Origin of the sequence: Paenibacillus lautus NBRC 15380, from assembly GCF_004000945.1 — a bacterium.
Lineage (GTDB): Bacteria > Bacillota > Bacilli > Paenibacillales > Paenibacillaceae > Paenibacillus_AQ > Paenibacillus_AQ lautus.
Window position 1 is genome coordinate 115,343 of the sequence record NZ_BIMF01000009.1, and the last position, 115,343, is coordinate 230,685.

Annotated in this window: 110 protein-coding genes and 1 tRNA gene (1 of these 111 cut by a window edge); 34 read left to right on the top strand and 77 right to left on the bottom strand. The window is 50.4% G+C overall.

Translation table 11 applies throughout. The features are described from left to right. The first annotated feature begins 142 nt into the window (after positions 1-142). On the top strand, positions 143-1,222 hold the full coding sequence (locus PLA01S_RS17175; RefSeq protein WP_127593284.1) for a substrate-binding domain-containing protein: 1,080 nt from the start codon (positions 143-145) through the stop codon (positions 1,220-1,222). Between the two features lie 260 nt (positions 1,223-1,482). On the opposite strand, the gene PLA01S_RS17180 is transcribed toward PLA01S_RS17175, so the two are convergent. The 5 genes from PLA01S_RS17180 to PLA01S_RS17200 form a co-directional block, all read right to left on the bottom strand. After that, positions 1,483-3,192 carry an ABC transporter permease gene (locus PLA01S_RS17180; RefSeq protein WP_127593285.1) on the bottom strand — a complete coding sequence of 570 codons (1,710 nt, stop codon included), beginning with the start codon at positions 3,190-3,192 and terminating at the stop codon, positions 1,483-1,485. Then, positions 3,189-4,217 carry an ABC transporter ATP-binding protein gene (locus tag PLA01S_RS17185; protein ID WP_127593286.1) on the bottom strand — a complete coding sequence of 343 codons (1,029 nt, stop codon included), beginning with the start codon at positions 4,215-4,217 and terminating at the stop codon, positions 3,189-3,191. The genes PLA01S_RS17180 and PLA01S_RS17185 overlap by 4 nt, the downstream gene beginning before the upstream one ends. An 87-nt stretch (positions 4,218-4,304) precedes the next feature. Then, positions 4,305-5,411, bottom strand: coding sequence for an extracellular solute-binding protein (locus PLA01S_RS17190; RefSeq protein ID WP_164817450.1), 1,107 nt, complete (start codon positions 5,409-5,411; stop codon positions 4,305-4,307). A 41-nt stretch (positions 5,412-5,452) separates the two neighbouring features. Then, positions 5,453-6,271: an MBL fold metallo-hydrolase gene (locus PLA01S_RS17195; RefSeq protein ID WP_127593288.1), complete on the bottom strand. Its 819-nt coding sequence runs from the start codon at positions 6,269-6,271 to the stop codon at positions 5,453-5,455. 33 nt (positions 6,272-6,304) lie between these two features. Further along, positions 6,305-7,456, bottom strand: a complete 1,152-nt coding sequence (locus tag PLA01S_RS17200) for a GntR family transcriptional regulator (protein WP_127593289.1) — start codon at positions 7,454-7,456, stop codon at positions 6,305-6,307. A gap of 642 nt (positions 7,457-8,098) precedes the next feature. On the opposite strand from PLA01S_RS17200, the gene PLA01S_RS17205 reads away from it, so the two are divergent. Then, positions 8,099-8,410, top strand: coding sequence for a YbjQ family protein (locus PLA01S_RS17205; RefSeq protein WP_076323519.1), 312 nt, complete (start codon positions 8,099-8,101; stop codon positions 8,408-8,410). 547 nt (positions 8,411-8,957) lie between these two features. On the opposite strand, the gene PLA01S_RS17210 is transcribed toward PLA01S_RS17205, so the two are convergent. Next, on the bottom strand, positions 8,958-9,899 hold the full coding sequence (locus PLA01S_RS17210) for an alpha/beta hydrolase (RefSeq protein ID WP_127593290.1): 942 nt from the start codon (positions 9,897-9,899) through the stop codon (positions 8,958-8,960). Between the two features lie 540 nt (positions 9,900-10,439). Next, positions 10,440-10,889: a MerR family transcriptional regulator gene (locus tag PLA01S_RS17215; RefSeq protein ID WP_127593291.1), complete on the bottom strand. Its 450-nt coding sequence runs from the start codon at positions 10,887-10,889 to the stop codon at positions 10,440-10,442. 174 nt (positions 10,890-11,063) lie between these two features. Between PLA01S_RS17215 and PLA01S_RS17220 the strand changes: the two genes are divergently transcribed. After that, entirely contained in the window at positions 11,064-11,915 is an 852-nt protein-coding gene (locus PLA01S_RS17220) for an aldo/keto reductase (RefSeq protein ID WP_127593292.1), read from the top strand. A gap of 180 nt (positions 11,916-12,095) precedes the next feature. Here PLA01S_RS17220 and PLA01S_RS17225 read toward each other — a convergent pair whose 3' ends face one another. From PLA01S_RS17225 to nrdR, 3 genes are all read right to left on the bottom strand, one after another. Then, complete coding sequence (locus PLA01S_RS17225) at positions 12,096-12,392, bottom strand: hypothetical protein (protein WP_127593293.1); 297 nt, start codon at positions 12,390-12,392, stop codon at positions 12,096-12,098. Positions 12,393-12,596: 204 nt separating this feature from the next. Continuing rightward, positions 12,597-12,669: transfer RNA gene (locus PLA01S_RS17230), tRNA-Ala, on the bottom strand. Positions 12,670-12,845: 176 nt separating this feature from the next. After that, a complete protein-coding gene (gene nrdR, locus PLA01S_RS17235) occupies positions 12,846-13,319 on the bottom strand; it encodes a transcriptional regulator NrdR (RefSeq protein WP_071218088.1) in 474 nt (157 codons plus the stop codon). Between the two features lie 148 nt (positions 13,320-13,467). Here nrdR and PLA01S_RS17240 point away from each other — a divergent pair, with 148 nt between their 5' ends. Next, entirely contained in the window at positions 13,468-13,695 is a 228-nt protein-coding gene (locus PLA01S_RS17240; protein WP_053492022.1) for an alpha/beta-type small acid-soluble spore protein, read from the top strand. Between the two features lie 68 nt (positions 13,696-13,763). Here PLA01S_RS17240 and PLA01S_RS17245 read toward each other — a convergent pair whose 3' ends face one another. From PLA01S_RS17245 to PLA01S_RS17315, 15 genes are all read right to left on the bottom strand, one after another. Next, positions 13,764-14,330 (bottom strand): lytic transglycosylase domain-containing protein, encoded by a 567-nt coding sequence (locus PLA01S_RS17245; protein WP_100539503.1) that lies wholly within the window; start codon positions 14,328-14,330, stop codon positions 13,764-13,766. Next, positions 14,327-14,926, bottom strand: a complete 600-nt coding sequence (coaE, locus tag PLA01S_RS17250) for a dephospho-CoA kinase (RefSeq protein WP_127593294.1) — start codon at positions 14,924-14,926, stop codon at positions 14,327-14,329. The genes PLA01S_RS17245 and coaE overlap by 4 nt, the downstream gene beginning before the upstream one ends. A 9-nt stretch (positions 14,927-14,935) precedes the next feature. Then, the gene (locus tag PLA01S_RS17255) at positions 14,936-15,676 is read right to left on the bottom strand and encodes an MntP/YtaF family protein (RefSeq protein ID WP_127593295.1); all 741 of its coding nucleotides are present in this window, start codon (positions 15,674-15,676) and stop codon (positions 14,936-14,938) included. Between the two features lie 122 nt (positions 15,677-15,798). Continuing rightward, positions 15,799-16,632 carry a DNA-formamidopyrimidine glycosylase gene (mutM, locus tag PLA01S_RS17260; RefSeq protein ID WP_100538783.1) on the bottom strand — a complete coding sequence of 278 codons (834 nt, stop codon included), beginning with the start codon at positions 16,630-16,632 and terminating at the stop codon, positions 15,799-15,801. 146 nt (positions 16,633-16,778) lie between these two features. Continuing rightward, the gene (polA, locus tag PLA01S_RS17265; RefSeq protein ID WP_127593296.1) at positions 16,779-19,439 is read right to left on the bottom strand and encodes a DNA polymerase I; all 2,661 of its coding nucleotides are present in this window, start codon (positions 19,437-19,439) and stop codon (positions 16,779-16,781) included. A gap of 270 nt (positions 19,440-19,709) precedes the next feature. Continuing rightward, on the bottom strand, positions 19,710-20,369 hold the full coding sequence (phoU, locus tag PLA01S_RS17270) for a phosphate signaling complex protein PhoU (protein WP_100538785.1): 660 nt from the start codon (positions 20,367-20,369) through the stop codon (positions 19,710-19,712). A 53-nt stretch (positions 20,370-20,422) separates the two neighbouring features. Continuing rightward, the gene (gene pstB, locus PLA01S_RS17275; protein ID WP_113057485.1) at positions 20,423-21,178 is read right to left on the bottom strand and encodes a phosphate ABC transporter ATP-binding protein PstB; all 756 of its coding nucleotides are present in this window, start codon (positions 21,176-21,178) and stop codon (positions 20,423-20,425) included. Positions 21,179-21,226: 48 nt separating this feature from the next. Next, on the bottom strand, positions 21,227-22,102 hold the full coding sequence (pstA, locus tag PLA01S_RS17280; RefSeq protein WP_100538787.1) for a phosphate ABC transporter permease PstA: 876 nt from the start codon (positions 22,100-22,102) through the stop codon (positions 21,227-21,229). Then, positions 22,103-22,996 (bottom strand): phosphate ABC transporter permease subunit PstC, encoded by an 894-nt coding sequence (gene pstC / locus PLA01S_RS17285; RefSeq protein ID WP_243390879.1) that lies wholly within the window; start codon positions 22,994-22,996, stop codon positions 22,103-22,105. A gap of 99 nt (positions 22,997-23,095) precedes the next feature. Beyond that, a complete protein-coding gene (locus PLA01S_RS17290) occupies positions 23,096-24,100 on the bottom strand; it encodes a PstS family phosphate ABC transporter substrate-binding protein (protein ID WP_127593297.1) in 1,005 nt (334 codons plus the stop codon). 127 nt (positions 24,101-24,227) lie between these two features. Continuing rightward, the gene (locus PLA01S_RS17295) at positions 24,228-25,418 is read right to left on the bottom strand and encodes a methyl-accepting chemotaxis protein (RefSeq protein ID WP_127593298.1); all 1,191 of its coding nucleotides are present in this window, start codon (positions 25,416-25,418) and stop codon (positions 24,228-24,230) included. A 176-nt stretch (positions 25,419-25,594) separates the two neighbouring features. After that, a complete protein-coding gene (locus PLA01S_RS17300) occupies positions 25,595-26,326 on the bottom strand; it encodes a response regulator transcription factor (protein ID WP_100538791.1) in 732 nt (243 codons plus the stop codon). A gap of 71 nt (positions 26,327-26,397) precedes the next feature. Next, positions 26,398-28,212, bottom strand: coding sequence for a two-component system histidine kinase PnpS (pnpS, locus tag PLA01S_RS17305; protein ID WP_127593299.1), 1,815 nt, complete (start codon positions 28,210-28,212; stop codon positions 26,398-26,400). 25 nt (positions 28,213-28,237) lie between these two features. Then, a complete protein-coding gene (locus PLA01S_RS17310; protein WP_127593300.1) occupies positions 28,238-29,209 on the bottom strand; it encodes a bile acid:sodium symporter family protein in 972 nt (323 codons plus the stop codon). Positions 29,210-29,372: 163 nt separating this feature from the next. Continuing rightward, positions 29,373-30,926: a fumarate hydratase gene (locus PLA01S_RS17315; RefSeq protein WP_127593301.1), complete on the bottom strand. Its 1,554-nt coding sequence runs from the start codon at positions 30,924-30,926 to the stop codon at positions 29,373-29,375. Positions 30,927-31,145: 219 nt separating this feature from the next. Here PLA01S_RS17315 and PLA01S_RS17320 point away from each other — a divergent pair, with 219 nt between their 5' ends. Then, positions 31,146-31,517 carry a hypothetical protein gene (locus PLA01S_RS17320; protein WP_127593302.1) on the top strand — a complete coding sequence of 124 codons (372 nt, stop codon included), beginning with the start codon at positions 31,146-31,148 and terminating at the stop codon, positions 31,515-31,517. A 133-nt stretch (positions 31,518-31,650) separates the two neighbouring features. Here PLA01S_RS17320 and PLA01S_RS17325 read toward each other — a convergent pair whose 3' ends face one another. From PLA01S_RS17325 to citZ, 5 genes are all read right to left on the bottom strand, one after another. Continuing rightward, positions 31,651-32,517, bottom strand: coding sequence for an SDR family oxidoreductase (locus PLA01S_RS17325; protein WP_127593303.1), 867 nt, complete (start codon positions 32,515-32,517; stop codon positions 31,651-31,653). Between the two features lie 288 nt (positions 32,518-32,805). After that, positions 32,806-33,231, bottom strand: coding sequence for a hypothetical protein (locus PLA01S_RS17330; protein WP_100538796.1), 426 nt, complete (start codon positions 33,229-33,231; stop codon positions 32,806-32,808). Between the two features lie 152 nt (positions 33,232-33,383). Next, positions 33,384-34,325, bottom strand: a complete 942-nt coding sequence (gene mdh / locus PLA01S_RS17335; protein WP_100538797.1) for a malate dehydrogenase — start codon at positions 34,323-34,325, stop codon at positions 33,384-33,386. A gap of 14 nt (positions 34,326-34,339) precedes the next feature. Beyond that, positions 34,340-35,632: an NADP-dependent isocitrate dehydrogenase gene (gene icd, locus PLA01S_RS17340; RefSeq protein WP_100538798.1), complete on the bottom strand. Its 1,293-nt coding sequence runs from the start codon at positions 35,630-35,632 to the stop codon at positions 34,340-34,342. 144 nt (positions 35,633-35,776) lie between these two features. After that, positions 35,777-36,889 carry a citrate synthase gene (gene citZ, locus PLA01S_RS17345; RefSeq protein WP_100538799.1) on the bottom strand — a complete coding sequence of 371 codons (1,113 nt, stop codon included), beginning with the start codon at positions 36,887-36,889 and terminating at the stop codon, positions 35,777-35,779. Positions 36,890-37,266: 377 nt separating this feature from the next. On the opposite strand from citZ, the gene ytvI (PLA01S_RS17350) reads away from it, so the two are divergent. Then, positions 37,267-38,385, top strand: a complete 1,119-nt coding sequence (ytvI, locus tag PLA01S_RS17350; RefSeq protein ID WP_127593304.1) for a sporulation integral membrane protein YtvI — start codon at positions 37,267-37,269, stop codon at positions 38,383-38,385. A 169-nt stretch (positions 38,386-38,554) separates the two neighbouring features. Here the strand turns inward: ytvI (PLA01S_RS17350) and PLA01S_RS17355 are convergent, their stop codons facing one another. The 8 genes from PLA01S_RS17355 to PLA01S_RS17390 all read right to left on the bottom strand — a co-directional run bounded on the left by PLA01S_RS17355 (position 38,555) and on the right by PLA01S_RS17390 (position 47,796). After that, complete coding sequence (locus tag PLA01S_RS17355; RefSeq protein WP_098748409.1) at positions 38,555-38,947, bottom strand: FxsA family protein; 393 nt, start codon at positions 38,945-38,947, stop codon at positions 38,555-38,557. Positions 38,948-38,951: 4 nt separating this feature from the next. Next, positions 38,952-39,461 (bottom strand): acyl-CoA thioesterase, encoded by a 510-nt coding sequence (locus PLA01S_RS17360; protein WP_127593305.1) that lies wholly within the window; start codon positions 39,459-39,461, stop codon positions 38,952-38,954. A gap of 105 nt (positions 39,462-39,566) precedes the next feature. Further along, a complete protein-coding gene (gene pyk, locus PLA01S_RS17365) occupies positions 39,567-40,994 on the bottom strand; it encodes a pyruvate kinase (RefSeq protein ID WP_127593306.1) in 1,428 nt (475 codons plus the stop codon). Between the two features lie 119 nt (positions 40,995-41,113). Next, positions 41,114-42,097 carry an acetyl-CoA carboxylase carboxyltransferase subunit alpha gene (locus tag PLA01S_RS17370; protein ID WP_100538803.1) on the bottom strand — a complete coding sequence of 328 codons (984 nt, stop codon included), beginning with the start codon at positions 42,095-42,097 and terminating at the stop codon, positions 41,114-41,116. Further along, entirely contained in the window at positions 42,097-42,990 is an 894-nt protein-coding gene (accD, locus tag PLA01S_RS17375; protein WP_071218063.1) for an acetyl-CoA carboxylase, carboxyltransferase subunit beta, read from the bottom strand. The genes PLA01S_RS17370 and accD overlap by 1 nt, the downstream gene beginning before the upstream one ends. A 92-nt stretch (positions 42,991-43,082) precedes the next feature. Further along, entirely contained in the window at positions 43,083-43,271 is a 189-nt protein-coding gene (locus PLA01S_RS17380; RefSeq protein WP_006212044.1) for a hypothetical protein, read from the bottom strand. 156 nt (positions 43,272-43,427) lie between these two features. Beyond that, on the bottom strand, positions 43,428-43,922 hold the full coding sequence (locus tag PLA01S_RS17385; RefSeq protein ID WP_076324336.1) for a phosphatidylglycerophosphatase A family protein: 495 nt from the start codon (positions 43,920-43,922) through the stop codon (positions 43,428-43,430). A gap of 145 nt (positions 43,923-44,067) precedes the next feature. Continuing rightward, entirely contained in the window at positions 44,068-47,796 is a 3,729-nt protein-coding gene (locus PLA01S_RS17390; RefSeq protein WP_127593307.1) for a DNA polymerase III subunit alpha, read from the bottom strand. 178 nt (positions 47,797-47,974) lie between these two features. On the opposite strand from PLA01S_RS17390, the gene PLA01S_RS17395 reads away from it, so the two are divergent. The 3 genes from PLA01S_RS17395 to PLA01S_RS17405 all read left to right on the top strand — a co-directional run bounded on the left by PLA01S_RS17395 (position 47,975) and on the right by PLA01S_RS17405 (position 49,211). Continuing rightward, on the top strand, positions 47,975-48,301 hold the full coding sequence (locus PLA01S_RS17395) for a YtrH family sporulation protein (protein ID WP_100538805.1): 327 nt from the start codon (positions 47,975-47,977) through the stop codon (positions 48,299-48,301). Positions 48,302-48,304: 3 nt separating this feature from the next. Further along, positions 48,305-48,808: a sporulation membrane protein YtrI gene (locus PLA01S_RS17400; RefSeq protein ID WP_127593308.1), complete on the top strand. Its 504-nt coding sequence runs from the start codon at positions 48,305-48,307 to the stop codon at positions 48,806-48,808. A 91-nt stretch (positions 48,809-48,899) separates the two neighbouring features. Next, positions 48,900-49,211 (top strand): YtpI family protein, encoded by a 312-nt coding sequence (locus tag PLA01S_RS17405; RefSeq protein ID WP_127593309.1) that lies wholly within the window; start codon positions 48,900-48,902, stop codon positions 49,209-49,211. Between the two features lie 81 nt (positions 49,212-49,292). Here the strand turns inward: PLA01S_RS17405 and PLA01S_RS17410 are convergent, their stop codons facing one another. From PLA01S_RS17410 to PLA01S_RS17425, 4 genes are all read right to left on the bottom strand, one after another. Continuing rightward, on the bottom strand, positions 49,293-50,627 hold the full coding sequence (locus PLA01S_RS17410; RefSeq protein WP_127593310.1) for a DRTGG domain-containing protein: 1,335 nt from the start codon (positions 50,625-50,627) through the stop codon (positions 49,293-49,295). 177 nt (positions 50,628-50,804) lie between these two features. Next, positions 50,805-51,092, bottom strand: coding sequence for a hypothetical protein (locus PLA01S_RS17415; protein WP_100538809.1), 288 nt, complete (start codon positions 51,090-51,092; stop codon positions 50,805-50,807). Between the two features lie 139 nt (positions 51,093-51,231). After that, positions 51,232-51,579, bottom strand: a complete 348-nt coding sequence (locus tag PLA01S_RS17420) for a YlbF/YmcA family competence regulator (RefSeq protein ID WP_071218055.1) — start codon at positions 51,577-51,579, stop codon at positions 51,232-51,234. 73 nt (positions 51,580-51,652) lie between these two features. Further along, complete coding sequence (locus tag PLA01S_RS17425; RefSeq protein WP_127593311.1) at positions 51,653-52,819, bottom strand: DUF445 domain-containing protein; 1,167 nt, start codon at positions 52,817-52,819, stop codon at positions 51,653-51,655. Between the two features lie 137 nt (positions 52,820-52,956). Between PLA01S_RS17425 and PLA01S_RS17430 the strand changes: the two genes are divergently transcribed. From PLA01S_RS17430 to PLA01S_RS17455, 6 genes are read left to right on the top strand one after another with little or no spacing between them, the layout of a single operon-like run. Then, positions 52,957-54,351 carry a YheC/YheD family endospore coat-associated protein gene (locus tag PLA01S_RS17430; RefSeq protein WP_127593312.1) on the top strand — a complete coding sequence of 465 codons (1,395 nt, stop codon included), beginning with the start codon at positions 52,957-52,959 and terminating at the stop codon, positions 54,349-54,351. Between the two features lie 15 nt (positions 54,352-54,366). Further along, positions 54,367-55,503: a YheC/YheD family endospore coat-associated protein gene (locus tag PLA01S_RS17435; protein ID WP_127593313.1), complete on the top strand. Its 1,137-nt coding sequence runs from the start codon at positions 54,367-54,369 to the stop codon at positions 55,501-55,503. After that, positions 55,500-56,873: a YheC/YheD family endospore coat-associated protein gene (locus tag PLA01S_RS17440; RefSeq protein WP_127593314.1), complete on the top strand. Its 1,374-nt coding sequence runs from the start codon at positions 55,500-55,502 to the stop codon at positions 56,871-56,873. Before PLA01S_RS17435 ends, PLA01S_RS17440 begins: the two co-directional genes overlap by 4 nt. Further along, on the top strand, positions 56,870-57,976 hold the full coding sequence (locus PLA01S_RS17445) for a YheC/YheD family endospore coat-associated protein (protein WP_127593315.1): 1,107 nt from the start codon (positions 56,870-56,872) through the stop codon (positions 57,974-57,976). Before PLA01S_RS17440 ends, PLA01S_RS17445 begins: the two co-directional genes overlap by 4 nt. A 53-nt stretch (positions 57,977-58,029) precedes the next feature. Continuing rightward, on the top strand, positions 58,030-58,569 hold the full coding sequence (locus tag PLA01S_RS17450; protein ID WP_127593316.1) for a GNAT family N-acetyltransferase: 540 nt from the start codon (positions 58,030-58,032) through the stop codon (positions 58,567-58,569). Next, entirely contained in the window at positions 58,551-59,666 is a 1,116-nt protein-coding gene (locus PLA01S_RS17455; protein WP_127593317.1) for a YheC/YheD family endospore coat-associated protein, read from the top strand. Before PLA01S_RS17450 ends, PLA01S_RS17455 begins: the two co-directional genes overlap by 19 nt. A gap of 80 nt (positions 59,667-59,746) precedes the next feature. Here the strand turns inward: PLA01S_RS17455 and PLA01S_RS17460 are convergent, their stop codons facing one another. Continuing rightward, positions 59,747-60,433, bottom strand: a complete 687-nt coding sequence (locus PLA01S_RS17460) for an HAD family hydrolase (RefSeq protein ID WP_127593318.1) — start codon at positions 60,431-60,433, stop codon at positions 59,747-59,749. 193 nt (positions 60,434-60,626) lie between these two features. Between PLA01S_RS17460 and PLA01S_RS17465 the strand changes: the two genes are divergently transcribed. Continuing rightward, positions 60,627-60,905, top strand: coding sequence for a hypothetical protein (locus tag PLA01S_RS17465; protein WP_127593319.1), 279 nt, complete (start codon positions 60,627-60,629; stop codon positions 60,903-60,905). Between the two features lie 31 nt (positions 60,906-60,936). Here PLA01S_RS17465 and PLA01S_RS17470 read toward each other — a convergent pair whose 3' ends face one another. Beyond that, positions 60,937-61,146: a DUF5957 family protein gene (locus PLA01S_RS17470; protein WP_127593320.1), complete on the bottom strand. Its 210-nt coding sequence runs from the start codon at positions 61,144-61,146 to the stop codon at positions 60,937-60,939. 6 nt (positions 61,147-61,152) lie between these two features. Next, positions 61,153-61,551 (bottom strand): DUF6220 domain-containing protein, encoded by a 399-nt coding sequence (locus PLA01S_RS17475; protein WP_100538820.1) that lies wholly within the window; start codon positions 61,549-61,551, stop codon positions 61,153-61,155. Between the two features lie 184 nt (positions 61,552-61,735). Between PLA01S_RS17475 and PLA01S_RS17480 the strand changes: the two genes are divergently transcribed. After that, entirely contained in the window at positions 61,736-62,422 is a 687-nt protein-coding gene (locus tag PLA01S_RS17480; protein WP_100538821.1) for a response regulator, read from the top strand. Further along, positions 62,419-63,789, top strand: coding sequence for a sensor histidine kinase (locus PLA01S_RS17485; RefSeq protein WP_127593321.1), 1,371 nt, complete (start codon positions 62,419-62,421; stop codon positions 63,787-63,789). The genes PLA01S_RS17480 and PLA01S_RS17485 overlap by 4 nt, the downstream gene beginning before the upstream one ends. Positions 63,790-63,895: 106 nt before the next feature. Here PLA01S_RS17485 and PLA01S_RS17490 read toward each other — a convergent pair whose 3' ends face one another. The 10 genes from PLA01S_RS17490 to PLA01S_RS17535 form a co-directional block, all read right to left on the bottom strand. Beyond that, a complete protein-coding gene (locus PLA01S_RS17490; RefSeq protein WP_100539505.1) occupies positions 63,896-64,465 on the bottom strand; it encodes a manganese catalase family protein in 570 nt (189 codons plus the stop codon). A 96-nt stretch (positions 64,466-64,561) separates the two neighbouring features. After that, the gene (locus PLA01S_RS17495; protein ID WP_127593322.1) at positions 64,562-64,837 is read right to left on the bottom strand and encodes a spore coat protein CotJB; all 276 of its coding nucleotides are present in this window, start codon (positions 64,835-64,837) and stop codon (positions 64,562-64,564) included. Positions 64,838-64,843: 6 nt separating this feature from the next. Further along, the gene (locus PLA01S_RS17500) at positions 64,844-65,065 is read right to left on the bottom strand and encodes a spore coat associated protein CotJA (RefSeq protein WP_127593323.1); all 222 of its coding nucleotides are present in this window, start codon (positions 65,063-65,065) and stop codon (positions 64,844-64,846) included. A 150-nt stretch (positions 65,066-65,215) separates the two neighbouring features. Then, a complete protein-coding gene (ytvI, locus tag PLA01S_RS17505; protein WP_127593324.1) occupies positions 65,216-66,247 on the bottom strand; it encodes a sporulation integral membrane protein YtvI in 1,032 nt (343 codons plus the stop codon). A 34-nt stretch (positions 66,248-66,281) separates the two neighbouring features. Continuing rightward, positions 66,282-67,607 carry a hemolysin family protein gene (locus PLA01S_RS17510; protein ID WP_127593325.1) on the bottom strand — a complete coding sequence of 442 codons (1,326 nt, stop codon included), beginning with the start codon at positions 67,605-67,607 and terminating at the stop codon, positions 66,282-66,284. A gap of 25 nt (positions 67,608-67,632) precedes the next feature. Beyond that, on the bottom strand, positions 67,633-68,772 hold the full coding sequence (gene yfkAB / locus PLA01S_RS17515; RefSeq protein WP_127593326.1) for a radical SAM/CxCxxxxC motif protein YfkAB: 1,140 nt from the start codon (positions 68,770-68,772) through the stop codon (positions 67,633-67,635). A gap of 140 nt (positions 68,773-68,912) precedes the next feature. Then, positions 68,913-71,174 carry an MMPL family transporter gene (locus tag PLA01S_RS17520; RefSeq protein ID WP_127593327.1) on the bottom strand — a complete coding sequence of 754 codons (2,262 nt, stop codon included), beginning with the start codon at positions 71,172-71,174 and terminating at the stop codon, positions 68,913-68,915. 29 nt (positions 71,175-71,203) lie between these two features. Then, positions 71,204-72,289 (bottom strand): HD-GYP domain-containing protein, encoded by a 1,086-nt coding sequence (locus tag PLA01S_RS17525; RefSeq protein WP_127593328.1) that lies wholly within the window; start codon positions 72,287-72,289, stop codon positions 71,204-71,206. Between the two features lie 108 nt (positions 72,290-72,397). Continuing rightward, entirely contained in the window at positions 72,398-73,222 is an 825-nt protein-coding gene (locus PLA01S_RS17530; RefSeq protein ID WP_127593329.1) for an undecaprenyl-diphosphate phosphatase, read from the bottom strand. A gap of 70 nt (positions 73,223-73,292) precedes the next feature. After that, positions 73,293-74,726: a bifunctional metallophosphatase/5'-nucleotidase gene (locus PLA01S_RS17535; RefSeq protein WP_127593330.1), complete on the bottom strand. Its 1,434-nt coding sequence runs from the start codon at positions 74,724-74,726 to the stop codon at positions 73,293-73,295. A gap of 113 nt (positions 74,727-74,839) precedes the next feature. On the opposite strand from PLA01S_RS17535, the gene moaD reads away from it, so the two are divergent. Together moaD and PLA01S_RS17545 are read left to right on the top strand one after the other, a co-directional pair. Further along, the gene (moaD, locus tag PLA01S_RS17540) at positions 74,840-75,577 is read left to right on the top strand and encodes a molybdopterin converting factor subunit 1 (RefSeq protein WP_127593331.1); all 738 of its coding nucleotides are present in this window, start codon (positions 74,840-74,842) and stop codon (positions 75,575-75,577) included. Between the two features lie 87 nt (positions 75,578-75,664). Next, the gene (locus PLA01S_RS17545; protein ID WP_127593332.1) at positions 75,665-76,711 is read left to right on the top strand and encodes an HD-GYP domain-containing protein; all 1,047 of its coding nucleotides are present in this window, start codon (positions 75,665-75,667) and stop codon (positions 76,709-76,711) included. A gap of 270 nt (positions 76,712-76,981) precedes the next feature. Here PLA01S_RS17545 and sufB read toward each other — a convergent pair whose 3' ends face one another. The 6 genes from sufB to PLA01S_RS17575 form a co-directional block, all read right to left on the bottom strand. Beyond that, complete coding sequence (gene sufB, locus PLA01S_RS17550) at positions 76,982-78,379, bottom strand: Fe-S cluster assembly protein SufB (protein ID WP_127593333.1); 1,398 nt, start codon at positions 78,377-78,379, stop codon at positions 76,982-76,984. A gap of 33 nt (positions 78,380-78,412) precedes the next feature. Next, positions 78,413-78,832: a Fe-S cluster assembly sulfur transfer protein SufU gene (sufU, locus tag PLA01S_RS17555; RefSeq protein ID WP_100538835.1), complete on the bottom strand. Its 420-nt coding sequence runs from the start codon at positions 78,830-78,832 to the stop codon at positions 78,413-78,415. Then, positions 78,822-80,042, bottom strand: coding sequence for a cysteine desulfurase (locus PLA01S_RS17560; protein WP_127593334.1), 1,221 nt, complete (start codon positions 80,040-80,042; stop codon positions 78,822-78,824). Before PLA01S_RS17560 ends, sufU begins: the two co-directional genes overlap by 11 nt. Further along, complete coding sequence (gene sufD / locus PLA01S_RS17565) at positions 80,039-81,343, bottom strand: Fe-S cluster assembly protein SufD (protein ID WP_127593335.1); 1,305 nt, start codon at positions 81,341-81,343, stop codon at positions 80,039-80,041. Before sufD ends, PLA01S_RS17560 begins: the two co-directional genes overlap by 4 nt. 22 nt (positions 81,344-81,365) lie before the next feature. Beyond that, positions 81,366-82,148: a Fe-S cluster assembly ATPase SufC gene (sufC, locus tag PLA01S_RS17570; RefSeq protein ID WP_100538838.1), complete on the bottom strand. Its 783-nt coding sequence runs from the start codon at positions 82,146-82,148 to the stop codon at positions 81,366-81,368. 446 nt (positions 82,149-82,594) lie between these two features. Beyond that, positions 82,595-83,071, bottom strand: a complete 477-nt coding sequence (locus PLA01S_RS17575; protein ID WP_127593336.1) for a Dps family protein — start codon at positions 83,069-83,071, stop codon at positions 82,595-82,597. A 308-nt stretch (positions 83,072-83,379) separates the two neighbouring features. Here PLA01S_RS17575 and mtnK point away from each other — a divergent pair, with 308 nt between their 5' ends. Then, on the top strand, positions 83,380-84,603 hold the full coding sequence (gene mtnK / locus PLA01S_RS17580; protein ID WP_127593337.1) for an S-methyl-5-thioribose kinase: 1,224 nt from the start codon (positions 83,380-83,382) through the stop codon (positions 84,601-84,603). Beyond that, positions 84,600-85,679 carry an S-methyl-5-thioribose-1-phosphate isomerase gene (gene mtnA, locus PLA01S_RS17585; RefSeq protein ID WP_100538840.1) on the top strand — a complete coding sequence of 360 codons (1,080 nt, stop codon included), beginning with the start codon at positions 84,600-84,602 and terminating at the stop codon, positions 85,677-85,679. Before mtnK ends, mtnA begins: the two co-directional genes overlap by 4 nt. 172 nt (positions 85,680-85,851) lie before the next feature. On the opposite strand, the gene PLA01S_RS17590 is transcribed toward mtnA, so the two are convergent. Further along, complete coding sequence (locus PLA01S_RS17590; protein ID WP_100538841.1) at positions 85,852-86,154, bottom strand: YunC family protein; 303 nt, start codon at positions 86,152-86,154, stop codon at positions 85,852-85,854. Positions 86,155-86,374: 220 nt separating this feature from the next. Here PLA01S_RS17590 and PLA01S_RS17595 point away from each other — a divergent pair, with 220 nt between their 5' ends. Beyond that, complete coding sequence (locus PLA01S_RS17595) at positions 86,375-86,926, top strand: hypothetical protein (RefSeq protein ID WP_127593338.1); 552 nt, start codon at positions 86,375-86,377, stop codon at positions 86,924-86,926. Positions 86,927-87,012: 86 nt separating this feature from the next. Here PLA01S_RS17595 and PLA01S_RS17600 read toward each other — a convergent pair whose 3' ends face one another. Continuing rightward, complete coding sequence (locus tag PLA01S_RS17600) at positions 87,013-87,393, bottom strand: DUF423 domain-containing protein (RefSeq protein WP_127593339.1); 381 nt, start codon at positions 87,391-87,393, stop codon at positions 87,013-87,015. A gap of 211 nt (positions 87,394-87,604) precedes the next feature. Here PLA01S_RS17600 and PLA01S_RS17605 point away from each other — a divergent pair, with 211 nt between their 5' ends. The 5 genes from PLA01S_RS17605 (at position 87,605) to PLA01S_RS17620 (ending at position 93,021) form a co-directional block, all read left to right on the top strand. Further along, positions 87,605-88,027, top strand: a complete 423-nt coding sequence (locus PLA01S_RS17605; protein ID WP_127593340.1) for a hypothetical protein — start codon at positions 87,605-87,607, stop codon at positions 88,025-88,027. 167 nt (positions 88,028-88,194) lie between these two features. Then, the gene (yhbH, locus tag PLA01S_RS17610; protein WP_127593341.1) at positions 88,195-89,355 is read left to right on the top strand and encodes a sporulation protein YhbH; all 1,161 of its coding nucleotides are present in this window, start codon (positions 88,195-88,197) and stop codon (positions 89,353-89,355) included. A 337-nt stretch (positions 89,356-89,692) separates the two neighbouring features. Then, on the top strand, positions 89,693-89,830 hold the full coding sequence (locus PLA01S_RS32020) for a hypothetical protein (protein ID WP_164817451.1): 138 nt from the start codon (positions 89,693-89,695) through the stop codon (positions 89,828-89,830). Next, positions 89,814-92,015, top strand: coding sequence for an acyltransferase family protein (locus tag PLA01S_RS17615; protein ID WP_127593342.1), 2,202 nt, complete (start codon positions 89,814-89,816; stop codon positions 92,013-92,015). Before PLA01S_RS32020 ends, PLA01S_RS17615 begins: the two co-directional genes overlap by 17 nt. A 169-nt stretch (positions 92,016-92,184) precedes the next feature. Then, positions 92,185-93,021 (top strand): sulfurtransferase, encoded by an 837-nt coding sequence (locus PLA01S_RS17620; RefSeq protein WP_127593343.1) that lies wholly within the window; start codon positions 92,185-92,187, stop codon positions 93,019-93,021. A 160-nt stretch (positions 93,022-93,181) separates the two neighbouring features. Here PLA01S_RS17620 and PLA01S_RS32650 read toward each other — a convergent pair whose 3' ends face one another. The 6 genes from PLA01S_RS32650 to PLA01S_RS17645 all read right to left on the bottom strand — a co-directional run bounded on the left by PLA01S_RS32650 (position 93,182) and on the right by PLA01S_RS17645 (position 98,880). Next, positions 93,182-93,718 (bottom strand): hypothetical protein, encoded by a 537-nt coding sequence (locus PLA01S_RS32650; RefSeq protein WP_246059633.1) that lies wholly within the window; start codon positions 93,716-93,718, stop codon positions 93,182-93,184. 6 nt (positions 93,719-93,724) lie between these two features. Beyond that, the gene (locus tag PLA01S_RS32655; protein WP_246059635.1) at positions 93,725-93,937 is read right to left on the bottom strand and encodes a hypothetical protein; all 213 of its coding nucleotides are present in this window, start codon (positions 93,935-93,937) and stop codon (positions 93,725-93,727) included. A 104-nt stretch (positions 93,938-94,041) separates the two neighbouring features. Continuing rightward, positions 94,042-94,476: a tetratricopeptide repeat protein gene (locus tag PLA01S_RS17630; RefSeq protein ID WP_127593344.1), complete on the bottom strand. Its 435-nt coding sequence runs from the start codon at positions 94,474-94,476 to the stop codon at positions 94,042-94,044. A 197-nt stretch (positions 94,477-94,673) separates the two neighbouring features. After that, positions 94,674-95,861, bottom strand: a complete 1,188-nt coding sequence (locus PLA01S_RS17635; RefSeq protein ID WP_127593345.1) for a multidrug effflux MFS transporter — start codon at positions 95,859-95,861, stop codon at positions 94,674-94,676. Between the two features lie 302 nt (positions 95,862-96,163). Continuing rightward, positions 96,164-97,150 carry an ABC transporter substrate-binding protein gene (locus PLA01S_RS17640; RefSeq protein ID WP_246059637.1) on the bottom strand — a complete coding sequence of 329 codons (987 nt, stop codon included), beginning with the start codon at positions 97,148-97,150 and terminating at the stop codon, positions 96,164-96,166. A gap of 113 nt (positions 97,151-97,263) precedes the next feature. Continuing rightward, complete coding sequence (locus tag PLA01S_RS17645) at positions 97,264-98,880, bottom strand: helix-turn-helix domain-containing protein (RefSeq protein WP_246059639.1); 1,617 nt, start codon at positions 98,878-98,880, stop codon at positions 97,264-97,266. A gap of 261 nt (positions 98,881-99,141) precedes the next feature. On the opposite strand from PLA01S_RS17645, the gene PLA01S_RS17650 reads away from it, so the two are divergent. Next, positions 99,142-99,480 carry a VOC family protein gene (locus PLA01S_RS17650; protein WP_127593346.1) on the top strand — a complete coding sequence of 113 codons (339 nt, stop codon included), beginning with the start codon at positions 99,142-99,144 and terminating at the stop codon, positions 99,478-99,480. Positions 99,481-99,575: 95 nt separating this feature from the next. Here the strand turns inward: PLA01S_RS17650 and PLA01S_RS17655 are convergent, their stop codons facing one another. Both PLA01S_RS17655 and PLA01S_RS17660 read right to left on the bottom strand, forming a co-directional pair. Next, positions 99,576-100,112: an SMI1/KNR4 family protein gene (locus PLA01S_RS17655; RefSeq protein WP_127593347.1), complete on the bottom strand. Its 537-nt coding sequence runs from the start codon at positions 100,110-100,112 to the stop codon at positions 99,576-99,578. 217 nt (positions 100,113-100,329) lie between these two features. Next, the gene (locus tag PLA01S_RS17660; protein ID WP_127593348.1) at positions 100,330-101,094 is read right to left on the bottom strand and encodes an SDR family oxidoreductase; all 765 of its coding nucleotides are present in this window, start codon (positions 101,092-101,094) and stop codon (positions 100,330-100,332) included. A gap of 243 nt (positions 101,095-101,337) precedes the next feature. Here PLA01S_RS17660 and PLA01S_RS17665 point away from each other — a divergent pair, with 243 nt between their 5' ends. Both PLA01S_RS17665 and gdhA read left to right on the top strand, forming a co-directional pair. Then, positions 101,338-102,174 carry a YitT family protein gene (locus tag PLA01S_RS17665; protein WP_100538857.1) on the top strand — a complete coding sequence of 279 codons (837 nt, stop codon included), beginning with the start codon at positions 101,338-101,340 and terminating at the stop codon, positions 102,172-102,174. A 482-nt stretch (positions 102,175-102,656) separates the two neighbouring features. Then, the gene (gene gdhA / locus PLA01S_RS17670; protein ID WP_100538858.1) at positions 102,657-104,036 is read left to right on the top strand and encodes an NADP-specific glutamate dehydrogenase; all 1,380 of its coding nucleotides are present in this window, start codon (positions 102,657-102,659) and stop codon (positions 104,034-104,036) included. A 50-nt stretch (positions 104,037-104,086) separates the two neighbouring features. Here gdhA and PLA01S_RS17675 read toward each other — a convergent pair whose 3' ends face one another. Continuing rightward, positions 104,087-105,070 carry a diaminopimelate dehydrogenase gene (locus tag PLA01S_RS17675; protein WP_100538859.1) on the bottom strand — a complete coding sequence of 328 codons (984 nt, stop codon included), beginning with the start codon at positions 105,068-105,070 and terminating at the stop codon, positions 104,087-104,089. A gap of 151 nt (positions 105,071-105,221) precedes the next feature. Beyond that, positions 105,222-106,283, bottom strand: a complete 1,062-nt coding sequence (locus tag PLA01S_RS17680) for a suppressor of fused domain protein (protein ID WP_127593349.1) — start codon at positions 106,281-106,283, stop codon at positions 105,222-105,224. A gap of 170 nt (positions 106,284-106,453) precedes the next feature. Between PLA01S_RS17680 and PLA01S_RS17685 the strand changes: the two genes are divergently transcribed. Beyond that, positions 106,454-107,185: an MORN repeat-containing protein gene (locus tag PLA01S_RS17685; protein WP_127593350.1), complete on the top strand. Its 732-nt coding sequence runs from the start codon at positions 106,454-106,456 to the stop codon at positions 107,183-107,185. 151 nt (positions 107,186-107,336) lie between these two features. Here the strand turns inward: PLA01S_RS17685 and PLA01S_RS17690 are convergent, their stop codons facing one another. Both PLA01S_RS17690 and PLA01S_RS17695 read right to left on the bottom strand, forming a co-directional pair. Next, positions 107,337-107,786 (bottom strand): YdeI/OmpD-associated family protein, encoded by a 450-nt coding sequence (locus PLA01S_RS17690; protein WP_127593351.1) that lies wholly within the window; start codon positions 107,784-107,786, stop codon positions 107,337-107,339. 50 nt (positions 107,787-107,836) lie between these two features. Then, positions 107,837-108,598, bottom strand: coding sequence for an SDR family NAD(P)-dependent oxidoreductase (locus tag PLA01S_RS17695; RefSeq protein WP_100538862.1), 762 nt, complete (start codon positions 108,596-108,598; stop codon positions 107,837-107,839). 223 nt (positions 108,599-108,821) lie between these two features. On the opposite strand from PLA01S_RS17695, the gene PLA01S_RS17700 reads away from it, so the two are divergent. Together PLA01S_RS17700 and PLA01S_RS17705 are read left to right on the top strand one after the other, a co-directional pair. Further along, positions 108,822-109,937: a DUF3626 domain-containing protein gene (locus PLA01S_RS17700; protein ID WP_246059642.1), complete on the top strand. Its 1,116-nt coding sequence runs from the start codon at positions 108,822-108,824 to the stop codon at positions 109,935-109,937. A gap of 136 nt (positions 109,938-110,073) precedes the next feature. Then, positions 110,074-110,931 (top strand): AraC family transcriptional regulator, encoded by an 858-nt coding sequence (locus PLA01S_RS17705; RefSeq protein ID WP_127593352.1) that lies wholly within the window; start codon positions 110,074-110,076, stop codon positions 110,929-110,931. 196 nt (positions 110,932-111,127) lie between these two features. On the opposite strand, the gene PLA01S_RS17710 is transcribed toward PLA01S_RS17705, so the two are convergent. Together PLA01S_RS17710 and PLA01S_RS17715 are read right to left on the bottom strand one after the other, a co-directional pair. Continuing rightward, positions 111,128-114,112 carry an S-layer homology domain-containing protein gene (locus PLA01S_RS17710; protein WP_164817452.1) on the bottom strand — a complete coding sequence of 995 codons (2,985 nt, stop codon included), beginning with the start codon at positions 114,110-114,112 and terminating at the stop codon, positions 111,128-111,130. Positions 114,113-114,268: 156 nt separating this feature from the next. Next, positions 114,269-115,343 carry the 3' portion of a winged helix-turn-helix domain-containing protein gene (locus PLA01S_RS17715; protein WP_164817453.1) on the bottom strand. It continues 1,556 nt past the right edge of the window, so the window shows 1,075 of its 2,631 coding nt (coding positions 1,557-2,631); the start codon falls outside the window, past its right edge — the gene reads right to left on this strand; the stop codon is at positions 114,269-114,271.

Here is a 115,343-nt window from a genome sequence, read left to right on the forward strand (position 1 = left end):
TCATTTCGCTCGTTTCTTGCTTAATTCCCGAAAAATTCCGGCCTATTCGACAAGTTTTTTTCCGAGATACGCTCCAAGTACGTATACTTTTTAAAGTGACATGCGCTATAATTGAGGAAATGTTGATACGAGGTGAACCTACTTGAGCAAGAAGGACTTGGCTCTGCCAAAGTACCAGATGGTAAAAGACTATGTCTTGTCCCAAATTGAGAATCAGGAATTTACGAAGGACGATCGGATACCTAGCGAGTCGGAATTTTCCAAGCTGCTGGATGTCAGCTCCATCACTGTGCGTAAGGCGTTGTCTGAGCTGGTGAACGAGGGCGTGATCTACCGCGTCAGAGGTAAGGGAAGCTTTGTCGCCAGCCAAGCAGCCGTCCCAGAGAAGACCTCCAATCTGGTGGCCTTCGTCATCTCCGGCGTCGACCTGTACGACAGTTCGTATATGCAGATCATGAGAGGCATTCAGTCATTTCTAGGCCAGCATGGCTGCAAGCTGATCATCGAATTCGTGGAGAACGACTTCGAACAGGAACGTGAGCTCATTCTGGGGCTGATTCAAACGGAGCTAAGAGGATTACTCATCTATTCCTCCGATCCCGAAGCTGCTAAGGGCTATCTGGGAGAGATTCGCAAAAAATCGATTCCGTTCGTTATGCTGGATCGTTCCCCTTCCGGCTATCCGGTCAACGTTGTCACCTGTAACAACCATGACGGTGCTTATGAAGCGGTAGAATACTTGATACAGCAAGGACATCGACGAATCGGATTCGCGGCTTACGACTATCATCTGAGCCCGGAGGTTGACCGATATAACGGTTATTGCAACGCCATGTCGAATGCGTCCATTCCGATCCCCGATTCGCTCTTGTTCCTGGATAAGGAACTCGACTATGCTGCACTGGCAAGCCTTATCCACAACGGAGAGCTGACCGCTCTGTTCTGCGCGAACGACAAGCGGGCCCTTGAGGTAATCGAACAGCTCACCGCACTTGACATTCGTATCCCCGAACAAGTATCCCTCATGGGCTTTGACGATTTCGAGAGCTCCAAATTCGCCAAGGTCGCCTTGAGCACCGTGAAGCAATATTTCGATGTCCTCGGCTATGAGAGTGCCAAGCTGCTGTTCGAAATTACCGAAGGCTCGTCTTACGGCAATAAGAAAGTCATGCTGCCTACAAGCTTGGTCATACGTGACACGATCAAGCCCGTCCAAGGTTAAGGCAACGCCAAAAAAGGCAATGGATTCCAGGATGTGCTGGAGTCCATTGCCTTTCATAATGCGGCAAAACATGCTAAAGGAACTGGTTCATTGTCTTTGCGAAAGATCATGGACCAGCCCCTATCTATAATCCTTCAAGCCCATCCACTTCATATCATTTCTGTACTATTCGACGCTGACGGGTACAACACCGCCGATTGCTGCCTAGGCCTAGCATTGTGCACGTACACTAAAAAAGACGAAGTGATCCTCTCTTGCCCTCAAGATCTGCTGTTTCTTCCATAAACGAAATATAAAGTAACGGAGGACATGATCATCAGTATCACCGAATACACCAATGTCAACGCTTTGGTATCTGCTAGCGCCTGCGCATCCGTACTGTTCTTGATGACGATTCCTAACGGCTGGTACAAAGGATGATAGAGGAACACGGTAACGTCATAATCGGCCAAAATTCCGTTGAAATTCAAGGCAAGAACAGCTAGCGTCGACGGTAGAATGATCGGCAGCAATACTTTTCTGAACGTATAGAACGGTTTGGCACCCAAATTCCTTGCAGCGTCTTCCAGATTGCTGTCCAAGCTGAAGAAGGAGGCCTTGACCATTCGCAGGGTGAAAGGAATATGGACGATGACATAAGCAATCAGAAGCATCCAGACCGTGCCAACCAGCACCGTATTCCCGATCATCAGCTTTGGCGTGTTAAAGGTTACGATCAGTCCGATTGCAATCAGCGTTGACGGCAGAATCCACGGAATCAGCAATGCGTATTCCAGGGCAAGCGCCCACTTGTTCTTATATTTATGTAAGATCCTTGACGCGGCCAGCGCCAATGCGACGACAATGACCGAGGCTCCCGCGGCATATAGAATACTTACGAGATAAGGCTTGAATGCCGACATGGATGAAAACACTTGAATGTAATTATTCAACGTGAAGCTGTTCAAATTCAACGTGGCGGTTGAGATACTGGCCGCATCGGTGAACGAAAAGATGATGATCAGCACAACCGGAACGATGTAGAGAACAAACAGGCCGTAAGCCAGAATATGAGCAGCTATGTTACCGGATTTGCTGCGGATTTTTTGTTTGACCAGCTCCGATTTGACTTTGGAGACCGACATGAAGTTGCCCTTACGTTCGAACCGGATCATCACGGTCAACAACACCAGTGTGGCCACTCCGAGAATAAGAGCCAGCAGCGCAGCCAAGTCTCTTGACGTCATGCTTCTCGAGAATGTCAGAATCATCGGCGTAATCGTCTGGAATTCCTTGCCCCCGAGGATTAGCGGCGCGGACGTCGCAGCCAGGCCGGTGAGAAAAGTCAGGATCGTCAGCGCGTAGATCGTAGGCTTCAGGACCGGAAGTACGACCCGCCATAGGATATACCCCGTAGACGCCCCCATATTTCTCGCGGCTTCCACCGTTTGGAAGTCGATTTTGCGAATCGCATTGCTCAGGAACAGAAAGTGATTGGACGTGCAGGCGAACGTCATGACGAATAGAACCGCCCAATAGCCATGAAACCATGTCGTATCAAAAGAAGGGAACAATTGAACTAAAAGCTTGGTCATAAACCCTTCTTCGCCATAGACGAATTTATAGCCGGACACCAGCACGACTCCGCTGTAAATCAGGGTCGTAAAGTAACCCAACCGCAACATCTTCGCGCCTTTGATATCGAAATATTCCGAAATCAAAACCAGCGTAATGCCCACCACATTTACCGTAATGACAAGCGAAAAAGCGAGAATAAAGCTGTTATATAAACTTCTCATCGCGCGTTCGGACGACAGCAGCTTCTCTGCCGCTTCCAGCGTAAATTTGCCGTCCTTAAAGAATATTTCGCCGTAAATATTCAAGTTCGGATAAATCAGAAAGGCAATGACAAACCAGACAATCAACCCGTATAAAAGGATCGAGAAAGGGTTTATGGAAGCCAGCCGGGTGCTCAGGTTCCGGGCATTCATGCTTCCCCCTCCTTCATCGGATATTGCAAAATATCGCGGGCCGGGAGGTAGATGTCTACATCGTCACCGACCTCATGATGGACGAGCGGGCTTTCTATTTCGATGATTTTTAACCGTCCGCCGCCGGCAATCTCCAATACGTACTTGCTGTATAAACCGTAAAATTCCCGGTCCGCGATCTTGCCTTTCAGTTGGATCGCATCGATCCCCTGCAGGGGCAGCAGGCTTACCTTCTCATTGCGGATATAGGCGATATTCCCTGGCTGAACAATATCCTTCAACCGGCTGTTCTCTACCATCCGCGGATCGATCCGATTAATATCTCCTATGAAATTGCATACAAACTCCGTTTGGGATTGATTGTAAACTTCCATGGGCGTGCCCACTTGCTCCAAGACTCCATGATTGAATACTCCAATCCGGTCGGACAGCGTTAATGCTTCTTCCTGGTCGTGCGTGACATAAATCGTTGTGATCCCGAATTTCTTCTGCAATTGTTTCAGCTCATTGCGCAGCTGTACCCGCAGCTTGGCGTCCAAGTTGGATAAAGGCTCGTCCAGTACCAAGATGCTCGGCTTCAAAACCAGCGCCCTGGCAATCGCAACGCGCTGCTGCTGGCCGCCGGATAGTTCCGATACCTTCTTGAACAGCTGATCATCTTTCAGATCAACCTTCCGGGCAATGTCCTTTACCTTCTGGTCCACTTCCGCCTTGGAACACTTCTTGACACGCAAGCCAAAAGCGATATTCTCGTACACATTCATCGTCGGAAACAGAGCATAGCTTTGAAATACCATCCCGATCTCTCTTTTTTCGATCGGCAAACGGGTAATGTCGGTGTCTTTCAGCAGGATCTGTCCGCTCGTAGGCATAATAAACCCGACCAGACTGCGGAGGGTCGTCGTCTTCCCGCAACCCGAGGGACCGAGGAACGTGAAGAATTCCCCTTCCCGAATATGCAAATTAAGGTTTTTGACCGCATGAAATTCTCCGAATTTAATGTCAACGTTCTGGAATGTAATCATATTATTATCTTCCTTTTTGTTGTACTTGAATGAACGGCTGCATATTGGCGTTCCCAATATGCAGCCGGCTTGACTCCATTCCGTTATTTAGTGCATAATCTCCAACTCGATTTTCTCCGCCCACAGATCCATGTTTTCGGCAATAAAGGCCCAATCGAAATCTTGTGGTTTTAACGAAGTAAACAGCTCCTTGACGGAATCATTGGCTTGCTCGACCGCTTTCGTATTTGCCGGCATGGCATTGAACTCAGCCGCAAATTCTCCTTGAATTTCGCTGGATCCGAGCCATTCTACGAACCGCTCCGCCGTTGCCTGTTTCTTCGTTCCGTTCACGAGCGCTGCATGTTCCACGACCATCGGTACGCCGACTTCGGGACTGACAATGCCTGCTTTCACTTTATATTGCTCTTCCTTCTGCTGCAGGGTTCCGGAAACGAGTGCCCCTAGCGGCGTTTTGCCGCTGGCCAAATTGGCATAGAAGTCTTCGCCCTCGACTGCGCTGACGCCGTTGTCATACAATTGCTGAATTTCATTCCAGCCTTCCTCGGATATGCCGAGATCACCATTCGGATCTTGGAAACGGGTCAGAATGCCCGCTACAATAAGACGAGGCGTATTTTGTCCAAGCAGCGTAGGAGCTTCGTACTTCCCTTTGTACGCATCGTTCTTATAAAGGTCGGTCCAGTCCTTTGGCGCGGTTTCGGCCGTGAATTCGTTCGGGTTATACCCAAGCAGAATCGCTTGCTTCACAAGGCCATGATAGTAGCCTTCCGGATCGTTCAAGCCCTGCTCCACATCTCCGGCCCAGCTTGGAACAAACTTAGCCAGAACGTCTTCCTTTTTCAAATTCTCATAAAGCATATTGTTCAAGCCGTATACGACGTCCGCGATCGGGTTGTTCTTCTCGGCAATCAACCGGTTCGTCAAGTCGGCGCCGCCCGCTCCGACAATTTCGATGTCAAAGCCCGCACCTTTCGCTTTCTCAATCAGCCATTCGCCGCGGCCGTCAGAGTTCGCATTCGTGTACACGATCAACTTTTCATTCTGGACCGGTTCCGTAGACGACGATTCCGACCCGGTCGGGGCCCCGGACTCCGAAGTGCCCGAGTTTGCATTGCCGGCATTGTTGCCGCCTCCGCAAGCCGATACAATCACACACATAATGAGAAGTAGCGCCATTGAAAGTTTTCTCATGATTCCCTTAACTCTCCTTTGATCGTGTCATTTTATTTGGTTTAAATGTTGATGATCAACCCGTCATATGCCGGCAAAATTCCGACGGGGCTGAAGATGCGGACAAAATCCTCATGAAGCAGCTTGGAATTATGGCTAAAATGTGTGACGACGATTTGGCCTTCAGGCTTCAGGATATTTTCTTTTTGGAACTCGCGCTGGACTTCCAGCACCGTCTCTACGCACATATGATTGCGGTCGCGGGAGTTCCCCGTATATCCATGCGTGCAGTCGAGGATGGCGCAATCCAGATTTTTGCCCTTTAACCATGCCCATGTCGCATCCGGGAACCAGCCCGAATCGTGCCCGTACAGCAGTTTTTTTCCTTCCTTTTCGATCACGTATAACAGACAGGTTTCCATGCGGTCATGATCCGCCAACAATGGCGTTACCCTTGCATCGCCCATATCGAAGGTCTCAAACGGGCGCAACAGATGGAATTGATACCTTTGTCCTTCAAAGCGGCCGATGGCGGCACGCGTATGATGCATCACCGTACCATTTCCATAAATGTGCATCGGATGCTGAAGGCCGTGCGCAATTCCTTCCCTGCGGCATTCCAAATCAACGGCATTGTAATGGTCCGAATGCGAATGCGTGACCAACAGGTGCTCGATTGCTCCCAGATCGATATTGTCCCGCAGCGCCTGCATATAGGAATCCGGGGAATAGTCAAACTTGATGACATCGTCCAGGATGGCGGAAGTTCGCGTGCGGATATTTTTTCCCCCAAGCTCCCGCGCTTTGTTGCAATGCTCGCAGCGGCAAAAGGCATTGGGAAAGCCCTCTGCGGCTGCAGTTCCTAGAAAGTGAATTTTCAAAGTCATGTCTCCTTGCCACTGTAGTGATCCATTTTACGTCCTGGACTGAACGGATTGTCGTTCTACAATCGATGTTTGAATTTTAATGGTGATTGGATTTTCGTTGGAGTTGCCAACGCGCTTCATCAGCAAATCAACGGCCGATCGGGCAAGCTTCTCGGTATCTTGTCGAACCGTTGTAAGCGGTGTCGGAATATATGCCGCTAACTGAATATCGGAGAACCCGACGATGGACAGCTTTTCAGGAACCGGAATCCCCATTTGCAGTGCGGTGTGAATGGTCGAGATGGCGACATGGTCATCCCCGCACATGATGGCCGTCATCCGGGGGTTGTCCAGAATAAACTGCTCCTGTTCCGGATCGCACTCATTAATGCGGCTGGTATCGCAAGTGACGCTTCGAAAATGAATGTTCTGGATCTTCACCGGAATTTTATGGTCGAGCAGTGCTTGGATATAGCCTTGATACCGTTCCTTCCGGCTTGTGATATTGTCGATCGGATTCGAAGTGTATCCGACTTCCCGGTGCCCCTTCTCGATCAAATACTTCGTCATTTGATAAGAGCCCATATAGTGGTCGTGATACACGCAATCAATCTCCACTTCATGGAAAATACGATCGATGATCACCAGCGGCAGTTTGCGCAGCTTTAGTCGCAGCACCTGATCGCTGCAGGTCTTCCGCCCCTGAGGAAACAGAATGATACCGGTGATCCCTCCTTCGGCCAGCCTTTCCAGACAAAGATCCTCATCGTCGCAGTCCTTCGTCATTTTTAAAATGAGGTCGCACCCGTGCTTTCGCACTTCAGCCTCGGCGGCGGCGATGATTCTGGAAGTGTAATCGGATAGATGGGGCATAATGAGTGCGATCTGTCCAACCAGCCTGTCCACGTTAGGCGCCGCCTCGGTGACCTGGGGAGAAGTTCCTCCATCGGCCATCAATCCTTCTATCGGCTGGGCAAGGAAGGTCCCTCTCCGGGGCAGGCGGTACACCAGTCCTTGCTCTGCCAGCTTTTGAAGCGCCAGCTTGCTCGTCATTCGACTCACGCCGAACAGCTTGGCAAGCTCTCCTTCGGATGGAACAGGATCATGCGGCCGCAGCCTACGACTTTGAATAATCTCGATTACCTGATCAGCCACCCGGTGATATAATTGATTCTGTTTAATCAAACGTACATCTTTCATCAAATTATCCCTCTAATCGTTGAGTCGACTCGTAATCCGCAAGGGATCTGATTTAAACTTAATGAATGTCACTGACATATTCAATGATATATTTGTAAAAGCCTTGTAAATTCTATGTTAAATCTTAATGCTGCGGTCTTGAATCATAAATTATATATCAGTGATTTGTTCATTCGCTTCATAGGTTTGCTTCAAAAAAGCGCCCCGCAAGCCTTGAAGTAAAGGCTTGTGGGACGCTTTGCTTTTTATTGCCGGGTAAATTCTGCCCGGTCAAAGTTTCCGATATATTTATAGGGCGGAATCGGTTGAGTCGGTCAAAACAAAATACACATGCGAACGCCTGTGAGCGCCTCCGTCAGCTGTCCGGCTGGCGCCTGACAACCATCTGTACCTGCTTATTACGTCCACTCGTGCAACCAATCCTCTTCTGTCAGCGTAATAAAGGAAGACACACACGCTGGAAAAATGGTCGTATTCTTCTAGTCATGCAGTCATCGTCATCAGGTAACCTTCTCCACCAAGGCGATCAACATCCTGGGGGCGGTGCACCAACCTGGTTGCTCTATTGGCAAGGACCATTTTCTCGAAAGTTGTTTTTACACGTAGCCGCTATAAAAATCTATTTGAAAGAAGGAAGATCGCATGATTATTACAACGACATCCACCATTGAAGGTTACCCTGTTCAAAGGTATATCGGTATTGTGACCGGCGAAGTCATTATGGGTGCTAATGTAGTGAGGGACTTTCTGGCCTCCATTACCGATATTGTCGGCGGGCGCTCGGGGGCATACGAAAACAAGCTGCAGGAAGCAAGGGATGCAGCGTTTGTCGAGATGGAAGATCGAGCCGTGCGCTTGGGGGCAAACGCCATTATAGCAGTGGACATCGACTATGAAGTTATTCGTGAGGGAATGCTGATGGTGGCCGTCAGCGGAACCGCAGTGGTGGTATAGCGGGTACAGTGTCAATTTCCGTATAGTATATAAGTTCTTGTCGTTGAGTTATGACAAGAACTTATATACTTTGCCGTCTTTGGTATCTCAAATCTTAATAAAAAAATCCCATCATTCATAATGGATGGGATTTTTTTAGACCTTTAATTTTGAAACGTATTTATCAACGTATTGTTGAAGTTTTGTTTAAGACATGTGATAGAATTTAATTTTATTTTAAATATCTTTTTGAGATATAAAGTTGAATTGGACTATTTTCTATGGATATATTGTACTTGAATGCAATCTCAGGAAAGCAACTATTATTCATTTTGTTGATTCCATTCCAATTACCGCATCCAGATTTCTGCGTGTCTCTGTGCAAATTGTTGGAAGGAGACAGGCGCCTTCCCAGTCACCCTCATTACAGTATCAGTACTTAGATCTTCCGCTCCTTCCTCGCGAATTTTACGGTCGAGTCCCGTCATGATCTCAGCATAAGACGGCACCCTTTGGAGACATGCACGGAACTCCAGGTACCGTCTTCTTTTTTTCAGATCCGGGTTGATTATACCTGAATCCAAGCGTTAGCCAGTAAAAGTGCTCCCCGAGCAGCCGCGGTATCGGCCAAATCGTTTAACATCACGAAGTCATGGATGATGCCTTGGAAGCGAACAGCCGTTACTCTAACTCCGGCTTCCCGCAGTTTATTGGCATACGCTTCACCCTCGTCCCGCAATACATCGGCTTCGCCTGTAATTACCAGAGCTTCAGGAAGCCCAGCCAATTGCTCAGTTGTCGCTTGCAGAGGAGATGCGTAAATTTCTTTTCTTTGCTCCGGATCCGTCGTGTATTGATCCCAGAACCATTGCATCGCGTCGCGACGCAAAAAGTAACCTTCGGCGAATTGTATGTAGGAATCGTTGTCGAATGAAGCGTCCGTTACCGGGTAGAACAACAATTGTTTGTGAATCTTCGGCCCTTTTCGATCTTTGGCCATCAGCGTAATGGCTGCGCTCATGTTGCCTCCGACGCTATCACCGGCTACTACAATACGGTTGGTATCGAATCCGTATTGGCTCCCGTTCTCTGCCACCCAGTCGAGTGCCGCGTACACTTCTTCGATCGCTACCGGATAGCGATTCTCGGGAGATAAGCTGTAATTTGTGAACACAACTGCAGATTGGGAGCCAACGGCCAATTCGCGGATCAGTCGATCATGCGTATGTACGTTACCGAATACCCAGCCGGCTCCGTGTGTGTACAGAATAACCGGAAGCACGCTCGGTGCATTCTGCGGGCGGACAATGGTAAGAGACACACTACCCTTAGGGCCGCCGTTAATGGTCAATTCTTCTATTTCAACCGGCAATTTATTCACAGAACCGGATTGGACTTGATCGACGACTTCGCGGCCTTTCACCGGGCCATGATCAAACAAATAGGGAGGGTTGGCTGTCGCCTCCGCAAATTGTTTAGCAGCTGTTTCGAGTACGACTTTATTTGTCATTTTAAAAACTCCTGTCTCTTCTTTGGATTTGTTAAATTAAATTTTGCAATATATTTGTGAATATAACATTTGTTCTGAGATTTGTCTTACTTTACCATAAAATAAGTTATCAACATCCATATTACCAAGTATTCACTGAAGGTGAATAGGTGTTTCAATTTTTAAAATCACATTTAGGTTTAGATAGCTAAAAAAGATTCATGTAACACACTTCCTTCTAATTAATTTTAGCAATCTAATATTCCCATTGTATTGCAAAGAATCCGGCAATGTAATTACGCACATATTTGTAACTTAAAAAATGATTTGCTATCTAAGATCAGGAATTCATTCCTGTCCATATAATAGTATTTATGAACTAATTTGGGAGGTATAAAACAATAATCTGACTTTTTGTTTGTAAATCTAAGGAGCCTTTCAATACTGTGGTACCCCGATAGTTCAATGTAGCGTGACGCGGATCTTGTTCATTGCCAAGCCAATCCGGAGTTTAAAACCGAAGATTTTCTTCAGAGCGGTTGATATGCGCACGAATATCTCTCACGCCTTCCGAACAGAAGGCGAGTAAAATACGTCACCATGCATATGTTGAAATTTGTCCCAGTTGCCGGGATTGGTCGTGTCTGGAGCGCGGTGCTCCAGAATGGCCTGATATAGGACGGTTTTTTGTTCCAAATGGGCAATGTGCTGTTTGGCTTCTTCGAGCTTAACGAGCGCCGCTTCTTTATGCTCCATTATGAGTGTGTAGCGTTGCGGAATGGTCGAATCCCCTTCGAGGCAGAGGTCGACGTACGTTTTAATGACTTCAATCGGCATCCCGGATTGCTTGAGGCATTTGACGCCATGCAGCCAGTTGATCGATTCTTCGTCGAACATCCGAATGTTGTTTTGATTGCGCTGTACGCTTGGCACCAGGCCTTTATCCGTATAAAAGCGCACGGCGTGCTCGGTAAGTCCCGTAATCAGGGCGGCTTCTTTGACCGTATGCATGTGTAATCCTCCTTGGAAAATAAATTTTTGAAGACGGCTTGACTTCGTGTAACACGAAGGCGGTAGGCTTATTGTAACGCAAATCGACCGTAAGCGGAAGCCCCGCTGAGGTGCCCGATTCACGGGATTCGCGGCCGTATGCCGTTTTACATTTGAACCATGGGAGGAATTACAATGCAAACTGTAACATTGAACAACGGAGTGAAAATGCCGATCATCGGCTTCGGTGTCTACCAAATTCCCGATGCTGAAGAATGCGAGAATGCGGTATATGAAGCGCTGATGGCCGGTTACCGCCTGATCGACACCGCCGCCGGTTATCTGAATGAGGAAGCGGTCGGACGCGCGATCAAGCGCAGCGGCGTACCGCGTGAAGAGCTGTTCATCACGACCAAGCTCTGGGTTCAGGATGCCGGCTACGAGAGTGCCAAGCTGGCGTTTGCCAAATCCTTGAGGAAGCTGCAGCTCGACTATCTCGATCTGTACCTTATTCACCAGCCGTTTGGCGATTACTACGGCGCTTGGCGTGCGATGGAAGACCTGTACCGCGAAGGCAAAATCAAAGCGATCGGTGTCAGCAACTTCCTGCCCGAACGACTTATGGACCTCATCGTGCATAACAAAATCGTGCCCGCCGTCAACCAGATCGAAACGCACCCGTTCTACCAGCAAATCGAGAACACCGCTTTTATGAAAGAGCAGGGAGTGCAGCACCAATCGTGGGGGCCGCTCGCTGAAGGACGCAACAACATGTTTGGCAACGAAGTGCTGACCTCGATCGCGGAAAAATACAACAAGTCCGTCGCTCAGGTCGTGCTGCGCTGGCTTGTTCAACGTGAAGTCGTTGTCATTCCAAAATCGGTGAGAAAAGAGCGGATCGTCGAAAACTTCAACATTTTCGACTTTGCGTTGTGCGCGGACGATATCGAACAAATTTCCACCCTCGATACGCGGGAAAGTCTTTTCTTATCGTACCGCGATCCGGAAGTCGCCAAGATGATGGGCAACTGGAAAGTCGATCTGTAAACCTTGATCGAACCGTAAACTCATTACGCGTTTATCCTCATCTATAAAGAAAGGACAGGGCGCCCCTGTCCTTTCTTTACTTGAATTGCAAATTCTAAGAATAGTAAAACTGCTGCTACCGGTGTAACAAAATCTATTACCCCCACCAATACCTATCTCTCACGCAAAGAGCGAGGCATATCATTTAACTCGATATTGTTCATACTGTTTCGTGATGTTCACTTTCAGAGATTCCCAACGCACAAGCGTTTCGGCCAACTTTGTAACCGCATCCTGAAACAGTTGGTTCTCCTCCCCTATCACGGTGGTGTATTCATTGTCACTCATTTGTTTGACGATATCAATGGGAGAGGCTTGTTTGTCCTGGATAGGATCAGGTCGCGAAACTTTTGTCTTTTCTTTGTACCCGATCGTGGTAACCACGATGCCAAGGCCTAAGACCCTAAATAATTGCTTGTACTTAAAACGAGCTGGCATGGATCAGTCTGTTCGAACCCATCCAATAAAACAAGCTGCGCCGGGAACCCCGACGCTGCTTGTTTTCATGATTTAAATTGATTACCCAACTTCATTGTATTCAATTTCGTCCCCAATTCGTCCCCAATCCCATTTATGTAAATTACTAAAAAGGTATTAAAAAACAAAAAAACCCTTGATGTACCATCAAGGGTTTTCTTCATATGGAGCCTAGGGGGATCGAACCCCTGACCTCATCGCTGCCAGCGATGCGCTCTCCCAGCTGAGCTAAGGCCCCGTAAGCGACTTCTATATCATATAAAAAATCAGCAGGCATGTCAACATGTTTTTCACATTTTTTGATGACGTGCTGTATCCCTTTTACTTCTCTATATCATGTCACTTATCGATGATGAGGATGGGCGCCATGGGAGCACCGGAAGAGCACCTGGATCACGCGGAACCCCGGCGCTCTTACAGCTCCTGACCGTCCGTATCCTTGGACAGCAGGCTTTTCAGTTCCTTCATAAACATATTGATATCCTTGAACTGCCGGTACACGGATGCAAACCGGACGTAAGCTACTTCGTCGACCGGATATAACCGTTCCATCAGAAGCTCCCCGATCTGGCGGCTCTCCACCTCTGCTGCTGCGGTATTTCGCAGTGCCTTCTCAACATCCGATACGATCATATCCAGCTGGTCCACCGATACCGGACGCTTCTCGCATGCACGTATCAAACCGCGGAGTACCTTCTCCCGGCTGAATTCTTCACGGCTTCCGTCCTTCTTCACGACGATCAGCGGCGTTTCCTCCACCATCTCAAAGGTTGTGAATCTCTTGCTGCACTGCTCGCATTCCCTGCGGCGGCGGATGGATTTATTCTCGTTGGCAGGCCTGGAATCAAGCACTTTCGTCCCGGCATAACTGCAATATGGACACTTCATAAAGTCAACTTCACTTCCTTCGTTTCAGCGTATTTTAGCCTTAATGGCGCTAAAGAAAAATTTACCAGCAAAACTTTTTTCTTTTATGTTATGAAAATGCGAAACCCGAGACATAATACTTTTACCAACCCAAGGAGGTGAACTTAACATGGCACAAAGCAACAACAACTCCAACAACCTGGTTGTTCCTCGCGCAAACGCTGCTCTTGAGCAATTGAAGTACGAGGTAGCTCAAGAACTTGGTATCTCCATTCCACAAGACGGATACCAAGGTAACATGACTTCCTACGAGAACGGTTCGATCGGGGGATACATCACAAAGCGTCTTGTAACCCTGGCCGAGCAACAATTGGCTGGTCAATTCTCCGGTCAATAATTGATTCTTCCTTAAAAAAGGAGTGTTGGACGGCTCGATGTAAGAGCCTGTCCAGCGCTCTTTTTTCGTTAAAAGCCGTCCTTATACACATCCGTATATTGATTATAATAATAAATCACGCGCTGTACATAGTGACGGGTTTCCCCGATGGGAATACTCTTCACATTCTCGTAGGTCCCATCCCACATGCCCTTGTTGATCCAATTCTTGACGTTCCCGGGGCCTGCATTATAGGCAGCGATGGCGGCAATCGGATTGCCGTCCATTTCCTTGTGCAGGTTCTGAATATACCAGGTGCCGAGCTGGATATTCGCGTCCACTTCATTCTTCACGCTCAGCAGGTTCACCGACGGCAGCTTGGCCATTTCCATCGCCCAGTTCGCCGTATCCGGCATCAGCTGCATAATGCCCAGCGCGCCTTTCTTGGACTCCTTACCCGGTTTGAAGTTCGTTTCTACTCGTATAATGGAAGCCACCAGGAATGGATCAACCTCATAATAAGCGGCATGCTTCCGAATTTCATCCTTATAATGAATCGGATACAGCAAGGTCATCCAGTTCGAGCTCAGAAACAGCAGCGCTACAAAAGAAACAAACAGCAGGAGCAGCACTCTTTTTTTACGGAGCCACTTCATAACCGAACCAACCTGCCCCACAGGTTGTCCACCTGCTGCTGTGTTTCGGCCAATGTTCCGCTGTTATCGATGAGGATATCCGCCAGACGCTTCTTCTCCTCGATATCCATCTGGCTGTTTAAACGCGCTTCTGCCGCTTCCCGGTTAAGATCATCGCGCACCATCAGGCGCTCAAGCTGCAGCTCTCGCGGTACATAAACGACAGCAATCTGGTCAAGATAAGAATACTGCTCCCTTGCCTCAAGCAGCAGCGGAATATCCGCTACCACGAGCCGGTCGGGATACTGCCGCTCATATGCTTCCGTCCGTTCCCGGATTTCCTGCCGGATCGCCGGATGCGTGATCTCATTCAACACCGTTCTCTGCTCGGGATGATGGAAGATCAATTCCCCGAGTTTTTTTCGATTCAACGTACCGTCCTCAAACAGGATCGCTTGTCCAAAATGTTCGGTCACTTTACCCAGCACCGGATGACCCGGGAGCATGACTTCCCGGGCGATGAGATCCGCATCGACGAGAAGTGCTCCCTTCATGGTCAACATAGAGGACACGGTGCTCTTGCCTGTTGCAATTCCTCCGGTTAAACCGATATTCATGACTTCACCTCATAACAGCTTCATTATACCCATGACGATTAACAAAAAAGCAGGCAAATAAGAGATAAAACGCATGCCGCCCTTGGATGCAAAGCGTAAACCAACCCTCATGCCCAGCACCAGGAATATCCCGCTAAACAAGGAAACGACAGCTGCCGTACCTAGCGGTGAGAAGCCCAGCATCGCAGCGCCAAGTCCTGCTCCGAACGCATCGAGCGATAACGCGATCCCGAGCCACATCGCCTCCCACGGGGAGATGCTACCGGAGTCGTCCAGATCCGCTTTTGATGGACTGCGGAGAATTTGAATGACAACGCCGATCTTCGGAATCTCAAGAGAGAATACCGCCCGCTGAACATGCTCTTGACCTGCCGTGTTAACCTCACGTCGTGATTTCACTTGATAGTCAGCCGCCTTCGTTTCCATAAGGGACTGGGAAATATCCCTATTAGAAACCGGCTGCACATCAGACTCGTTTTTTCTGCGAACTTGCTGATATAGAGACCATAAGCCCAGCAGAATCAAAATGGCGGCTCCGATCACGGACGCCACAGATGGGGATAAGAACCGCTGCAACAGCGCGCCTGCCTGCATGGAGGCGCCAAGCACCAAGCCGGAACATAGCGAGATGATCAATACAGACAGCAGCGGTATCCTTGTTTTGCGCAGACCGTATGTAACCCCCGCGCCAAATCCGTCCAGGCTTAATGCCATGGCCAGCAGCGCAGACGAGAAAATATGACTGAGCACCCTTTTCCCTCCTCGTAAGCTCCACATCAAGCGGCTCATTCATGAAGAAGAGCAGCTCCATGCGCTCCACATATGTTCCACATTATATGTGTAGGGAAAGGAATGGGTGCACGCCTATTGGATTACTTCTTTACCGGCTGACACTTCGGACAGAAATGGGTCCCCCGTCCGCCAACCACGATCTTATGAATCGGTCCGCCGCATGTATGACACGGCTTGTCCTTCCGTCCGTAAATCTGATGACTATGCTGGAACATCCCCATTTCACCCTGTCCATTGACATAGGACTTAATGGAAGATCCACCCGCGTCTACGGCTTCGGACAGTGTATCCACGATCGCATGATACAGTCGCTTGAGCTCGGCATCCTTCAGGCTGTTAGCATTACGCTCGGGATGAATCTTGGCTCGAAACAATGCCTCATCGACATATATATTGCCGATGCCGACCACATATGCCTGATTCAGCAGCACCGCCTTAATCTTCGTTTTCTTGCTGCCGATGACTTCCTTGAAGGTTCCGAATGTAAACGTATCATCCAGCGGCTCATACCCCAGCTTGGCAAGCGGAGCATGCTGGAACTCTTCCCCTGTTGCAAAGAGATGCATCGTTCCGAATTGGCGTACGTCCTTATAGCGCAGCTCCGTGCCGTCCGAGAAATGGAATATGACATGGGTGTGCTTTTCCACCGGCTCCTCGGCAGGGTACAGCCCGTAACGCCCTTCCATCCGAAGATGCGACACGATCACCAGTCCGTCCAGCAATATCCGCAAAAATTTCCCGCGGCGCTCTACGCCTTCCACGGTGTGATCCTTCAACATAAACGCAAAGGCCTCAATATCGTCAGGACGCTGAATAATCCGCGGCAGATGTACGGATACATGATCTATATGCTTACCTTTAATCAATTGGTTAAGTGTTCGTTTCACGGTTTCTACTTCCGGCAATTCCGGCATAATGACTTCACCTCATCTCCCATTATACCGGAAGTTGGGACAGAGCGGGACCATGGTTTTGTGGAAAGGTATGGTGCATATGGCCCCCCCTCTTCACGCCATGATCCCTATAAACAATCCTCTATCGGCTGGCACCGTGTGCAGCTTTACTTCGCTTCGTACCAGTTATCGCCATAGCTGACTTCCGATTTCAGCGGTACCGACAGCTTCAGTGCCTGACTCATCACGTCCGGCACCAATTCCTTCATGATCTCCAGCTCATCCTCCGGCACCTCGAACACCAATTCATCATGCACCTGAAGCAGCATGCGGCTCTTCAATTGACGATCATGCAGCGCCTTGTCCATATGGACCATGGCCAGCTTGATAATGTCCGCAGCGGTTCCCTGAATCGGCGTATTCATCGCCGTCCGCTCGGCAAAAGACCGCAAGTTGAAGTTGCTAGCGTTAATCTCCGGCAGATAGCGTCTGCGTTCAAGCAATGTTTTCACATAACCATCTTGCTTCGCCTGTTTGACGATCACGTCCATATAACGCCGCACACCCTGGAATACCTCGAAATACTGGTCGATGAACGCGGCGGCTTCCTTCCGGGTAATATTCAGGTTCTGGGACAAGCCATAGTCGCTGATTCCATACACAATGCCGAAGTTAACCGCCTTCGCGGATCGGCGCATATTGGAGTCCACCTCATCCACGCCGACTCCAAACACGTCCATCGCGGTCTTGGTGTGGATGTCCATATCGTGGACGAAGGCTTCCTTCAGCCGCTCATCATCCGAGATATGCGCAAGCACGCGCAGTTCAATCTGGGAGTAGTCCGCCGCCAAAATGCTCCAGCCCGGCTCGGACGGAACGAAGACCTTGCGCAGCTTGCGGCCCTCCTCCAGACGGATCGGAATGTTCTGCAAATTCGGGTATTGGCTGCTCAGACGCCCCGTTGCGGCAATCGTCTGGCGATAGTACGTATGCACTTTACCAGTCTGTGATGAAATCTCCTTCAGAAGACCTTCCACATAGGTGGACTGCAGCTTGGCCAAGGTACGATACTTCAGAATCAAACGGACAATATCGTGATAAGGCGCCAGCTTCTCCAGCACCTCGGCATCGGTAGAATAACCGGTTTTGGTCTTCTTGATGACCGGAAGCTCCAGTTTCACAAACAGGATCTCGCCCAGCTGTTTAGGCGAATTGAGATTGAATTCCGTCCCGGCAATCTCATAAATCTCATGAACGAGCTTCTCGATCTGTTCTTCAAACTCGCGACCCAGCTCCTTCAAATCCTCCGCATTAACGGCAATGCCCTGCTTCTCCATATCGGCCAGAATGCGGGACAGCGGCATCTCCAGCTCATGGAACAGCGGCAGCATTTCATTGGCAGCCAATTCCTTCTCCTGAACGGGTACCAATTCGGATACGGCCAAACATTTTCTGGCCATGTGCTCACTGAGCTTCTCCATATCGGGAACCTTGTACTTTGCTCCTTTACCGAACACGTCCTCATCGGCTTGAAGATACGCAAGCCCGTATTTGGAGGCCAGGCCGCTAAGGCTTTGATTGGATTCGGTCGGGTCCAGCAGGTATGCAGCCAGATGAACGTCGAATGCCGCGCCGGCAAAAGCGATGCCCTGCCAATGGAGGGCCAAATCAATGCGGTGCAGATCATAACCGCGTTTAGGGATCTCGCTGTCGGCAAGCCAAGTACGGACAGGCTCGGCCTCTTCCGACTTCAGAACCTCAAACGGAATGAAGTACTGTCGTTCCTCTGTAGCGAGCGCGAGTCCGATCACCTCGGCATGATGAGGGTTGTCCCCATGCGTCTCTACATGGAGTACGGTCACCTGGGTCAGATTATCGGCAACCTCCTTAAGCCCCTTCGTGTCCACAAGGGTCACGTCAATCTTCGCTTCGGGCTTCGATTCAGCCGCATCTCCGCCCATTCCGCTTGTGCTCAGGTTTAACCGTTCAATTAGCGATTTAAACTCCAGCTTCGCCAGTGCAGGTCCTGCCGTCTCTTCATTCAGGCCTGTAAATGCCATTTCATCCAGCGACTGCTCCAGCGGTACTTCGCGGAAGATCGTAGCCAGCTTCTTGCTGAGTATGGCGGAATCGGCATGCTCTTCGATTTTCTCTTTCATCTTGCCCTTCAGTTCATCTGTGCGTGACACCACGGCTTCAACGGACCCAAATTCATGAAGCAGCTTCAGGGCCGTCTTCTCACCCACTCCAGGAACGCCGGGAATGTTATCGGATGCATCGCCCATTAGTCCCTTAAGGTCGATAATCTGATCAGGCGTCAGGTTATATCGCTCCTTAATCTGTTCTGGTCCGTAATACTCGATATCGGTAACGCCCTTGCGGACCATCGCGATCGTAGTATGCTCCGAAGCCAGCTGCAGCATATCCTTATCCCCGGATACGACCATCACCTTCCGGCCGGCTTCGTCAGCCTGACGGGTAATGGTGCCGATAATGTCATCGGCCTCATAACCGCCGATTTCAAACTGGGATACGCCTAGGCCTTTCAGCAGCTCCTTCAGCAAAGGGAATTGTCCGGAGAGCTCGGGAGGTGTCTTCTGGCGACCACCCTTGTAATCCTGAAAATCCGCATGCCGGAACGTTTCCTTGCCTGCATCGAATGCGACCATCATATGGGTCGGTTTATGCTCCTCAATCAAGCGAAGCAGCATGGTTGTAAAGCCGTAAACCGCATTCGTCTGCTGTCCGCTGGCATTAGTCAGCGGCGGCATCGCGAAGAATGCCCGGTAAATGATATTATTTCCATCAATTAAAATCAGCTTGTCCATAGAACACCTCGCACCAATATTACTTCCTTTCCACATGATAACATAGGTTACCGTCAATTCCGAACAATCCGTTCGATTAACGATGATTTCCTAATAATACGCAAAATAACCCCACAAAGTGGAGCCTATCGCTTCGATGCTTATTCCAAATACTTTGCGGGGGCCCCCAATATATAAATGCGATTCAAGAATTGCTTCCGCTTCGCTGGAGTTTTCTAAATTCTCGCAAAAAAACGCCAGCTTTCGCCAGCGTTTGACTTATTCATTATGCTATTGATTGAGGTCGGGACGGTGACCCGTTACAAGGTACACGGTGCTCTCGCCAATGTTCGTCGCATGGTCGGCGATCCGTTCAATGTAACGGCCCACCATGATCAGCAGCATCGCCTGATTGGCCGAATCCGGATCGGAGGTTAGATGCGCATACAGATCCTGCAGAATGACGCTGTACAAATGATCGACCTGATCGTCATCCTGGGCCATTTTATAAGCCAGGTCCGTATTTTCCGTCAGATAGGACTCGATGGATTCCGAAACCATCGCACGCACCAAATCCGACATCCGCGGAAGATCCACCAAAGGCTTGATCAGTTTCTGGCCTTGCAGACGGATCGTAACTTTAGCGACATCCCGCGCCAAGTCTCCCATACGCTCCAAATCGCTGGCGATTCGGAAAGCAACCAAAATCCGGCGCAAATCCTTCGCCACAGGCTGCTGGGTCACGATCAAGCGGGAGCCGATGTCCATGATCTGCTCTTCCATTGTGTTTAACTGCACATCGTTCTTGATAACCGCCTGCGCTTTCTCCGCATCCAAGGTCTGGAGAGACTCTACACTGCTTGCCAGTGCCTCCTCCATATGCTTGCCCATATCCTGCAGCAAGGTTTTCAGCTCATCAAGCTGCTGATCAAACTCAATTCTCCGGATCATATGTGATGCTCCTCCTATCTACTTTTAAGAAAGATCATAGTCGTCATAATGGCTTAACCGAAACGGCCCGAGATATAATCCTCGGTACGTGCATCCGACGGTGTCGAGAACAGCGTATCGGTGTTTGCGGATTCAACCACTTCGCCATTCAGGAAAAACACCGTCTGCCCAGATACGCGTGCAGCTTGATGCATGTTGTGCGTTACCATAACGATGGTATATTTGCTCTTCAGCTCTTGCACCAGCTCTTCGATCTTCAGCGTCGAGATCGGGTCCAGCGCGGACGTGGCTTCGTCCATCAGCAGGATATCCGGCTGTACGGCAAGTGCCCGGGCAATGCACAGACGCTGCTGTTGGCCGCCGGACAAGCTCAGCGCGGACCGCTTGAGATAATCTTTGACTTCATCCCACAGCACGGCTTGTTTCAAGCTTTGTTCCACGATTTGATCAAGCTCCGCTTTACTGCGGATACCGTGGAGACGAGGCCCGTAGGCGATGTTGTCATAGATCGATTTAGGAAACGGGTTCGGCTGCTGGAATACCATCCCTACCTGCTTGCGCAGGGCTTCAACGTGAACTTCCTCGCTGTAGATTTCGGTCCCGCCGATCTGCACGCTGCCTTCAATCCGTGTGGAAGGAATCATGTCGTTCATCCGATTCAGCGTACGCAGCAGCGTTGACTTACCACAGCCCGACGGTCCGATAAACGCCGTCACCGTTTTCTCCGGAATGTCCAGATCCACGTTTTTAAGTGCATGATACGTGTCGTAGTAAAGGTTTAATTTCTTAATCTGTATGATGGATTCCATATCTTATTCATGTCTCCTTTTTCACGATTAGATCTGCTTATGCGTATCTTAGATGTTCTTCGAATACTTGTTCCGGATCCATACGGCTGCAATGTTCATGATGAACAGCATGATGAGCAACAGAATAATACCCGAAGCCGCCAGTTCGTGGAAAGCCTCACTTGGTCTTGATACCCAGTTAAAGATCTGGATCGGCATGACAGTAAACGAATCGAGCAGATTTTCCGGCAAGAAGGCCACGTACGTTAAGGCACCAATCATGATCAGCGGTGCGGTTTCACCGATCGCACGAGACAAAGCCAGGATAACCCCGGTCATAATTCCTGGAATCGCTGACGGGAGCACGGCGCTGGATACCGTTTGCCATTTCGTTGCGCCCAGCGCATAAGAAGCATCGCGCCGGTTCTTAGGCACGGCGCGAAGCGCCTCCTGAGCGGCAACGATAATAATCGGCAGCACCAGCAGCGTCATCGTTAATACCCCGGAGAGCAGGCTGCGGCCAAGATTCATGCCGCGTACAAAAATCGCCAGTCCCAGGATACCGTATATAATAGAAGGAACCCCTGCAAGCGTACTGATATTCAGCTGAATCAGCCGAACCCAGCGGCTGCGTCCTGCATACTCTTCGAGAAAGATCGCTGCGCCCACGCCTAGTACGAAGGACAGCGGGGCCATGAGCAGAAGCAGATAAACCGTGCCGACAATCGGCGATTTCAGTCCTGCTTTATCCGCGATACGTGACGGAAAGTTGGTGAACAGATCAGGTGAGAGTCTGTGAACACCATCCATCACGATCGTGACAATCAAAGCCATCAAGGCAAGAATACCGATACTGGTACAAGCCAGGAATATCATGTGCAGCGTCTGGTCACTACGGCGTCTCCGGTTGATTCCTTTGCTATCTCCCAGATTCAATTGTTCCATCTAGTATTCCTCCCTGAAGCGGCGAGCGACCCACTGCGCCAATATATTAAGCAAGAAGGTGATGACAAACAAGGTCAGACCTACCGCAAAAATCGTGCCGTATTCAATCGTTCCGCGCGGAACATCCCCCATACTTACCTGAACGATATAAGAAGTCATCGTCTGAATGCTATCCAGCGGATTCAGCGTCAGCTGCGGCGTAGCGCCGGCAGCAACCGTTACGATCATCGTTTCGCCAATCGCGCGCGAGAATGCCAATACGAAGGATGATACGACCCCCGACAGAGCGGCAGGCAGCACAATTTTCAGCGCAACCTCAAATCGGGTAGCACCCAGCGCGTATGCTCCGTGACGAAGGCTTTTAGGTACCGCGCGCATCGCATCTTCACTTAGAGACGAAATCATAGGCAGGACCATGATCCCTACCACAATACCCGCACTTAGCGCATTGAATATACCCATATCGGGAAAAATCTTTTGAAGGAATGGCGTTACCGTTTCAAGCGCAAAATATCCATAAACAATCGTTGGTACACCAGCCAATACTTCGAGCACTGGCTTTACAACCCCCCGAACCCGGGCAGGAGCGTATTCATTAAGATAAATAGCGCATGCCAAGCCGATAGGCACTGCGAATAAGATCGCAATGCCTGTAATCAGCAATGTGCCGCCCAGCAGGGGCAGCACGCCGAATTCTTTTGGAGGGAGAATCGGACTCCATGTCGTTCCTGTCAGAAAGGACCATACAGGTACTTCCTTGAAGAAGATCACGGATTCCTGTAAAAGCGTATATACAATACCGATGGTAGTAAACACCGAAAGCATGGCACACAAGCCGAGCAGGATTGGAATGATTTTGTCTGAGGTGCGCGTTTTGCTTCGACGGAATGTCATGCTTTTTGTGTTTACCGCCACGGGTGAAGTTTTGTTCATTCTCCTCTTCCCTTTCTATCGGTTGCCCGAAGGATTCCCTTCGGGCATGTAGTCTTTAAATTATTTTGCCAACTTGTCTTTTTCTTCTTTGTACTGCTCATCTTGAAGCGGTACGAAACCAACTTCGCCAGCAAGACTAGCGGCATTATCAAGGTAGAAGTTCATGAACGCATTCACTTCTGGACGCTCAAGCTCTTTATCGTTAACATAGAGCAGCAGCGGACGGGACAATGGAGCATAACTGTTATCCTTGATCGTTTCCATGCTTGGAGCTACGGTAGCCGTACCGTTATCGATCGGAACCAGCTTCAATTTGTCTTGGTTCTCTTCATAGAACGAGAATCCGAAGTATCCGATGGAGTTCTTGTCGCCGGCAACCCCTTGTACAACTGCGTTTGTATCGGCACTGAACGTAATTTGGCTATCGTTTCTGCTTGCTTGCGCTTCACCGTTGATCGCTTCTGTGAAATAATCGAATGTTCCGTGGTCTGTACCTGGCGAGTAAATTTTGATTTCCTCTGCCGGCCATCCTTCACGAACGTCAGCCCATGTTTTTACAGTGCTGTTCGGCTCATAAATTTTCTTAAGCTCATCTACGCTCAATTTATCTACGAAATCATTGTCCGGGTTAACAACAACGGACAATCCGTCATAAGCTACCAGAACCTCATGATAGGTAATGCCTTTGGATTTTGCTTCTTCAGCTTCACTGTCTTTAATTGGACGGGATGCATTGGAAATTGGAATCTCTCCATTATTGAAGCGTTTGAATCCGCCACCTGTTCCGCCTGTTCCAATCGGAATGCGGACATCCGGGTTCGCTGCGCCGAACTCTTCAGCAATCGCTTCGGTTAATGGATGCAGTGTGCTGGAACCGTCAATTTCAATCGTTCCTGACAAAGCTGTTGCAGTACTTCCTTCGTTTTGCTGTGCTGAACCGTTGTCTGTATTTTCTCCGGAAGCACCGCCGGAAGTTGTTCCTCCTCCGCATGCCGCCAAAAGCGTGCTCAGCATTAACACCAATACTAGAATACCTGCTGGTTTACGACCCCTTCTTTTAAACAAACGAATCCACTCCTTCAAAATGGTTGTTGTCTCTACTTCCTACTTACAATATTGATATTAATCCCGGAATGTAATAGCAGTTTCCGAGAAATGTAAACGCAGTGTAAAATATTTAATAAAAGTAGAGTTATAGATTCGAACTTTCTTCCATGATCGAATTTTCACCGGTGTTCATTCCGGCAAGCTCATCCTTGACCCGCTCCACACGTTTCACGGTTTCCTCGGCCAGTTGATAAACTTGATTACCGGACCTCTGAACCTCTTGAACGGCGTTGTCCATTTCATTAAACATCTGGGCACCTTCCGTTACATACCCCTCGCAGGATTGGATTTCCCTGAGCGATGAAACTGCCCCCTTGGCTGTATCTGCTGCCAGGCGCTGGATGTGCTCGAGCAGCTGCGATATGTCCCCTGACAGCTTGCGTGTTTGTTTTGCCAGCGATTGTACCTCTGCCGCAACCACTTGAAATCCCCGCCCATGCTCACCGGCATGAGCGGCTTCAATCGAGGCATTGATGGCCAGCAGACTGCTTTGGTTTGCAAGCTCGGTAATCATGCCGGTGATGGAAAATATACGGCTGGCATCGGCAGCGAGCTCGGAGGCCTGGCCTTCACGCTTCGTCATATCCTCCACAAGGCCAAGGTACGAGGTTCGGACAAGATCCAATTTCTCCTTCCCGGTTTGTGACCACTCCCTCATGCGTATACATTCCGAGTTTGTTCTCGCTGCTGCCGTTCGGACTTCAGTTAACGAGGATTGAATGTTCCGGGTATGCCGGTAGCTTTCCTGCAGGATCAGTTCCCGCTTCTCTTCCGCTTCCGCTTGAAGCCCGCTGGACAGACTCATCAGATCCCGGACGGTAAGCACGCCCAGCAGCCGGTCAGCCTCCGTGATCAGGACACAATCGTAAAATTTTGAATCCGGGCGCTGCAGGGACCATTCCAGCAGCGTTCCGACCTTCTCGGAAATATCGACACGCATCGGTTGATGGTCCGCAAACTGAAAGGCTGGCTTGGAGTAATACAGGTCAACGGCAAACCTGCCCATCATTCGCTGGTAAAAGACATCCCGCATGATCAGTCCTGCCGGTGTATCCGCCTCATCGCAATAAATAACGCACGGAATACGGTAGTCCTTCGCAAACACATTCAGCACATCGAGGCAGGATTCAGATTTTCTTATAACAGGGACCCTTCTTATGTAATGCCGATATAATGCGCCTGCTTCAGGATCGCTTGTTACTTGTCCATCAAGTTCCGGCTCTACCTCCATCTTCATTCTCTCTGTCTGATTCGGTTTGGTTTGAAGCAGTGTCATGCGCCTTCACCCCTTCTTCATCTGGTCCTTTAGACGCATCTTACCGGACAAGTATTATGGGAATATACTCGAATGATTAAGGGAGTGTAAACTACGGAAGGATCATGGCCGGGATATGAGACATTAGACATGTCAGAATCAAACCAAAGACCCAAAAAAAAAGACCCCTCATCATTTCAAACGGAATGATGGGAGCCTTTTTTCGGATTCACTACGAGTTTATAACCAACCCCGCGAATGGAGTCAATGTGTACAGATTCAGGATCGAGCTCAAGCTTCTTGCGCAGGGAACTCACATGAACGTCCACGGTTCGCTGACCGCCGATATAATCGAAGCCCCAGACCACGTTCATCAGATCATCCCTCGTTAACACTACGCCCGGTTTTTTGGCCAGGTAGAGCAGCACCTCAAATTCTTTCGGCCGGAGATTAATGCTCTGACCGCCAAGCCGGACCTCGTATTTCTCAGGATAGATTTCCAGCTGTCCAAGTGAAATGACGTTTCCTTGATGGTCTGTCGTCTTTACTTCATCGGCGTGACCGGACACCCGGCGCATGACGGCCGATACACGGGCCAGCAGCTCAGATACGCCAAATGGCTTGGTAATATAGTCATCCGCCCCCATCTTCAGACCTTGAACAACTTCCTCCTCGGCGTTCTTCGCGGTCAGAATGATGATCGGCGTGGTAATTCCGTTGCTGCGAAGCTTCTCTAAAATCTGAAAGCCGTTCATGCCAGGCAGCATGACATCCAGCAGAATCAGATCATATTCATGATGCGACGCTTTCTCGTAACCTGCGGTACCGTGTTCCTCTACCTCGACTTGAAAACCTTCCTGTGTCAGATTGTAGGACAACAGCCGCGAAAGTGTCGGCTCATCTTCAATAACAAGCATGCGTTGCGTCAATGTTACCCCCGCCCTTATCTTGATAATTGGACTGCTAAATGCAAGTATATCAACAGAATGTTAACGGAGTGTTAACTTCCTGTATCGGCCGTTTCCTGCAATACCGGGAGCTCAATGATGAAGGAGCTGCCGATTCCCAGCTCGCTCTCCACCTTGATGGTTCCGTGATGAAGATCCACCAGATGCTTCACGATCGATAGTCCAAGCCCCGTTCCGCCTGATCCGCGCGAACGCGCTTTATCCACCCGATAGAATCGTTCAAATATACGGGGAAGGTCTTTCTTCGGAATGCCAATCCCGGAATCCTTAACAATGAATTCCACAATATCCTCGGCATTCCCATTACTATGCTTTTCACGAGCCGTTAATTTTACTCGTCCGCCTTCTTGCGTGTAACTGATCGCATTCGAGAGCAGATTCATAAAGATCTGGCGAAGCTTGTCCTCGTCCCCCTCCATAAACAGCTCTTCCGGAATGTCGAGCTCCAGGCTGATCCGCTTCTTCTCCGCGACCGTGCGCATCATTTCGGATATCGTATCGAAGAACGCCGACAGATGAATCGGCGAGTAATCCATCTGAATCCGCTTGGATTCGATCTTGGACAGCTCCAGAATGTCACCGATCAGCCGGTTCAGCCGTTCGGACTCGTCATAGATAATCTGGAGGAAGGAGCGCGATGTCTTCTCATCAGTAACCCCGCCGCCAAGCAGCGTTTCGGCAAATCCTTTAACCGCGGCAAGCGGAGTCTTCAGCTCATGAGACACGTTGGCTACGAATTCGCTCCGCATGCGTTCAAGTCTGCGGATATCACTTACATCCTGCAGCAGGAACAGCATGCCTCGATAAGACTCCTGCTCTTCCTCTTGCATCATCGCAACCCCATCCAGGCGGATGATCGATTCCACCGGATAATAAATGTTGCGCTCCTCATGGAAGCCTTCCTTGCTCTCCAGGCCTTCCTCCATCAGTTTGGTCAATTCATAATGCTGCTTAAGCTCACGGTACGATTTGCCAGTTATCACTTCGGCATTAATGCCGAGCATTTTCTCGGCAGCACGGTTCACAAGAATGATCTGGCCTGCCCCGCTCACCATGACAATACCGCCTGTCATATTGTTTAGAACGCTTTGCAGCAAATCTTCATTATCCCGTATCGTCCGCAGCTGGGTCTGTAGGCTGTCGGCCATGCCGTTAATGGCTTGCGCCAATTGACCGATTTCGTCTTTACGGTGAATCTTCACCCTCGCATCATATTCAAGGCGCGATATCCGTCTGGCTACGCGCGTGATCTTCTCCAGCGGCGATGTCAAGCCCTTGGCAACGCGATAACTCACCAAGGCAGCAATCAGGAACAGCACCAGCAGGCCGATCCCCATGACAGTCCAGCCTTGTTTGACTCCCTGGTCCACTTCCTTGAGACTGACGGACAATCTGACGAATCCGTCGAAATTCTCTCCGGCCTTGACCGGAAGAGCGACGTACAGCATGTCCTGCTCAAGCGTATCGCTCCGACGAATGGTACTCCCGCGGCCTTCTTTTACCGCTTCAAGCATCTCCTCACGATAAGCGTGGTTATCCATGGTTAACGGATCACTCTCCGAATCCCCGATAACCTTACCATCCTTCAATATAAACGTCACTCTCGCATCGGACAGTTCCTCAAGCTGCACGGATCTGTTGGTATAATACGAAAGAGCATCCGCGCTGTCCGTATCCGGAAACTCCATCATGGTCTGCAGAAGCCGTATCTCCCGGACCATATTGTCCTCCAGCAGCTGAATATGGGACTGCTTGAATACCGTCACCATAGCCAGTCCTGCCGCGAGCATAGATAACCCAATTAAAGTAAGCATAATTAGAGTCAAACGATTGCGATACTGCCTCATGGTCTCTCCTCTTTCTGCCGCGTGGTCATTTTGGATAACTTACCGTCCGTGTGCGTCTTCGGTGAAATAACGCATGAATGATGGTTGCCGCCGGCTGCTGGAACATAATGCCCAGCACTACCGGAATCGAAGCCTGGGGCGAGAAATAAGTTGTAGCCAGCACCATCCCGAGTGATATATTACGCATTCCGGACGCGTATGTAAATGTAATTTGCATTTCCCGTGTCGGTCCCAGCATCGCATACGAGCCAAAATAACCAAGCAAATAACAGATCACAATCAGCGTGAAGACAACCGGGACGAGCACCAGCATCTCCTCTTTCATGCCTGCTGCATGGGGAGCGATGGCTGCTGCATTCAGCATAACCACAAGCATAAAAAACAGCTTCGATATCGGCTGGGCTACGGGAGCCGACCAGTCTTTAATCCGTCCTTTGGAACCTTCATACAGCATCACCCCGATCAGAGTGGGCAATACCACCATCGTCAGCAAATCGAGAATCAGCTCAGACGCATTCCAGGTAACCAGCGCATCCCCGATAAACATATCCATCAAAGCCGGGACGACTAGCGGACTGAGTATGGTATCCAGCACGACCACCGCTAAGATGAACGGAACGCTGCCGCCGGAGCTACCGACCCACATCACCGAGGATATCCCCAGCGGAATGATCGCAAATAACAGCAAGCCGATCGTATAATCCGAGTGCGCACCAAACACGGCCGAGCCCAGTCCATAGGCAAGCAACGGAGCTGCCGCATGGGCAAGAAAGAGCGTTAACATAACGGCAAAGGGGCGTTTTAGAACCCCTTGCAGATGACGGATCCCACAGCCAAGCGCCATAACCAGCGTGATATAACCGAATAGATAAGGAATCCAGTGAACAAAGTCCAGCAAAACATCCGAAAGCAGCCAGCCTAGCACCAGCGAGCCGGGAATCAAGAGAAAGGTGTACTTTTCAAACCAAGATGCAAAGGCCAGTCCAAAACTTCTCACCTGTTTCCTCCTATGACTGAATTGACGTATTTGACTTTCATCATAAACCGGAGCGTGCGAAAACCGCAACGAAAATTCGAAATAAGGGACCCAATCCCAAGCTCAACAAAAAAGCATCGACCGGCTCATTGTGGCCAATCAATGCTTCTTCATATGCTATGGATTAGGAGAACACCGGCTCTTTAAACATGGCCAGCTTCTCTGCCGAATCCTTGCTCACATCGGCATGCAGGCTGTTTCCGTGCGAATCCATCGTGACGATGGCGGCAAAGCCATCGACCTCCAAATGCCACATCGCTTCCGGAATGCCAAACTCCATGAAATCCACGCCGTTTACTTTTTTGATGCATCTCGCATAATACTGGGCGGCCCCGCCGATCGCATTCAGATACACGCCGCCATGCTCCTGCAGCGCTTGAAGCGTCTTCGGACCCATGCCGCCTTTTCCGATGACCGCGCGAATGCCGAATTTTTTCAAAATATCGCCCTGGTACGGTTCCTCACGAATGCTGGTTGTCGGGCCTGCCGCCTTGACATGCCATCCCTCTTCATCCTGCATCATAACCGGGCCGCAGTGATAAATCACGGATCCGTTCAGATCGATAGGAGCATCGTGATCCATCAGGTATTTATGGAGCGCATCCCGTCCGGTATGCATCTCGCCTCGGATAACCACCACATCCCCAACGCGCAGGGAACGAATTTGCTCCTCGCTGATTGGCGTCTGCAGGACCACCTCGCGGCTCTTGGAATCACTTGGTCCGGAGTCCTCGGCTTGAGAAACAGCCGTTTCGGAATTTGCGTTCATCTGCACCTCGCTGCCCGCTTCATACAGCCAGTCCGTGATCTCCCCGGTTTCCGGCTCGACCAATACGCCCTGACGACGGAACGCCCAGCAGTTATAAGCAACCGATACAAAAAAGCTTGCCGGCAAACGGTTCATCGCACCGATCTTGCAGCCGAGCAGCGTGACTTCTCCGCCAAAGCCCATCGTGCCGATCCCCAGCTTATTTGCATTTTCCAATATGTAATCTTCGAGCTTCGCCAAATCTTCATTCGGATTCACATCTTCCACATGACGGAACAGCTGATGCTTCGCAAGCTCATAACCGGTCGTCCGGTCGCCTCCGATGCCTACGCCGATAAATCCAGCGCTGCAGCCCTGACCTTGAGCTTGATACACGGCATGCATGATGCATTTGCGGATTCCGTCCAGATCGCGGCCCGCTTTCCCCAACCCTTCAAGCTCTGCGGGAAGACTGTATTGAATGTTTTTGTTCTCGCAGCCGCCCCCTTTCAGGATGAGACGGACGTCCACCTTATCCTGCTCCCATTGCTCGAAATGGATGACGGGCGTACCAGGACCGAGATTATCCCCGCTGTTAGCGCCAGTCAACGAATCCACCGAGTTTGGACGCAGCTTGCCATCCTTCGTGGCACGAATCACTGCAGAGTAAATCGCCTTCTTCATCTCGATTTGGTTCGCACCCACCGGTGTATGTACGATGAATGTTGGCATGCCGGTATCCTGGCAGATCGGCGATACTTCCTGCTCGGCCATCTCAATATTTTGAGCGATCGTTGCCAGTGCCAGCCCCGCTCGCGTTGCCGCATCCTCAGACGCTCGCCCGCGGTTGACTGCTCTTCGCACATCTCCGGGCAAATTCGTGGAGGTTTCTACAATCAGTCGATACATGCTCTCTTCAAATAATTTCATAACGTTGGTAAACTCCTCTCTTTCATAACCCAGACATGATAGCAAAAAAGAATCATTATAAACTGCCAATATTGTTATCATATCATATCATTTCGCACATGAAAGGGTTTACTTGAAAAAATGAAAGAGTAGAGAAAATGTGTTGATTTTCCCCGTCGCATCGACCATACCAATTCTATGAATCTCACATATATTGGTTAAGGAAAGGAGGTGATTGCTATGATGAAAGCCTCAATCTCCCAGGTGGTCTTTCCAAGACTTGCCCTGTTTAGAAATGAGTTTTACAGAGGACGCCGATTTGTGGTTCGTGGAAACGTCGGGATCCGCAATCTCGAGAGAACTTTCGGGGACATTGAAAGCTTGAGATTCTTCTCCACCAACTCCAATGCAACCCTGGTCCTGTTCTCGGAGACGAATTTCAGGGGCGCCTTCAGGGTGTTCCGAGGCAACACTAACATCGCTGATCTTGATGATATTATTCGCGGCGAAGAGCCGGAATCCATTATCAGCTCCAACCGTCGATTGACGCGCGCTCAGATCAGAGCGATTCGGGAAACCGGCGTGCTTCCATCCGGTTTCAGAAGCATCTGATTCACCTAAGCCAAGCCCCATAACCTCTCCTCTCACCCATGATAAAATAACGGACATCCGGGCCGAAGCCCCGGATGTCCGCTCTGTTTTCCATGTTATGTTGTAACTATCGGTTGTTAGCAAATGAATCGTCTTAGCCGTTAATCACTTCGCCGCCGTTCACGTGAATCACTTGGCCGCTCACATAGGAGGAGTCCGTCGAAGCAAGATATACATAGGCAGGAGCCAGTTCTTCCGGTTGACCCGGACGTTTCATCGGCTGGGTCGCCCCAAACTCGGCTACCTGATCCGGCGGGAACGTTGAAGGAATCAGCGGCGTCCAGATCGGTCCCGGGGCAACGGCATTCACTCGGATTCCTTGCCCGACCACGTTCATCGACAACGAACGCGTAAAGGCCACGATAGCTCCCTTGGTTGATGCATAATCCAGCAGCTGCGGACTTCCCCGATATGCCGTAATGGAGGTTGTATTAATAATCGAGCTTCCCTTGGACAGATGCGGCATCGCCGCCTGCGTCAGATAGAACATGCCGAATATATTCGTACGGAATGTCCGCTCCAATTGTTCTTTGGTAATATCCTCAATCTTTTTCTGTGGATGCTGTTCGGCTGCGTTGTTGACAAGAATATCGAGCTTTCCGAGCTTCTCCACGGTTTCGGTGACCGCATCGCGGCAAAATGCATCATCGCCAACGTCGCCGGCGATAAGCAGGCATTTACGGCCTTCCTGCTCCACCTGACGCTTGGTCTCTTCCGCATCCTTGTGCTCGCTCAAATACACAATGGATACGTCCGCGCCTTCCTTGGCATAGTGGACCGCAACCGCACGGCCGATTCCGCTGTCGCCTCCGGTAATTAGCGCAACCTTTCCTTGTAACTTACCGGCTGCTTTGTACTCGTTGCTTTCAAACTCCGGTTTTGGGTGCATCTCCGATTCGGTTCCGGGTCTGTGATCCTGATGCTGGGGCGGCAATGTTTGCTTCTGTTGATCTTGTGGCATATGAACATTTCTCCTTTCAGGTCAGTATCTCAAACTACCTCTCATAGGATGCGTTCGACGCGGCTTCTTATTCTCATAAAAAGCCCTTCGCTATTGTTTTTACCCATATTGAACGGGATCAAACGTAAGCGCGGCTCTTTTCCCGTAACAAAATCCCTCCTCAAAAACCGGGCCTTGCGCCTAAAGTCCAGTCAAGATTTTGCTGGGACCCCCGGAACATATAATTGCTGTAATATCAAAAAAACCGACCGAATATACGGACGGCTTCTCTTTCATATGTAGCTGTTCTTAGATGATGTCATTAAATACCATGAAGAAAATCATGACGAGCAGCAGGAGGGACAACAACGCGCTGAATGTACTAAGCTTACCAGTTTCTTCCTTCACTTCACGCTTCTCGCGGATTCCTGCAAGCGCATTCTTCAGGGGTTTGCCCATAATGCCTCCAATCGCAAACATCGCCAGCAGCAGAACCGTTACAATGATCATCCAAGGAACCGAATACTCGCCCTGGGACATCATATATCCGCCAGTCAACAACTGAATAACCAAACCGTACTGAGCAAAACGGTTCGCTACTCGAATTGTATTAACGGCTCCTTCTTGAGCGCCGAGAGACAGCTTCTGAATACCGCCAACAACAAACGGCAGGATCAAGTAAAACCCTAGCGCCGCCGTGCCGACCATATGCAGAAAAAATGTCACATTCCACATAAACAATTCCTCCAAAGTCATAAGTGTGATTTTTATTACATCAAGTTCATCGTCTCTTATTATACTGGAGAGATCATCCAAAGAAAAGCAATCCCGCCCCGAATCACGGGACGGGATTGCATTATTAGACGATTTTGTGAATCCTGATTCAATTACAGGTTCACAACCGAAGTTACGTTACGCACGGATTCCGCTGACTTATCAAGTGCAGCTTTCTCTTCGCCAGTCAGCTCAAGCTCGAAAATTCGCTCGATGCCGTCTCCGCCGAGAATGGCCGGAACGCCCATGAACAGGTTGTCATAACCGTACTCGCCTTCCAGAAGTGCAATAACCGGAATGATCCGTTTCTTGTCCTTCAGAATCGCTTCCGTCATTTGTACCAGGGAAGCAGCCGGCGCATAGTATGCGCTGCCGTTCCCCAGCAGGTTGACGATTTCGCCGCCGCCGACCCGGGTGCGCTGCACAATCGCTTCAATGCGCTCAGCCGGAATCAGCGTGTCGATCGGAATGCCGCCCACGCTAGAGTAACGAACGAGCGGAACCATGTCATCGCCATGGCCGCCCAGAACGAAACCGCGGACATCCTCAACGGATACGTTCAGCTCTTGCGCGATGAAGGTGCAATAGCGTGCCGTATCCAGTACGCCCGATTGACCGATTACGCGGTTCTTAGGAAATCCGAGTGTATTGTATGCCACATAGGTCATGGCATCCACCGGGTTACTCAGGATGATAACCGTGGAGTTCGGTGCGTGACTCTTCACGTTCTCACATACGGATTTTACGATCCCTGCATTGGTATTAACGAGATCATCGCGGCTCATACCCGGCTTGCGGGCTACACCTGCTGTAATGATTACGATATCGGAATTAGCTGCATCTTCATAGTTGGACGTACCGACTATGTTGCTGTCAAATCCTTGAACGGGACTTGCTTCGAGCATATCCAGCGCTTTACCTTTCGTTGGGTTCTCGAGCTGCGGGATATCCAGCAGCACCACATCACCCAGTTCTTTTTGAGCAAGCATCAGGGCGGTAGTCGCACCTGTAAAGCCAGCACCTACTACCGTAATCTTTTTACGAGTAATTGCCACGATGAATCTCCTCCTTACAGGTTTTTAATGATTTCGTCTGCGAACTCGGAGCATTTCACTTCGGTAGCGCCTTCCATCAGGCGGGCGAAGTCATAAGTCACCGTTTTGTTGTTGATGGATGTTTCCATACCTTTGTAGATCAGGTCAGCCGCTTCCTGCCATCCGAGGTGCTCAAGCAGCATTACGCCGGAGAGGATAACGGAACCAGGGTTGACTACGTCTTTGTCTGCATATTTCGGAGCTGTACCATGAGTCGCTTCGAAAATCGCATGTCCTGTTACATAGTTGATGTTAGCCCCTGGAGCGATACCGATACCGCCAACTTGTGCAGCCAGCGCGTCAGACAGATAGTCCCCGTTCAGGTTCAATGTCGCAATGACATCAAAGTCGGTTGGACGAGTCAGAACTTGCTGCAGCGCGATGTCGGCAATCGCATCTTTAACGATGATTTTGCCAGCTTCTTCAGCTGCTTTTTGAGCAGCGTTAGCCGCATCTACGCCGTCTTTGTCCTTGATGATATCGTATTGAGCCCAAGTGAACACTTTATCGCCGAATTCAGCTTCAGCCACTTCGTACCCCCAGTTTTTGAAGGCTCCTTCTGTAAATTTCATGATGTTGCCTTTGTGAACCAGTGTCACGGATTTGCGGCCATGCTTGATCGCATACTCAACCGCTGCACGCACAAGACGCTTGGAACCTTCAGAGGATACAGGCTTGATCCCGATACCGGACGTTTCCGGGAAGCGGATTTTGTTTGCTCCCATTTCGTCTTGAAGGAACTTGATCATTTTCTTCACTTCTTCGGAGCCTTCTTTATACTCAATACCTGCGTAGATATCTTCCGTGTTCTCACGGAAAATAACCATGTCAACCAGCTCAGGGCGTTTTACCGGAGATGGTACGCCGTTGAAGTAACGAACAGGGCGCAAGCAAGTATACAGGTCCAGCTCTTGGCGAAGGGCAACGTTCAAGGAACGGATACCGCCGCCGATTGGCGTTGTAAGTGGTCCTTTAATAGCAACGATGTACTCGCGAATCGCTTCAAGCGTATCGTTCGGGAGCCATTCACCGTATGTATTGTATGCCTTCTCACCGGCAAATACTTCATACCAGGCAATTTTCTTGGAACCGTTGTATGCTTTTTCTACGGCTGCATCAAGGACGCGCTTGGAAGCTTTCCAAATGTCACGGCCTGTACCGTCACCTTCAATAAAAGGAATGACAGGGTTGTTAGGCACCTGCAGGGTTCCGTTATCAATCGTGATTTTCTCGCCTTCGGTTGGTAATGCGAATTTTTCCAATTTCATGAGTATGAGTTCCTCCTTAGAATATGGTTCTTGTCTCTAGCCATTCCCAAAATACTCGCGTGAATAGGCACAGAGAAACCCGCCACCCGCGATTCAGTCACGTTTGAGCGGTTCTCTAGCCTATTGTACATGATTGCCAGCCACTTAGCGAAGTTCTATCGGCACATATTTTTGGTCGGTCATCCCTGTATACTCTGCGCGCGGGCGGATGATACGGTTGCCTTCATACTGCTCAAGAATGTGCGCAGTCCATCCGGATACACGGCTGATGGCAAAAATCGGCGTGAACAATTCCTGCTCGATGCCGAGCTGCGTATAGACCGATGCGGAATAGAAATCAACGTTCGGCTTCAGTCCTTTTTGGTTGGTAACCGTTTCGTCGATCAATACCGACATGTCGTACAGCGTGGTGTCGCCTTTCATTTCACCAAGCTCGCGGGACATTTTTTGCAGATGCTTCGCTCGCGGGTCGCCGTTTTTGTATACGCGGTGTCCAAAGCCCATAATTTTTTCACGGTTGTCCAGCTTCTCCTGAATGTAAGCCTGAGCCCGATCAATCGAACCGACTTCGTTCAGCATCTTCATGACGGCTTCATTCGCGCCGCCGTGCAGAGGTCCTTTAAGCGCGCCAATGGCGGAAGTAACGCCGGAATATATGTCGGACAGCGTGGCTACGGTTACACGGGCAGCAAACGTGGATGCGTTAAGCTCGTGATCCGCATGCAATACCAGTGCCTGGTCCAGAGCCTTGATCGAAGTCTGATCAGGGTCTTCGCCTCTGAGCATATACAGGAAATTCTCCGAGATGGAGACGCCGGCTTTCGGAGCCACCGGCTCTTTGCCCTGACGAACACGGGCGATGGCAGCAATGATCGTCGGAAGCTGCGCTTGAAGTTTAACCGCTTTCTTCTCGTTCGATTCACGGCTCATATCGTCGCCTTCGGCGTCATACAGAGCAAGCGCGGATACAGCTGAGCGAAGCGCAGCCATCGTATTGGTATCCTTCGGATACAATTTGATCTGCTGGATAAGCTCATCCGGAATGGCAGCATAGTCGCTCAAATCTTGTTGAAGGGCTTTAAGCTCTTCGGCATTCGGAAGTTTTCCGAACCAGAGCAGATAGGCTACCTCTTCAAAACTTGCATGTTCTGCGAGATCGTCAATATCATATCCACGGTAAGTCAGAACGCCATCGACGATCGAACTAATCGCGGAGGTGGTAGCTACAATGCCTTCCAAACCCTTGGTAGCTGTCATGCAACATCTCTCCTTTATGATCGGGATAAACTGAACTATTTTGACAATCATGAAAACATTTTCATGAAGTCGGATAAAAAAGAAAAACGCGCAAAAAAATTGCTATGGTCCTAGTCACAAACCTTCTCATATCATACTGGATTTTGTCTGATATGTGAACATGAGCAGCGACATTCGCCGCATCAAATTGTTTTATCGACACCATAAACATTTTTTTGAAATCACTTACAATTCCATTATACCTGTGATAATTCTCATTGTCGAATCATGAAGACAAGCGTTTTCCAACTCTTTATCCTTATATTGAAACTCCTTGCATACGTATAGGAATGAGCGATTCTGCTCGTCCCTGAAGTGCTGCAAAGGAGTGTGATTGTTTGGAACGATTGATGCTCAAGCGTTTTGGCCGGGCAGTGTGGGTGCTGTCTTCCACCTTCGTGATCGCCTATTTGATATATGTACTGCTGCCGCTGCTTTATCCCTTCCTTCTGGCCTGGATCATCGCCTATGCCATGAATCCTTGCGTCCACCTGCTTCAACGGAGTTTGAAGCTGCCGCGGTGGCTCGCTGTCACGTTGTCCCTGCTGCTGTATTTCGGAGCGGCTCTGCTGATCCTCACTGCGGCTGTCACCAGACTGGTCAAGGAGCTGATTATCCTGTCCCAGTCCTTCAATCTCCATATTGATGCCTGGATGGAATGGCTGACGTCCTGGACGCAGAATGATAGCTTCCAGAATATCATCAATGAGATTAGCCGGTTCTATCAGAACAACCCGAATTATCACGATACCATCAATCAGAATATTACCCGCACAACGCAAACGATTGGCACGGCCGTGACCGATTTAGTTACTGGTATTTTTAACGGAATTTTGCAAATTATTTATTACCTGCCGAACTTAGGCACCATTCTCATCGTCGTTTTGCTGTCCACGTTCTTTCTCAGCAACAGCTGGGAGCGCCATAATCGCGCGCTTCTCCGCATCCTGCCCAACGTCATTCGCAAACCCATGGTCTATATCTTCTCAGATCTGAAAAAAGCGTTGTTCGGATTCGCGAGGGCCCAGCTGATCCTCATCTCCATCACGGCCCTTATCGTCATGATCACCCTTTATGCGCTCGGGGTCGATTCCGCCTTCTCCATCGGTCTTCTGATCGGCTTGGTGGATCTTCTCCCATACCTGGGCGTCGGCATCGTTCTGATCCCTTGGTCGCTGTATGCCTTTATGACGGGCGACCTGACGCTCGGCATCGGACTGACCGTCCTGTACAGCATCATCCTGATCGTCAGGCAGATCATGGAGCCCAAGGTGCTCGCCAGCAGTGTGGGACTGGACCCGCTCGCCGCCCTGCTGGGCATGTTCGTCGGGCTCAAGCTGTTCGGCATTCTGGGGCTGATTGTAGGTCCCGTGTCGCTTGTCATCCTGGATGCTTTTCACCGGGCCCATGTATTCAAGGACCTTAGGAATTATATTATCGGGGGCAGGTTCAGGTAGCAGTCGGACGGACATGTTTGACTCATCATAGCGCTATGGTGATCAGATTATCATAGGATTGATAGAGGTGCTTCCTGGTCTTCCCTGATACTTCCGGAGCTCTCTCGTGCTCCATGCATAAATAGACCGGCCCTTGAGGGGCCGGTCTTATGGGTGATGCCTGTTTGTATTATCTGCGAAATATCGTAATCTTGCCGTTTTTCATATTTTTCTTCATCCATTTCAACAGCAAAATCCGATACAGCGGGCGAGTCAGCGGAAATATCAGCGTAAATCCGATAATGTCAGTTACAAAACCCGGCAGAATAAGTAGTACTCCACCCGCAAATATACATAGGCCATCGGCCATGGAAGCACCCGGAACCATGCCCGAATTCATTCTCTGCTTGGCATCTTCCATCGCTTTGCGACCTTCGAACCTCATCATGGCCACGCCAACCGCAGAGGTCAGCAGCGTCAATAGCAAGGTATTCATGCCGCCCACGCGATCCGCAACGAACTGGAAGCCGAATATTTCAATAGCAGGCACGAAGATAATCGCTGCCAGCAACCATTTGAACATGAAGCTACTCCTTCCTCCCCCAAAGGGTGTCCCTCAATGCATCATACAGCTTTGGCGCGCATTTATCCAGTCGGGCCGGCTTCCACTCTCTATTCAGCCATACATGACGGGTCGCCCCTGCCGTTAACAAGGCACCGGGAAGCCCGGATTCGGGAGACAGATCCATCGTCCCCAAATCTGCCTGTTCCTGCTCGCTCAGCAAACGGACCTCATATTCATAGTGTATTCGAAGCGGGGAGAAAGCAGTCATTCTGGTAAATACCGTTACAAGATCATCATACCGCGCAGGCTGGCGGTACTTGATATCAAGATCAACCACCGGGAGCAGGACGCCTTCTTCTTCCATTCCGCGATACGTAAATCCCATTTCACGGATCATTTGGGTACGCCCGATCTCGAACCAGTTTAAATAGTTAGCGTGATATACGACACCCATTTGATCGCTTTCCTGGTAACGCACCCGAAATGAAGTCCAGAACCAGCGACTTCGTGTCGGTACGGTTGGTTTAGGCATCAACATCACTCCCTCATCTATGCAAAAAGCAATGGTCGACAGAATCATCGTCCATTGCTTATGTGCAGCTATATTCAGAATCCAGTGGGATTCTTGACTGTTGTATTACTTCTCCTGTGGAATTTGAGCCACTTTCAGGAGGTTGGTAGAGCCGGAACGGCCGAGCGGCACGCCTGCTGTAATCACAACAAGATCGCCTTCTTTCACAAGTCCGGACTTCACGCCGCCTTGCAGCGCATAATCAAACATCTCATCCGTAGAAGAAGCCTGTTCGCCTTTAACCGGCGTTACGCCCCAAGTCAGTGCCAAACGTCTCAACGTTCTGTCTTGAGTCGTGACAGCGACGATAGGAGCCTCTGGACGGTATTTGGATACCATGCGAGCCGTTTGACCGGATTCCGTGGACGATATGATGGCTTTGGCATTCAGATCGAGTGCCGAGATTGCAACGGATTGGCTGATTGCTTCGGTAACGCTGGTATCTTGAGCAATACGCTGTTTCAAGAACATTTCACGATAGTTCAGTGCGGATTCCGCTTTCTCTGCGATACGGGACATGGTCAATACGGATTCTACAGGGTATTTACCTGCAGCCGTTTCGCCGGACAGCATGATGGCATCGGTACCGTCGAAAATCGCATTGGCAACGTCACTTGCTTCCGCACGGGTAGGACGCGGGTTGCGCTGCATGGAATCCAGCATTTGCGTAGCCGTAATGACCGGTTTGCCAGCCAGGTTACATTTTTCGATCATGCGTTTTTGAACCAATGGAACTTCCTCAGCCGGAATCTCTACGCCGAGGTCGCCGCGGGCTACCATCAAGCCGTCGGATACTTCGAGGATTTCATCCAGGTTGTCAACGCCCTGCTGGTTCTCGATTTTGGAGATGATTTGGATGTGCTCGCCATTATGCTTCTTCAGCAATTCGCGAATTTCAAGCACGTCACTTGCTTTACGAACGAAGGAAGCGGCAATAAAATCGATGCCCTGTTCGATCCCGAAAACGATATCGTTGGCGTCTTTTTCCGTAATTCCTGGGAGAGAAATCGCGACTCCCGGTACGTTTACACCTTTTTTGCTCTTAATGGTTCCGCCATTGACGATGCGGCATCTGATTTCGGTGCCTTGAATCTCCACCACGGTCAGACCGATCAGACCGTCATCGATCAAGATCGTGGATCCGACTTGAACATCTTGCGGCAACTCTTTATAAGTAATGGACAAACGATTCTTATCACCAAGGATTTCCTCGGTAGTAAGGGTGATATATTCATCTTGTACAAGCTCAATCGGTTCCACTTCAAGTTTACCTGTACGGATTTCCGGTCCTTTGGTATCAAGCAGGATCGCTACCGTTTTGTTCAACTCTTCACAAGCTTGGCGGATGTTCTTGATCCGGTTGCCATGCTCCTCGAAGTCGCCGTGGGAGAAGTTCAGACGAGCCACGTTCATGCCGGCCATAATGAGCTTCTTGGTGTTTTCCAACGATTCACTGGAAGGACCGATGGTACATACAATTTTTGTTTTGCGCATTTGGGTTTCCTCCGTTTATTAAAGGGTTCTCTATATCTCTTTTTCCAACAACTAAATCTACTACAAAAAGTCTCATTTGTATAGGAACTTTGTCATATCGTCACATACTCATCAGACTTTTACAGAATCACGTCTTCCTGTTCCGCCTTCGCAAAATCGAATTCGCCGATCTTGCGGAATTTGCGGTACCGGTCTTCCTTCAGTTCGCAGGCATCCATGACGGATAGCTCTTTCAGCTGGCTGATCAGTGCACTTTGAATGGCGGCGGCCGTCTCTTCATAGTTGCGGTGCGCACCGCCCTTAGGCTCCGGTATAATTTCCTCAATGACTTCCATTTCAAGCAGGTCCTTAGCGGTGATCTTCATGGCTTCCGCAGCCTGATCCGCTTTGGATGCATCCTTCCACAGAATGGATGCGGCACCGTTCGGTGAAATGGCGGAATAGATAGCATGCTCGAGCATCAGCACACGATTGCCTACAGCCATCGCAAGAGCACCGCCGCTTCCACCTTCGCCGATGACCACACAAACAATAGGCACCCCAAGGGACGACATCTCCCGTAGATTACGGGCAATCGCCTCGGACTGACCTCTTTCTTCTGCTGTATTACCCGGATATGCGCCTTTTGTATCAATAAACGTGATAATGGGACGCTTGAACTTGTTCGCCTGCTGCATAAGTCGCAGGGCTTTACGGAAGCCTTCCGGATGTGGACTTCCGAAGAAACGCGCGATATTGTCCTTCGTATCCTTACCGCGCTGCTGACCGACCACTGTGACGGGAACGCCGTCAAGTTTGGCCAGGCCGCCGACAATGGCAAGATCGTCCCCGTAGAGACGATCTCCATGCAGCTCGATAAAATCCGTAAAGATCAACTGGATCAAATCAAGCGACGTCGGTCGCTGCTGATGACGGGCCAGATGCATTTTCTGGGAGGGCGAAATCGAAGAATAGATTTCTTCCTCCAAACGACTATATCGTTCTTCCAGGCGGGCGATTTCATCCGTGAAATCGATCCCTTTTTCCTGTCCGAATTGTTTCAGTTCATCAATCTTCTTGCGCATTTCGGCAAGTGGCATTTCAAAAGGCAATTCGCCTGACATCAGAATCCCCCTTTCACGGTATGCATCTCCAGCAGCTTACCAAGCATGGAGCGCATATCTTTCCGATGAATAACCATGTCAAGCTGACCATGCGCCAAGTTGAACTCCGCTGTCTGGAAATCATCCGGCAGCTTCTGGCGAATGGTCTGTTCAATAACGATACGGCCCGCAAAGCCGAATACGGCTCCCGGCTCGGCAATATTGATATCGCCAAGCGTCGCAAAGCTGGCGGATACACCGCCGGTCGTCGGATCCGTTATCACTGAAATATAGAGCCCGCCGAGCTCGTTAAACCTGGACAGGGCAGCGCTTGTTTTGGCCATCTGCATCAAACTGAGAATACTCTCCTGCATCCGGGCACCGCCGGAGGTGGAGAAAATAATGAGTGGTAAACGCTTGTCCGTCGCAAATTCGATCGCTCGGGTGATTTTTTCCCCGACGACGGAGCCCATGCTTCCCGTGAAGAAATCAAAACTCATCACAGCCACCACAACAGGCTGGCCGAGAATCGAGCCTTGACCGGTAATAACCGCATCATGAAGACCGGACTTCATCTTCTGCTGCTCGAGCTTGGCCGCATATCCCGGAAATTTGAGCGGATCCACCGAGATCATATCCGCGTCAAACTCTTCAAAGCCTGTCTCATCCAGCGTCATCGCAATCCGTTCTACCGCGTTCAGGCGCATATGATGTCCGCATTCCTGACACACCTTCAGATTCTTCTCAAGCTCTTTGCTGTATTGAATGGTGCCGCACTTAGCACACTTATTCATCAGACCTTCCGGAATTTCCCGTTTCGGGCGTTCGCCTTCTTGAGGCTGCCCTGCCGTCCCAAGTCGTTCCGATGGGATCGTTGCGTATTTCCTTTTTTTCTGAAACAAGTCTTTAAACACAACTACACCTCTCCAGCCGTAAATTTGAATGGCCGCTGCAATAGCACATCGCCGATCCGTACGCTAAGCTTCGCTATGTAACCCAGATGAAACTAGGGGTGCAATATCGAATTCAACACTTCCTGTACTTCCTCAAGCTCTCCGGAGGGTACCAAAATCTCAAACTGCTGTTTGGAAAGATTCACAGGACGGCTTTGAACCAAAAAACCTTCTTCCGTTAGCCTGGTCTTGATCATTTCCGCCACCTTTGCAGTTGGCGCAATATAGATTACCGTCCACATGCCTTTCAGATCCCCCTAATCTCGTCCCACAGGCATATCCTGAGCCGATATAATGGATAATGATAACATACTTCAGTTTTTACCTCAACAAAGAGAGCAGGGGGCTGAAAGCCAAATCTGTACCCTTATGCAGCGATTCGACACCGCTCGCGCAATTCAGTCAGAACCCGCGGTGTAATGGGCCGCATCGGGATTGTTATGCGCGATGCGCGAGGAAGCGGCAGCGGCGATGCCTGCAACGAGATCATCCAGAAACACATGAATCCCGTCGGACTTTTCATTTAATATCTCAATTACACCAATTTTTTCTTTGTCCAGATAACCGAAACTGGTCAGTCCGATCATGCCATATATGCTCGTGACACCAAGCGCCATGGTCTCATCCACTCCGTAGAGCGGTTCGTCTTGCTCCATAATCGATTGCAGCGGCTCCGGCAGCAGTTTCTTCTCCGCCAACTCATCCAGCGCAATGCCCGTATACAGCGTATACTGCACTTCGCGCTTGCCGAGAACGGCCCGGACGCTTTCTTCACACTGCTCGATGGTTAACTTCGGATGATAACGCTGCTGAAGCTTCAACACAATATCCGCGATGGAGCTTACGCTGACTCCTCTGCGGCTGAGCATGCTTTCTGCCAAGTCCATTGACATCACAATCCCCCCCCGCGTCTTTGGCCGTGCTCTTTCATTCCGGTTCTATCATGAAGAGCCTTCTTCATGCGAATACTCGGCCAACATTACCTGTAGTGTCCTAATTGTATGCGGGAGGGATGGGAAACGTTCTTAAATTTTCATGTCACTTCACTTTAACGGTGTCCTTGCCCAGCATGCTCTCCATTTCGGCAAAAAGCTCTGTCGAGGGCTTGATCCGATAGGCATCGCTAAGCGCAAGTACCTTCTGACTTCGCTCGTAAAACAGCACCGTCGGCACATGCCCCGGATGCTGCTGCAGGAGCTCTTTCAGCTTCACCAACAGCTCCGATTGTTCCGCATCGGCCGTTATTTTCACAAACACACGCTGCCCAGCCTTATGATTCGATACGACGGTACGAGATTCCTTCTCGGGCGATAGGCTGCTGCCCGATGCTTCGTTTCGGATTGGGGTCGAATCATGACCACGGCGGGCGGCAAGCGGCTCCGGGGTCGGGACTGCCGATGAATTACCGGTCGAAACCGGCTGCATGCCGGCTGCCCCCGATTTTCCGCCTTGGCCATTATTCTCTCCGCCGGATCTTCCTCTGCCGCTCGCTGTTCCCCGCACCTTGCTTCGTTGAACCAGTTGGCTCAAGGTTTGCGCCTCAAGCGGAGCGATTTCTTCGGCCAGCAGCTTGAAGCCTTCGTCCTGCAGCTGGACCTTCGCCCGTATCGCGAGCAGCGCGCCTTTTTCAATCAAATGCGCGCTTCGCTTCCACACTTCAGGAAAAAGAACAACCTCACAGCGCTCGATTTGATCCTCGCACTCCATAAAGGCCATCGCCTTCCCCTGTTTCGTTGTAATGGTCTTCAGCGTAACCACCATCCCGGCAACCGTAGCCATCGACTCATCTTCCGCTTCATGCAGATCCATTAACCGATCAGCTCCCGACTCCGTCAGCGTATCTTCGAAGCCGTCCAGCGGATGGCCGGACAAATACATGCCCAGCAGCTCACGCTCGAATTCGAGCTGCTGAGTTGCGGTATAAGGCGGGATGTCCGGATATTCAATGTCCCAATTCGTCGTTTCCACGAAGTCGAAGAGCTGAATCTGGAGATCATCCCGTTCTTTTCTCCATTTCACGGCCGCTTCGACCGTTTCGTCCAGCATGGCAACCAGCTGGGAACGATGCCCCTGCAAGGAATCGAATGCCCCCGCCTGAATAAGCGACTCGATCACGCGTTTGTTGCATACGCGGAGGTCCACCCGGCGGCAAAAATCGAGCAGGCTTTCAAACGGCTTTTCACGCCGGATCTCGACGATATTCTCCACCGCTTGCGTGCCGACGTTCTTGATCGCGGCAAGCCCGAATCGGATTCCGCCTCCGGCCGGACGATTGGCTTCATCATCGCCGCCCTCGGCAGCTGGTCCGCTTATGACCGGCGTGAAATACGTTCCGCTTTCGTTGACGTCGGGCGGCATCACCTCGATGTCGAGGCGCCGTGCCTCCAGCACGTATTCGGCTACCTTCCGGTGGCTGCCCATAACGGCAGTCAGCATGGAAGCCATGAACGGAACCGGATAGTGCGCCTTAAGATAAGCCGTCTGGAAGGCCAGCACGCCGTAGGCGGCGGCATGCGCACGGGGAAATCCGTAGTTCGCGAACCGGACGATCATATCGTACACGCGGTTGGCCTCATCCTCGCTATAGCCGAGCTTGAGACTGCCCGAAACGAAATGGCTCCGCTCCCGGTCCAGCACTTCGCGCTTCTTCTTCGAAACCGCTCTTCGCAGCAAATCCGCTTCCCCGAGCGAGAAACCGGCCATCGTCGAAGCGATCTGCATGATCTGCTCCTGATAGACGATAATGCCGTACGTATCGCCTAATATCGGGATCAGGTCCGAATGGGGATACTCCGGCTCAATCCGGCCATGCTTGGCTTGAATGAACTTCGGAATAAACTCCATGGGACCCGGGCGGTACAAGGCATTGACGGATATGATATCCTCAAACACCGAAGGTTTCAGATCCTTCAAGACCCGCCGAATGCCCGCGGATTCGAGCTGAAATACGCCCGTGGTATCGCCGCGCCCCAGCATCTCATACGTCAGATGATCGTCATCCGACACTTGTTCGAAATCGAGTGTTCTGCCGGTCAATTCTTGAATCCATCTCAGCGTACGCTCGATGATAGATAACGTCCGCAGACCCAAAAAATCCATCTTGAGCAGCCCCACGCTCTCCAGATTCTCCATGGAATACTGCGTCAGCGCTGTCTTCTCGCTGCCTTCCTGCAGCGGCACCGCATCCGTCAGCGGATCGCGGGAAATGACAATGCCCGCCGCATGCGTCGAAGCATGACGGGGCATGCCCTCGACCTTCATTGCCATATCAATCAGCTCGCGCACCTTCGGCTTCTTCTCGTACTGCTCCTTTAGCTGCGGGCTTTGCTCCATCGCACCTGCGATGCTGATGCCCAGATGGTTAGGAATGAGCTTGGCCGCCTTGTCCACATCCCCGAACGGCACATTCAGCGCTCGTCCGACATCACGGACGGCTGCCCTTGCCGCCATCGTACCGAACGTAATGATCTGGGCGACATGCTCTTTCCCGTATTTATCCACCACGTAATCAATGACCTCTTCCCGGCGCTCGTCACTGAAGTCGATATCAATATCCGGCATCGTAATCCGCTCCGGATTCAGGAAGCGTTCAAACAACAATTTATATTTCATCGGGTCCACATTCGTAATTTGAAGGGTGTAGGCTACCAGGCTGCCCGCCGATGAACCCCTGCCCGGTCCAACCGCAATGCCTTGCCGGTGGGCATAGGCGATAAAATCCCATACGATCAGGAAATAATCGCTGAAGCCCATGTTCTCGATGACGCCGAGCTCATAGTTCAGACGCTGCTCCAGCTCGCTGCGCAGCGCTTCATCCTGCCACCGCTCCGTATTCCCGTAACGTTCTTGCAGCCCGTTCAAGCAGAGATCCCGCAAGTATTCGGCTGCATCTTTCCCTTCCGGAAGGGCGCTGTATTCCGGCAAAATCGACTTGCCGAATTCCAGCTCCAGGTTACATTGATCCGCAATCTTAGCCGTATTCAATATAGCTTCAGGCACATGAGGATACAGACGCTCCATTTCGCTGCCGCTCTTCAAATAGAGCTGGTTCGTCTGGATTTGCAGCCTGTCTTCATCTTCCACCGTTTTGCCCGTGCCGATGCAGATCAGGACGTCCTGAACTTCAGCATCGCTCTCGGCCAGGTAATGCACATCATTGGTGGCGACCAGCGGAATGCCGGTCTCGCGGCTCAGCTGAATCAGCTGGGGATTCACGCGCTTCTGCTCCGGAATTCCGTGATCCTGCAGCTCCAGGTAGTAATCTTCTCCAAAAATCGCCTGGTAACGAAGCGCAGCGGCTTTTGCTTCCGCCTCACGTCCATGAAGCAGATGCTGAGGAACCTCGCCGCCCAAGCAAGCACTGAGACATATAATGCCTTCATGATGGGCGGCGAGTGCCTCCATATCGATTCGGGGTCTGTAATGGTACCCCTCCAAATGTCCGATCGAGCACAGCTTCATCAAATTGCGATAGCCGGTCTCATTCTTGGCAAGCAGAATCAAATGATAGATCGGCTGATCCTTGCGGCTTCCCCGCTCCTTGCGGGAGCCTGCCGTGATATAGGCCTCGCAACCGATAATCGGTTTGATGCCTTGCGCCAGGCAGGCTTTATAAAACGGAATGGCACCATACATCACGCCATGATCCGTCAACGCCAGCGATTTCATTCCAAGCGCCGCCGCTTCCCGCACCAGGTCACCGATACGTGCCGCTCCATCGAGCAAACTGTATTCACTATGCACGTGCAAATGCACGAAAGAGCTCATCGTAACGCCTTCCTTTCGCCGGTACATGTATATTTAAAATCAATCCAAGAATATCTTAAAAAGTCTTTATACCATTTTATCATAATCCCGCTAGGCCCGCCCATAGAATGAAACTAGGGAGTATGTGGACAGGCGGTTGCCGTGACATCCACCAATACAAGAGAGGAGACATGAGGGCATGAGTGTTTTTTTATCAAGAGCGATCCTGGACTTTTTTATAGCCTTCGGCATCGTGCTGGGGGGAGCCATGGTGGGAGGCGTGGGCGCCGTGTTGTCCCTGCAGCCCCCCACCCAGACGATGCTTGAGGTTGCGGACCGGATTAAGATATGGGCGCTTGCGGCTGCCATCGGAGGCACCATTGATCCGATGCGAGTCATTGAAAGCAACGTGGCCGTCGGCAATTTATCCCCTGCGATCAAACAAATTCTATATCTCGGCTTTGCATTTCTTGGAGCACACATGGGCAGCGAGCTGGTCAAATGGGTGTGCTCCAGCCGGAGTTAATCCATGCGGGTACCTCCAGCCCACCGCTTCCGCCCCTTCTATCAGGTCGCATCCATCTTCGTGCTGGGGATGGTTGTCGGCAGCATCGTCTACAACTCGGTCTATCATGCAGCCTACAATAAACTATGGGAAACGAATCAAGGCCAGCAGATCAAAATTGCACAATATGAAGAAGACATCGAGTCGTTAAAAAAATACAATAAACAATCCACGGTCATCAAAGAAATCAAGATCCGGAGCGAGCAAAACGACAGGGCGCCGCTGGATCCCGTGATCATCAAAGAACTCATCAGGCTTATGGGCGATGATCTGGCAGCCCTTCGGGGCCGTAACGTGTTTGATATCGACGCGGACAGCAAGCTGACGCGCTCACTCCTTAGCGACAAAATATATACGGTTCGCGAAAAGGATTACAAGGTCCAGATCAAGACCATGCTTGTCATGGAAGGTGTACTTCAAATCTGGGTTAGCTTTGATCATGTGGATGCAAAGTCAACCGGATCATGATACAATACCGGTATTGTACATGATCGAATCTAACACGCTTGGCGTCGACATCGTCAATCGTTAAGCTGTTATGGACCCAAAGGAGCCTCCCATGATCACAGTCATCCACTATATCCTATACATGATCCTCGTTCTGTCCGTGGTAGCTGCCGCCCTGTATAGCATTCGCGCACGGCGAGTAGCGGATCCCGCTGACCGCGGCATCTATATGTCCATGATGAACCTCTTTATGGGCATTATGCTGGTTTCCCTTTCGCTAGTCTGCATGTTTCTGTTCAGCGGCTCCACGCCGGCTGTCATTGTAGAGGCCGTGTTCCTGGTGCTTGGGGCATTTAATATATTTTCCGGCATAAGAAGCCGCACCTATTACAGCAGACTGAAGAATTCGCGGACAGCCAGCTAAGTGAAATTGAACGGAACAGGGGCATCCCGGAAGGTCCATTGCGACCTGCGGGATGCCCCTTTATGTTGTCCGGCGTTTGCGTTAGCCGTGATCGATCGCCTGCATCGTCATGACCGCTTTGGCAATCAGGTTCGTCTGATGCTGGATCTCAATCTCCATCTTGCAGGTACGACGGCTGATCTCCAGCAATTTCGGCATAATGACGATTGGATCCTCGATCTGCACAGGCCGGATGAAATACGTCGACAGATGGTCCAGCACATGATCCCAGCCGCTGATATCCTTGGCCGCTTTAACCGCCGCTTGGCTCATCACGGTTGTGAGCACCCCTTGCGAAATCGTTCCAAGTTCTGAAGCCATTTGGGGCGTGATAAAACCGTGAAAGAACAAACGCCCCTCCTCATCCCGATCCTCTGCGATTCCGTTCCAGATCAGCTGATCAAACGTCTCGCCGAGCTGAGGCTGGTTTCGCGCATCCCGCAGTGCCCCAAGCACTTCTTTACGGGTGACCGTAGCAAGCAGCTTGCGGTTGCGATCCACAATCGGCAGAAAATCGATCCCTTCCCACATCATAATCTGCGCCGCTGAGGCGAGCGAAGTTTTCATGCTTGCCGTCACCGGGTTACGGGTCATCGCTTTCTCGATCGGCTGGGTTTCGGCGAGCCCTTCCACATCCCGAACCCCAACAATGCCGATGACCCGGTTCCATTCGTCCGTTACCGGATACCGGATTTCCCCGGTCGCCTGTGAAATCCGTTTGAATTCCTGAACCGTGACGGAGTTTTTCAACTGGTGATTCTTCGGCTTATCATGAGCGATATCCTCCACCAGCATAATTTTCTTCTTGATTAAACGGTCAAAAATGGCGCGGTTAATCATGGAGGCGACGGTAAACGTGTCATGCCTGGACGATATAATGGGCAGATGCAGCTGGTCTGCCAGCTGCTTCACTTCCCGGCTGGTGCCGAAACCGCCGGTGATCAGTACCCCCGCCCCCTGCTCAAGTGCAAGGAAATGGGCATCTTCACGGTTACCGACGATCATGAGGCTTCCGGCATCGATATATCGGATCATTGCCTCCACCTTCATGGCGCCAATCACATACTTATGCAGGCTTTTATTAAGCCCTTCCGCACCGCCAAGCACATGCCCTTCTACAATTTCAACGACATCGGCAAACGTAAGCTGCTCGGATATGTTCCGCGGCTTCCGTTCCACGCGAACCGTGCCAATCCGTTCCTTCGTGACCACGATGCCCAGGCTTTCCGCTTCCTTCACCGCCCGATAAGCGGTACCCTCGCTGACGCCCATCTCTTTGGCTAACCGTCGTACCGATATTTTGCTTCCAACCTTCAAACTTTCAATATGCTGAACCAACTGCTCGTGTTTGGTAATCGTATCATCTCGAACGTCCAACTGTTACACCCCCAGAACACTATCTGTACCATACTGTATCTATTATATCACGTCCAATGACGCTCCCATACCCGTCAGATACAAAAAACCTCCCCTGAAGGATAACGGATGGGCGATCCAACCGTATCCCTTAAAGGGAGGTTTTTGCTCATCACAGCTCCCGCTGTGATTTGACTCTTAATTGGCTTCCTGGCTTTTCTGTTCCTCAGGCCATTTCAATTCCCATTGATGCAATTTCTCCTTGCGGATCTCATCGAGCGCTTTTTGTTTCGCTTCATCTACACCGATGAGGTAATAGAGATGCGAACCGATCACGAGCAGGGCAAATCCTGCCCAGACTGCACCGAACAGCGAAACCCATGAGAACCCGCCAGAGAAAGAAATGCTGGGAAGGGCGTATATCAACATGCCGAGTGCAACCAATAGATACGCGGTGTGTTTAAACTTGTTCTTCTTTTTTTTCATTGTAAACGCAGCTCCTCTACTCTCTGAAATCTATATTTCTACTCTATGAGGAGCTTGCGCAATTTATGAGACAAGTTTTTAAAAATATACCGAATTTGTCTTGAAGTTATCGGCACGCAACCTGATGAAGAGAGATCGTTTATGGTTGGGCTGGTCCGTACAGATGCTGGAGGCTGTCCGATATAATCTTATTCACGTCTTCGATAATGACACTCAGACGCCGCTCAGCGTCAAACAAACGGCGGATGTTCAGGTTCAGGCTCAGCACCTCAAACTGCTTCTCCATCTTCTCCATTTCGTCCTGTGCCGGCATATCGCCGGACATCATGCGCTGTTGAAGCTCCATCTGGCGCTGACGGAAGTCATCCAGCATGCGTCTGCTCTCCGGATCTGCATCCACGAGTTTCATAGCTGAGGTAATTTCCTCTACTTCCTTGCTTTCCTTCATCGCTTTTGCCAAATCATGTGCCTTGTCATAAATGTTCATTTTTAATTCCTCCAATATATTCGGCCGAAATGCCGTTTTTTAATTCGCCTTTCGCCTTACACCATCCAAAATCTTATCTCCACAGCATCGTCAGCATGGATTGGAACAATCCGATCACTCCGCCCAGCAGAACCCCAAGCCAGGTGATGGCCCTGAATTCACGGCCGGACACACTCAGGATGATCTCTTCCAGCCGCTCAATCGGAAACTTCTCCACCTGCTCCTGAACGAGCTGCGGTAAGTTAACAGCCTTCATGGCCGCAGGGATGCTTCGCTCAAGGAAGCCCAGTCCCTTATCGAGCAGTCCAGGCAAAGCTGCTTTGATGGCAGACATTCGCGGTCCAATTACCTCGTCTGCGCGAAGAAACTCGATTCGCTCAATCCACTTGGACCAAGGAAGCTTGTCATCCAATGTGCGGGTGATCCAAGCTAGACCCGGCTCACCCGCGGCATGTTCGATGATATTCCCGAGCGGCATCTCACCGTAATATGACAGCTTTCCTGTGATGATATCCGTGATGGTCTTGCGGATCTTCTCTCCCTCCAGCTGCTGAATCAGCATGGGCGTCAGCTTCTGGACCAGCTTATCCTCATCCACAAAGATCGAAGCCATCGTCCCCAGAAACCCGCCAGCCTTATCGATGAGCGAAGAAGCCACATCCGATAGCATTAGCTGCCCCTTAGCGGACAGCAGAGTGTTCTTCAGCTCCTTCAGCACAACATCGGCGGCAGCTCCGCTCCAGCCCTGAATCGTTTCCTCCGACCAGCCGGGAACAAGCTCCTTCAGCGGCTTTGCCTCCAACCCGTATCCGTGCCATACTGCTGCGGCCCCCCGGGCCGTAAGCTGGCGGGCCGATTGTTCGGCCCTGACCTTCAATTGCTCCCACTGTTCGGAACTCCATACCTTTAGCGCCAAGTCTCCGAAGCTCAGCTCCGACCGGCTCCATTCCTCCAGCTTCCGATAGAGGCTGTCCTCTATCTTACCCCGAAACACCGGCTTACGAATAAGCTCCTGCAAGCCCTCGCTTGTCACCAGGTAATCCGAGACCACGCGTCCCAACGACTCGGCTATTTCGTCTTTACGCTTTGGAATGAGCCCTGGCGTGAAGGGTACGCGGCGGCCCAGGATGATTTTTTCTTCACGGGGATGAAACAGCATTTTTATCGCAAAGTGGTTCGTTATGCCGCCAACAAAAGCAGCAACGCACACGTTCACCAAAATAAACAGCCAGTTCTGCATTTTAAGCACTCCTTTTTCCCCGAGCAGTACAATCACCAAGGGATATATGTCCTCATATGATGCATTACATGCAATGATCAGATGAAGTCTTTGTCTGTTCACTTAAGTATCCAGTTGTTGTCGGAAGGAGATCCATCATGCGCAAATCCAAGATCAAATCCAACACCAAATCCAAGGTATCGGTTCAATTAATCCGCTCAGCCCAGCTTTCGGATAACGATATCAAGCTTGGTGACCGGCTCATAAGACAGCTCCGTATCCCGACAGATTCACCGATACAGCTTGCCTTTGGCTCCTTCAAGCAGGAAATCCGTGTTACCTCGGGAGGAAAATCGAGCTCGCTGGCCCTTAGCCCTTCCGTATTCAGCCATTCGGGACTTCATCCTCGTACCGTCATGAATGTCAAATATTATCCAACGGAAAGAACACTGAAGCTCGGTCCGCTTATCGGGATCATGGTCAGCCGCTACCAACCGGATGAACCTGATAAACCTTTCGGATCGATCTCAGCTTTCTGCCTGGAAATGGTCAACGCGGCCAAGAAACAAGGCGCATATGTATATTTTTTCACCCCTGACATGATCGGTTCGAACCCGTCAACACTTGAAGCTATTGTCTATGACACGGGATGGAAAAAGCTCAGCGTTCCAGCTCCGGACGTCATTAATAACCGGCTGTCTACCCGCAAACTGGAGAATAGTCCTAGCGTACAGCATTTTATGAGAGAAGTAAAATCGCGATTCGGCACCCATATCTTTAACGAGAAATTTCTCGATAAATCCGATGTCTTCGAGGCACTCGGACCTGATGCGAAACTCCAGAAATATTTGCCTGAATCGTATTTGCTCAGCGGTTATCCGACGCTTAAAAAAATGTGTGCCACTTATCGGACGGTCTTCCTGAAACCGGTGCGGGGAAGTCTGGGAAAAGGCATCATCCGGATATCCCGCCAAGAGAACGGCAAATATCAAACGATGACCACCTCTCTTGAAGGAAGCAAGAAGAATACCTACTCCTCACTTCCAAAGCTGTTCAGCAGCTTATCCGGGAAAATAAAAAAAACGCGTTATCAAATTCAGCAAGGATTGGATTTGATTCGCATCAACCGGCGAAACGTTGATTTTCGCGCGCTTGTTCATAAAAACAAAAATGGCAAATGGGCAGTGACTTCGGTCGTGGCCCGTATTGCCGGCGGAAACCACTTTGTTTCCAATCTTGCCAGAGGCGGTACGTTATCTTCCGTCAAGGACGCACTTGCCATGAGCAGTATCCCGTTAACCTCCAAGCAAACGGCCCCCGCCCGAATGAATCAAGCGGCGCTCGATATTGCTCATGGACTGGAGGCTGCCATACCCTATCATTTCGGAGAGCTGGGCATTGACTTGGCGATTGATACAACTGGACGCATTTGGCTCCTGGAGGTCAACTCCAAGCCGTCCAAAGGCGAAAACGCACCGCTGAATGCCGACTCCAAAGTAAGACCGTCAGCCGTACGACTCGTTCAGTACTGTCAATACTTGACGGGTTTCTAAAAAAAGGAGAACCCTATGTCCTCAAACAAGATAGGCACCCTGGGTGTCATGGTATGCCGCAAACCGGGCTTCCCTCCCTTTGGCGAGAAGGAATTTCTTCGAGAACTCAGCTCGAAGGCCAAGGAACTCGGCATGCAGGTATTTGTTTTTTGTCCGGATGATGCCTCCCCTGCTTCTGGTGTTGAAAGCTCCATAGACAGGATACAAGGATATCATTTCAATACGGGAGAAGGCTGGAGTTTCGGCACCTTTCCTCCTCCTGACGTCATCTATGACCGATGTCTGCATCGAAACGGTGAGGAAACGGCTGCCGCCGGTGAGTGTCTGAACCGAATGCTGCAGCAGGGCGTAAGGCTGTGGTCACGCGGTCTGCCCGGCAAACAGAAAGTGCATCAATTATTAAAGCGCTCCTCCGCCTTAAGGCCTTACCTGCCGGCAACCTTAAGTTATGCGGGGGCCGAATCACTGAGCAGAGCTTTGCTGGCTTTTGGCAGCAGACTTTTCATGAAGCCTAGCGGAGGCTCTCAGGGCCGTCATACTTTGTACCTCGCTTTGACAGATCAGCAGCGTGTCAGACTGCAAGGAAGGGATCGGAGCAATCGCATATTTCAGCAGACCATTCCCGCACAAGAGATGAACGAATGGGTGAGGCGATTTACCGGCCGACGCCGGTTTATCATTCAACCCTACCTAGAGCTTCGCAACCGTAACGGGGATCCGTTTGATATTCGGTCATTGGTTCAAAAGAATGACCGCGGCAGATGGTCCATCACAGGAATCGCCGCACGGCAAGGCGTAAGCCAAGGGCTGACCTCAAATCTTCACGGAGGAGGCACGGCATTTCCAGCCCTTCCCTATCTAACGACTGATTTCGGAGAAGAAAAGGCTATGAAGATCATTCAGAACATCCGGGATCTGTCCGCTCAGCTTCCATCTCTGCTCGAAGAAGGATTCGGCCGACTTGGCGAGCTGGGAATCGATTTTGGCGTGGATACAAAGGGACGGGTCTGGATCCTGGAGGTCAACTCCAAACCGGGCCGCCGCGCATTTACACTAACGGGAGATGGTCACGCAGCCCGGCTGTCCGTCGAACATCCGATTCAATACGCCCGTTATTTATTGCTTCGACAACTTAGGAGGGTAAATACATGAGTTTGAATTTCGGAAATATTCATTTCTCGCAGCAGCCCGAAAAAGTCGTCTTTTTATCCGGTTCGCTTCTAAAGAGCCTGGGGCTATCAAGCAGGAAATCGATTAAGCTTCGCATCGGTACCAACACGGTGTCCGCTGCTGTGAAACCGATAGAGCGATCGGGGAAACACATCTATTTAAGCAACGGTGTCCGAAACGGAATCCACGTTCCCAGACAGGGCCCTGTCTATATCCATTCCCCCCGTGAGGGAGAAATCGAGCTGGGGCCCGTGGTTGGGGTTCTGTCCGACGGACCGCATAATCCATCCAGTCCTTTTGGAGCCCGAACCTCGTATATTCGTCAGCTTCTTCGTGAGGGCAACAAAAAAATGTTCGTATATGCCTTTGCTCCCCGGGATATCAACTGGCAGCGCGAAACCGTTCATGCCTATATGCTCGGTTCCGGCGGCGGTTTTGTCCGCAAAACCGTTCCACTCCCTGATGTCGTCTACAATCGCCTGCCTAGCCGGAAAACCGACTTCTCCCCTTTTACCAATCAGCTGAGAGATCGGTTTCTGAAGCGCAACATCAAGTTTTTCAATTGGGCCTTCTTCAATAAATCCGATGTGTACTCACAGCTGGACGGCGACGTGCAGGCAGGCAAATATTTGCCGGAAACGTATAACAATCCTAGTCCCGAGCGGATTAAGGATATGATGGAACGCCATAACTTTGTGTATTATAAACCCTCAGCCGGAAGTTTAGGACTCGGGATTTACCGGTTGACCTATCTTCCCAAAAAAGGATACTTTGCGCGATATCACGGAAACGGGGGCAACACCCTCCTCAAGTTCCCGAACTTTCATAGTTTGATGCGCATGCTTCAGGCCAAACACGGCTCCAAGCTGCGAAACTATGTTATTCAGCAAGGAATCCGCCTTATTGAAATCGATGGCTGCCCCATCGACTTCAGATTCCATATGCATAAGAACAGCAAAAACCGCTGGTCCGTGGTTGGTATCGGCGCCAAAAAAGCCGGACGGGGGAGCGTCACGACGCATATCAAGAACGGGGGCTCCTTGATGACGCCGGAGCAGGCGCTCAGCCGGGCCTTCGGCTCCAAAGCGCGAGATGTGCTGGAGCGTGCCAAGGACGCCGCCATCGCGATGTCGGAAGCCATCGAGAATCATCATCCGCATCTGTTAGGAGAAATCGGATTCGATATCGGAATAGATGATAACGAGAGAATATGGATGTTTGAAGCAAATTCGAAGCCGGGCCGATCGATATTCAACCACCCTTCCCTGCGAGGAGAAGGAAAGGCATCGGTCGAGCATATTTTTGAACACAGTATGTATCTCAGCGGCTTCCACAGGGGGAATGACTCGTGATCAACCGAGTGGAGAGTGATGGAAGACCGGTTGTAGCCATCCTGACCATGCACGATTCGCATACGATGTTCAGAGGCAACCGGCAAAACTTTCAGGAAATCATCAAGACCGGAAAAGATATGGGCTTTCTGGTCTATGTGGTGACTGTACGTGATTTGAAGCTTGATACGGGTGCTGTCAAAGGCTACATGCTGAACAACGACCATTCCTGGGAACAGAGGCTATGTCCTCTGCCCCAGGTTATATATAACCGGATCCCCTACCGAGAGGATGAAGCGCTCCCCTGGGTTCGCCGCAAAATCAAGGAATGCCAAAAACATCCCCATATCGATATCTACAATCCACACTTCTTCAATAAGTGGCGACTGTTTGCATGGTTGAACAAATCACGGTTAACCAAAAAGTGGACACCTCTGACCAAGCGTTTGAAGGGTTACCCTACTTTATATGAAATGATGAAGCGGAAGCCTTACCTGTATCTTAAACCCGAGGACGGCAAAGCCGGGCAAGGAATCATGAGGGTACGGTATCAGAAAAACAAACCGCTCCCCTACCGCATACAGATACAGAACAACAAAAACAGCACCACATACAAAGCAGCCTCCTTAGAGCGGCTTTGGAACCGTGTTTATCAGGAGACTAAAGGAAGCTCATACCTGATCCAGCAGGGAATCGAGCTGGCCCAGGTCCACGGTCGCGCCTTCGACCTTCGCATACTTGTGCAGAAGAACGAATACGGTTTCTGGGCTGTTACAGGCATTGGAGCTCGAATGGCCGGCGCCAAGAGCATAACCACGCATGTTCCTCGCGGAGGAACGATTGAGGATCCGGAGAAGCTGCTTCCGATTGTATTTGGTCAGGAACGGTCCGATGCCATCCTTGGCGAAGTTAAGAAAGCAGCCGTGCATATGGCACGGCAGATTGAGAAGAGCTCCGGTCAAATCCATGGCGAAATGTCCATGGACCTCGGAATTGATAGCGAAGGCGTCCTTTGGTTCTTCGAAGCCAATTCAAGACCCATGAAATTTGACGAACCCGCGATCCGGAAAAAATCACTGGAGCGGATTTTTCAATATTCCGAATACCTGATCAATCAAAGGTAGTCCCTGCATCATCTAAAGCATCGGTTAAGGAAGACATGAAAGGAGGGGATCATGTGGAAATCTCATGTCTCACTCTCTCAAGCCCGGAAGAATGGCCGCCTGCCAGGCAGCAGTGCAGCGATTTCTTCCGGCGTTACGGCAACAAACGTCTAACCCGTGAAGGTTACCAGCGCCTGGCCTCGCTATCCTATGACGAGCTGCTGCAGCCCGGCACCTCGATCATGGCAGCTACGGTTCGAAGCGATATCGGGCGCATACCTGTGGGGATTTGCTTTGCGGCGGATTATGGAGAAGATGCCTGTATGGTTGCTGTACACCCTCTATACCGCAACCGGCATATCGGCTCTTCCCTGATTCGCTCACAATTATCCAAATTCGGGCGGCTGCGATGCAAAGTGGCCGCCGATCATTCCGCAAGCTTGCAAATGTGCTTTCATGCAGGGCTCCAGGCCATAGCGCTTGAGCAAGGTCCGACGGGTAAACCTACGCTCGTTATGAGCGGAACCCTTCCCCTGCATCCATTCCACAGTTCTTCAGCATCTCGTGCTGACTCTGTTCAAGAAGGTGAACTTCTGTGTCAAAACCCGTATTAGGTATTATGACGTTATACTTGGATGAACGGAAAACGCTGGAGGAGCGGCATATCTACGAGCATATGATCAGGGAAGGAAAAGCGATGGGGCTTGATGTTTACGTCTTCACTCCCGCCGACGTTAACAGTGCCCAAGGCCTGATCAACGCCATGGAATACGATCCCGATCGCCGGAGATGGAGCCGGAAATGGCGCTCGTTTCCCCATATGATTTTTGATCGCTGCCGCATTCAAAAGAGCCCCCGCTTCCAACAGCTGCTGCGCTTTCGTTCCCGCTATCGGTATTTATTGTTTCTGAACAGGCCTTTACGCAACAAATGGACGATTCATCAAGTACTGTCTACCAAGAAACGCTTCCGGCCCCATCTGCCGGATACCCGGATCGTAACAAGCACAGGTGATATCCACCGGATGCTAAATGTTCATCCTACCGTCTATTTTAAACCGATCAACGGAACGGGCGGACGCGGAATTCTGCGGATTACGAAGGTCCCTGGTGTTACGGGCACGTATGAAATCCGGGGACGCAATTCCAATCGGAGCATCATTAGACCGAAACGAATGCCTTCAGGCCATTTGGCGCAATATTTGTCGGGCTGGGGCAATAAAGATCGATATCTGGTTCAAGAAGGGATACAGCTCGAACTCCCGGATGGAAGAGTGCATGATTACCGGATGCTCGTACAGAAAAACGGAGCAGGCCAATGGCAAGTGACCGGTTGTGTGGGGCGCGTCGGGGCGCCGAAGAGCGTTACCTCCAACCTGCATGGCGGCGGACGCGCGACCAACATGGAAGAATTGTTAAGTAAATGGATCACAGATCCGGTAAAGCGCGCCAACATCCGCGAGGAAGCCGATTCCCTCGGTGTAGATGTAGCCCAATTCCTTGACGGACAGTATGGAGGCTTGTGCGAGCTTGCCCTGGATCTGGCCGTGGACAAAACCGGAAAAATTCTCCTCCTCGAGGTGAATCCGAAGCCATCAAGGGAAGTCTTCTCCCAAATCGGCGATATGGCCGCCTACCGTGAATCCATGGTGAAGCCTTTAGAATATGCGCTGTGGGTGTACAGTCAAAAAAAATCCGCGAAAAATGCTTAAGCCAGAAACGCACAAAGGCTGTTTCCAAGAGGGTACTTGCTACTCTTGGGAACAGCCTTTGTGACTCCTATCTATTCTATCTACTCGGCTTGATCATGAAGCTTCAGCAGGTGTGAAAAAGAATGAATAACGACGTCGGATCCCTTCAGCTCCTGCTCCCCGCCAAAGCCTGCATAGCGGCAGCCAATGACGGTTTGTCCGTTCTCTTTGCCCGCCTCCACATCCGATGACCGGTCCCCTACCATCCAGGCGTCCCGGATATCGTGTTCATCCAGCAGCAGTCTTACCAAATCCACCTTGGAAGCCGTTCCATGCTCTCCGGCACTGTAGACGCCTTCAAAAAGCGACATGATCCCTCTCGCTTCGGCTATGCCTTTCACGTAATGCTCCAAGCCGTTGCTGGCAACAAACAATCGGACGCCGCGCCGTTGAAGCTCCTCCAGCGTCTCCTTCACCTCAGGATACAATACGGCTGCTTCATTGTTTAAGCCTTCGAGCTCCAGCTGCAGCAGCAGCTCGTCGGCACGGCGATGGGCCGCCTGCGTTCCATTCGGTATGACAATCTTCCAAATGTCTTCGAGCAGCATTCCCAGACATCCAAGCATGAGCTCCTCATCCGGCGTTTCGCCCTCATAATGCCCCTCTTCACGCAAAATGTCGAACAATTTGTGATAGGCGGGCAGCAGCAGGGTCTCCGTCTGAAACAGCGTTCCATCCATGTCAAATATCATCGCTTCCGGCTTGATCAACGTTGCTGTATTTTCCAATTTGGTCCTTCCCTTCCCTTTGCTCCATATAATCTGATTCTAGTCTAATCTTTCCTCATCATATAGGAACCATATCACATCTGCAAACCCCATTTCCTCATTACTTTTGATCTATCGCCTGTAAAATATGCGTAACTAGGGGAGCTTTATAGTTGTTATACATATAACGAGTACGAATGAGAGGGTGATTGACATGCCTGGAACAAGGGAGTCTGATACTGCGCCGTCAATTGGGCAGCTGGAAGACGAGCTGCTGACAGAGCTAAGCCGCTATGAGCCTCATGAACAAGCTGCCATTCTCAAGCGGATGGTGAGCCGCCTTAAGAAAGGACGGTATGTCCGCAGCCCGATCGTTATTGTTAAAGAGATGATCCGGACGCCGCTTGTATGGCTCCTGCTGTCCATGGGGATGATGATCCCCATCCTGTTCTATATTCTGTTCGTTTGGGTATCGCTGGCGGTTGAAGGGTAATAGGGTGACGGTAGGTGCCTCCTGATTGGCCTTACCGTTTGAAGGCCGGACGCGGCCGCCAAATCATTAATATGGCAGCGCACCATACAGAGGTAATTACCGGAAGATACTTGAGACCCTTCAACCCATCTTCGTCTCCTCCATATAACACGTGCGATATCACGGCAATTACTTCATTCAGAATGACCCCGCCCGCAAAACCTCCGATTAAAGCCATTACCAACACCGCAAGGCCTTTCATTTCAATCTACCCCTCCTGTCCCTGACGATAGGACGGCGGTACGGAGCGCGCCGTATCCACCGCGAGCCAGAACAATCCGATGGCAATAACCGGATGCCATGCACCCGCACCAGGGAAATTGGCCGTGAAATATTGGCTGAAAACCAATAACAACAGGACCAATGATCTCCATTTATACTTGGCGGGCAGCTTGCCTGCAAAACCTGAAAGCAGCATAAGCAGCGGCACAATTTCAAAAAAATGGACAAACAGGGTATGACTTCTCCACATCGAACCATCGTGAAACAGCGCCATCCCGGCAAATAGAGTCTGAATGGCAATGCAAACAACAAAAATCCATGCCAGCCCTATTGAAATCCAGACGGCGAGCGGTGTTTTTCTTACAGATGAAGCTTGTTGACTCATATCGGTATCCCTCCCCTCTCTTATTTCATAATCTTTACGGGTACCATCCTATCACCGGAATGTTGTGATCTTGTGATGATGGGTTGCGTATTCCGTGAAATTTTCCAATTGCGGCTGGAAACCGTATATAATGGGGTGGATTTAGGGTTAAACCTAACGAATCAAAAGAAAGGCAGGATTCAGCATGGCACATACCTTGCTTCTTGTGGACGATGAACGGAAAGTCATAGAATTTATGGAGCCGTTCCTCCGGCAAGAGGGATTTCAGATTGTTACCGCAGCCACAGGTACGGAGGCTTTGGCCAAAGCGAGGGATTTCAAGCCTTCCCTGGTCATACTCGATTGGATGCTGCCTGAATTAAGCGGCATTGAGGTATGCCGCGAGCTCAGAAAATCAAGCCGTGTCGGCATCATTATGGTTACGGCAAGGATTGAGGAGACGGATAAACTAATCGGGCTTGAGGTAGGGGCGGATGATTATATGACCAAGCCTTTCTCACTCCGCGAGCTGGCTGCCCGGATTCGTTCAGTTCTGCGCAGAATGGAAGGCGGTTCGGTATCCGAAGATTTGCTTGAGCGCGGCGAATTAACGATCTCGGAAACCCAATGCCGGGTATGGAAACGCGGCCAGGAGATCCAGCTGACTCCTACCGAATTCAAGCTCCTCCTTACCCTTGCTTCCAGACCGGGCGTGGTATACAGCCGTTTGCAGCTGCTTCAAGCGGCCATGGAGGACGATATCCATAATGATGAACGGACCGCGGACGCCCATATCAGCCGGATCCGCAAAAAAATCGAAGATGACCCTGCCGAGCCGGTTTTTATAAAAACGGTGTATGGATTCGGTTACCGGTTTGAACAGCAGCCATGAGTGTTGGACGCAAAATATTCATCGTGATGTCGTCGTTTATTATCGGATTCAGCACCGTATTCGTCCTTCTTACGTATATCGTGATCCGCGACTCCATGGATGTCATACTGCAAACCTCGCGTAAAGAAGAAATGAATCAGCTTCAAGACAAGCTGCTCAGCTACTATGTGAAGAACGGGCATACCTTCAATGCCATACAGGATAAGGCATGGTTAGCCGAAAGTCCGCGTGCAGCCGACCGTCAGGAAAGTATGCTGCTGGTATCCAGGGAACAAACGATACTGTTGCATGAGGGAGACGCGGTGGAGAAGCAGATCAAACGCTTGGGGGTTAAACGAACGTTATATTTTGAAGGCGAACCGATCGCGGACATGTATTATTATGATACGGATGTGGCAAACCTGACCAAGCTTCGGATCGGCACGCCCACCTCCATCATCATTCTGTTGGGGGGAGGTACTGTCCTCTTCGTCCTGCTCTCCCTCGGAGCCGCCTACTGGGTATCGCGGAGGCTGACCGCGCCGTTGCGCAAACTCGTACCGGCCATCGAACGACTCGGTCAAGGCGAGTACGGTGTTCAGGCTCCCGTCACATCGGAGGATGAATACGGGAGGGTCGCGGTTGCTTTCAACGGAATGTCTTCCAGGCTCGAGCAGTCCGAGACGGTCCGCCGCAATCTGGTGGCTGATGTCGCGCACGAGCTTCGAACACCGCTGACGATCGTAAGAGGCAAGCTGGATCTGCTTCAACAGAGCAGGCAACCGATCCAGCCGGAACACTTGCTTCCCATCCAGGATGAGTTGATTCGCTTAACCCGTCTCGTGGGCGACCTCCACCAACTATCTCTGGCCGAAGCGAAGCAGCTGCCGCTGGTTCGGAAACCCACGGACATGCTGGTTCTTCTGGGTCAGATACAGGAGCGCATCGAGCCAGATGCCGACGCCAAGAACTTGACCCTGCGTTTGACGAGCACTACGGAGCGCACCTCCGTTCCCGTGGATTCAAGCCGAACCACACAGGCGTTTCTGAATCTATTCATCAACGCGGTCCGGTATACACCCCAAGGCGGGCTTGTCCACACCACGTTACAAGAGGAGCCCGCTTCCGGCATGCTTCGAATTGATATTCGGGATACAGGTCCAGGGATTGAGGAGGAGCATCTTCCCTATCTCTTTGACCGCTTCTACCGCACGGATGAAGCACGTGCGCGGCATCAAGGCGGCATGGGACTGGGTCTGGCGATTGCCAAGGAATTTATCGTATCTCATGGTGGCACGATTCAGGCAGAGAGCCAGCAGGGGCAAGGAACTACATTTACGGTCCGGCTGCCCTATCATGACTCGGATCAGCAGCCGTACGGGATATAATAGCCCCATAACTCCTATCTAACATAAACAATGACAGTCCCGGACAGATATCGACCGGGCCTGTCATTGTTTTATTCATTCGGATATCGAAACGATATCCTCTCCCCTAGAATATTTTTTTCGTTGCCCGATCTTCCTTGATGATCTCTACGGCTTCCCTGAAGCGGATGGAATGGATAATTTCACGTTCCCGCAAAAATTTGAGACTGTCCTGCAAATCCACATCATCCGTCATGTCGATGAGCCATTGATATGTAGCGCGTGCCTTCTCTTCTGCCGCAATATCCTCATACAAATCCGCAATCGGATCGCCTTTTGCTTGAATATAGGTTGCTGTCCAAGGGACCCCGGCGGCATTCTCATAATACAGCGCATGATCATGATTGGCGTAATGCGCGCCTAATCCGGCAGCCTCCATCTCCGAAACCGTTGCATCTTTCGTCAATTTAAACACCATAGCGGCAATCATTTCAAGATGCGCGAATTCCTCGGTTCCGATATCGTTCAGCAACCCGATCACCTTATCGGGAATGGTATACCGCTGATTCAAGTAGCGGAGCGCTGCCGCGAGCTCCCCATCGGCCCCCCCGTACTGCTCAATCAAGAACTTCGCCATTCTTGGATCACATTTACTTACGCGTACCGGATACTGAAGCTTTTTTTCATATACCCACATGGGATCGTCCGCCTCCTTGTTCTCGCTTCTCCTCTTCGTGAGGGCTGCATGCATGTGGTGAAAAAAGCAGCAGCCCGCTTGCCAACACCGTCACCGTTAAACCTGCCAAGGCCAAGGCCCTTGGGCCCATTCGAACGGATATTTGGAATAAGCACGGCCAAAATTTTGCAGCGGCCCGTACAGCTCTTGAAATTGCTTCGCGAGCACGGTCCTTTCCTGTGTCAGTTTATTGAACTGCTCGATGCTCTTGAGATCATCCGGATGGGTGTCCAAAAACAGGTTCAGCTCCACCAGGACAAAATCCAATGCCTGAAGCTGCTCCAGCATTTCGTAATACTTCAGATCTCCAACCTGGGGTCTGGCTTCATTCACCGCCGATCACTCTCCTTTAAATTTTCGCGAGGTATACGGGCTATACAAGGATGGCCATAACGTCCCGTGTCTCAGCGCCTCGGCAGGGCTGAACTGCGGCAGTCCTGGCGGTTGAAACACCACATACTGGTTAACAGGTACCACATACGATTTGTAGAGCTTGGGAGGGCATGGATCAAATGGCGAATGAAATACAGGGTATACGCGCACCTCTGGATTTTCCTTCAAAAGGTATTCCTCCTTATCGTTACGATCCGTTGTTATCAAGGACTCTTCGTATTTAACATATGTCTTCCGCCCAGAAAATGAACTCCAAATTGACAAAAAAACCCTCTCCCCTGGAATATTTCCGGGAAAAGGGTTCTCTTCGAGTTGTCCTCAAAATTTAATTTTAATTTGGAACAAGCCGGCTTTACGCATAGCGGAATAGATAATAACGACCAAGGGGCCGATAAAAAATCCGATCACACCAACCAGCTTAAATCCGACATACATGCTGACCAGGGCAGGCAATGCGCCGATTCCGACGGCATCCCCTATGACCTTCGGTTCCAGCACGCGGCGGATCACCGTAATTAGAATGAACATGAAGATCAAGCCAATCCCTGTAAAAATATCGCCTACCGCGAGCAGGTAGATTGACCATGGAATCAAGACGGAACCTACGCCCAAAATCGGCAGAATATCGACAATGGTGACAAGCAGGGCGATGGCAAGCGGATAGTTAACGCCTAATACCAGCAAGCCGAGCAGCGTGATCACGTACGTAAACAGGCTGAGGAGCAGCTGTGCCCGCAAAAATCCGAAAATGGATTTTTTCAGGCTGATCAGGACTTCGTTCACCTGCGACTGTGATGTCTCATCAAACAGTGACAACACTTTCTCACGCATCGTATCGAGGCTGAAAGCGAACAAATACACCGCTACGCAGAATACAATGAACGTGACGAACAGGTTTGGCAGCGTTTTGGCAAAGGACAAAAATGTCGATGATACCGTATTGACAAGCGACTGCACATAGGAAGAAATATTCGACATGAATTCGGTAAGACTGTCGGCAAGACCCGGCGAAATACCGTTCAGCATGTCTTGCGCCTGAATAATCGTATGCTGAAGGAATTCGTTGGCCCCTTCAAAATATTGCGGAGCCCGGCTCCAATATTCGACCAGTTGGTTAAACACCTGAAGACCGATTAAATAAGCCAGCAGCAGCATCAAAAGAAGGAATAGCGTGCTTGTCACCGTTGCGGCCGCGATGCGGTTCAACCGAAGTCTTTTCATTAAGAGCCGATTTAACGGCTCCAATGCAATAGCAATCACGATGGCCAACAAGAATGGAGCTCCAACCGTAAACATTCCGTACAGCAACAGGAGACCGAGACCGATAAATATCAGCTGCTTAATCGACATAATCCACTTCCTAACAAATAGAGTCTTGCTAGTTCTAAATGAAGCTGCTCTCGAGCTTCTGATGAATCATGACGCGAGTTACACGCAACCGTGTAGACTCCTCTACTTCAAAGACCACCCCGTTAAAGGCGGTTTTCTTCCCGACCGCCGGGTTCCCTTCAAGCTCCTTGAACAACCAACCGCCAATGGAATCCACGTTATGCTCTTCAATCATCAAGCCGGTCAAATCATTCACTTCTTCAATGAGCATCCGCCCGTCCACTGAAAAGTACTCATCATACACTTCAATTTCTGGCCGCTCATCTTCAAATTCATCGTACAGGTCCCCGACAATCTCTTCCAGAATCTTCTCGGCTGTGAGAATACCGGCCGTCCCCCCGTATTCGTCCACCACGAGCGCAAGCTGCTCATGCCTTGCCTGCATCTTCCGCAGCACCTCACTGATCTCCGCCGATTCCGATACGTCCATAATCGGTCTCATCAAGGAAGCCAGATCACGCTGCTTCTCAGGCTCCGCCAGCAAGAGATCAGTAATGTGGACAAACCCGATAATGCGGTCTTTGTTGTCCGTTGCAACCGGGTAACGGGAATGCTTTGTCTCGTTGACGATCCGAAGATTCTCTTCCAAGGTAAAATTGGTGAAAAGAACGTCCATGTCCGTCCTTGGCAGCATAATTTCTCTGGCTCTCAAGTCAGAAAAATCGAACAGGTTGTCCATTAATTTCATCTCGTTCTGGTCAATAACACCGCTCTTTGCGCTCTCGTTCATCAGAATCCGAATCTCTTCCTCGGAGTGGGCGGCTTCGGCCTCGCTTGCCGGCTCGATGCCAACCATCTTCAGAATCCGATTGGCGGAAGCATTCAGGACCCAGATCACCGGCAGAAAAATACGATAAAACCAGAGCAGCGGCGCCGACAGAATCAGAGCCGTGCCCTCGGTCCGCTGAATAGCCAAAGATTTCGGTGCAAGCTCCCCTAACACAATATGCAGGAAGGTGATAATACAGAAGCCGACCGCCACCGATATTGTGCCGATCAGTCGCTCATCCGTAAATCCAATGCTATGCATAATGGGGGCCACCAGCAATTCAGAAATAGCAGGCTCCCCAATCCAGCCAAGACCCAGGGAAGTTAATGTGATCCCAAGCTGGGTTGCGGATAAATAGGCATCCAGCTTCTGGTTTACTTTCAAGGCAATGCCTGCCAGCCGGTTCCCTTCGCTAACGAGCTGGGTCAACCGGGATTGACGCATTTTCACCAGTGAAAATTCGGCGGCTACAAATACGCCGTTCAACAAAACGAGTAGGAAAACCAAGAGCAAATTCAAAATCAGTTTCCCGACCTCAAATTCCTCCGCCATGATGACACGCCTTCTTTCTAGGGTTCTAGTTTGTCTTTGCTTGTCTTGACTTGAAATCCACACCCCGGTAGTACATGTCGGCCACCAACAGGTTCGGCCCACAGCAGCTCACGGCATCGCAGTGACAGTTAACCGTTTGGTTCAACGGGTGTCCTGTTGTCCATTCGTTAAAAATATCGTCAAGCTTCTGTTCCTTAATATTACCAAAAGCCGGGATATCAGCAAAATCCGTTACATACACGTCGCCCGAGAATAAATTCACATTCACCCGATTACGGCCATCGGGATCATTCCGGACCGTTACGTTGGGTTCTTGCCGCAGGCGGCGAATGATCTCTTGATCATGATCATCGGAGCTGCAGGCATAGAACGGCAGCGTTCCGAACAGCATCCACATGTCCCGATCCCGGACATCCAGCAAATGGTGGATGGCGGCTTTCGTATCGTTCAAGGACAATACGGGCAGAGCGGAAGCAAAGTTTGAGGCATACATCGGGTGAACCTCATGCCGTTTGCAGCCCATATCCTTGATCAGCTTGTGGATGCCGCTGAGTTTCGTATGCGTCCGGTAGTTAATCATCGATTCAGCGGATATGTACATGCCCGCTGCACTCAGCTTCTCCGAATTGACCAGCATCGTATCGTACATTTTGTATGCCGTTTCCTTGGAGACAGGACGTGCGCTATTCGCAAATCCGACCTCATAGAAGTCGTCCCCATTCAAATAATTGAATGAGATATGCATAACGTCCAGATAAGGCAGCATCTTCTCATACCGACTCATATCAAGTGTCAGATTGGAGTTAATCTGGGTCCGGATGCCCCTTTCCTTGGCATACTTGAGCAAGGGAACAATCACGTTATCCACCGTTTTGCCCAGAAATGCCGGTTCACCGCCCGTGAGACTGATCGTCTGCAGATGCTCTACCTCGTCCAATCGCTTCAGCATCGTATCGAGGGGCAACATCGGGGCTTCCTTCATCACAAGCATATCACCGACAGCGCAGTGCTCACAGCGCATATTACAAAGATGCGTCACTGTCATTTCCACACTGGTCAGCACATGACGACCATGCTCGCGCAGTGAAGTTATCGGATCCCAAGGATCATAACTCGGCGAAATGGGCCTTACGGCTGATGGAAATGGCTGTGCTGTATTACTCATGGTTCACTCACCTTATTTCTTTGAATTACCGATTCATTCAGTACAACTTACGCTTTATGTACTCTACGGTTTTGATAATGTCCATTATATGATTATAACATACCCAATCAGAAGGCTTCTGCTTTGATTCGGCTGGGAAATCATCCGGTTTCCCCATTTTTGTCCGAACGTTCCTTGGAAGTAAGCTTATGTGCCGGAAACATCCAACTTGGACTCCACCAATTCGCTCTGCCCATCATTTTCATAAACGCAGGCACAAGCAGCACTCGAATCACGGTGGCATCCAGCAGAACGGCTGCTGTCAGGCCTAAACCGATCGCTTTCATCACTTCATTATCCGTAAATACAAACGCACCCACGACGACGGCGAGAATCAGAGCAGCGCTTGTAATCAGCCCGCCTGTGCTCTCCAGACCTTCAGCCGTGCTGAATTCGTTGTCCCCCGTCCGTTCATAATTCTCCATCATTCGCGAGAGCATCATGACTTCATAGTCCATCGATATGCCGAACACCACGCAGAATATCAGGATCGGCAAAAGCGCAAAGATGGATCCCGTAGAGGAAATACCCAGCCACTGCGCGCCTATCCCCTCCTGAAATACCCACACCACGATACCCAGTCCGGCGCCGAGGCTGAGCATGTTCATTACGCTTGCTTTTAAAGGGAGCAAGACCGACCGAAACGCCAGGAGCAGAATGACATAGGTAACTACAAATACAAAGACCAGAACGAAGGAGATATTCTGATGGATGGCTTCCATGATATCCAGTTTGTATGCGGGGCTTCCGGTAACATAGGTCGTTAGCTCATTCGTGTCCATCGTCCGTAACGCTCGGACAAGCTGCATCGTAAGTGCATGGGATTCCCCATATTCCGGGATCACGGCGACGGCTGCTACATTCCCCCTAACAAAACGATGCTGCTCCAGCTGCTGGCGGATATCTTCGCGGGACAAATACTTCGATGCTTCTTCCACCGATCCTCTGCCAATGCTCAGGTAACTCTCTACCTGCTTCACGCCCGGCATCATCCGTATCTCATCTGTATATGCCTTCATTCGCTCGATGCTGCGCGGGTCCTCATAAGAGGCCGGAAGCTCTACAGCCACAACGATCGAATTCAATTCACGTTCGTCATAAGCCTGTATGAGCAGGTCGTGACCATAACGGGATTCATAGGCGGGGGGAAGCACTTCGGCCGCGGGGATGGCGATATTCATGTGCCGAACCGGATAAATCGCCACCAGCAGTAAACCGATCGCGGCGATAGAGATGGTCACAGGATGCGCCATAACAAATCTGGAGAGCTTTCTCCACATACCGGAGGTCTGCCGTGCCCGGAGCGTCCGGTATGCGGCAGGGAATAGAGGGAGCGCATCGATGCGCGGGCCCAATATTGCCAATAATGCGGGAAGAAGTGTGTTACCGGCCAGCACCGATAACAGCACGACGGTAATGCCGCCTATGCTGAAGGAACGGAAGATCGGCAGGTCTATGAAACTCATCGCCACAAAACCGATCAACACCGCCGCCCCGGAGAACATCACTGCTTTGCCGGCGGTTGCGCAAGTGACAGCCAGGGCAGTTCCTACATCTCCGCTCCGTATCCGCATCTCTTCTTTGAAGCGGCTTACGACCAGCAGCGCATAATCGATACCCACGGCCAGGCCCAGCATCGTTACGACATTCGGAAGGAAATTGCTGATCGAACCGTCGGCCAAAGCGACGAAATACAAGATTCCCATCGTGACCACCACACTGGCAACACCGGCTAACAATGGAAGGAGCGCCGCAGTCAATGTTCCGAATACAACCGCCAGGATGAGCAGAGCTGCGGGAATGCCTATCATCTCGGCATGGATGATATCGCTTTTGACGGCTTGGTTCATATCGGCGAAGATGGCGGTATTCCCTGTTATGTAAGTATCCGCTCCCGTGATGTCGGGAACCGAGTCTCTAATCTCTTCAAACTGCTTCAAGGCTTCCGTGGCATCCAGATCCAGCAGCACCGTCACAGATACGATATGATCCTGGCCTGCCTTATGAGCTGCCATATTCATATCAATATCCCTGACATAAGGACGGGCTCGCAAAGGCTCCAGCTCCGTCAATATTCGTCTCTGCGCCGTGCCTGCCGTCAGATTCTCATCGTGCTGACTGACTACGACAATATCCAGCGAGGCAGCCGACAATCCTAATCCCTCTTCCAGCTTCTCAATCCCGATCTGGGCAGGACTATCCTTCGGCGAAAACCCGTTGTGCTGCAGAATGGATGGCAGCTTGAACGCAAACGGAAGCAGCCCGCAAAACAAAAGAAGCCAGGTCACAACAATGGCTTTACGGTAGCGGTATATCTGTCGCCCCCATGTATGCAGCAATGTTGTATGGCCGTTACGTCTCACGAGTCAACCTCCTTAAGGTCAAGTTTGATCTATGGTGCACGCCCGATACCAGCGATCATAATGGCCAGTGTTTCAGACAAATCCAATTCGTAAGGTGCAGATAGCGGGGTGCCTTCGGCATCCGTTAATACGCGGACAACGGGTCGATGCGGCACATGTGCGTGAATTTTGGATACCACTCCACTTTCACCCGTATGCAATTTCACGGTGATCCCTGGAGGATATATCGCTACCCGATCCCGAAACATCGCCAGGAATGACTGTTCATACAGTGTTCCCGAGCCAGCATACATCACCTCAACCGCTTGATGCGGCAATAAGGCAGGCTTGTACACCCGCTGCGTTGTCATCGCATCGTAAGAATCCGTAATCGCAATCCATTTGGCGTATTCATGGATCTCAGGTCCCTTCAAGGCTCTGGGATAACCGCTGCCATCCAGGCGTTCATGATGCGACAGGGCGCAATGCGCCGATAGCAACGGAATGTTCGGTTCGTCTTTCAATATTTTGAACCCGATCTCGGTATGCTTCTGAACCTCGCGAAATTCTTCCTCGCTCAGCCGTCCTGGATGATTCAGCAGCTTCTGGGATATCCTCGTCTTGCCGATATCGTGAAGCAATGCTCCCAAGCCCAGCACCTTCAGCTCCTCCCGATTATACCCGTAAGACACGCCAAGAACCGTTGAATACAGACATACGTTAAGAGAATGACGATACAAGTTGTAATCGTTCGTATTCATATCGGTCAGCAGCACCATGCACTCGTCATGATCCGATATTTCATCCATAATAGACTCCATCATCCCGGAGAACGTTTTGCCTAAATGAAGGAAGCTTCCCTTCAGAGCAGCCTGGCTCTCCAGGGTTTTGAAGCTCGTCCGAATCGACTGGATCGCCTGCAGCCGGGTTTCCTCGGTCAACAACTCCGGAACCATGATATCCTCTGTCATCGGATCCTCGATATAGACATACCCGAGTTCCAACGTGCCCAGACGGCGGATCAGCCCTGTTGTCAGCTCCACGCCTTCGGCAAGCAGGATTAAACCATCGCTATTATATATTCTTTTACCAAGAACCATCCCCGGCTTCAACGCGTTGATAGGTATAAGACGCAAAATCCGTCACTTCCTCTGCTATGATCAAACTTGTGTGGGATATAGCGTCTAGTCTTCAGTGGATCACGATACGAAGAAGCCGGATCTCCTCCTTATGTCTCCTCCTGCTTAATGCATGATAAACAGCCAAAAAACGGCAGCGAGAACAAAACGGTAGATCGCAAAATGAGTAAGCCTTATCTTCTGTATGAGTTTCATGAAGGCTAAGACGACAAAATAAGCGACAACAAACGAAACGATGAATCCGGCAAGAAATACGCCGATCGTGTCTACTGTAAAATATCGGTAAGAATCCAGTAATTCATATCCTGCTGCGGCAAACATAATGGGAATCGCGATAATGAACGAGAAATCGACCGATGCCTTATAGCTTACCCCACTAAGCATGCCACCGGAGATGGTGGAACCCGAACGGGAAAATCCCGGCCATAATACGGATATGATCTGGTAAACGCCAATCTGAAGGGCCTGCTTGTATGTCATATCATCCAAATCATGCGATGTTACTTGAACTTTATGCTTATTGTACCATTCTGCAAAAATCATAAAAATACCGCCGGCAACGAGTGCAAACAACACCGTCTGGGCATGGAACAGACTTTTGATGAAATCCCTCGCAAAAAAAGCAACCAGCAGAGCCGGTGCAATCCCCAAAAAAATGTGGATCAAATTCAATCGTCTTCGAGGCGTGTTCCTGGTCAACGGCTCACTTCGGCTCCAGCCAAGCAGATTCAAAATCCGATTCCAGTGAACCATCGCGATCGCCATAATGGCACCAAGCTGAATGACAACCTCAAACGTCTTCATGATCGGAGTTTGATCGTCGTAACCGAGTACCTTAGCCGTCAAAATCATGTGGCCTGTGGAAGACACCGGAATGAATTCGGTTATTCCTTCCACAATCCCCAGTATAATGGATGTGATAAAATCCATGGTCCTTCCCCTCCCTTACCTTTGTCCTCCTCATATGTATGCTCGGCCAAAGGAAGTTAGTCGGGGATTGTCAGGATATCCAGCGTGGGATCATGGACTCTTCAAGCGAACCGGGCCTCGAAAGCTCACTTCGCAGCAAGTCTCTAATAAACTCCGGCAGCATATATACCGTATCCTTACCAAGTGACAACGACTCATATCCGATTTTGAAAGTGAACATGTCGAGTGTTCCCACCTTGTATTCTCGTTGCGGCTCTAGCCGTTGTCCCTTCATAGAGATATGCGTGATCTTGCGATAAGGCTCTCCGTTCTTGTCATAGTGAATCTTCAATCCATCAACAGCCAGGCCGCCTAATATATAACCGCGGAAGCCAAAGCCCAGTATCTTCTTCCCGCTGAACTCCTGGAGCAGGCTTTCCTCAAGTGCTTGATAGATATGTTCTCCGCGCAGCTTCACTACGCAGGGATTAATCGGGGACGGGCACAGGCCATGCAGCATACCGGTGCTGATCTCGCCCTCCGGCAGCGGTCCGAGCAGCTGCCCTGAGTTAACGATGGCAAAATCGGCATTCGTGTGCTGCAGCACGGCCTGAGCCAGCAGGTTCGCAAACGGCGACTCCTCCTCATAGTGAATGGGCAGACTACGGTCAATAACGGCTACGGCCTCCGTTAATTTCTCCCTTGCCAGCTCATGGTGTCTCATGATCGCCTGCTCTACGATGGGTTCCATCAAGTTTTTATCCACGGGCAGCAGACTTCCCTCTATACAGGTAAAGCGATCTTCTGCATGACTGCGCTGCATGACGAGACGACCTACATATTGTCCGAATTTGCCTGCACCGCAGACGGCTGTCTTCCCGATCATCAGAGGCTCCTCGAGGATATGATGGGTGTGACCGCCAAGAATAACATCAATTCCCTCAACATTTTCTGCTAATCTTTTATCAATCGTTAGTCCTAAATGGGATAAAACGATCGTGATATCACACTGGCCCTGAAGCGCCCGCACTTGCTCGGCAATAGCCTGCACCGGATCTCCGGCTTCCCAGCCTAACAATTGATAAAATCCTGCAAAAGCAGCCGTTGCGCCGGTAAGCCCGATCCGAATGCCTTCTCGTTCCAGGATCACATTAGGCTTCATCCATGGAGGAGGATCACCGCTCTTTGTCTCACTTATGTTGCAGCACACAACGGGACACTGCAGTCCGGCGTATACGCTCTCCAGAACATCATACGAAATGGTGAGCCCTTCGTTATTGCCAATCGTAATGGCGTCGTATCCTGTCAAATTAATGACATCCACATTGGCTTGGCCCATGGTGCCTTCTGTTTCCACGGATGCCCGGTCCATATGATCACCGATATCCAGTACGATTGCCCCATCACCGGCAGCCGTCTTTTCCCGGGAAATAAGTGCCGCCACATTACTCATCATTTCAAAATGGCTGTGTATATCGTTGGTATACAATATCGTCAGCTTCTGTTTGTTGCTTCCTAACCCCATCTGGCGGCCCCCTCCCCAAGTTCGTTATTCGATAATTTCCGGTCTTACAAGCATAACATTTTAGCGAAGAATATGGTATATTGTAGCCCATAAGAATTACGAGGTGATGAAGAATGTCAACAACCATTTCGATATTACTATTTGCAGGATTAGCTGATCGGATCGGCACAGCTTCGCTTACATTCAACGTACCGGGCTTTCCCCTTACAGCCGGGGAATTAAAGCTGCTGCTTGGTGAAGCTTATCCTGATGCCAAATCCCAGATTGCCACGGCTTTTGTCGCGGTCAATCAAGAGTATGCGCCTTCGGAACAGCTTATTCAGAGCGGCGACGAGGTAGCTCTGATTCCCCCTGTGTCCGGTGGTGACGGATCCGCCCCGCAAGACTCCGGATCCAGGTCCTCGGCAGATGGGAAGTGCTCTATATCCTACGACCCGCTGTCCGTAGAAGCAACCATTGCCAAAGTTCATCATGATAATCATGGAGCAACCCTTTCCTTTGTAGGTACAACGCGAGAGATGACTGGCCAGATGAGAACGGTTACGCTGGAGTATGAAGCATACATCCCGATGGCGCTAAAAGAGATGCAGCAAATATGCGCGGAGATCTTTCGACAATGGCCCGGCACGGAATGTGCGATTTCCCACCGTATCGGTACGGTCGGTATTGGAGAAACCAGTGTGGTTATCGCTGTATCCTCCCCGCATCGAAATGCATGTTATGAGGCCAGTCGTTATGCCATTGAACAATTGAAGCAATCCGTTCCAATCTGGAAGAAAGAGATCTGGGACGATGGTTCGGAATGGAAAGGACCGCAGACCGGACCCTGGGACCCAACCGTTAGGCAATAAGTCATGATTACTCATTGTAAAACCATAATTTTCTTGCTAAGATAGTTTTGATCTTTTTACTTATATAAGGGCAAGAGGTGCAATGATTTGAGAGTACATGTCACGGACCTGATACCCGGTGATCAAATGCAGCATGATGCTTACAACACAAACGGCGTTCATGTTCTACAAAAAGGAGCAACCCTTCGTTTTGAGGATATATCCAAGCTGCTGCAGCACGGTATCGATTACATAGAAATAAAGCCACGGGCACTGTCTGTATCCCTCGATTCATCATCTGAAATTTCAGATTCATACAACAAGGTTAAACCCCATTTCAATCTTGCGTTTGACGGGTGCTCCACCTTATTTGCGGAAGCGTCACAAACCGGTAGATTCAATGAGTCCGTTGTGGACGATGTTTTCAAACCCTTAGTCGGCTCTCTGAATGAGCATACGGATGTTGTCTCCCTGCTTTTGCTTTTTAATGGCACAGACGATTATACCTACAGGCACTCGATTCAAGTTGGAATGTTATCGTATTACATCGCGGATTGGATGGGTTATTCCGACAAGGAAGCATATGAAATCGGCAAAGCCGGTTATCTCCATGACATCGGCAAAAGCAAGATTTCTAGGGATATACTGGACAAGCCAGGCAAGCTGACTTCTGAAGAATATGAGGAAGTGAAGCTGCATACCATCTATGGTTATGAGATGATCTCTGAATCCATGGATGATAAAGTTACCGCTATAGTCGCGCTCCAGCACCATGAACGGGATGACGCTTCCGGGTACCCACGAGCGCTCCATGCCGACCAGATTCATCCATACTCTCATATTTGCGCTGTAGCCGACGTATACAGTGCGATGACAACGAATCGGGTCTATCAATCCAAGCAGCAGCTGTTAACCGTACTTCGGGAGCTGTATCGTCTTAGTTTCGGTAAGCTGAACGGCAGGCCGACGCATGCCTTCATCCAGCAGATGCTGCCGAACTTTATCGGCAAAAAGGTTCTGCTGACTACTGGCGAATCCGGCATTATCGTTATGAACAATCCTTCGGATTACTTCCGTCCGCTTGTGAAGACCGAGGATCGATTCATCGACCTCTCCAAAGAGTACAATACCGAGATCCAAGAGATTCTTCTGTAACCGGCGTTTTCGCCTAGCCTCTTCCCTTAAATAGCCCGTATAAACCGTCAGGCTTGTATGCTGGCGGTTTTTTTGCGTGCTTTTGTGACATTTCCATATCCCCTCATTCTTGATTTCTGGCAAAATAAAACGCGTGTCCTGTCGAGACGGCTCACGCCACGCAACCATAAAAGTCACAATAAGCCAACATAGCGTAATCATCCAAGCATAAAAAAAAGGAGCAAACCACTCGTGCCCGAGTGATTTGCCCCCTGTGTATATAAGAACTATTTAGCCGATACTGCCTTCCATTTCGAACTTGATGAGTCGATTCATCTCAACGGCATACTCCATCGGAAGTTCTTTGGTGAATGGCTCGATGAAGCCCATAACGATCATTTGCGTAGCTTCAGACTGGCTAAGGCCACGACTCATGAGGTAGAACAATTGTTCCTCGGACACCTTGGATACGGTCGCTTCATGCTCCAGCGTAATGTTGTCATTCTTGATCTCGTTGTAAGGAATCGTATCAGACGTCGATTCATTATCGAGGATGAGTGTATCACACTGGATGTTGGCTTTCGCGCCTTCTGCATTGCGGCCAAAGGAAGCCAGTCCACGGTACGTTACTTTACCGCCATGCTTACTGATGGACTTGGATACGATGGTAGAAGTGGTGTCCGGTGCCAAGTGAATCATTTTGGCTCCTGCATCCTGATGCTGGCCTTTGCCTGCCACAGCGATGGACAATACCATCCCTTTTGCACCGCGACCCTTCAGAATAACGGCAGGATATTTCATTGTCAGCTTGGAACCGATATTGCCGTCAACCCATTCCATTGTTGCATTCTCTTCAGCAACAGCACGCTTGGTCACGAGGTTGTAGATGTTCGGCGCCCAGTTCTGAATGGTTGTATAGCGAACGCGTGCATTCTTTTTACAGATGATCTCTACTACCGCACTATGAAGCGAGTTCGTGCTGTAGATCGGAGCCGTACATCCTTCTACGTAGTGCACGAAGCTGTCTTCGTCCGCAATGATCAGCGTACGTTCGAACTGACCCATGTTCTCGGAATTGATACGGAAATACGCTTGCAGCGGAATTTCACATTTCACGCCTTTTGGAACATAGATGAAGCTTCCGCCAGACCATACAGCACTGTTCAGCGCGGCGAATTTGTTATCCGTTGGAGGCACTACCGTTGCAAAGTATTCTCTCAAGATTTCCGGATGCTCTCTGAGAGCCGTATCGGTATCCATGAAGATAACGCCCTGATCCTCAAGATCCTTTTGCATGTTATGGTAAACAACTTCGGATTCGTACTGTGCGGATACACCCGCCAGGAACTTCTGCTCTGCTTCCGGAATACCCAATTTATCAAAGGTTTCCTTGATCTCGGTAGGTACTTCCTCCCAAGTCTTGCCTTGCTTGTCGGAAGGTCTTACATAGTACTGGATATCGTTGAAATCCAGCTCGTCGAGATCGCCGCCCCAGCGAGGCATTGGCATTTTCTCAAACTGCTCCAGTGCTTTCAAACGGAATTCCAGCATCCATTCCGGCTCGTTCTTGATTTTGGAAATTTCCATAACTACTTCACGCGTCAAACCTTTGCCGGTCTGGAAAATAGCTTTGTGCTCGTCACGGAAACCATATTTATACTCTTCAATTTCTGGTGCTTTTTTAGCCATTTAACTTACCTCCCTATCGATCTATTCATTCGCTTACTTCGCGTCTATTCCTTTTCGGAGTGCGTTCCACGCAAGTGTTGCGCATTTAATGCGTGCAGGAAACTTGTTGACACCGGATAGGGCTTCAATATCCTCGTACTCGTCAAAATCTACGGCCTCGCCTTTCATAAGGGAGGAGAAGCGGTCCGCCAGACTGATCGCTTCATCCAGCGTTCTGCCTTTTACGGCGTCCGTCATCATCGAAGCGGAAGACATGCTGATGGAGCAGCCTTCCCCCGTATATTTGGCATCGGCTACCACGCCGTTCTCTACCTTAAGTTGCAAGGAAATACGATCTCCGCAAGTCGGATTGTTCAAATCGATGGTTACTGCATCTTCTTCAAACTTGCCGCGATTGCGGGGGTTCTTATAATGATCCATGATGACACGTCTGTACAAATCGTCAAGTTGCATCGCCAAAATACTCCTTTGTCTGGATTAAGGCGCTAACTAATCGATCAACGTCCTCTTCTGTATTATACAGATAAAAGCTCGCGCGTGCCGTAGAGGATACTTTTAACCAACGCATAAGCGGTTGACAGCAATGATGTCCTGCACGAATCGCAATCCCCTGTGCATCCAGCACCGTGGCCACGTCATGCGGGTGCACGTCGCCAAGGTTAAAGGTAACGAGGCCCACTTTTCGCTCACGGGGGCCGTAAATGGAAATGCCTTCGATCTCGGAGATGCGGTTCATGGCGTAAGCCGCAAGCTGCGTCTCATGCTGCTCGATGGCATCCATTCCGATTTCCTCCAGGAAATCGATGGCAGCGCCCAAACCGACAGCCCCTGCAATGATAGGCGTCCCCCCCTCAAACTTCCAAGGGAGCTCCTTCCAGTTCGATTCGTACAATCCAACATCATTGATCATTTCTCCGCCGAATTCGATCGGCTCCATTGATTCCAGCAGCGCCTTCTTGCCGTATAATGCGCCGATACCTGTTGGAGCACACATCTTATGGCCGGACAAAGCGTAGAAATCGCAATCCAGATCCTGGACGTCCACTTTCATATGCGGTGTGCTTTGCGCACCGTCAACCACAATGACGGCACCATGACGGTGCGCGATTTCCGCAATTTGTTTTACGGGATGCACAACGCCCATGACGTTGGATACGTAAGCGATGGCTACAACCTTGGTCCGTTCGGTAACGAGTGCCTCCACATCTTCGACACGGATCGTGCCGTCAGGCTGCAGAGGAATATATTTCAGCGTAGCGCCAACGGCGATAGCCGCCTGCTGCCACGGTATGAGATTACTGTGATGCTCCATTTCCGTCAGGACAATTTCATCCCCAGGACCGCAAACAGAGCGAGCGTAGGACGAAGCTACCAGATTCAGGGCCGTCGTCGTACCGCGGGTGAAAATAATTTGCTCCGAACTCTCGGCATTAATGAAACGGGCAACCTTCTCCCTGGCTCCTTCATAAGCATCGGTAGCACGGCTGCCGAGTGTATGAACCCCGCGGTGTACATTGGAGTTTTCCCACTCGTAGTACCGCTTGATAGCATCTATGACCACCTGCGGCTTTTGCGATGTCGCGGCATTGTCGAGATATACCAGCGGATGTCCGTTGATCTCCTGATGAAGAATGGGAAATTGCTCACGGACAGAGGCGATCATTGTCCCAGCTTCCTTTCAACGAGCCCCTGCAGTTGGTCACGAAGTCCCTCAAGCGGAATTTCGCTGACAACCGGAGCCAAGAAGCCGTAAATAATCAAGGATTCTGCCACGGTACGCGAGATACCGCGGGACATCAGGTAGTAAATTTGCTCCTGATTCACTTGTCCTACGGACGCTGCGTGTCCAGCTGTTACATCATCCTCGTCAATCAACAGAATCGGGTTCGCGTCGCCGCGAGCTTTCGGGCTGAGCATCAACACGCGCTCGGTCTGTTGTCCGTCCGCCTTCGTTGCACCCTTCTCGATCTTGGTAATTCCGTTGATGATGGCTTGTGCCTCTTCGCGCATGACTGCACGGGTGATCATCTGGGACGCCGAGCTCTTGCCGAAATGCTTCGCTTGGGTAGTGTAATTGATCTTCTGGGAGCCGGAGCCGACCGCGATGACTTTCGCATCGGATGTTGAACCGTTGCCCTTCAGAATACTCATGGTATCGCTAGCTGTATCGCCATCGTTCATCTCGCCAACGATCCACTCGATCGAAGCGTCATTGTCCAGCACCGCACGACGGAATGTAACATCGGTTGCTTCGCCAGCCAATTGGTGAACGGAAGCATAACGCACCTTCGCTCCGTTTTTAACGAAGACTTCCACCGCTCCGTTATGGGTCACCGGCGCAGCCAGGGAATCCGATACGTAGTTGTCTACATAAGTGATCTGACTGTTCGCTTCGGCTACGACCAACACATGCGGAGCAAATGTGGCTTCGGCATCATCCGTCAGCATAACCGCCTGCAGAGGGACATCGACCTCCACATTCTTAGGAACATAGAGGAACACCCCGCCGTTCCATACAGCAGCATGCAGAGCGGCCATCGAATGCTCGTCATTCTTAAGCGCTTGATGCAGATAAGGTTTAACCAAATCCGCGTGTTCTTTAACCGCTGTTTCCAAATCGGTGAAAATGACGCCTTTGGCAGCCAGTTCCGGAGCCAGACTTACATGTACGGTTCCCGAGTTGCGTTGAATAACCAGGCCGCCTTCTCTTGAACCTTCGACAAGTTTGGCTACCTGCTCAGGCAATTCGTCCAGGGAAGCAAGTTTGCTGCTCTCTTTATATTCACCATAACTTTGAATGTTCCAGCGCTCGATGCGTTGTTTCTCCAGCTTGGGCAGTTCCAACTGGCCAGCCAGTTCCAGAGAAGCCAGACGGCTGTCTGTCAGCCAGGCCGGTTCCTGTTTACTTTCGGACAATGCCTTCAGAGCCTCAGCGTTGACCGGAAGAATGGTTTGTGTAGTCATATCGTTTCCTCCTCCCGTCTATTTACGCGTCTTGACCTACAGTTTCATCAGTAATGCCCAGCTCTTCCTTAATCCAGTCATAACCTTCTGCCTCCAGGCGTTGTGCCAGTTCAGGACCGCCGGATTTTACGATGCGTCCTTGCATCATCACGTGAACGTAATCTGGAGTGATATAGTTAAGCAAACGCTGATAGTGGGTAATAATCAAGAAACCGCGTTCTTCGGATTTCATGGCATTTACACCGTTCGCTACAATTCTCAAAGCATCGATATCAAGACCGGAGTCGATTTCGTCAAGCACAACGATTTTCGGGTCCAGCATCATCATTTGCAGGATTTCGTTACGTTTCTTCTCACCGCCGGAGAAACCTTCGTTCAGGTAACGGTGAGCGAACTCAGGATTCATCTCAAGCTCCTTCATTTTGCCTTCCATTTGACGAATGAACTTGATCAGGGAAATCTCATTGCCTTCACCGCGGCGTGCGTTGATGGAACTGCGCAGGAAGTCGGAGTTCGTAACGCCGGCGATTTCGCTCGGATATTGCATGGCCAGGAACAGACCTGCGAGTGCGCGCTCGTCAACTTCCATCTCCAGCACGTCTTCATCGTTAAGCAATACTTTACCTTCTGTAACTTCATATTTAGGATGCCCCATCAACGCGGAAGCCAAAGTACTTTTGCCTGTACCGTTTGGTCCCATGATGGCATGAACTTCTCCGCCCTTCATCTCAAGGTTGATACCTTTAAGGATCTCCTTGCCTTCGATTGTTGCTTTCAATCCTTCAATGACAAACTTGGTTGACATATTAGATTCCCTCCGTTGAATAGGTAGTGTATTGTTGTCCTATATGATAACAGGATTGGACGCCCTGATTTCATAAAACAAAAAATAATTATTTATTTATAATCATTCTAAACTGATTATCAATGATTCTCAAGCCATTTTATAATAAAATATGACGTATTTCAACCGGACAAGCGTTTTGCAGACAACATTCAGACAACCGTAACAATTAAAAAACAGGCATGACCGATAGACCGGCCAAGCCTGTTTCGTTCGCCCTGTTCCCCTTCATATGTGCTTGTTGCTCCCGAGAGTCATTACGGCATCCGGCACCGGCGTTTATCGCGCGTTGACAGACGGTGCTCAGGTCAACAGCATGAGCTAAAAGGCACGCGGCAAGGTAACCGGCACACTCAGCTCTTGCAAATACTAAGGAAAGAACAGGCATCATTCTGTTGTATCACGCTTTATCCAAGGAACGAACGCAGCATCCACATATGCTTCTCAAGATCGGCTTTAAAGCCGGTGAACATGTCCGCTGTTGGCGCATCTCCGGCTTCCTCGGCCATTTCGATGCCTTCCGCCAACTCCTCGGATACGGTTGCAAAGTCTTCAATCAAGACTTGTACCATGCCGCGGGTATCCTCGTTGCCTGAAGCCTCCTGGACCGTTGCAAGTTCCAAATATTCTTTCATCGTTGCAGCCGGTTTGCCTTTAATCGACAGCAGGCGCTCCGCAACCTCATCCATTTTAAGCGTAACTTCATCATACAATTCTTCGAATTTAACATGAAGGGAGTAGAATTGCTCACCGGTTACATACCAGTGATAATTGTGGAGTTTGACATAGAGCACGTTAAAGTTCGCAACCTGTTGATTCAACAATTGCTCCAGACTTGCGTTCTTCGTTTTTCCTGCAGCTTTGCCAGATGTAGTTTTTGCCATGGTTAATCCCTTCCTTTTCTATATGAAATGCACCCTGTACTGCGTCAAAGGAACATTCGGCAGAGCGGTGTATACCCATTGTAACTGGTACCATCTGCTAATGCTAATCCTTCATTAATATATGAGTACATCCTGTGCTTGGGCGTCTATTTGTAGTTTACCCTTAGGACTACGAAGCGAATCAGTTTCGCAAACCTTTCATCTTGCCAAAAAATTATACAAAATTCGCGAAAAAACGTTATACTAGGTAATACCAAGCAAAAAAGTTGGCTTTGTTTTTCTTCTATTATATTTGGGGGTGACCATCCATGTCTGCATATCATCCGTTGAACGCGGAAGAAGCTATACGATTAGCTAAAAGTATACCGGGCCGGTTCCCGGACCATGCCGAGCTCGAATGCCGCGAAATCGGCGACGGCAATCTCAATCTGGTGTTTCATGTCACCGCCAAAAATACGACTGATAGTATCATTATCAAGCAAGCTGTTCCTTATGCAAAAGTTGTAGGCGAATCCTGGCCGCTGTCTCTCGACCGGGCCCGTATCGAACGTCTGGCGCTGGAGACGGAGTACTCCATCTGCCCCGACCTCGTACCCGAAGTATACGGTTATTCGGATGAGCTCGCCTACACCGTAATGGAAGACCTGAGCGAGTATACCATCATGCGCAAAGGCCTGATTGAGGGCAATGCCTATCCGAAGTTCGCAGAGCATATTGGCCGCTTCCTGGCCAGAACGTTGTTCTACACGTCGGATCTCGGGATGAACCAACAGAAGAAGAAGGAGCTTGCCGGCCGCTTTGTCAATCCGGATTTATGCAAAATCACCGAAGATTTAATCTTCGAAGATCCATACCGCGAATCCGCCAATAACAATTATGCGCAGAGCATTGCCGATGAAGCGGAAGCCCTCCGCGCCGACCTGCCGCTTCACTTTGAAGTCGCGCTGCTTCGGGAGAAGTTTCTGACTCATGCACAGGCTCTGCTCCACGGGGATCTGCATACAGGCAGCATTTTCGTCACGCCGGAATCCACCAAGGTCATCGACCCGGAATTCGCTTATTTCGGCCCGATGGGATTCGATATCGGTGCGGTCATCGGCAACCTGCTGCTCAACTATGCGGCACAGCCGGGCTGGAGTGAGGACGAGCATACGCTGGCTGCCCGGGAAGCCCGACTCCTCGAGATGGCAAGCGACGTATGGACCCACTTCGAGAACAACTTCCGCCTGCTGTGGAATAAAGACCTCTTGGACGAAATGTCCCGCACGCCAGGCTACCAGGACCATTATGTGTCGCAGATTTTGAAGGATACCGCAGGATTCGCGGGCTGCAAAATGATCCGGCGCATCGTCGGATTGTCCCATGTTGCAGACATTGACACCATAGCCGATGATACGGCCAGAGAAGCTGCTCAGCGCAAAGCGCTTGCCATCGGCAAAAATCTAGTGCGCCATCACCGCAGCATGAAGTCCTTTGAGGACATTTTAACTTTGATTACACAAGCAATTAAAGGAAATGAGGTATCGATATGAGCGGTATGACTACCGGCAATGCCAGCACCTATGAACCGCTAAGCTCGGTTTACTGGGGAGGAGACCATCTGGTCCTTCTGGATCAGCGCTTGCTCCCGGAAGAGATCGTCTATCTTAGGCTCTATACACCGGAGGAAGTCTGGGAAGGGATTCACTCCATGAAAGTCCGCGGCGCGCCGGCTATCGGCATCGCGGCAGCATTCGGCGCTGTTCTCGGCGGCATGCAGGTTGAAGCCAGCGATAACGAAGGCTGGCTGCAACAAGTCGCAAAAACCTGCGCTTATCTGGCCACTTCCAGACCGACGGCCGTCAATCTGTTCTGGGCGCTGGACCGCATCAAGCTTGCAGCTGAGAAGCTGGCGGATTCGGATCTCGATACGGCCGGACTGAATGCGGCCCTGCTCGCCGAAGCCGAGGCCATTCGTGCCGAGGATGAGGATGTATGCCGCCGCATCGGCGAAAACGCGCTGCCGTTCTTCAAAGACGGTATGGGTGTGCTTACCCACTGTAACGCGGGCGGACTGGCGACTGCCAAATACGGGACTGCCCTGGCGCCGATGTATCTGGCTCATGAACAGGGCCTAAACATCAAGGTGTTCGCGGATGAGACAAGACCTGTCCTGCAAGGCGCGCGTTTAACTGCTTTTGAACTCCAACAGGCAGGGATTGACGTTACGCTGCTGGCAGACAACATGGCTGCCATGGTCATGTCCAAAGGGTGGATCCAAGCCGTTATCGTCGGTACGGATCGCGTAGCTGCAAACGGCGATGTCGCCAACAAGATCGGTACGTACGGGGTCGCGGTTCTGGCTAAAGCTCACGGCATTCCTTTCTACGTGGCATGCCCGCTGTCCACGATTGATCTGAATACGAAGACAGGTGCCGATATTCCGATTGAGGAGCGTCCTGCGGAAGAGATCACGGAAGGTTTCGGCAAGCGCACAGCGCCGCAAGGCGTGAAAGTGTACAACCCTGCCTTCGACATTACGCCGAACGAATATGTGACAGCAATCATTACGGAAAAAGGCGTCGTGCAAGCTCCTTATCACGAAAGCTTAAAAAGCTTGTTCGAATAGCCGCTATATCCGAATGTTTAATGGCATCATAAAACGGACAAACGGCCCTCCAGCCGAATTGTCCGTTTTTTTACGGTTTGCATTTTAGTGCATCTGAAGTGCAAACTTTCTTATCTCTAAAAAAAGAGCGATCCGCACAGGAATCACTCTTGTAACGTAAGGCATACATGACTCATAACATGCGCAGGATCGCTTCCTTGCCAGCCAAGCCAGGATGAATGCCCCACTTCTCCGCCTCCAGGGTTACCGATTCCAGCGGCGCCTCCAGCAGCTGCTCCAGTGTGCGAACCCCTACGGCTCTTCCTGCGATAATCTTGCGGTCCGCAAGCTTTTCGTTAAGAAGGCCCACATCGAGTGCACCGCACATAATATAGCCGCGGGAAGTGTATACGGCCAGCAGCGTTGTTTTCGGAAGCTTTACCTCGACGCCCATTACCGTATGTCCTTCAATATCGATCGGCAGTAAAGTCACCAATATCAACAAACCTCCCCTCACGTCGGCTTAGAATTATGTTTATTCTCTTGGAACCGGCATGGTGCGAATGTCTCTGATATTATGCATTCCAGCCCACACTTATGGTGCGAATGACTCGTAAGTCAACAGAATAAAGATGAAATATGTATGACATTAGGACTATGAATATTCGAAAATTATGGTATATTTGATTCAGTAGAAACCCTGTGAAAGCTGGTGAATGATAAAAGCTATGAACACAATTCCTGTCACCGATGATAACGGCTTTTTATTCAACGTTGATATTCTGGTCAAGAGTTCCTCCAACGCACTGGCTTTGCAATATTTGCTAGAAATGCTGAACGACAAGGCTGAAGTCGTCGATTTCCGGGTTAAGTCCGGAATGGAACTTGGAGAAATTATCAACACCTTGGTTCAAGCCAAGAAAGATTCCGTTATTAGCAGAGCCTCCGGGATGATGGCTTCTGCCGCTTCTCAGAAAGAGACACCTGCGCCACCTGCGACATCCTCGCCGGAAAAAAAGATCGCTGCAAGCGTACCTCCTGTCCAAACTCCACTCACCGGAAGTGATCCCTTTGAATGGATTAAAGTATACAGTAAGGACAATCGCCTTGTTCGCCTGACAACCAACCGCCACGGTAAGCAGACAAGTCTGCCCTGCCGAATTCTCAACTATGACGAAAGCAATTTCCTGGTCAACGTTTATCATGTTGATGAGAAACAGGTGTACACCTTCAAACTCAATGAAATTGACGAGTTCAGCGTCAGCTGAGTCGGTATCACGTCAACGGCATCCATTTTAAAAAACGGCTTCGCCGCCCCATAAGAAGGGATCGGTGAAGCCGTTCTTTTTTGGAATCAATCATTTTTTCGGGACAGCGCCGAGGACATCAGCATCAGCCAGCCCACGATAAAGGAGACACCGCCGATCGGTGTAACCGCGCCAAGCCACTTGATGCCGGATATACTTAACACGTAGAGACTTCCGGAAAATATGACGGTTCCCGCGATGAATAAAGTCCCTGCCCAGAACAGCTTCCGGGATTCGCCCAAAACCTTCGCCACAATCCCCGTAATCAGGACCGCAAGTCCGTGAATCATATGATAATGGACTCCCGTCTCATAAATGGCAAGTTCGTCCGGCGTAATCTTATCCTCCAGCATATGGGCACCGAATGCTCCGATAGCGACAGATAATGCCATCAGGATCGACCCCCATGCGATGAATCTACGACTCATGCCTTTTCAACCCCTTTTGTCAGCGGACATCCGTGTCCTTATGTAATCAAATTAAGTTTAACGGATTCGAAGAAGCTTTTCCACCGGTATGCAAGCGCCTTGGACTTGATTTCAGGGCCATTTTGTGAAAGATTAATAAGGATGTCTTTTTATAGAAGACCTACATGAACCTATTAGAGAATGAATTCTTAAGTTAGGAGCGATTAAACACATGGATCAACGATCACCTTCCTCCCCATCCGAGGATCAAGATTCACCCAAACGACCCAAAACCACATTTATTCCACCCGAGGACAGAAAAAACTCCCGCTTCGGCATCGCCTCATTCATCCTGTCGATCGTGACGCTGCTCGGGTATATTCTGCTCGGCGCGCTTGGCACAACGATGATTGAGCCTTACATGACGGAGAACGGACCGATCCTTGAGCCGACTCAGGAAACGCTGGAAGCGATGACCACGCTGGCGGCCGTGTTCATCATCGTCATGGTCATCAATATCGTCGGCTTGGTGCTTGGCATTGTAGGCTGCTTCTCCAAAACGCGCAAGCGAGCCGTGGCCGTCATTGCCACCATCGTAAACGCCGTAGTCATCATCACCATCGGAGCCCTTTTCCTATTCGTATTAAATGCTTAAGGAGTACCCCCTTCGAGACACTTGCCTGATTCATCCCAGGTTAAGTGTCTTTTTCACGACAAACCCGGATTCATACTCACATATCGCTCTTTCTCCCGAATATAATGAAATACTACAGCCGAAAAGACGGCAACCGTGTCAAGGCTATACTTGGGAGGTGACTGTCCATGCAAAATGAAGACGCTCTGTCGTTTGTCGTATCCCGTGAAGACTGGTCGCTGCACCGCAAAGGCTACCAGGATCAGGTACGTCATCAGCATAAAATCCGTGAAGTCATCAAACGCAACCTGCCCGACCTTATTACCGAGGAAAACATTATTCTGTCTGACGGAAAGCAGATCATTAAAGTTCCGATCCGAAGCCTTGACGAATACCGTTTCATCTATAACTACCAAAAGCAAAAGCATGTCGGTCAGGGCGACGGTGACAGTCAGGTTGGAGACGTCCTTGGACGCGACCCTTCATCAGCCCAGCCCGGTAAGGGTGAATCAGCCGGCGATCAGGCAGGGCAGGACATCGTGGAAACCGAGGTCAGCCTGGAAGAACTGGAGAATATGCTGTTTGAGGAACTGGAGCTCCCGCTGCTGCAGCCCAAGGATAAAGAGCAGATCGAGACGGAATCCATCGTGTTCAACGACATCCGCAAAAAGGGCATCATGTCCAACATTGACAAGAAGCGCACCATCCTGGAGAATTTGCGCCGCAATGCCAGAGACGGCAAACCCGGCATCCACGGCATCAGTCCGGACGACCTGCGCTACAAGACCTGGGACGATACCGTCATTCCGGAGTCCAATGCGGTAATTATCGCTATGATGGATACATCCGGATCCATGGGCTCCTTTGAGAAATACTGCGCACGCAGCTTTTTCTTCTGGATGACCCGTTTCCTCCGCAAGCAGTACGAGAAAGTGGAAATCGTGTTTATCGCCCACCATACCGAAGCGAAAGAAGTGACCGAAGAAGAGTTCTTCACACGAGGTGAAAGCGGCGGAACCATATGTTCATCCGCTTATCAGAAGGCGCTGGATATTATCCATCATCGTTATCCCCCTACCAAATACAACATTTATCCCTTCCATTTCTCCGACGGCGATAATCTCACGTCCGATAATGAACGCTGCGTCAAACTCATTGGCGAACTGCTGAAGGTAAGCAACATGTTCGGTTACGGTGAGGTCAACCAATACAATCGCAGCAGCACGCTGATGTCGGCCTATAAGAATATCAAGCTGGACCATTTCATGTACCATGTCATCAAAGACAAAGGGGAAGTGTACGAGGCACTCAAAACCTTTTTTCGTAAACGGCAAGGAGCCGCGATCTAATCCATATACTAAATGAACAAAAGGAAAATCATGGATGTCGAATCATCCAGGATATTGGAGGAGGCAGGGCCTCCTCTTTCTTATGGCCTCCTACGATACAGCTAACAGCTTTTTGCCGAAAAATGGATATGCTCAGCATAAAGGCTTGCCAGTTCAAATGAAAAATCTGTTTTATTATTGACATCTTAATGTAGCCGTAGCTTCACTTTTTTGTCACCTTCTGATTTTCCTGGAATGATAGTATTAGCTATGACATCTTGTTGCAGGATATTACAGGATTCGATATGCGTCTCCTTAATTTAAGATATCCTCCTATAAAGGAAAGGGAAGGTTTACCATGTTCCAAATGACACATTCACCATTCAGCACCCAGACGTTTGAGAATATGTCCTACATATTATCGCAGCGGCTGTTCCAGGGCGGCATAAGCGCAGATCCTTCGAAAGGAGCGATCTCCCGTGCCGGTATCAGATAAGCCACATTCACGCTACATGCCCGGTCTCGACGGACTTAGGGCCCTCGCCTTGATCGGAGTCATGGGATACCACTGGAATTTTGGTTTTGCCGGCGGTGGTTTTCTCGGAGTAAGTTTATTCTTCGTACTGTCCGGGTATCTCATTACAGATATTCTCGCATCACAATGGCATCATCAGCGCCGGATCGATCTGAAAGATTTCTGGATACGAAGGTTCCGGCGTCTCCTCCCGGCCATGCTGCTCATGCTGTTCTTCCTTGTGGTATGGGTTACGCTGTTTGACCGATCGCGACTGGCTGCGCTTCGGAGTGAGGTGCTCGGCGCGGTTACATACATAAGCAACTGGCAGTTTATTTTTCAGCAGCAATCTTATTTCGAATCATTTGGCCCCCCGTCTCCACTGGGGCATTTCTGGTCGCTTGCCGTGGAAGAGCAGTTCTACTTGCTGTGGCCGCTGATCATGTTAGCGGTTCTCAAGCTCTTCCCCCGCAGGGGTCAGCTGTTCACTTTCATTGCTGCCGGAGCCGCGATTTCGGCTTTGGCCATGGCAGTGATTTATCAACCGGGAGATGATCCTAGCCGGGTCTACTATGGAACGGATACCCGAGCGTTTGGTCTGCTCATCGGAGCGGGGCTGGCTGTCGTATGGCCCAGTTGGAAGCTGTCCACCCATGTTTCAAGGGCTACCCGGCGCAGACTCAACGTGACCGGCGCCGCGGCAATGCTTATCATACTCTCCATGATGTGGCAGGTGGACCGTTACGATTCGTTCCTCTATCAAGGAGGCATGTTTCTCTTCTCTCTTGCCGCCGCCGTTCTCGTTGCGGTGTTGGCGCACCCGGGCGCTTCGATCAGCCGCTTGTTAAGCTGGAAGCCCCTGTTATGGATCGGCGTTCGATCCTACGGGATTTACTTATGGCATTACCCGGTGATGATCCTGACCTCACCTGCATCCGGTACAGGCGATTTGAGTTTGCCTCAGGTTGCCCTGCAAATTGCGGCAAGCGTACTGCTGGCCGCCCTATCCTGGAAGTATGTTGAAGAACCGATACGGCATGGCGGACTGAAAAAATTATGGTTTAAGGCCCGATCCATTCGGCGCCGTTCGATTTCGTTAAGAGGCTGGGTCGTATCGCTAAGCTCGCTAATGCTAATCGGCATCTTTTGCTCGGGGATGATGAGCAGCGTATCCTCTGCAAGAACGGTAGGCGATATCGCTGCCATGCTTAACCTTGACCCTGCCCTGGAAGAACCGGATCAGACTCAAGGCGGAGAGCCCGGAACGATGGAGCCACCGCAAGGACAAACGCCGCCTCCTGTAGGTACGAATGGGAACATCACCCCTCCGCCTACCGACACGAAGCAGCCTGGTGTAGTTAAGAAGCCGGACTCCGAGGATTCACCGGATCAGATGCCGTTTCCGGATGGAGCGACAGGTTCTGGCGATAACGATGCTGGCAGAAACAAAGAGCCGGACCATCCTGCTGGTAATGAAACAGACAACGAAGACGAGCAAACCAACGCAGGGAGCACAATCCCCGATAAGGCTGATTCCGAGAAAACAATCCCGGATCAACCGAATGAAGATAAAGCGGGTAAGCCTAGTGAGGATAAGGCGGATATGCCGGATCCCTCCAAGGACGCGGCAACCGAAACGACAGGCAAAGAGAGCAATCATACGAAGCCAACGAATAAGCCTCAAAATCCTCCGGTATCCAAGTCCGCCATCACGGCCATTGGAGATTCGGTCATGCTCGGGGTATCCCCTTATTTGGAGAAATCGCTGCCCGGCATTCACATCGATGCGGTGATAGGCCGCCAAATGCGTCAGGCCGATGACCTGATTCCCGCCATGAAGACCCAAAATCGGATAGATGGCGGCATTATCATCATCGGGCTGGGAACCAACGGTGCTTTTTCGAAAAAGGATCTGGATTCTCTTCTGCGTCCGCTGGATACAGCCAAGCAAATTCTGCTTATCAACACACGGGTTCCACGTGATTGGGAACAGAACGTCAACGGCATGCTGGCAAAAGCGGTTGCCGAAAACCCAAAAGTTACGCTGGTGGATTGGTATTCAGCCAGTAAGGATCATCCGGAATACTTCCGGTCTGACGGCGTCCATCTGGAGCCGGAAGGTGCCGAGGCTTACACCTCCATGCTGCTTCAAGCTATCAAAAAATAAAGCGTTTATCCTGATTCTTGCCATCATTCATTCTGGTATCGTCGACCTGATCTCATCATTCTATGAGACAGGTCGACTTTTTAGTTATATACGTAATGAAATGCAGCAATATGATATAATTCGGTTACCTAATCTCATTATTTCTTAATAGAAGGCGGTGTCCTGGTATATGAACAATATCGTGACAATGAAATGGCTGCTGGCGAGACTCTATGAACCGGATTTGGTCATCGTCGACTGCCGTTTTGCCCTCGGCAAGCCGGAAAGCGGACGAGCCGCTTACGAGGAATCGCATATTCCGCGTGCCGTTTATCTCGACCTGGAGAAGGACCTCTCCTCCCCTATCACCCAACATGGCGGACGCCATCCTCTGCCGGACCTGGATCAGCTTGCAAAGCGTCTCGGCCAGTCCGGTATTCAGGAGAGCAGCCGTGTCGTCATCTATGACGACCAGGGCGGAGCCATGGCCAGCCGTTTATGGTGGCTGCTGAAATACACCGGGCATGAACAGGCTTATGTGATGGATGAAGGCTTTACAGCTTGGAAGAATGCCTCGTACCCGGTAACGGATGAACAACCGATCGTCATTCCGGTACCCTATGAAATCAAGCTTAAGCCCGATAAACTGGTCCTCGTAGATGAGGTGCGCGAGGCGTCGGTGCAGGGTACCCAAACGATTATCGATTCCCGTGAGCCCCGCAGATATGCTGGAGCCGAGGAGCCTTTGGACACCAAGGCCGGACATATTCCGGGGGCGGTGAACTACTTCTGGAAGGGTGTTCTGGACGACTCCGGGCATTGGAAGGAAACAGAAACGATCCGCGAGCATTTCTCCGACATTCCGCAAGATGCCGAGATCATCGTATACTGCGGCTCCGGCGTCACCGCTTGCCCGAACGTGCTTGCCCTGGAGGAAGCCGGTTACGGCAATGTGAAGCTGTACGCGGGCAGCTGGAGCGATTGGATCAGCTATGAGGAGAATCCAGTGGCAACTGGAGAGGAATAAAAGATTGAAATCGGCAAAAAGCCCGCTATCCTAGCGGGCTTTTCATAATTTTGTACCGTCTGACTCTTACATCAGGATACTTGCCAGATGTTCAAGAGCCATCGATCGTATTCGCTTTTCTTCAGGGATATTCTCGTAGAGAAGATCCTCTTTGCCCGCTTCAGCCATTCGCTTGCGGATGGCGGCAATCCGGCCTTTGCCGGAATCGATAAAACGGAAGTCTACCTGCCGCAGGCAATCCATATCCGCCAAGCCGTCCAAGGCTTCCGCCTTGATTCCTATGAATCTCTTTAAGCATCAGAACCTCCAGCTTGTCCGCGGTCCACAGATTCTTGATCTCTTGCAAGGATTTCATGTAATCCAGTTCAAGCTGCCGGAGATTCCTCATATGCGAGAAATCGCACAGGCGCTCGACTTTCGGCAGCGACAAGTGAAGAAAGGCCAGATGATCCCATGCCGCCAGGGCATCGATATTCGTCAGGTTTCGGACGGCAGACAGCCTCAGCATGCTTATATTCGAGTCGGCCAATACGTGAAGCGAAGCGTTCAATGTACAACTGTCTACGGCCAGATACTTCATCAGCGGCAAATCCACGACAAAATCAAGCTGGTCGATCGCGCAGTTCAGGACCAGCGTATCCAGCCGAATGCAGTCCGCTATCGGCGATAGATCATCAAATTTCCCATTTGAGCTCAAGGTATTTTAAAAACTTGTAATTCCGGATAAAATCGAGATTTTGCGTTTTGGGCGAGCTATCTTTAGAAACTCCATTCGATCCATCGCACCCAGCCTATTCAAATCCTGTTCGACAACAAAACCGATCGTAGCACGGTTCCGCAGTTGTTTGACAGCGCTGTTCATTTTGTCCGTGTTCCAGGGAACCCCGCCCATCGAAGCAGCCCACGGTTCACTCATCTCGGTCGCCCTCCATTTCTTTGAAAGGAAATTGAAATTCTATATGAAAAAAGTCCATTTGCGGCGGCCAGCCATCGACACGAAGTCTGTCCCGCATCCACGTTCTACCCTTTGATTCGACCCAGATAATAATCTAGATATTTCTTCGGTCTTCCCTGGAAGGCCCTTTTCTTCCCGTATTGATAGGCTCGGTCAAAATATTGGAAGGCCTCATCATGCTGCTCCAGCTCCAAACAGACCATGCCGAGATCAATGAGCGGTCCGGTGTCGATATTGGAGCCTCTGGTTTGCAATGAAATTTCGCTCCAGGGTTTGGCTTTCTCGAACTCTCCCCTCGCAAAGTAAACACTGGAACAACAAGATGCGACCCAACTCGCAATCTCCCAGCTTAACTTGGGCTCAGGCAGCATGGACCACGCTTTCTCATAATATGTAAGAGCCTTGTCCAACTTCCGCTCCTCTTCAAGCTCATTCCCCGACTCAACGGTCGCTACAATCTCATTTTCCAGGTCCGGGTTGTCGATTCCCAGCTCTTTCATTCGGAACCCCTCCTCGTATATCTAGTTAAAATGGCACCAAACCCTGGAGAAATCTGCCACTACGGCGGGGGATCTTTTATCGACAGGCGTACCACCGCCGCTCTATTAATCCAGTGGAACAAGAAGAAGCTGCCCCCTCCTGTTAGAAAGGGGACAGCTTCTTTCAATCCTATATGAAACTTAAACAAAATGCCGGACTACCTCCGCGCATATCCAGCAAGCTTCTTGCTCACGCAGACCATGACTACGGCAAGGCCAAGAAAATACAAGGGCATCATGATTAACGAGCCATTGTGAAGAAGACTCATGCCGCTGGTAATCAGGCTGACGACAACGTAATAACCCAATCCGAAGATCGCTCCTGCCGTTCCGAGCACATCTCCATATTGGTTCAGCGCCAAACTAAGGCAATTTGGAATCGCCATTCCGATGCCGAGCAGAAGAATAAAAACACACGCTACCATGAACACCATATCTATTGTAGTGGCGCTAATTCCGCTTACAGCAAGAACGGTAAGGCAAAGGGCCCCCAGCATCGTAATGATCGTACCGATCACGATAATGCGCTCAGCCTGGAGCCGGGTCAGCAGTTTTTTCGACAGCATCGCACCCAAGATGGATGACATCGCAACAAAGATACCGAAGAAACCAAACCCGCCGGGACTCATCTGAAAAAATTCAATAAAAATAAACGGAGCCTCCGCATAGTAACTGAACAATATGCCGTTGGTGGCTCCAATAAGAAAACCGAATCCCCATATTCCGCGGTCGGAGACCAGGCGCTTGGCCACGGAGAGGGTGTTAATCTTCGAGACCGCCTTGACCCTGGTTTCGGGCAGAGAAGTCCAGGTATACGCCAAAATGGCGGCGCTCATCAAAACCAGCGTCAAGAACACCGCCCTGAAACCAAGAGATTGATCCACCCATCCGCCAATGAGCGGCCCGATAGCGGGCGTAAACGCAAGCGCTGCCGAAATCTGGGCAAACACCGCATGACGCTTGGCTCCATCGATGCTCTCACGCAAAATGGTTTGGGTGACAACCGAGCCGGTGCTGGCACCGAAAGCCTGAATGAGTCGGCTCACCAATAACCATTCGGCCGAACCGGATAGATAGCAGCCCAAGCTGCCTATTCCATAAACCAGGATGCCCCACAGCATGGCAGGACGACGTCCGATGGAATCCGAAAGCCTTCCCCAGCAAAACACCCCGAAGGCAAAACCCAGGAAGTAAATGCTGAGCGTCAGTTGGATGGCATTGTTGCTTGCTCCCAATTGATGGGCAATGTCCGGTAATGAAGGTGTATATATCGTTTCACTAATTTGCGGGAAACCCACAAGGATAATTAATAACCATATGGATGGATTTGAGATTTTTCTTTGCACAGCTAACATCCCCCTTATCATTCAAAAATCTCAAGTTGGCTGGCAAAGAAATTACGGGATCGGGGGTTTGCATTTGGTTAGTCTAGTAAATGAAAGCATGAAAATTCACCTTTTTTTCTGAATAAGGGGGTAAGTCTACTGAGTAGTATAGCAGATTATTTGGCAAAATACGTTCTTAATTCGTCCCCCACAGGGGGCTTTATACTTTGGGCCAGGAGGTTCAAGAATAGGATCACATTAAAAAAAAGGCGCTCTACCTTCATCTTGTATGACAAGACTCTGGTGAGCACCTTTGTTATGTATCAATTCTTCTTGGAGAGCCATTCCGCCAATTCTTCCGTCTGGGCAAGAACAGCAAGCGGATCGTAATACCACGAACGCTCCTCCGGCCACACATACATGTTCCCCTGCTTGACCGCAGGGAGACTGCCCCAAATCGGATCCGCTTGGAAATCTTCGATCGTTCGCGTATTGGACGTCATCATAATGTAATCGCCCGCGTATTTCCCTATCATTTCAGCCGTTAACTCAGCCCATTGCTTATCCAGTATTTCCGCGGCTACCCCGCTTGGCGGCTTTCTTCCCAAAGCCTGATAGACAGGCTGACCGCCACGACCAAAATTGTCGCCGTACACCCAGGTTGACTTCTCGCCGTCTTCCATAATGCTAAAGGTCGCATCCGCCGGAATCGCTGCATCGACTTTAGCTTTGGCTGCGGCAATACGCCGATCATACTCCTCCAGCCAGGTTTTGGCTTCCTCTTCCTTACCGAATAACTCGCCGAAATAAGTCAGCTCTTCATGGGCATTCTTTAAATCTCCATATGGAGTGACGATGGTGGGAGCGATCTTGCTTAGCTGCTCATAGGTTGTTTCCCCATTGCCGGTAATGATGAGATCCGGGTTTAAAGCCATGACTTTCTCGATCGACGGTTTTCCGTAATCCCCGATATCCTCAATACCTTCCAAAGATTCTTTAAAATAATAGTTTTTAATGGTTAACCCTGGGGCTCCGACCGGAATGACATCGAGCGCAATCAGACTGCCCAAATATTCTTCAGCGACGATGCGCTGCGGACTCACCGGAACTTCGATATCGCCATTGACGGTGGAAACGGTTTTCACTTTGGATTCTCCCACTGAATTCGTTTCCATCGTTTGCGGCGAATCCGTTGTTGCTGTCGGTACGGTCTCCGTGTTACTCTTACTTGTCTCCCCCGCCCCACAGGCACTGAGCATAAATGCCAGGAAGAGCACTGCGATAACAAGAGTTACACGCCTTCTGCTCAAACTACGAAAAGAAAACACTTCATATCCCCCTTATTTATCGATAACGATAATCATTCTCAAATAAACTTTACCGCCTGTCCCTTCTTATGACTATGCCTTAAAATGATATCCGTTCATGCATATTTATGATGTTCTGTCAGCGCGTTTATCATTTCGTGCAGCTGTGCTTGTGAAGAGATGGGATCATAACCGAAGAACAATTCCGGTTGATCCAGGACGTAGACTCGATTGTGCCGAACCGCATCCAAATGCAGCCACTCCTTCGAACTGAACAATGCATCGACGCGCTTCTGGCCATACGGATGGTTAGGTAGCGACGTAATAAATATATGATCGGCTGCATAAGAAGCGATCTCGCTAATATTCGCTTCCACGAACCCACGACGATGCACGCCTTCATCCACCAGCCGGTCAGGGAGGTAAAATCCGATATCGCCGTATAGAATCTGGCTCCCTCTGCCAAAGCTGCCGCTAAAGCAGTAAGCGGTATCCGCGCAAATTTCCCAGACGATGGCGCTTCCCCGCTTCCCAAGCACTCCATTGAGTACCTCATTCGAGTGAGCGACCCGTTCGTCGTAACGCGATAGCCATTCCTCCGCTGCCGCGTCTTTATCTATTGCAGAAGCGATAAAGCGGAATTGCTCGCGCCAGCTCATCGTCTTGAACGGCAGCTTCAGGACAGGCGCCAAAGCGAGCAGTGCCTTGTTCTCCATTGCCGAATCGTAGCTGATGATCAGGTCCGGATTGGATGAAGCTATCGTCTCATAGTAATGATCGAAGGCGAGAGCATACGGGTCAAAACGCTGGTCTGCACTCAGATGATTGCTGTGTGGGGTCTGCTGAAGCCAAGGGGTGTACACACCCAACTCGGGAGTAACGCCAAGCGCCAACAATGATGCCGTATGGTTAAGGTTTAATGCGGCGATTCGCTTCGGTTTGCGTTTATAAGCTGTGGGAGATACGCCTACGGCCTCCTTGAATTTACGGCTGAGATACAAGCCCTCCTTATACCCTACTTCCTGCGCCAGCGTATTTAAATCTTGCGATCCGGTCAACAGACGTTCTTGCGTTTTGCGTATTCGAAACAGGGTCAAGTATTCATTAAAGGTACGTCCGGCATGCTTGCGAAACATGCGCGAGAAGTGCTCCGGACTGACACCCGCCATAGCAGCCATCTGCTCTCTTGTCAGATCTTTATAGTAATTCTCTTCCATATACTGCTGGGCTTGTTCCACCCAAGATCGATGCTGTGAAGATGATCTGAATACCGTCTCTGCATGGATCTCTTGCAGCAGTTTAATGAACAGATGCTGCAGCTGAAAAGGCTCCCCGTGATCCGCGCCTCCCCAGATGCTCTCAAGTTCTCCGGCCAGCCGTAAAATCTCGGACGGAATATCATGAATCGGAACATTACATTCAAGTCCGTAAGATGCGCTGTCATCTATACATAAGCACCGATATTCCATATAAAGCCCCCGCAACGGGGTTAATCTTATGGATTCGAGCTTGAGTTCCGTTAGGCTGCCGGAACCAAACACGCTTCCTCTGAAAACCGGATAGGAGCGCTCATCCGCATGCAGCAGGCCCTCTCCCTCCTGAATGATCACAATGCGATAGCTCTGCTCTTGATGATTTCCCCTGGCGCTCGGAATCTCTTCATCCAATCCCATCAAACGAGTCGGTATGTGAAAAAAATGAGGGGGAAGTTTAGTCGTTAAAGGTAGTGACACGAAACGCCCTCCTTGATTATGATAATCATTATCAATTAATGTGATGTTATTATACCAGATGCTCCGCTCATCTGTGATGATAATCCGTATGCGGAAGCTTTTTTTTCATCATATACAAACAAAGCCTCATCTAAAACATTCGACTTATCTGACGGGTTTTGCCGCCCATTCCTGCCCTAAACCTGCATAAGATCTCCTCTTGCTTCAATGTGCTACGCTTGAATGAAGAATCACATTCCATAGGAAGGAAGTGTTTACGATATGATACTGAACCATCTTAATCTCACCGTAACCGATGTAACAGCAGCCAAGGAATTTTTGCAAACCTATTTCGGACTCAAAATCGGAGGCGAGCGTGGTCAGTCATTTGCAGCGCTGTTTGACGATCAAGGAATGGTGCTGACCTTAATGCGGGGTACCGAGGTTAACTATCCCAAGACGTTTCATATTGGCTTTATTCAGGAAAGCGAAGCGAAGGTAAATGAGATTCATCAGCGCCTAAGCGTTGACGGCTTCGATGTCACAGAGCCCCGAAGAGCCCACGGATGGACCTTCTACGTTAAAGCTCCGGGCGGTTTTACTGTTGAAGTACTGGCTTAATCATCATCGTTATCGTTACATGGGACAGCGCCATTCCTCATCCGCTAAACGCAAAAGCCCACGCATGGCGCGTGGGCTCTTCTGTTATGTCAGGCTTAATAAAGCTCCCATGTCTCCGTACATAACACAAGAAAAGAATCCGCAACCCGCTCGCAGTCCTCATAGCCCAAGCTGCCGGAATGCGCGAACAGAATCGGATATTCACCGTTTACCGGCTCTTCCCTCATATCGAACAAATAATGATTTCCTCTTCCATCCATGGCAAACGATACCGCATTCGGCATATACTCCGGCAGCTCGTAAGCCAGGTTCATCTCCCTCAGATCCTCCGTGTTAAAGAACTGGAAATAACGTTCTCCCTGTTGAAATTCCCCGCCGTTGGAGTACTTCAATAAATCCACGTAGCTTGCAGGGAGATCCCTCTGAGGCAGCTTCCAGCCTGCAGGATCGAGCGGCGTATATTGATCGTAAAAGGGCGACGATTTGTGAAAAGGATTCACTTGTCTTCCCTTGATGTCCTCCATTTCTTGCGCAGACAGCCCCGTATTCCACTCCTTAACAAAACGGGCAATTTGTTCACCGGTCGCACCGGAACGTTTGTCATACTGATGCTCAAAATCGATATTCCACATCTTGGCCTTCCTCCATCCTGGTATTTCCTGCCTTGGAACTTCTCCAACATTATAAAAGAAAAATTGGAAAAAGGGATCGTACCATCGATGTAAGGAATTCCTTAGGTCCTTCGATCTAGGACTTGTACTAAACAACAAAGACCGTGCACAAGCGCACGGTCTTCGAAGATATCGAAGCAGCCATGCATGAACCGGACCGCCTCGATAAAAGTAGTCATTACAGATGGGATCCTCCACTGGCATCGATGCATTGACCGGTGATCCAGCGGCTGTCCGGAGAAGCCAGAAATGCTGCAATATCAGCGATATCCCCAGGCTCACCCCATCTGCCGAAGATCGAATAGCCGGCTCCGAACTGGAACGAGGCTGGGTCCTGAAGCATGGCGGCATTCATGTCGGTGGCAACGAAGCCGGGCTGTATCGCATTGATCGTAATCCCGCGGGAACCCAGCTGGCTCGACAGGGAGAGCGTCAGCGCATTGACGGCCCCCTTCGTCATTGTATACGCAGGAATATTGGGCAAGGAGATTCGGGTTACCGCAGAAGATAAATTGATAATGCGCCCATCGTCCCGAAGGCGCGGGAGAGCCTGCTGAATCATGAAGAATGGCGACTTCACGTTCATTCGCATCACTTCATCAAAGCTTTCCTCCGTGGTCTCCTCGATGGTTTCCACCAAGCCGATCCCTGCATTGTTTACCAGAATATCGAAATATGTGTCACCGGTTCGTGCTTTCAACGTCTCATCCAGCGACCCGTACAGGGCACTTATTCCATCCGAGGAGGCAAGATCCGCCCCTACCAAGAAAGCTTCACCCCCGGCCTGTGTTATCTCGCTGACGACCTCTTCCGCGGCCTCATGGTTCTTGCCATAGTGGACGGCTACCAACGCTCCTTCCTTCGCCAATCGTATCGCGATGGCACGTCCAATGCCTCGGCTGGAGCCCGTAACCAAGGCAACCTTCCCATTCAATGTATTCATGTTCTCATCATCTCCTCTTTTTCTTTCACTTTTAGTTTTATCACAGGTTCCATTTCGAAATGTTGCGCTCCTATTCGCCTACTCACAGTGAATTAAAAATCATTTACATTCCATGTAATGATTATTATAATGAGAATATCAAAAGAGCTGCGCAACCTGTGTTTGCATAAAGCGATTAAAGGATGATTTTTTCCTTTAGTCGCTTTTTTTGTGAGCTTGTTGAAAGTCATGGAGGTATATCGTATGAAAAAAAGAGCGTTTGATATGATCATGCTGCTCATCGGGGCATTTATTTTTGCACTGGCCGTCAATTTATTCGTCATTCCCAACGATTTTGGCGAAGGCGGTGTTACCGGGATCTCGATCATTCTGTATTATGTGCTGAAATGGTCCCCGGCTTTGGTCGGCATCGTGATTAACGGGATTTTGCTAATTGTCGGCTACAAGCTTCTCGATAAAAAAACGACGGTCTATACCATTATCGTTGTTGCTTTTCACTCTCTGTTCCTTCATTTGACGGAGAACTGGCGCATCGCTTCGGATGAGCCGGTGATCAATGCCATATTCGCCGGACTGTTTGCCGGCGTCGGGATTGGACTCATCGTCCGGGTGGGCGGGACCACGGCAGGTACGGTGATATTGGCCCGACTGGCCAATAAATATTGGGATTGGAATATCAGTTATGCCCTGCTGTTCTTTGACCTGATCGTGGCGGGACTGTCCGTCTTTGTGATCGGGATCGAGAAGGTGATGTTCACCGTGGTCATCCTCTATATCGGCACCAAGGCGATGGAGTTCATTATTGAAGGCTTGAATCCGAAAAAGGCCGTTACCATCATCTCGACTCATCATGACCGCATCGCGATTCGGGTTACGGAGATTATGGACCGCGGGGTGACCGTGCTCCGGGGTTATGGATACTACACCGGCCAGACCAAAGATGTTCTCTACATCGTCATCAGTAAACAGGAAGTCTCCATGCTCAAGAAAATCGTCCGGGCCGAGGACAAAAACGCTTTTGTCACGATCCATGACGTACGCGACGTGTTTGGCGAAGGATTTATTGATATTTCGAAATAAAACCGGACTTATCCTTAGTAAGAAAAAAAAGATCGAAACAGCCGTTCGGGCAGGTTTCGATCTTTTTTTAGCATCGCTGCCGATAACTTTTTCACGTCTTCACAAACTGTAATAATATCCCAACTTTTCCATGACCTCAGACGCTAAACATCCCAAAAAAGTTGAAGCCAAAGTTCCTTTTATTTGTATTTTTCCATGACAAATTCGGATTATTTTTTGCATTTTCGCTACACGAAACACAGGGTTATAGCTTATAATCTTACACCAAATGACAACTTTATAGAAATATTTAATGAGTTCGCAAAAAACATTTTATTGGTAATACGAGGCAAGATTCTATACAATTCTTTTTAACTTAAAAATGCTGAGTGCAAACTTTTAATGTTTTAGTACAAATTGTCCGAGACAGGCTTTCTTTTCAGCAAAACCGACGATTTATCACGCAATTCTACTTTAACGATTTGAAGGAGTGCATCGCAAAAGTGACTACGAATATTTCTGTTTCTTCACCCCTTACTGCCGCGAAAGACTATGTGGAATCCATCTATAACCAAGTGGTGGCCCGAGATCCGCACGAGCAAGAATTTCATCAAGCCGTCCGGGAATTTGTAGATTCCCTCGTCCCTGTTTTAGCCCAGCATCCGAAATATCGGGAACATGGTATTCTGGAGCGCCTTGTCGAGCCTGAACGAATGATCACCTTCCGTATACCATGGGTGGATGATCAAGGCAAAACCCAAGTAAACCGCGGGTTCCGCGTCCAGTTTAACAGCGCTCTGGGTCCGTACAAAGGCGGGATCCGGTTCCATCCTTCGGTTTATGCCGGCATCGTCAAATTCCTCGGCTTTGAACAAATTTTCAAAAATGCGCTCACGGGCCAGCCAATCGGCGGCGGCAAGGGCGGTTCGGATTTCGATCCGAAAGGCAAATCCGATCAGGAAGTCATGCGTTTTACCCAGAGCTTTATGACCGAGCTGTACCGCCATATCGGACCTGATTCCGATGTGCCTGCCGGCGATATCGGTGTCGGCGCTCGCGAGATCGGTTATATGTTCGGCCAATACAAGCGGATCCGCGGAGGACATGAGGCCGGCGTGCTGACAGGCAAAGGCGTCATCTATGGCGGAAGCCTGGCACGTACGGAAGCAACCGGCTACGGCTGCGTTTACTTCGTACAGGAAATGCTGGCTTCGCAAGGCCTTAGCTTCAAAGACAGCCGCGTTGTTGTGTCCGGCTCGGGCAACGTCTCCATCTACGCGATTGAAAAAGCACAGCAGCTCGGTGCACACGTCATCGCCTGCAGTGATTCCAACGGATACCTGTATGATCCGGACGGAATTAACCTCGAAACCGTCAAGCTGCTGAAGGAACGGGATCGCCTGCGGATCAGCGAATACGTTAAGATTCACCCGCATGCCGAATATACCGAAGGCTGCACGGGCATCTGGAATATTCCGTGCGATATCGCACTGCCTTGCGCCACGCAGAATGAGCTGGATGAAGAAGCAGCGAAAACACTCATCTTGAATGGTGTAAAAGCCATCGGTGAGGGAGCCAATATGCCTTCCACGCTGGAAGCGATTGAGCAGTTCATCAGCAGCGGCGTGCTGTTCGGACCGGCTAAAGCCGCCAATGCGGGCGGGGTTGCCGTATCCGCGCTGGAGATGAGCCAGAACAGCATGAGAATGTCATGGACCTTTGAAGAAGTGGATGCGAAGCTGCATCAGATCATGAAAAACATCTACAGCAGTGCCGTAGATGCTGCAGAGGAGTATGGTGTAGCCGGCAATCTTGTCGCTGGTGCCAACATCGCAGGTTTTATCAAAGTGGCCGATGCCATGATCGCACAAGGTATCGTATAAATAAGAAAAAAAAGAAGCCCTGCCGCATATGCGGCAGGGCTTCTTGCAGCTTATAGAAGCTCGCTGCGGAGCTCTTCGGCCGATTTTGGCGATAAGTATCCCAGCGGGATATCAAACACCGTCTTGGCGCCTTGCTGTCCCTCTCTGCTCAAACGATGAGCAGCTCTTGCATATGATACCAGCACACTGGCCGTAAATTCCGGGTTGCTGTCGAGCTTCAGGCCAAATTCAACAATTTGTTTATTTCCGCTCCCGGTAACGCCGCTGCGAATAACAAATCCGCCATGAGGCATACCTGCATGTTCAGCCTCAAGCTCTTCTTGCGTAATGAAGGTTACGGTTGTATCGTAATCGGAAAAATAGTTAGGCATCGACACAATCGTTTGACGGATTTGCTCTTGGTCCGCGCCTTCTTCCGCTACGACAAAGCAATCTCTCCGGTGCTTCTCGCGTGTGGCGAGCTCCGGTGTTTCACCAGCACGGATTTGGTTGATAACCTCTTCTACTGGAACCGTATATTGAACGCCTGCCTTCACCCCGGGAACACGACGGATGGCATCCGAGTGGCCCTGGCTCACGCCTTTGCCCCAGAAGGTATAATCTTTTCCTTCCGGCAAAATCGCTTCGGCAAGCAGACGGTTCATGGAGAACAAGCCCGGATCCCAACCTGTCGAAATGACACTGACATGGCCTCCGCCCAACGCCGCTTTGTTGACTTCCTCGAAAAACTCAGGGATTTTCGCGTGTGTGTCAAAGCTGTCTACCGTATTGAACATGCTGGCAAGCTGTGGCGTTTGCTCAGGCAAATCCGTAGCCGAACCACCGCACAGAATCATAACGTCAATCTTACCGATATATTGCTCTGCCGCTGATATATGCTCGAAGCGAGCACCGGAATTTGCTGGCATTTGCTGCGGGTCTCTGCGCGTGAAGATGGCTACCAGCTCCAGATCCGGATTTTGCCCGATCGCTTTCTGTACGCCTTTGCCCAAATTTCCATAACCTACGATCCCTACTTTAATAGATGCTTTCAATGTAATCCTCCCTTTGTCAGAACCATTTCGTGTGGCATGATGTTTATGTACCGCTTTAAAGTATAAGTATATAGACATCACTCAAATTGTAAACTATTTTATATGGACAGGAAATTCTTTCTATTTGTTTTTGTTCCAATTTTATATCTGTCTATCCGATAACTTGAACAACATTTCCTTCTTGATCCTTGATTTCCGTCTTCAGAACTTCAATCCGGATTCCTTGCAGGCCAGAAAGCTCGAAGGTGCTGACCTTTGGCAGCAATCGACTTGAAAATTCACCCGCGGTCCGATCGTCCAAAACCAGGGTAACATCTCCATCCTCCGCAGTCCAGCGACTCTCTTCCCCCGGCTCAAATACGACCCGAACGTCCGAACCGACAAGGCTCAGTTTCTTATCCTTCAGAATTCGGCCCTGCAGCAGCTTCCCGATAATTTCGGCCTGCTTGGCGCCTATTTGTAATGTAGCCGGGGTTTTACTTAACCACCCCTTTTTCCCCGGTTCAAAAGCCAGCTGGCTCACGTAGAGAAATCCGGTGTTCGAGCCCTCTTGTTTTGTCCCTCGGTCAACGGCTTCCCAAATCGAAGGTACCTTCAGCAGCGATTCCCGATCCAGATCCGTTATGTATTGCGGCATATACTCCACACAAGCTTGTAATACGCCCAGCGTATTCCATGTCTGCATCGCCTCGAGTTCTTCACGTGTGATGCCAACCATCTGCAGGAATTCGACCCGACCATTCGGTGTATCCATCCCCGGCAGCTCAGGATCCAAGGTAAAGGAGAGTGCGGTCAATTGCGTATCGGCCCCCAGGCAGATCGGGCCATTGGCATCCAAATAATCCCCCGAGCAAAAAACATTTCCGCTATTAAACACGTATCTCCCCATGTTCTGAAGCAGATTTAGCGCCCACGCCGGCGGCTCTTCCTCATCCTCCCGCTTAGCCAGCCTGAACGTCAATTCGAATCCGTAACCGCTCTCCTCCAGATTGTCCGATTCCTTGTCATACAGCTCGCTAAAGCCATAGGTGACCATATGCCAATGCGGACTCGGGGCATTCGACGTATAAGCGCTGATTCCATTCAGCGGATCGGGTCCTCCCAGAGCATAGGGAATTAGAGCCCCGTAATGTTTCGGCTCCTGCTCCCCGTACAGCTTCAGCAGCTGCTCGTCAATCGCGTCCCAGCCTGTGGCGTTTTCTTCATGTGTCATATCCTGTTCCCTCCGTTATCATTTACATTCAAAAAATTAAACCGTAACCGAGTAGGCCATGCCCATATCACCATCCTCTTCCGCTTCATTATATAGGACATATAGAGGAATGATGAAGTGACCCGCGAAGTGTATAATAGAACCATATCAACAAAGGAGCCTACATGTTCATGAAAAAAATAACGGCATTATCAGTAACCTTAACACTTTCAGCTTCGCTTATGGCCTCTTCTTTAGCCTCGCTGCCGGTTTCCGTCGATGCGGCCTCCGCCAAGGAATGGATACAGATCTCCGAGCGGACGTCCTATTACGGTGAAACGGCTAACGGCCAGCCCAATGGACGCGGCACGATCAAGTGGGGAAATGGCAAGCAATATTCCGGCGATTTCATTAACGGGAAGCGCACCGGAATCGGTAAATACATTAACGAATACCAGGTAGACGGCGAAGCACATAAGGTGGTATACACCGGCCGCTGGAGCAACGACAAAATGGATGGCGAAGGCACCTTGACGCATAAGGTGACATTGCCCAACGGGTCCGTCCGATGGAATCAGATCCAGAAAGGGACATTCCAGGCAGGTGTCTTCCACAGCGGATACGATGTCATTCATGCCGTCGCGGATCCCGACTACAGCTTTACCTACAAGAAAGGCAAGGAACTGCTCGTAGTTATGGGCACCAATCAAAACATGAAAAAAAACTGGGCCAACGGAACAATGTTCAGCGCTCAATACAAGAACGGTTCCGTCAACCATCATTATTCGATCTTCCCGGCCAATTCGGGGGCTGAACAGCGTCAAAACGACGCCGCGCTGCGATATTTCAAGAACATTCAAGCCAAGGTTGCTCCACATCTGCAGCAATTCGAAGCATTGTCCCAGCAGGTTCCGTTAAAATAACCCAGCCCATACAATCGTCAAAGAACCCGGTAACTTGCCTATAGCAAGACCGGGTTCTTTTTTTGTCAGCTAATTGATCCTTTATATAAAAAAGAGGCCGCTTTTTAAGCGCCCCGTGTTACCCTGCTCTTTTTCCATTGCCAGACCATCTCTACTGTGAACGTCCCTCGTTCAGCATCGTGATTGTTTTATCGATTCGCCGCTGACGGGTTTCCATCGTCTTGGCCCCCTCGATCGACAGCATCAAGCGGCGTTTATTACTGTAGGACAAACCATCGAAGTATTGTCGTGCCGCCGGGTTCTGATCCAGAGTCGCGGAAACATCCTCGGGTACCGTGATCTCGCGCGGCTCGGTATCAAGCTCAATCTGAACTGTCACTTCGTCACCCGCCGCAACTCCCGCTGCTTGCCGGTTCTCTGCGCTAAGCGGCAGCATGAATACGCCTCCCATAGGGGCGATGGTACTGCGATAGGCATGCTTGCCGATAGTGACCGAAACTGGGGGGCTTTTGCCCGAACCGAGGCCTTCCACAACTTCATCCGGTACCTGAAACCCTGTTGCCGTCTTACCGCCTAACTGTATCGTCGTTCGAAATTCCATTTTTGATTCCTTCAGTTAAAAATACGGATTGTATCTCTACGAACACAGCCTTATTGTGCCGTCCAGCCGCCATCCACAAGCAGCAAAGTGCCTGTCACGAGATCGGATGCCGGGGAGGCGAGATAAATAACGGCTCCAGCCACATCGCCAATGGTGCCGATCCGCCCTGCCGGGATCCGTGCCAGTACGCCGTCGCGGAAATCGGGGGAGTCCAATCGCTCGGCTGTTCCCGGCGTATGGATGAACGTAGGACCGACGGCATTGATGTTCACGCCACGACTGGACCACTCCAGCGCCAGCACCTTCGTCAGCTGATTCACGCCGCCTTTCGAGGCACAATAGGCAGCCCCTTCCGTAATCCCAACGACACTCACCTGGGAGCTGACGTTGATGATTTTTCCGCCCCCCTGTTCCAGCATGATGCGGCCGGCGGCCTGACAGCAGAAAAATACGCCCTTCAAATTCACGTCCATCATCTCATCCCAGTAATCCTCCGTGATGTCTTCCGCGAGCATTCCCTCTCCCAGACCAGCGTTATTGACCACGATATCGAGCCGGCCGAAATCCTCGGCTACCTGACCGAACACGGTTCGGATCTGCTCCACATTCCGGACGTCCAGCTCATAGGCCTTGGCCTGACCTCCTGCCTGTGAGATTTTCTCAACCAATGGACCCAGCAAGTCTTTGCTTCGTGCCATGACGGCAACCTTGGCCCCTGCCGCTGCCAGCGCTTGGGCTAGTCCATAACCGATGCCTTTGCTGGCCCCTGTCACGATTGCGATTTTATCCTGAATGCTGAAATTAGGCTGCATATATAATACCTCCATCCATAATATACGTTTATGTTAGTTCCATTAAAGCATGATGGCTGGTCAGCGGCAATCATTGCGAGTTCTCCCCTCCCAGTAAATCCATCCAATTAAGGCCTGAAGTACGTTAATTTGCGGCAGCCATAGAGGAATTTCTACTCGTGGGCTAGAAATGATGAGGATTATAGCGATCGTTGTCTAGTATGGAGCGTATGGAGGAAATCCAATGATGAACGAACGGTTATCTAAAGCGCAGCAACAAGCGATTCTTCATGTCGAATCAACAGCGGCGTGCCAACGAATGGCCGCCTTGGACATGACGGAGCAAATCTTGCGGAAACATGGAAAAGAATCCGTGGCGGTCGGCTCGCTGTTAACCAGTATCGGAAAGTCTGCCCGCGTCACGTTGAATTTCCATCCGGATCGGATACGGCCCACCGGGCACGCTGTCATCGAATCCCTCTTGGCAGAAGGCATATATCATAACCAGTTCATCACGAGCGTGACGAATGGAAGCAAAACCGCCTACCCGGGCGGCGACCGCGACCAATGGGAACGGCTCCTGTTTGGCGGTGCCTACCAGCAGCCCGGCGTACATAATGACGAGCGGCCCAAATACGGGGCCCTCAATCTCATGCATTATGCCGATGGTGCGTCTCCCCGCTTCGGTTCCTGTTTTTTGGTGCTTTCCCCTAATATATTGAACCGCTGCACCTTTACATTCGGAGACAGTCATGCAGGTCCTGAATTTGTGGGCACCATCCGTCAATGGGATTCGATTCTCGCTGCACTCTTGCATCAAGTCGAGTCCACTGGCGCGGCCCTGGGCTTCCCTAATGTGGACATTCCATCCATGCTGGAGCGCATTCTTCATCTGCCTTTTTCGCATACCGGTTTCTCCGGGCCTGTCGGTCGTTCCTTGGATGATTATATTGAAGCGCAGATCCATGGTGTCATCGACTTGTCCAGCGATGTGGAGGCCCTGGTGGCCGATCCGTCCTATAGGGACACCCCGATCGGGCATTTGCTCCATGCGTTATGTGAACGGTATGACCTCACCTTGTCCTGGCATCCAGGCTTCTGCCTTGCTGTACAGGATGTTCCGGATGATTTTCGGGGACCTGCCATGCCGCCGCTCGCCAAGCGGATCGATCAACGGTTTGGAGGCTCGCTGGGCAAACTGGATGCAGCCATTATCGGTAAAGCGGCTGCTCAACTGAACGATAATCCAAGCGAGTGGAGCGATTGGGGAGCATTGGATGAAACCTTCCAGCATCTCAAACAGCTGTGGCATGTGCTCGTAAAGTATGGACATTCCTATCCGTATACACCAAACCGCTAAGCTGTATTTTTTGCCTTAGTACGTACATTGGAATGATGGTCCGGCTAATAACCAGGCTAGCGATATCCGTGCAGCAACGGCTAGGCCTTTTTGGTCCAGCTTCTTATATATTGATCTTAGAAAGGATGATGACCGGATGGATTGGGTAAAGCGGATGAATGAGGCCATAGGCTATATAGAAGCGCACATAACCGAGGAGATCGATTACGCTGAAGCTGCTCAGATCGCATGCTGCTCCGTCTATCATTTTCAACGCATGTTTCCGTTCATTACGGATGTATCGCTGTCCGAATACATACGGAGACGCCGGCTGACACTGGCCGCCTACGAACTGCAAAACAGCGAAATCAAAGTAATCGACCTTGCGCTTAAATATGGTTATGATTCCCCGGAGGCGTTCGCGCGTGCATTCCAGAACATGCATGGCACCACGCCGACGGCCGCACGCCAGGCGGGTACCAAACTGAAAGCCTATCCCCGCATCTCCTTTCAATTCTCAATGCGAGGAGCTGCCGAAATGAATTACAGAATCGAAGAAATGAAGGAGTTTTCCGTTGTCGGTTTCAAGGAGCAGGTAAGCACGCAGCGTGCCTATGAAGACGTTCCCCGCCTCTGGAAGGAGGCTCAGGAGAAGAGCATTTTCGAGAAACTATGGAACTATCGTGTGCAGGACCATCCGATCCGGGGAATACTGGGTGTTTGTGCAGACGGTGACTACGGGAAGAATGAGCATTTTGACTACATCATGTCCGTCGTATCCAAGGATACGCCTCAGGAACCGATGGTGCAGCGACATTTCCCTGCCGCCACTTGGGCCGTCTTCGAGTTGGAAGGAGATCCGAGCGGCATTGCGGAGATGTGGAAACGCCTTTATACGGAGTGGATACCATCCCATGCTTATGATCTCGCGCCGCTTCCTGCCATCGAATGCTATCTTCCTCCGGACGAGTATAAGAACGAGTTATGGATTCCTGTCGTTAGAAAGGCACAGTAGATTCCATCGCTGAAGACGTGCACTTTTTTGCTCACCGCTGCTAGACGTTCCTAAACATGAGCATATTATCGATGCGGTGAGCACCCCCATTATTTTTCTGCCAAAAAATCATAATAAAAGAAGCCGCAAATTCTGTGGCAATACAGAGTTTGCGGCTCTTATATAGAAATTGTGCATCAAGGCTGTAACCTTGACGTTACTTGTTCAGCATGCGTCGCAGCATAACCACGGCCTCTGCTCGGGTGGCCGGGGCATCCGGCTCGAACTTCCCGCCGCTGCGACCGCTAACCAGTCCTTCGGCGTATGCGGCGGCGATATAGCCTTTGGCCCAGGCTGGAAAACTCGCAAGGTCTGCAAACTTGGCATCCTGTCCTTGAAGCGGTTCTAAACCTAGCGCTTTGGCGAGCATGACGGTTAACTCCGCTCTTGTGATAACGCCTGCAGGCTGGAATCGCCCATCCTTATATCCCTGGATAATCCCTGCCTCTGCCGCAAGCCCTACCGCTTCCCTAGACCATCCGGGGATGTCTGATTCATCTTTAAACGTGTATTTGCTGTCACCCTGCAAAGCCAGTGCTCTAACCAGCATCACCGTAAATTCATCGCGTCTAATCAAGGAATCCGGCTTAAATATGCTGTTAGCGTAGCCTTTGACCAGCCCTTTGCTGGCCAGCTCGTCAATCGCTGCCTGAGCCCAGTGTCCTTTCGTGTCACGAAAAGCTTCCAGAGCCTGAGGAGGTTCAGGTTTGATCGGCGGCTCAAGATTTGGCACGCTGCGAACAATGGTCAGGGTATACGTGTTCACCTTGCCACTCTCGGCGGTTACCTTAATCTCTATGACATTCTCCCCAGGTTTTAAGGAGATCCGGCCATCTTTATCCCAAGGTCCGGTGATTCTTGCCTTGCTATGAGCGGCCGTCAGATCGAATCGGATCTCTGACGCCTCGGTCTCGGCCCGATACGCGAACACGTTCGGCGAGAAGGCTGGACTCAGCTTCAATGCATCCCCGGTTTCCCCAATTCCAATAGAGAATGTATGAAGCTGTGCACTATCCGAAGGAATCATCGGTGTAGTTGGGTTCGGATTCGCCGGTCCTGGATCAGGATCGCCTCCTGGACTTGGAGTTGGAGACGTCGTAGGGAGCTGAAGTGTCCTCGCTGCTGCCTGGAGCGGTGCGCTTTCGTTCCCGGCATGGTCATACGCCTTTACTCGAAACGTATAGGATGTATTCGGCGTTAACCCACCAACTACGTAGGAATACGTGCTGCCAGTTACCGTTGCTACCGGAGTATCTGCGGTATCTTCGCGGTATACCCGATATCCTGTAACCTCTTCATCATCCGAGGCTTGCGGCCAGGATAACCTCATCGATGTAGTGCTAATGTCAGATATCATCAGTTGTCCGAAATCAGGCCATACCGGGGCTTCCTGATCCGGATCAGGGCCTGAATTCGGATCTTCCAGCGTCTGAGCCGTCGTCTGGAGCGGAACGCTCGCATTGCCGGCCCGATCATAGGCACGGACGCTAAGCGTATACGATGTGTCGGCCTCCAAACCGTTCATTTCATAGGAATAGGTGGCACCCGTCACGGTTGCTGTCGGCGTAGCATCATTCCCATTAAAAATGCGATATTCTGCAACCTTGTCATTGTCCGTGGCTTCAGGCCAAGACAGCTTGAGGGAGTCGGTGGATATGTCGGATGCAAGCAGCTCCGCATCCGCAGGCCATAACGGCTCTTCCATGTCTGGCTGCGGATCATCCTCGGTTATCGTGATAACCGCCTGGATTGGGGTACCAACGGCTGTACCTGGCACTGCAGCAATATTCAAATAAAACTCACGGTCATCTTCATGGATATCATCATTTAGAATTTCGACTTCAATCCATTTCTCAAGCTCTCCATCGGCAAAGGAGAGCGTTCCCGAAGCTGGCTTATAATGCTTGTCAGCCTTAGCGCTTCCATCTGCAGTGTTATAAGTGACAGCGACAGCACCGTGGCTGCCTCCTTCACGCATTACCTTCACCCGCACCTCGGCCTCGTCTTCCGAAACCGCATAATCAGCCGCTTCCAGCCTTAGCGTGCCCGGTTCGGGTTGCACAACAATTGCCTTATAGATATACAGGGTGTGATTAGAAGATACAATGAGATCCGGCATTCCGTCCTCGGCATAATCCCCGACAAGCGCCCGGTGTATTCCATTTCCTTGAGCCGCCAATTCGGTCTGCCACAGCAAATTCAACTGGGCTGACACATACTCCTTGGAATACAATTCAACGCCTTTTCCCGTCGCAACGATTATTTCCGCTTGACCATCCCCGTTTACATCCTCTGCATAAACCTTTTGATTGCCCGGGACTAGAGAATTCTGCTGAAGATTGTATGTATTGTCCCCATGATTCATATAAAAGAAGACACCCAACAAATCATTCAGCGCCAGAATATCGATGTGCCCGTCACCATTAATATCCGTTGAAACGAGATCCACGATATTTCCCGGTATTAGATGAAAGCTCTCGCTCCGCGTATAATCATTTCCCTTATACCGCTGCAGACCCAGCATCGGGCTGGCGACAACCAAATCCACCGTGCCAATAGCTCCATTCGTGATTGTTGTCGCTCTATTGCCGCCTGGGGACAAAGTGATGGGGACCATAGTAAAAGTTCTATCTGCGGCTACGTGAACAATGGTAACCTGATTGAAATTAATAATCATAATGTCTGGCTTACCATCCAAATCAAAGTCCGCAGCCACAATATCCTGAGAAAGCAGCAATGAAAGCAGCCTCATATCACGAAAGGAACCGTCGCCCTCCCCGTACCATATGAACGTCCCTGTTTGCGTTCCGATCAGCAAGTCCAAATGACCGTCCTGATCGTAATCATCGATTTCTAGTGAATGCGGCACCCCCAGAACCTGCAGGCTTTGTGGTGAAGGACCAAATGTTCCATCCCCCTGGCCATAGAATACGTGGACCCACCCATCATCCGTTATGGCCACAAAATCCAAATGACCGTCATGGTTGAAATCACCCGCCTTTAAATCTGTCACCTTACCGCCAAGCTGGGTGATCTCGAATTTATTCTCATAGTCTGGCACGGCCGCAAAGGCACTCGGCTGCAGCAGCAAAAGGCTGCATAGCAGTGCCATCATGAATTTATAACCTTTTCGAATATCCATACATCTACTCCCGTTCATCAACTTCAACTTCTAACCTCCCGTTCATGAAATAGACCTGTCCTTTATTGGTGTGCTCCGAATTCATTGTAAGACAACGCGTAAAACAAAAAATCCCCCTAAGGGGGGATAGAGGAGGTGGGAAATGGATACATCACATCAAATTTGAAGTTTATTCGTTCTCTTGGGATCGCTTAGCTTCTCGGCCTGCGCAATTGCCTCACTCAGATTGGCCGCATTCAGTTTGCTATAAATCCGCTTCCGATGCGTCTTCACCGTTTCATAGGTAACATTCAGTTTCTCTGCGATTTCCCTTCCGCTCAGATGATCGAGCAGTCCTTGAAAAACATCCATCTCCCTGGACGTCAACAGAGCCTCCAGTGGGGAATCCACCGATTCGGCCATTCCATCAGCTGCAGCCAGAATCGATCTGACAAATGAAAGAGAGGCGGAATCCTTCCCACGGTGTTGTCCCCGCTGCTTGGCGCGGATCAATTCGTGAAGCATTCCCATGACCGGCGCGCCCTCATCGAGGAATATCCGGGTGAAGTCATTAGCCTCCGAAACCTGGAGCGCCTCTTCAAGCTGAATCAGCGCTCTGCGCTGCTCCTCCCTAGACTGCAGCATCACGGCCGTAATACATAAAATTTCGGCCGCATCGATCGGCCGCATCTCACTCTCCGCAAGGTAAAGCAGCCGGTCCAGCAGCTCGTCGGCCTCCTCCCATCTACCCTGTAGAACAAGAACGCGGGCAAGCAGCTGATAATCAAATAATTCAAAGACAGACACCCTGTCCCGGCTGGATAATCCGCACTGTTCACCCCAAGCCAGTGCAGGCGCCGGATCACCGTATTGCAATTGGAGACGTATGCCCTCCAGGTGTAAAATTTCCATCCCCCGGGGAATGTCCATCCACTTCATCCGCCGCTGCCCGCCTTCAAGCAGCTCCAGGGCTTCAAACATATGGCCTTCGGCCGCCTTGAGCTTCGCCTGGAGGATCCAGCTCGCAACAAGGTCATGCTCCGGCCGGTTAGGATTTTGACTGATCCACGTCATCGCCTTGGAAACATAATCGGCAGCCGCCGATAGATCATTCCAATAGTAGAGTACTTCCGCATGATTAAGATATAACTTACCTAGAAAAATCGGATTCACAGCCTGATACACCTCTGCCATCTGCATGGTGTAAGGTGCTGCAATAGACCTTGAGGCGTGGCCGGGACCGATTTTATAG

What these genes read in the sequence shown, in the direction of transcription:
- PLA01S_RS17710 (WP_164817452.1), bottom strand. Translation starts at nt 114,112, where the DNA reads ATGGATATTCGAAAAGGTTATAAATTCATGATGGCACTGCTATGCAGC.
- sufC (WP_100538838.1), bottom strand. Translation starts at nt 82,148, where the DNA reads ATGTCAACCAAGTTTGTCATTGAAGGATTGAAAGCAACAATCGAAGGC.
- PLA01S_RS17535 (WP_127593330.1), bottom strand. Translation starts at nt 74,726, where the DNA reads ATGGGGTTAGGAAGCAACAAACAGAAGCTGACGATATTGTATACCAAC.
- PLA01S_RS17680 (WP_127593349.1), bottom strand. Translation starts at nt 106,283, where the DNA reads ATGACACATGAAGAAAACGCCACAGGCTGGGACGCGATTGACGAGCAG.
- PLA01S_RS17660 (WP_127593348.1), bottom strand. Translation starts at nt 101,094, where the DNA reads ATGAATACATTGAATGGGAAGGTTGCCTTGGTTACGGGCTCCAGCCGA.
- PLA01S_RS17360 (WP_127593305.1), bottom strand. Translation starts at nt 39,461, where the DNA reads ATGCCTAAACCAACCGTACCGACACGAAGTCGCTGGTTCTGGACTTCA.
- PLA01S_RS17595 (WP_127593338.1), top strand. Translation starts at nt 86,375, where the DNA reads ATGATAAAAGCTATGAACACAATTCCTGTCACCGATGATAACGGCTTT.
- PLA01S_RS17490 (WP_100539505.1), bottom strand. Translation starts at nt 64,465, where the DNA reads ATGTGGGTATATGAAAAAAAGCTTCAGTATCCGGTACGCGTAAGTAAA.
- PLA01S_RS17650 (WP_127593346.1), top strand. Translation starts at nt 99,142, where the DNA reads ATGATACTGAACCATCTTAATCTCACCGTAACCGATGTAACAGCAGCC.
- PLA01S_RS17665 (WP_100538857.1), top strand. Translation starts at nt 101,338, where the DNA reads ATGAAAAAAAGAGCGTTTGATATGATCATGCTGCTCATCGGGGCATTT.
- PLA01S_RS17215 (WP_127593291.1), bottom strand. Translation starts at nt 10,889, where the DNA reads ATGCATACGGTCAAAGAAGCCGCCCTGATTACGGGACTTACCGAGCAC.
- PLA01S_RS17600 (WP_127593339.1), bottom strand. Translation starts at nt 87,393, where the DNA reads ATGAGTCGTAGATTCATCGCATGGGGGTCGATCCTGATGGCATTATCT.
- PLA01S_RS17210 (WP_127593290.1), bottom strand. Translation starts at nt 9,899, where the DNA reads ATGACAAATAAAGTCGTACTCGAAACAGCTGCTAAACAATTTGCGGAG.
- PLA01S_RS17330 (WP_100538796.1), bottom strand. Translation starts at nt 33,231, where the DNA reads ATGTGGAATGTGACATTTTTTCTGCATATGGTCGGCACGGCGGCGCTA.
- PLA01S_RS32020 (WP_164817451.1), top strand. Translation starts at nt 89,693, where the DNA reads ATGTTCCAAATGACACATTCACCATTCAGCACCCAGACGTTTGAGAAT.
- mtnK (WP_127593337.1), top strand. Translation starts at nt 83,380, where the DNA reads ATGTCTGCATATCATCCGTTGAACGCGGAAGAAGCTATACGATTAGCT.
- PLA01S_RS17325 (WP_127593303.1), bottom strand. Translation starts at nt 32,517, where the DNA reads ATGCCACAAGATCAACAGAAGCAAACATTGCCGCCCCAGCATCAGGAT.
- PLA01S_RS17240 (WP_053492022.1), top strand. Translation starts at nt 13,468, where the DNA reads ATGGCACAAAGCAACAACAACTCCAACAACCTGGTTGTTCCTCGCGCA.
- PLA01S_RS17705 (WP_127593352.1), top strand. Translation starts at nt 110,074, where the DNA reads ATGGATTGGGTAAAGCGGATGAATGAGGCCATAGGCTATATAGAAGCG.
- yfkAB (WP_127593326.1), bottom strand. Translation starts at nt 68,772, where the DNA reads ATGAGTAATACAGCACAGCCATTTCCATCAGCCGTAAGGCCCATTTCG.
- polA (WP_127593296.1), bottom strand. Translation starts at nt 19,439, where the DNA reads ATGGACAAGCTGATTTTAATTGATGGAAATAATATCATTTACCGGGCA.
- PLA01S_RS17560 (WP_127593334.1), bottom strand. Translation starts at nt 80,042, where the DNA reads ATGATCGCCTCTGTCCGTGAGCAATTTCCCATTCTTCATCAGGAGATC.
- pstA (WP_100538787.1), bottom strand. Translation starts at nt 22,102, where the DNA reads ATGGAACAATTGAATCTGGGAGATAGCAAAGGAATCAACCGGAGACGC.
- PLA01S_RS17465 (WP_127593319.1), top strand. Translation starts at nt 60,627, where the DNA reads ATGCCTGGAACAAGGGAGTCTGATACTGCGCCGTCAATTGGGCAGCTG.
- PLA01S_RS17355 (WP_098748409.1), bottom strand. Translation starts at nt 38,947, where the DNA reads ATGTTCAAATGGTTGCTGGCAGCGATTATCTTCGTGCCTGCTATTGAA.
- PLA01S_RS17315 (WP_127593301.1), bottom strand. Translation starts at nt 30,926, where the DNA reads ATGAAATTATTTGAAGAGAGCATGTATCGACTGATTGTAGAAACCTCC.
- PLA01S_RS17685 (WP_127593350.1), top strand. Translation starts at nt 106,454, where the DNA reads ATGAAAAAAATAACGGCATTATCAGTAACCTTAACACTTTCAGCTTCG.
- PLA01S_RS17220 (WP_127593292.1), top strand. Translation starts at nt 11,064, where the DNA reads ATGCAAACTGTAACATTGAACAACGGAGTGAAAATGCCGATCATCGGC.
- PLA01S_RS17480 (WP_100538821.1), top strand. Translation starts at nt 61,736, where the DNA reads ATGGCACATACCTTGCTTCTTGTGGACGATGAACGGAAAGTCATAGAA.
- ytvI (WP_127593324.1), bottom strand. Translation starts at nt 66,247, where the DNA reads ATGTCGATTAAGCAGCTGATATTTATCGGTCTCGGTCTCCTGTTGCTG.
- sufU (WP_100538835.1), bottom strand. Translation starts at nt 78,832, where the DNA reads ATGCAACTTGACGATTTGTACAGACGTGTCATCATGGATCATTATAAG.
- PLA01S_RS17605 (WP_127593340.1), top strand. Translation starts at nt 87,605, where the DNA reads ATGGATCAACGATCACCTTCCTCCCCATCCGAGGATCAAGATTCACCC.
- PLA01S_RS17185 (WP_127593286.1), bottom strand. Translation starts at nt 4,217, where the DNA reads ATGATTACATTCCAGAACGTTGACATTAAATTCGGAGAATTTCATGCG.
- PLA01S_RS17630 (WP_127593344.1), bottom strand. Translation starts at nt 94,476, where the DNA reads ATGAAAGAGCTGGGAATCGACAACCCGGACCTGGAAAATGAGATTGTA.
- PLA01S_RS17470 (WP_127593320.1), bottom strand. Translation starts at nt 61,146, where the DNA reads ATGAAAGGCCTTGCGGTGTTGGTAATGGCTTTAATCGGAGGTTTTGCG.
- PLA01S_RS17320 (WP_127593302.1), top strand. Translation starts at nt 31,146, where the DNA reads ATGATGAAAGCCTCAATCTCCCAGGTGGTCTTTCCAAGACTTGCCCTG.
- coaE (WP_127593294.1), bottom strand. Translation starts at nt 14,926, where the DNA reads ATGAATATCGGTTTAACCGGAGGAATTGCAACAGGCAAGAGCACCGTG.
- PLA01S_RS17295 (WP_127593298.1), bottom strand. Translation starts at nt 25,418, where the DNA reads ATGACACTGCTTCAAACCAAACCGAATCAGACAGAGAGAATGAAGATG.
- PLA01S_RS17510 (WP_127593325.1), bottom strand. Translation starts at nt 67,607, where the DNA reads ATGGCGGAGGAATTTGAGGTCGGGAAACTGATTTTGAATTTGCTCTTG.
- mutM (WP_100538783.1), bottom strand. Translation starts at nt 16,632, where the DNA reads ATGCCGGAATTGCCGGAAGTAGAAACCGTGAAACGAACACTTAACCAA.
- PLA01S_RS17380 (WP_006212044.1), bottom strand. Translation starts at nt 43,271, where the DNA reads ATGTGGACGGTAATCTATATTGCGCCAACTGCAAAGGTGGCGGAAATG.
- sufB (WP_127593333.1), bottom strand. Translation starts at nt 78,379, where the DNA reads ATGGCTAAAAAAGCACCAGAAATTGAAGAGTATAAATATGGTTTCCGT.
- PLA01S_RS17400 (WP_127593308.1), top strand. Translation starts at nt 48,305, where the DNA reads ATGCGGGTACCTCCAGCCCACCGCTTCCGCCCCTTCTATCAGGTCGCA.
- PLA01S_RS17420 (WP_071218055.1), bottom strand. Translation starts at nt 51,579, where the DNA reads ATGAACATTTATGACAAGGCACATGATTTGGCAAAAGCGATGAAGGAA.
- PLA01S_RS17690 (WP_127593351.1), bottom strand. Translation starts at nt 107,786, where the DNA reads ATGGAATTTCGAACGACGATACAGTTAGGCGGTAAGACGGCAACAGGG.
- PLA01S_RS17390 (WP_127593307.1), bottom strand. Translation starts at nt 47,796, where the DNA reads ATGAGCTCTTTCGTGCATTTGCACGTGCATAGTGAATACAGTTTGCTC.
- PLA01S_RS17200 (WP_127593289.1), bottom strand. Translation starts at nt 7,456, where the DNA reads ATGAAAGATGTACGTTTGATTAAACAGAATCAATTATATCACCGGGTG.
- mtnA (WP_100538840.1), top strand. Translation starts at nt 84,600, where the DNA reads ATGAGCGGTATGACTACCGGCAATGCCAGCACCTATGAACCGCTAAGC.
- icd (WP_100538798.1), bottom strand. Translation starts at nt 35,632, where the DNA reads ATGAAATTGGAAAAATTCGCATTACCAACCGAAGGCGAGAAAATCACG.
- PLA01S_RS17475 (WP_100538820.1), bottom strand. Translation starts at nt 61,551, where the DNA reads ATGAGTCAACAAGCTTCATCTGTAAGAAAAACACCGCTCGCCGTCTGG.
- pstB (WP_113057485.1), bottom strand. Translation starts at nt 21,178, where the DNA reads ATGGAATCCATCATACAGATTAAGAAATTAAACCTTTACTACGACACG.
- pyk (WP_127593306.1), bottom strand. Translation starts at nt 40,994, where the DNA reads ATGCGCAAAACAAAAATTGTATGTACCATCGGTCCTTCCAGTGAATCG.
- PLA01S_RS17440 (WP_127593314.1), top strand. Translation starts at nt 55,500, where the DNA reads ATGAGTTTGAATTTCGGAAATATTCATTTCTCGCAGCAGCCCGAAAAA.
- PLA01S_RS17425 (WP_127593311.1), bottom strand. Translation starts at nt 52,819, where the DNA reads ATGCAGAACTGGCTGTTTATTTTGGTGAACGTGTGCGTTGCTGCTTTT.
- PLA01S_RS17395 (WP_100538805.1), top strand. Translation starts at nt 47,975, where the DNA reads ATGAGTGTTTTTTTATCAAGAGCGATCCTGGACTTTTTTATAGCCTTC.
- pstC (WP_243390879.1), bottom strand. Translation starts at nt 22,996, where the DNA reads ATGACATTCCGTCGAAGCAAAACGCGCACCTCAGACAAAATCATTCCA.
- PLA01S_RS17435 (WP_127593313.1), top strand. Translation starts at nt 54,367, where the DNA reads ATGTCCTCAAACAAGATAGGCACCCTGGGTGTCATGGTATGCCGCAAA.
- PLA01S_RS17575 (WP_127593336.1), bottom strand. Translation starts at nt 83,071, where the DNA reads ATGGCAAAAACTACATCTGGCAAAGCTGCAGGAAAAACGAAGAACGCA.
- PLA01S_RS17405 (WP_127593309.1), top strand. Translation starts at nt 48,900, where the DNA reads ATGATCACAGTCATCCACTATATCCTATACATGATCCTCGTTCTGTCC.
- PLA01S_RS17620 (WP_127593343.1), top strand. Translation starts at nt 92,185, where the DNA reads ATGAACAATATCGTGACAATGAAATGGCTGCTGGCGAGACTCTATGAA.
- nrdR (WP_071218088.1), bottom strand. Translation starts at nt 13,319, where the DNA reads ATGAAGTGTCCATATTGCAGTTATGCCGGGACGAAAGTGCTTGATTCC.
- PLA01S_RS17370 (WP_100538803.1), bottom strand. Translation starts at nt 42,097, where the DNA reads ATGTCAGGCGAATTGCCTTTTGAAATGCCACTTGCCGAAATGCGCAAG.
- PLA01S_RS17415 (WP_100538809.1), bottom strand. Translation starts at nt 51,092, where the DNA reads ATGAAAAAAAAGAAGAACAAGTTTAAACACACCGCGTATCTATTGGTT.
- PLA01S_RS17700 (WP_246059642.1), top strand. Translation starts at nt 108,822, where the DNA reads ATGATGAACGAACGGTTATCTAAAGCGCAGCAACAAGCGATTCTTCAT.
- PLA01S_RS17190 (WP_164817450.1), bottom strand. Translation starts at nt 5,411, where the DNA reads ATGAGAAAACTTTCAATGGCGCTACTTCTCATTATGTGTGTGATTGTA.
- PLA01S_RS17180 (WP_127593285.1), bottom strand. Translation starts at nt 3,192, where the DNA reads ATGAATGCCCGGAACCTGAGCACCCGGCTGGCTTCCATAAACCCTTTC.
- PLA01S_RS17695 (WP_100538862.1), bottom strand. Translation starts at nt 108,598, where the DNA reads ATGCAGCCTAATTTCAGCATTCAGGATAAAATCGCAATCGTGACAGGG.
- PLA01S_RS17225 (WP_127593293.1), bottom strand. Translation starts at nt 12,392, where the DNA reads ATGCCAGCTCGTTTTAAGTACAAGCAATTATTTAGGGTCTTAGGCCTT.
- PLA01S_RS17205 (WP_076323519.1), top strand. Translation starts at nt 8,099, where the DNA reads ATGATTATTACAACGACATCCACCATTGAAGGTTACCCTGTTCAAAGG.
- phoU (WP_100538785.1), bottom strand. Translation starts at nt 20,369, where the DNA reads ATGATCCGGAGAATTGAGTTTGATCAGCAGCTTGATGAGCTGAAAACC.
- PLA01S_RS17530 (WP_127593329.1), bottom strand. Translation starts at nt 73,222, where the DNA reads ATGGATTTTATCACATCCATTATACTGGGGATTGTGGAAGGAATAACC.
- yhbH (WP_127593341.1), top strand. Translation starts at nt 88,195, where the DNA reads ATGCAAAATGAAGACGCTCTGTCGTTTGTCGTATCCCGTGAAGACTGG.
- PLA01S_RS17430 (WP_127593312.1), top strand. Translation starts at nt 52,957, where the DNA reads ATGCGCAAATCCAAGATCAAATCCAACACCAAATCCAAGGTATCGGTT.
- citZ (WP_100538799.1), bottom strand. Translation starts at nt 36,889, where the DNA reads ATGACAGCTACCAAGGGTTTGGAAGGCATTGTAGCTACCACCTCCGCG.
- pnpS (WP_127593299.1), bottom strand. Translation starts at nt 28,212, where the DNA reads ATGAGGCAGTATCGCAATCGTTTGACTCTAATTATGCTTACTTTAATT.
- PLA01S_RS17245 (WP_100539503.1), bottom strand. Translation starts at nt 14,330, where the DNA reads ATGAAGTGGCTCCGTAAAAAAAGAGTGCTGCTCCTGCTGTTTGTTTCT.
- moaD (WP_127593331.1), top strand. Translation starts at nt 74,840, where the DNA reads ATGTCAACAACCATTTCGATATTACTATTTGCAGGATTAGCTGATCGG.
- PLA01S_RS17385 (WP_076324336.1), bottom strand. Translation starts at nt 43,922, where the DNA reads ATGTCAATGGACTTGGCAGAAAGCATGCTCAGCCGCAGAGGAGTCAGC.
- PLA01S_RS32655 (WP_246059635.1), bottom strand. Translation starts at nt 93,937, where the DNA reads ATGAGTGAACCGTGGGCTGCTTCGATGGGCGGGGTTCCCTGGAACACG.
- sufD (WP_127593335.1), bottom strand. Translation starts at nt 81,343, where the DNA reads ATGACTACACAAACCATTCTTCCGGTCAACGCTGAGGCTCTGAAGGCA.
- PLA01S_RS17655 (WP_127593347.1), bottom strand. Translation starts at nt 100,112, where the DNA reads ATGTGGAATATCGATTTTGAGCATCAGTATGACAAACGTTCCGGTGCG.
- PLA01S_RS17485 (WP_127593321.1), top strand. Translation starts at nt 62,419, where the DNA reads ATGAGTGTTGGACGCAAAATATTCATCGTGATGTCGTCGTTTATTATC.